General features: G+C 57.7%; 129 protein-coding genes, 5 tRNA genes and 1 riboswitch (1 of these 135 running past the window's edge). Of the genes, 55 read left to right on the forward strand and 79 right to left on the reverse strand.

The features are described from left to right. Positions 1-198: 198 nt before the first annotated feature. The 3 genes from SYN9616_RS0100025 to SYN9616_RS16900 all read left to right on the forward strand — a co-directional run bounded on the left by SYN9616_RS0100025 (position 199) and on the right by SYN9616_RS16900 (position 2747). Positions 199-852, forward strand: coding sequence for a hypothetical protein (locus tag SYN9616_RS0100025; RefSeq protein ID WP_028951298.1), 654 nt, complete (start codon positions 199-201; stop codon positions 850-852). A 1078-nt stretch (positions 853-1930) separates the two neighbouring features. Continuing rightward, positions 1931-2167 (forward strand): DUF2973 domain-containing protein, encoded by a 237-nt coding sequence (locus tag SYN9616_RS0100035; protein ID WP_369791908.1) that lies wholly within the window; start codon positions 1931-1933, stop codon positions 2165-2167. Between the two features lie 433 nt (positions 2168-2600). Next, the gene (locus SYN9616_RS16900; RefSeq protein ID WP_156918600.1) at positions 2601-2747 is read left to right on the forward strand and encodes a hypothetical protein; all 147 of its coding nucleotides are present in this window, start codon (positions 2601-2603) and stop codon (positions 2745-2747) included. A gap of 85 nt (positions 2748-2832) precedes the next feature. Here the strand turns inward: SYN9616_RS16900 and SYN9616_RS0100045 are convergent, their stop codons facing one another. The 6 genes from SYN9616_RS0100045 to SYN9616_RS0100080 all read right to left on the reverse strand — a co-directional run bounded on the left by SYN9616_RS0100045 (position 2833) and on the right by SYN9616_RS0100080 (position 8071). Beyond that, a complete protein-coding gene (locus SYN9616_RS0100045; RefSeq protein WP_037990510.1) occupies positions 2833-3933 on the reverse strand; it encodes a M57 family metalloprotease in 1101 nt (366 codons plus the stop codon). A gap of 618 nt (positions 3934-4551) precedes the next feature. Beyond that, positions 4552-4776 (reverse strand): hypothetical protein, encoded by a 225-nt coding sequence (locus tag SYN9616_RS17755; protein ID WP_028951301.1) that lies wholly within the window; start codon positions 4774-4776, stop codon positions 4552-4554. Between the two features lie 178 nt (positions 4777-4954). Continuing rightward, positions 4955-5146: a hypothetical protein gene (locus SYN9616_RS17760; protein ID WP_232199798.1), complete on the reverse strand. Its 192-nt coding sequence runs from the start codon at positions 5144-5146 to the stop codon at positions 4955-4957. 634 nt (positions 5147-5780) lie between these two features. After that, positions 5781-6626 carry an MOSC domain-containing protein gene (locus tag SYN9616_RS0100070; RefSeq protein ID WP_028951303.1) on the reverse strand — a complete coding sequence of 282 codons (846 nt, stop codon included), beginning with the start codon at positions 6624-6626 and terminating at the stop codon, positions 5781-5783. A 371-nt stretch (positions 6627-6997) separates the two neighbouring features. Then, positions 6998-7711: a reprolysin-like metallopeptidase gene (locus SYN9616_RS0100075; protein ID WP_028951304.1), complete on the reverse strand. Its 714-nt coding sequence runs from the start codon at positions 7709-7711 to the stop codon at positions 6998-7000. 69 nt (positions 7712-7780) lie between these two features. Continuing rightward, positions 7781-8071 carry a DUF1651 domain-containing protein gene (locus tag SYN9616_RS0100080; RefSeq protein WP_232199805.1) on the reverse strand — a complete coding sequence of 97 codons (291 nt, stop codon included), beginning with the start codon at positions 8069-8071 and terminating at the stop codon, positions 7781-7783. A 431-nt stretch (positions 8072-8502) separates the two neighbouring features. Between SYN9616_RS0100080 and SYN9616_RS0100085 the strand changes: the two genes are divergently transcribed. After that, positions 8503-10083: a M43 family zinc metalloprotease gene (locus tag SYN9616_RS0100085; protein ID WP_232199811.1), complete on the forward strand. Its 1581-nt coding sequence runs from the start codon at positions 8503-8505 to the stop codon at positions 10081-10083. A 365-nt stretch (positions 10084-10448) separates the two neighbouring features. On the opposite strand, the gene SYN9616_RS16910 is transcribed toward SYN9616_RS0100085, so the two are convergent. The 5 genes from SYN9616_RS16910 to SYN9616_RS16920 all read right to left on the reverse strand — a co-directional run bounded on the left by SYN9616_RS16910 (position 10449) and on the right by SYN9616_RS16920 (position 12880). Further along, positions 10449-10580, reverse strand: a tRNA-OTHER gene (locus tag SYN9616_RS16910). Positions 10581-10595: 15 nt separating this feature from the next. After that, on the reverse strand, positions 10596-10856 hold the full coding sequence (locus SYN9616_RS0100090) for a hypothetical protein (RefSeq protein ID WP_037990512.1): 261 nt from the start codon (positions 10854-10856) through the stop codon (positions 10596-10598). Positions 10857-11099: 243 nt separating this feature from the next. Then, on the reverse strand, positions 11100-11543 hold the full coding sequence (locus SYN9616_RS0100095) for a cupin domain-containing protein (protein ID WP_037990514.1): 444 nt from the start codon (positions 11541-11543) through the stop codon (positions 11100-11102). Between the two features lie 118 nt (positions 11544-11661). Continuing rightward, on the reverse strand, positions 11662-12156 hold the full coding sequence (locus SYN9616_RS0100100) for a hypothetical protein (RefSeq protein WP_028951309.1): 495 nt from the start codon (positions 12154-12156) through the stop codon (positions 11662-11664). A 241-nt stretch (positions 12157-12397) separates the two neighbouring features. Beyond that, positions 12398-12880: a hypothetical protein gene (locus SYN9616_RS16920; RefSeq protein ID WP_156918602.1), complete on the reverse strand. Its 483-nt coding sequence runs from the start codon at positions 12878-12880 to the stop codon at positions 12398-12400. A 721-nt stretch (positions 12881-13601) separates the two neighbouring features. Between SYN9616_RS16920 and SYN9616_RS0100115 the strand changes: the two genes are divergently transcribed. Continuing rightward, positions 13602-14009: a hypothetical protein gene (locus tag SYN9616_RS0100115; RefSeq protein ID WP_028951312.1), complete on the forward strand. Its 408-nt coding sequence runs from the start codon at positions 13602-13604 to the stop codon at positions 14007-14009. Positions 14010-14048: 39 nt separating this feature from the next. Here SYN9616_RS0100115 and SYN9616_RS0100120 read toward each other — a convergent pair whose 3' ends face one another. The 5 genes from SYN9616_RS0100120 to SYN9616_RS0100155 all read right to left on the reverse strand — a co-directional run bounded on the left by SYN9616_RS0100120 (position 14049) and on the right by SYN9616_RS0100155 (position 17010). Beyond that, positions 14049-14330, reverse strand: coding sequence for a DUF1311 domain-containing protein (locus tag SYN9616_RS0100120; RefSeq protein ID WP_369791909.1), 282 nt, complete (start codon positions 14328-14330; stop codon positions 14049-14051). An 811-nt stretch (positions 14331-15141) separates the two neighbouring features. Beyond that, positions 15142-15360: a hypothetical protein gene (locus tag SYN9616_RS0100135; protein WP_028951315.1), complete on the reverse strand. Its 219-nt coding sequence runs from the start codon at positions 15358-15360 to the stop codon at positions 15142-15144. A gap of 101 nt (positions 15361-15461) precedes the next feature. Next, entirely contained in the window at positions 15462-15752 is a 291-nt protein-coding gene (locus tag SYN9616_RS0100140) for a hypothetical protein (RefSeq protein WP_156918603.1), read from the reverse strand. Positions 15753-15894: 142 nt separating this feature from the next. Next, positions 15895-16341, reverse strand: coding sequence for an OsmC family protein (locus SYN9616_RS0100150; protein ID WP_051410885.1), 447 nt, complete (start codon positions 16339-16341; stop codon positions 15895-15897). 369 nt (positions 16342-16710) lie between these two features. Further along, complete coding sequence (locus tag SYN9616_RS0100155; protein WP_028951318.1) at positions 16711-17010, reverse strand: DUF3303 domain-containing protein; 300 nt, start codon at positions 17008-17010, stop codon at positions 16711-16713. A 182-nt stretch (positions 17011-17192) separates the two neighbouring features. Here SYN9616_RS0100155 and SYN9616_RS17525 point away from each other — a divergent pair, with 182 nt between their 5' ends. Continuing rightward, positions 17193-17369 (forward strand): hypothetical protein, encoded by a 177-nt coding sequence (locus SYN9616_RS17525; RefSeq protein WP_198015108.1) that lies wholly within the window; start codon positions 17193-17195, stop codon positions 17367-17369. 149 nt (positions 17370-17518) lie between these two features. Here the strand turns inward: SYN9616_RS17525 and SYN9616_RS16225 are convergent, their stop codons facing one another. Further along, positions 17519-17965 carry a DUF3750 domain-containing protein gene (locus SYN9616_RS16225; RefSeq protein ID WP_071991396.1) on the reverse strand — a complete coding sequence of 149 codons (447 nt, stop codon included), beginning with the start codon at positions 17963-17965 and terminating at the stop codon, positions 17519-17521. Positions 17966-18395: 430 nt separating this feature from the next. Here SYN9616_RS16225 and SYN9616_RS0100170 point away from each other — a divergent pair, with 430 nt between their 5' ends. Continuing rightward, the gene (locus SYN9616_RS0100170) at positions 18396-19100 is read left to right on the forward strand and encodes a hypothetical protein (protein ID WP_028951319.1); all 705 of its coding nucleotides are present in this window, start codon (positions 18396-18398) and stop codon (positions 19098-19100) included. A 39-nt stretch (positions 19101-19139) separates the two neighbouring features. Here SYN9616_RS0100170 and SYN9616_RS0100175 read toward each other — a convergent pair whose 3' ends face one another. The 3 genes from SYN9616_RS0100175 to SYN9616_RS16925 form a co-directional block, all read right to left on the reverse strand. After that, entirely contained in the window at positions 19140-19907 is a 768-nt protein-coding gene (locus SYN9616_RS0100175; protein WP_156918604.1) for a hypothetical protein, read from the reverse strand. A gap of 206 nt (positions 19908-20113) precedes the next feature. Further along, positions 20114-20299 carry a hypothetical protein gene (locus tag SYN9616_RS0100180; RefSeq protein ID WP_232199816.1) on the reverse strand — a complete coding sequence of 62 codons (186 nt, stop codon included), beginning with the start codon at positions 20297-20299 and terminating at the stop codon, positions 20114-20116. A gap of 25 nt (positions 20300-20324) precedes the next feature. After that, positions 20325-20379, reverse strand: a riboswitch (Glutamine riboswitch). A 79-nt stretch (positions 20380-20458) separates the two neighbouring features. Further along, positions 20459-20653, reverse strand: a complete 195-nt coding sequence (locus SYN9616_RS16925) for a hypothetical protein (protein WP_156918605.1) — start codon at positions 20651-20653, stop codon at positions 20459-20461. A 17-nt stretch (positions 20654-20670) separates the two neighbouring features. Between SYN9616_RS16925 and SYN9616_RS0100185 the strand changes: the two genes are divergently transcribed. Further along, on the forward strand, positions 20671-20859 hold the full coding sequence (locus SYN9616_RS0100185) for a hypothetical protein (protein WP_028951322.1): 189 nt from the start codon (positions 20671-20673) through the stop codon (positions 20857-20859). 465 nt (positions 20860-21324) lie between these two features. On the opposite strand, the gene SYN9616_RS0100190 is transcribed toward SYN9616_RS0100185, so the two are convergent. Both SYN9616_RS0100190 and SYN9616_RS0100195 read right to left on the reverse strand, forming a co-directional pair. Continuing rightward, positions 21325-22380: a hypothetical protein gene (locus SYN9616_RS0100190; protein ID WP_156918606.1), complete on the reverse strand. Its 1056-nt coding sequence runs from the start codon at positions 22378-22380 to the stop codon at positions 21325-21327. 196 nt (positions 22381-22576) lie between these two features. Further along, positions 22577-22650: transfer RNA gene (locus SYN9616_RS0100195), tRNA-Arg, on the reverse strand. Positions 22651-22738: 88 nt separating this feature from the next. On the opposite strand from SYN9616_RS0100195, the gene SYN9616_RS0100200 reads away from it, so the two are divergent. After that, positions 22739-23506, forward strand: a complete 768-nt coding sequence (locus SYN9616_RS0100200; protein WP_028951324.1) for a DNA-binding protein — start codon at positions 22739-22741, stop codon at positions 23504-23506. 6 nt (positions 23507-23512) lie between these two features. Here SYN9616_RS0100200 and SYN9616_RS0100205 read toward each other — a convergent pair whose 3' ends face one another. Both SYN9616_RS0100205 and rsmI read right to left on the reverse strand, forming a co-directional pair. Further along, complete coding sequence (locus SYN9616_RS0100205) at positions 23513-23740, reverse strand: hypothetical protein (protein WP_028951325.1); 228 nt, start codon at positions 23738-23740, stop codon at positions 23513-23515. Positions 23741-23747: 7 nt separating this feature from the next. Continuing rightward, complete coding sequence (gene rsmI / locus SYN9616_RS0100210; protein ID WP_028951326.1) at positions 23748-24617, reverse strand: 16S rRNA (cytidine(1402)-2'-O)-methyltransferase; 870 nt, start codon at positions 24615-24617, stop codon at positions 23748-23750. Positions 24618-24745: 128 nt separating this feature from the next. Between rsmI and SYN9616_RS17530 the strand changes: the two genes are divergently transcribed. The 3 genes from SYN9616_RS17530 (at position 24746) to SYN9616_RS0100225 (ending at position 26279) form a co-directional block, all read left to right on the forward strand. Then, positions 24746-24910 (forward strand): hypothetical protein, encoded by a 165-nt coding sequence (locus SYN9616_RS17530; protein ID WP_198015109.1) that lies wholly within the window; start codon positions 24746-24748, stop codon positions 24908-24910. Positions 24911-24993: 83 nt separating this feature from the next. After that, positions 24994-25305, forward strand: coding sequence for a hypothetical protein (locus SYN9616_RS0100220; protein WP_369791910.1), 312 nt, complete (start codon positions 24994-24996; stop codon positions 25303-25305). Between the two features lie 59 nt (positions 25306-25364). Next, positions 25365-26279 (forward strand): 3'(2'),5'-bisphosphate nucleotidase CysQ, encoded by a 915-nt coding sequence (locus SYN9616_RS0100225; protein WP_369791911.1) that lies wholly within the window; start codon positions 25365-25367, stop codon positions 26277-26279. Here the strand turns inward: SYN9616_RS0100225 and SYN9616_RS0100230 are convergent, their stop codons facing one another. From SYN9616_RS0100230 to sppA, 14 genes are all read right to left on the reverse strand, one after another. Further along, positions 26280-28445 carry a polyribonucleotide nucleotidyltransferase gene (locus SYN9616_RS0100230; RefSeq protein WP_028951329.1) on the reverse strand — a complete coding sequence of 722 codons (2166 nt, stop codon included), beginning with the start codon at positions 28443-28445 and terminating at the stop codon, positions 26280-26282. It lies immediately after the preceding gene. A gap of 115 nt (positions 28446-28560) precedes the next feature. Continuing rightward, the gene (gene rpsN, locus SYN9616_RS0100235) at positions 28561-28863 is read right to left on the reverse strand and encodes a 30S ribosomal protein S14 (RefSeq protein ID WP_028951330.1); all 303 of its coding nucleotides are present in this window, start codon (positions 28861-28863) and stop codon (positions 28561-28563) included. A 55-nt stretch (positions 28864-28918) separates the two neighbouring features. Next, positions 28919-30001: an RIP metalloprotease RseP gene (rseP, locus tag SYN9616_RS0100240; RefSeq protein WP_028951331.1), complete on the reverse strand. Its 1083-nt coding sequence runs from the start codon at positions 29999-30001 to the stop codon at positions 28919-28921. Between the two features lie 24 nt (positions 30002-30025). Beyond that, the gene (gene serS / locus SYN9616_RS0100245; RefSeq protein ID WP_028951332.1) at positions 30026-31303 is read right to left on the reverse strand and encodes a serine--tRNA ligase; all 1278 of its coding nucleotides are present in this window, start codon (positions 31301-31303) and stop codon (positions 30026-30028) included. A 41-nt stretch (positions 31304-31344) separates the two neighbouring features. After that, positions 31345-31506, reverse strand: coding sequence for a hypothetical protein (locus SYN9616_RS17535; RefSeq protein WP_198015110.1), 162 nt, complete (start codon positions 31504-31506; stop codon positions 31345-31347). Positions 31507-31584: 78 nt separating this feature from the next. Further along, on the reverse strand, positions 31585-33075 hold the full coding sequence (locus SYN9616_RS0100255) for an AAA family ATPase (protein WP_028951333.1): 1491 nt from the start codon (positions 33073-33075) through the stop codon (positions 31585-31587). Beyond that, positions 33072-33593 (reverse strand): DUF177 domain-containing protein, encoded by a 522-nt coding sequence (locus SYN9616_RS0100260; RefSeq protein WP_028951334.1) that lies wholly within the window; start codon positions 33591-33593, stop codon positions 33072-33074. Before SYN9616_RS0100260 ends, SYN9616_RS0100255 begins: the two co-directional genes overlap by 4 nt. After that, complete coding sequence (gene yidC, locus SYN9616_RS0100265) at positions 33590-34735, reverse strand: membrane protein insertase YidC (RefSeq protein WP_028951335.1); 1146 nt, start codon at positions 34733-34735, stop codon at positions 33590-33592. The genes SYN9616_RS0100260 and yidC overlap by 4 nt, the downstream gene beginning before the upstream one ends. A 58-nt stretch (positions 34736-34793) precedes the next feature. Next, complete coding sequence (locus tag SYN9616_RS0100270) at positions 34794-35204, reverse strand: PH domain-containing protein (protein WP_028951336.1); 411 nt, start codon at positions 35202-35204, stop codon at positions 34794-34796. After that, the gene (locus tag SYN9616_RS0100275; protein ID WP_028951337.1) at positions 35204-35587 is read right to left on the reverse strand and encodes a ribonuclease P protein component; all 384 of its coding nucleotides are present in this window, start codon (positions 35585-35587) and stop codon (positions 35204-35206) included. Before SYN9616_RS0100275 ends, SYN9616_RS0100270 begins: the two co-directional genes overlap by 1 nt. Positions 35588-35618: 31 nt before the next feature. Then, the gene (rpmH, locus tag SYN9616_RS16230; protein WP_011128745.1) at positions 35619-35756 is read right to left on the reverse strand and encodes a 50S ribosomal protein L34; all 138 of its coding nucleotides are present in this window, start codon (positions 35754-35756) and stop codon (positions 35619-35621) included. A gap of 46 nt (positions 35757-35802) precedes the next feature. Further along, complete coding sequence (locus tag SYN9616_RS0100280; RefSeq protein WP_028951338.1) at positions 35803-36372, reverse strand: DUF2808 domain-containing protein; 570 nt, start codon at positions 36370-36372, stop codon at positions 35803-35805. A gap of 75 nt (positions 36373-36447) precedes the next feature. Continuing rightward, positions 36448-36831, reverse strand: a complete 384-nt coding sequence (gene aroH / locus SYN9616_RS0100285) for a chorismate mutase (RefSeq protein WP_028951339.1) — start codon at positions 36829-36831, stop codon at positions 36448-36450. Further along, positions 36828-37640: a signal peptide peptidase SppA gene (gene sppA, locus SYN9616_RS0100290; protein ID WP_028951340.1), complete on the reverse strand. Its 813-nt coding sequence runs from the start codon at positions 37638-37640 to the stop codon at positions 36828-36830. The genes aroH and sppA overlap by 4 nt, the downstream gene beginning before the upstream one ends. Positions 37641-37693: 53 nt before the next feature. Between sppA and SYN9616_RS0100295 the strand changes: the two genes are divergently transcribed. Genes SYN9616_RS0100295 through SYN9616_RS0100305 form a run of 3 tightly spaced genes read left to right on the forward strand, consistent with a single transcriptional unit; the run spans position 37694 to position 41530 of the window. Continuing rightward, positions 37694-38629, forward strand: coding sequence for a DMT family transporter (locus tag SYN9616_RS0100295; protein WP_028951341.1), 936 nt, complete (start codon positions 37694-37696; stop codon positions 38627-38629). Next, entirely contained in the window at positions 38626-39735 is a 1110-nt protein-coding gene (locus SYN9616_RS0100300) for a glycosyltransferase family 4 protein (RefSeq protein WP_028951342.1), read from the forward strand. Before SYN9616_RS0100295 ends, SYN9616_RS0100300 begins: the two co-directional genes overlap by 4 nt. A 10-nt stretch (positions 39736-39745) precedes the next feature. After that, entirely contained in the window at positions 39746-41530 is a 1785-nt protein-coding gene (locus SYN9616_RS0100305) for a glycosyltransferase family 39 protein (RefSeq protein WP_028951343.1), read from the forward strand. A gap of 1 nt (position 41531) precedes the next feature. Here SYN9616_RS0100305 and SYN9616_RS0100310 read toward each other — a convergent pair whose 3' ends face one another. Both SYN9616_RS0100310 and SYN9616_RS0100315 read right to left on the reverse strand, forming a co-directional pair. Continuing rightward, entirely contained in the window at positions 41532-42161 is a 630-nt protein-coding gene (locus tag SYN9616_RS0100310) for a sulfotransferase family 2 domain-containing protein (RefSeq protein WP_028951344.1), read from the reverse strand. Next, positions 42158-42676 (reverse strand): DUF721 domain-containing protein, encoded by a 519-nt coding sequence (locus SYN9616_RS0100315; protein WP_028951345.1) that lies wholly within the window; start codon positions 42674-42676, stop codon positions 42158-42160. The genes SYN9616_RS0100310 and SYN9616_RS0100315 overlap by 4 nt, the downstream gene beginning before the upstream one ends. A 65-nt stretch (positions 42677-42741) precedes the next feature. On the opposite strand from SYN9616_RS0100315, the gene SYN9616_RS0100320 reads away from it, so the two are divergent. Genes SYN9616_RS0100320 through SYN9616_RS0100340 form a run of 5 tightly spaced genes read left to right on the forward strand, consistent with a single transcriptional unit; the run spans position 42742 to position 46929 of the window. Then, positions 42742-43515 carry a PspA/IM30 family protein gene (locus SYN9616_RS0100320; RefSeq protein WP_028951346.1) on the forward strand — a complete coding sequence of 258 codons (774 nt, stop codon included), beginning with the start codon at positions 42742-42744 and terminating at the stop codon, positions 43513-43515. Between the two features lie 58 nt (positions 43516-43573). Beyond that, the gene (trxA, locus tag SYN9616_RS0100325) at positions 43574-43900 is read left to right on the forward strand and encodes a thioredoxin (RefSeq protein WP_028951347.1); all 327 of its coding nucleotides are present in this window, start codon (positions 43574-43576) and stop codon (positions 43898-43900) included. Continuing rightward, entirely contained in the window at positions 43887-45083 is a 1197-nt protein-coding gene (locus SYN9616_RS0100330; protein WP_028951348.1) for an aminotransferase class I/II-fold pyridoxal phosphate-dependent enzyme, read from the forward strand. Before trxA ends, SYN9616_RS0100330 begins: the two co-directional genes overlap by 14 nt. Next, positions 45070-45834 carry a biotin--[acetyl-CoA-carboxylase] ligase gene (locus SYN9616_RS0100335; protein WP_037991124.1) on the forward strand — a complete coding sequence of 255 codons (765 nt, stop codon included), beginning with the start codon at positions 45070-45072 and terminating at the stop codon, positions 45832-45834. The genes SYN9616_RS0100330 and SYN9616_RS0100335 overlap by 14 nt, the downstream gene beginning before the upstream one ends. Before the next feature lie 45 nt (positions 45835-45879). Continuing rightward, positions 45880-46929, forward strand: a complete 1050-nt coding sequence (locus tag SYN9616_RS0100340) for a M23 family metallopeptidase (protein ID WP_037990524.1) — start codon at positions 45880-45882, stop codon at positions 46927-46929. On the opposite strand, the gene SYN9616_RS0100345 is transcribed toward SYN9616_RS0100340, so the two are convergent. Next, positions 46904-47632 (reverse strand): response regulator transcription factor, encoded by a 729-nt coding sequence (locus tag SYN9616_RS0100345; RefSeq protein ID WP_028951351.1) that lies wholly within the window; start codon positions 47630-47632, stop codon positions 46904-46906. The two genes, SYN9616_RS0100340 and SYN9616_RS0100345, sit on opposite strands and share 26 nt — an antisense overlap. A gap of 81 nt (positions 47633-47713) precedes the next feature. On the opposite strand from SYN9616_RS0100345, the gene SYN9616_RS0100350 reads away from it, so the two are divergent. Together SYN9616_RS0100350 and SYN9616_RS0100355 are read left to right on the forward strand one after the other, a co-directional pair. After that, on the forward strand, positions 47714-48085 hold the full coding sequence (locus tag SYN9616_RS0100350; RefSeq protein WP_028951352.1) for a PAS domain S-box protein: 372 nt from the start codon (positions 47714-47716) through the stop codon (positions 48083-48085). Continuing rightward, entirely contained in the window at positions 48082-49293 is a 1212-nt protein-coding gene (locus SYN9616_RS0100355; protein WP_156918608.1) for a cell wall metabolism sensor histidine kinase WalK, read from the forward strand. Before SYN9616_RS0100350 ends, SYN9616_RS0100355 begins: the two co-directional genes overlap by 4 nt. On the opposite strand, the gene SYN9616_RS0100360 is transcribed toward SYN9616_RS0100355, so the two are convergent. From SYN9616_RS0100360 to SYN9616_RS0100370, 3 genes are read right to left on the reverse strand one after another with little or no spacing between them, the layout of a single operon-like run. Then, the gene (locus SYN9616_RS0100360; protein WP_028951354.1) at positions 49235-49636 is read right to left on the reverse strand and encodes a response regulator transcription factor; all 402 of its coding nucleotides are present in this window, start codon (positions 49634-49636) and stop codon (positions 49235-49237) included. The genes SYN9616_RS0100355 and SYN9616_RS0100360 overlap by 59 nt on opposite strands. Positions 49637-49647: 11 nt before the next feature. After that, positions 49648-50385, reverse strand: coding sequence for an ABC transporter ATP-binding protein (locus tag SYN9616_RS0100365; protein ID WP_051410886.1), 738 nt, complete (start codon positions 50383-50385; stop codon positions 49648-49650). Then, the gene (locus SYN9616_RS0100370; RefSeq protein WP_028951356.1) at positions 50372-51913 is read right to left on the reverse strand and encodes an NAD(P)H-quinone oxidoreductase subunit N; all 1542 of its coding nucleotides are present in this window, start codon (positions 51911-51913) and stop codon (positions 50372-50374) included. The genes SYN9616_RS0100365 and SYN9616_RS0100370 overlap by 14 nt, the downstream gene beginning before the upstream one ends. Positions 51914-52033: 120 nt before the next feature. Between SYN9616_RS0100370 and topA the strand changes: the two genes are divergently transcribed. From topA to SYN9616_RS0100395, 5 genes are read left to right on the forward strand one after another with little or no spacing between them, the layout of a single operon-like run. Beyond that, a complete protein-coding gene (gene topA, locus SYN9616_RS0100375) occupies positions 52034-54757 on the forward strand; it encodes a type I DNA topoisomerase (RefSeq protein WP_028951357.1) in 2724 nt (907 codons plus the stop codon). After that, entirely contained in the window at positions 54757-55329 is a 573-nt protein-coding gene (locus tag SYN9616_RS0100380; protein ID WP_028951358.1) for a hypothetical protein, read from the forward strand. The genes topA and SYN9616_RS0100380 overlap by 1 nt, the downstream gene beginning before the upstream one ends. Then, a complete protein-coding gene (locus SYN9616_RS0100385; protein WP_028951359.1) occupies positions 55326-55979 on the forward strand; it encodes a DUF2232 domain-containing protein in 654 nt (217 codons plus the stop codon). The genes SYN9616_RS0100380 and SYN9616_RS0100385 overlap by 4 nt, the downstream gene beginning before the upstream one ends. After that, positions 55957-57150 carry a nicotinate-nucleotide--dimethylbenzimidazole phosphoribosyltransferase gene (locus tag SYN9616_RS0100390; RefSeq protein WP_028951360.1) on the forward strand — a complete coding sequence of 398 codons (1194 nt, stop codon included), beginning with the start codon at positions 55957-55959 and terminating at the stop codon, positions 57148-57150. Before SYN9616_RS0100385 ends, SYN9616_RS0100390 begins: the two co-directional genes overlap by 23 nt. Next, positions 57147-58157: an ABC transporter substrate-binding protein gene (locus tag SYN9616_RS0100395; protein WP_028951361.1), complete on the forward strand. Its 1011-nt coding sequence runs from the start codon at positions 57147-57149 to the stop codon at positions 58155-58157. Before SYN9616_RS0100390 ends, SYN9616_RS0100395 begins: the two co-directional genes overlap by 4 nt. On the opposite strand, the gene SYN9616_RS0100400 is transcribed toward SYN9616_RS0100395, so the two are convergent. Beyond that, the gene (locus SYN9616_RS0100400) at positions 58146-59219 is read right to left on the reverse strand and encodes an aldo/keto reductase (RefSeq protein WP_051411062.1); all 1074 of its coding nucleotides are present in this window, start codon (positions 59217-59219) and stop codon (positions 58146-58148) included. The two genes, SYN9616_RS0100395 and SYN9616_RS0100400, sit on opposite strands and share 12 nt — an antisense overlap. 50 nt (positions 59220-59269) lie before the next feature. After that, entirely contained in the window at positions 59270-59869 is a 600-nt protein-coding gene (locus SYN9616_RS0100405; RefSeq protein WP_028951363.1) for a bifunctional nuclease family protein, read from the reverse strand. 58 nt (positions 59870-59927) lie between these two features. Here SYN9616_RS0100405 and SYN9616_RS0100410 point away from each other — a divergent pair, with 58 nt between their 5' ends. After that, on the forward strand, positions 59928-60596 hold the full coding sequence (locus tag SYN9616_RS0100410; protein ID WP_028951364.1) for a riboflavin synthase: 669 nt from the start codon (positions 59928-59930) through the stop codon (positions 60594-60596). Positions 60597-60603: 7 nt separating this feature from the next. On the opposite strand, the gene SYN9616_RS0100415 is transcribed toward SYN9616_RS0100410, so the two are convergent. The 4 genes from SYN9616_RS0100415 to SYN9616_RS0100430 are packed head-to-tail and all read right to left on the reverse strand — an operon-like array spanning position 60604 to position 64182. Continuing rightward, positions 60604-61005, reverse strand: a complete 402-nt coding sequence (locus SYN9616_RS0100415; protein WP_028951365.1) for an AbrB family transcriptional regulator — start codon at positions 61003-61005, stop codon at positions 60604-60606. 54 nt (positions 61006-61059) lie between these two features. Next, a complete protein-coding gene (locus SYN9616_RS0100420) occupies positions 61060-61686 on the reverse strand; it encodes a cytochrome c oxidase subunit 3 (RefSeq protein WP_028951366.1) in 627 nt (208 codons plus the stop codon). After that, positions 61683-63356, reverse strand: coding sequence for a cytochrome c oxidase subunit I (gene ctaD / locus SYN9616_RS0100425; protein ID WP_028951367.1), 1674 nt, complete (start codon positions 63354-63356; stop codon positions 61683-61685). Before ctaD ends, SYN9616_RS0100420 begins: the two co-directional genes overlap by 4 nt. A 1-nt stretch (position 63357) precedes the next feature. After that, a complete protein-coding gene (locus SYN9616_RS0100430; protein ID WP_028951368.1) occupies positions 63358-64182 on the reverse strand; it encodes a cytochrome c oxidase subunit II in 825 nt (274 codons plus the stop codon). Between the two features lie 246 nt (positions 64183-64428). On the opposite strand from SYN9616_RS0100430, the gene SYN9616_RS0100435 reads away from it, so the two are divergent. The 6 genes from SYN9616_RS0100435 to SYN9616_RS0100460 are packed head-to-tail and all read left to right on the forward strand — an operon-like array spanning position 64429 to position 69610. Continuing rightward, entirely contained in the window at positions 64429-65355 is a 927-nt protein-coding gene (locus SYN9616_RS0100435; RefSeq protein ID WP_028951369.1) for a heme A synthase, read from the forward strand. Further along, complete coding sequence (locus SYN9616_RS0100440) at positions 65348-66331, forward strand: heme o synthase (RefSeq protein ID WP_028951370.1); 984 nt, start codon at positions 65348-65350, stop codon at positions 66329-66331. Before SYN9616_RS0100435 ends, SYN9616_RS0100440 begins: the two co-directional genes overlap by 8 nt. A gap of 51 nt (positions 66332-66382) precedes the next feature. After that, complete coding sequence (locus SYN9616_RS0100445) at positions 66383-67396, forward strand: ATP-binding cassette domain-containing protein (RefSeq protein ID WP_028951371.1); 1014 nt, start codon at positions 66383-66385, stop codon at positions 67394-67396. A gap of 41 nt (positions 67397-67437) precedes the next feature. After that, positions 67438-68292, forward strand: coding sequence for an ABC transporter permease (locus SYN9616_RS0100450; RefSeq protein WP_028951372.1), 855 nt, complete (start codon positions 67438-67440; stop codon positions 68290-68292). 4 nt (positions 68293-68296) lie between these two features. Continuing rightward, complete coding sequence (locus SYN9616_RS0100455) at positions 68297-68914, forward strand: hypothetical protein (RefSeq protein WP_028951373.1); 618 nt, start codon at positions 68297-68299, stop codon at positions 68912-68914. Between the two features lie 6 nt (positions 68915-68920). Then, a complete protein-coding gene (locus SYN9616_RS0100460) occupies positions 68921-69610 on the forward strand; it encodes an N-acetylmannosamine-6-phosphate 2-epimerase (RefSeq protein WP_028951374.1) in 690 nt (229 codons plus the stop codon). Here SYN9616_RS0100460 and groL read toward each other — a convergent pair whose 3' ends face one another. Next, positions 69611-71326, reverse strand: a complete 1716-nt coding sequence (groL, locus tag SYN9616_RS0100465) for a chaperonin GroEL (protein WP_028951375.1) — start codon at positions 71324-71326, stop codon at positions 69611-69613. A 130-nt stretch (positions 71327-71456) separates the two neighbouring features. Between groL and SYN9616_RS16930 the strand changes: the two genes are divergently transcribed. Continuing rightward, positions 71457-71633 (forward strand): hypothetical protein, encoded by a 177-nt coding sequence (locus SYN9616_RS16930; protein ID WP_156097907.1) that lies wholly within the window; start codon positions 71457-71459, stop codon positions 71631-71633. Positions 71634-71636: 3 nt separating this feature from the next. Here the strand turns inward: SYN9616_RS16930 and fabG are convergent, their stop codons facing one another. The 3 genes from fabG to SYN9616_RS0100485 are packed head-to-tail and all read right to left on the reverse strand — an operon-like array spanning position 71637 to position 74356. Beyond that, positions 71637-72389: a 3-oxoacyl-[acyl-carrier-protein] reductase gene (gene fabG / locus SYN9616_RS0100475; RefSeq protein ID WP_028951376.1), complete on the reverse strand. Its 753-nt coding sequence runs from the start codon at positions 72387-72389 to the stop codon at positions 71637-71639. A gap of 57 nt (positions 72390-72446) precedes the next feature. Continuing rightward, positions 72447-73514, reverse strand: coding sequence for a TrkA family potassium uptake protein (locus SYN9616_RS0100480; RefSeq protein WP_028951377.1), 1068 nt, complete (start codon positions 73512-73514; stop codon positions 72447-72449). Positions 73515-73522: 8 nt separating this feature from the next. Then, positions 73523-74356, reverse strand: a complete 834-nt coding sequence (locus SYN9616_RS0100485) for a glycosyltransferase family 9 protein (protein ID WP_028951378.1) — start codon at positions 74354-74356, stop codon at positions 73523-73525. A 72-nt stretch (positions 74357-74428) separates the two neighbouring features. Here SYN9616_RS0100485 and ispD point away from each other — a divergent pair, with 72 nt between their 5' ends. Beyond that, entirely contained in the window at positions 74429-75109 is a 681-nt protein-coding gene (ispD, locus tag SYN9616_RS0100490) for a 2-C-methyl-D-erythritol 4-phosphate cytidylyltransferase (protein WP_028951379.1), read from the forward strand. Here ispD and SYN9616_RS0100495 read toward each other — a convergent pair. Together SYN9616_RS0100495 and SYN9616_RS0100500 are read right to left on the reverse strand one after the other, a co-directional pair. Beyond that, complete coding sequence (locus tag SYN9616_RS0100495) at positions 75093-75980, reverse strand: LD-carboxypeptidase (RefSeq protein ID WP_028951380.1); 888 nt, start codon at positions 75978-75980, stop codon at positions 75093-75095. The two genes, ispD and SYN9616_RS0100495, sit on opposite strands and share 17 nt — an antisense overlap. After that, positions 75980-76846, reverse strand: coding sequence for a 4-hydroxybenzoate polyprenyltransferase (locus SYN9616_RS0100500; RefSeq protein WP_037990530.1), 867 nt, complete (start codon positions 76844-76846; stop codon positions 75980-75982). Before SYN9616_RS0100500 ends, SYN9616_RS0100495 begins: the two co-directional genes overlap by 1 nt. A 115-nt stretch (positions 76847-76961) precedes the next feature. Between SYN9616_RS0100500 and SYN9616_RS0100505 the strand changes: the two genes are divergently transcribed. Beyond that, the gene (locus SYN9616_RS0100505; RefSeq protein WP_028951382.1) at positions 76962-78623 is read left to right on the forward strand and encodes a Ppx/GppA phosphatase family protein; all 1662 of its coding nucleotides are present in this window, start codon (positions 76962-76964) and stop codon (positions 78621-78623) included. Here the strand turns inward: SYN9616_RS0100505 and SYN9616_RS14875 are convergent. From SYN9616_RS14875 to petC, 6 genes are all read right to left on the reverse strand, one after another. After that, complete coding sequence (locus SYN9616_RS14875; RefSeq protein WP_051410887.1) at positions 78607-79392, reverse strand: RodZ family helix-turn-helix domain-containing protein; 786 nt, start codon at positions 79390-79392, stop codon at positions 78607-78609. The two genes, SYN9616_RS0100505 and SYN9616_RS14875, sit on opposite strands and share 17 nt — an antisense overlap. A 118-nt stretch (positions 79393-79510) precedes the next feature. Then, positions 79511-79582: transfer RNA gene (locus SYN9616_RS0100515), tRNA-Val, on the reverse strand. 28 nt (positions 79583-79610) lie between these two features. Next, positions 79611-80369, reverse strand: a complete 759-nt coding sequence (cobM, locus tag SYN9616_RS0100520) for a precorrin-4 C(11)-methyltransferase (protein ID WP_028951383.1) — start codon at positions 80367-80369, stop codon at positions 79611-79613. Continuing rightward, entirely contained in the window at positions 80366-81205 is an 840-nt protein-coding gene (gene lgt / locus SYN9616_RS0100525) for a prolipoprotein diacylglyceryl transferase (protein ID WP_028951384.1), read from the reverse strand. The genes cobM and lgt overlap by 4 nt, the downstream gene beginning before the upstream one ends. Before the next feature lie 4 nt (positions 81206-81209). Next, positions 81210-82142, reverse strand: a complete 933-nt coding sequence (gene petA / locus SYN9616_RS0100530; protein ID WP_028951385.1) for a cytochrome f — start codon at positions 82140-82142, stop codon at positions 81210-81212. A 37-nt stretch (positions 82143-82179) separates the two neighbouring features. Continuing rightward, a complete protein-coding gene (gene petC / locus SYN9616_RS0100535; RefSeq protein WP_028951386.1) occupies positions 82180-82716 on the reverse strand; it encodes a cytochrome b6-f complex iron-sulfur subunit in 537 nt (178 codons plus the stop codon). 154 nt (positions 82717-82870) lie between these two features. Between petC and SYN9616_RS0100540 the strand changes: the two genes are divergently transcribed. Then, the gene (locus tag SYN9616_RS0100540) at positions 82871-83179 is read left to right on the forward strand and encodes a DUF3067 family protein (protein WP_232199821.1); all 309 of its coding nucleotides are present in this window, start codon (positions 82871-82873) and stop codon (positions 83177-83179) included. On the opposite strand, the gene tatC is transcribed toward SYN9616_RS0100540, so the two are convergent. Both tatC and SYN9616_RS0100550 read right to left on the reverse strand, forming a co-directional pair. Beyond that, positions 83160-83870, reverse strand: a complete 711-nt coding sequence (gene tatC / locus SYN9616_RS0100545) for a twin-arginine translocase subunit TatC (protein ID WP_028951388.1) — start codon at positions 83868-83870, stop codon at positions 83160-83162. The two genes, SYN9616_RS0100540 and tatC, sit on opposite strands and share 20 nt — an antisense overlap. A 127-nt stretch (positions 83871-83997) precedes the next feature. Then, positions 83998-85722, reverse strand: a complete 1725-nt coding sequence (locus tag SYN9616_RS0100550; protein ID WP_028951389.1) for an NFACT family protein — start codon at positions 85720-85722, stop codon at positions 83998-84000. A 64-nt stretch (positions 85723-85786) separates the two neighbouring features. Between SYN9616_RS0100550 and gmk the strand changes: the two genes are divergently transcribed. Then, entirely contained in the window at positions 85787-86347 is a 561-nt protein-coding gene (gene gmk, locus SYN9616_RS0100555) for a guanylate kinase (protein WP_028951390.1), read from the forward strand. A gap of 63 nt (positions 86348-86410) precedes the next feature. On the opposite strand, the gene psaJ is transcribed toward gmk, so the two are convergent. Together psaJ and SYN9616_RS0100565 are read right to left on the reverse strand one after the other, a co-directional pair. Then, the gene (gene psaJ, locus SYN9616_RS0100560; protein ID WP_028951391.1) at positions 86411-86530 is read right to left on the reverse strand and encodes a photosystem I reaction center subunit IX; all 120 of its coding nucleotides are present in this window, start codon (positions 86528-86530) and stop codon (positions 86411-86413) included. Positions 86531-86567: 37 nt separating this feature from the next. Beyond that, on the reverse strand, positions 86568-87044 hold the full coding sequence (locus tag SYN9616_RS0100565) for a photosystem I reaction center subunit III (protein ID WP_028951392.1): 477 nt from the start codon (positions 87042-87044) through the stop codon (positions 86568-86570). A 78-nt stretch (positions 87045-87122) separates the two neighbouring features. Between SYN9616_RS0100565 and tsaD the strand changes: the two genes are divergently transcribed. Together tsaD and SYN9616_RS0100575 are read left to right on the forward strand one after the other, a co-directional pair. Continuing rightward, the gene (tsaD, locus tag SYN9616_RS0100570; RefSeq protein WP_028951393.1) at positions 87123-88193 is read left to right on the forward strand and encodes a tRNA (adenosine(37)-N6)-threonylcarbamoyltransferase complex transferase subunit TsaD; all 1071 of its coding nucleotides are present in this window, start codon (positions 87123-87125) and stop codon (positions 88191-88193) included. 45 nt (positions 88194-88238) lie between these two features. Continuing rightward, on the forward strand, positions 88239-88421 hold the full coding sequence (locus SYN9616_RS0100575) for a chlorophyll a/b-binding protein (protein WP_028951394.1): 183 nt from the start codon (positions 88239-88241) through the stop codon (positions 88419-88421). 4 nt (positions 88422-88425) lie between these two features. On the opposite strand, the gene SYN9616_RS0100580 is transcribed toward SYN9616_RS0100575, so the two are convergent. Continuing rightward, entirely contained in the window at positions 88426-89640 is a 1215-nt protein-coding gene (locus tag SYN9616_RS0100580) for a type IV pilus twitching motility protein PilT (RefSeq protein ID WP_028951395.1), read from the reverse strand. Between the two features lie 70 nt (positions 89641-89710). Between SYN9616_RS0100580 and wecB the strand changes: the two genes are divergently transcribed. Genes wecB through SYN9616_RS0100600 form a run of 4 tightly spaced genes read left to right on the forward strand, consistent with a single transcriptional unit; the run spans position 89711 to position 92909 of the window. Further along, positions 89711-90823: a non-hydrolyzing UDP-N-acetylglucosamine 2-epimerase gene (gene wecB / locus SYN9616_RS0100585; protein ID WP_028951396.1), complete on the forward strand. Its 1113-nt coding sequence runs from the start codon at positions 89711-89713 to the stop codon at positions 90821-90823. Next, positions 90816-91406 carry a DUF1643 domain-containing protein gene (locus SYN9616_RS14880; protein ID WP_232199827.1) on the forward strand — a complete coding sequence of 197 codons (591 nt, stop codon included), beginning with the start codon at positions 90816-90818 and terminating at the stop codon, positions 91404-91406. The genes wecB and SYN9616_RS14880 overlap by 8 nt, the downstream gene beginning before the upstream one ends. Next, positions 91406-91651, forward strand: coding sequence for a hypothetical protein (locus SYN9616_RS16935; RefSeq protein WP_028951397.1), 246 nt, complete (start codon positions 91406-91408; stop codon positions 91649-91651). Before SYN9616_RS14880 ends, SYN9616_RS16935 begins: the two co-directional genes overlap by 1 nt. Further along, positions 91641-92909 (forward strand): sodium:proton antiporter, encoded by a 1269-nt coding sequence (locus tag SYN9616_RS0100600; protein ID WP_028951398.1) that lies wholly within the window; start codon positions 91641-91643, stop codon positions 92907-92909. Before SYN9616_RS16935 ends, SYN9616_RS0100600 begins: the two co-directional genes overlap by 11 nt. Here SYN9616_RS0100600 and gltX read toward each other — a convergent pair. From gltX to SYN9616_RS0100630, 6 genes are all read right to left on the reverse strand, one after another. Continuing rightward, positions 92856-94289 carry a glutamate--tRNA ligase gene (gene gltX / locus SYN9616_RS0100605; RefSeq protein ID WP_028951399.1) on the reverse strand — a complete coding sequence of 478 codons (1434 nt, stop codon included), beginning with the start codon at positions 94287-94289 and terminating at the stop codon, positions 92856-92858. The two genes, SYN9616_RS0100600 and gltX, sit on opposite strands and share 54 nt — an antisense overlap. Before the next feature lie 22 nt (positions 94290-94311). Continuing rightward, positions 94312-94385, reverse strand: a tRNA-Asp gene (locus SYN9616_RS0100610). Between the two features lie 203 nt (positions 94386-94588). Further along, a complete protein-coding gene (locus SYN9616_RS0100615) occupies positions 94589-94777 on the reverse strand; it encodes a hyperconserved protein Hcp (RefSeq protein WP_006043540.1) in 189 nt (62 codons plus the stop codon). Between the two features lie 36 nt (positions 94778-94813). After that, positions 94814-94886: transfer RNA gene (locus SYN9616_RS0100620), tRNA-Trp, on the reverse strand. Between the two features lie 61 nt (positions 94887-94947). Beyond that, positions 94948-95403: a 50S ribosomal protein L19 gene (rplS, locus tag SYN9616_RS0100625; protein ID WP_028951400.1), complete on the reverse strand. Its 456-nt coding sequence runs from the start codon at positions 95401-95403 to the stop codon at positions 94948-94950. Positions 95404-95431: 28 nt separating this feature from the next. Continuing rightward, positions 95432-95716, reverse strand: a complete 285-nt coding sequence (locus SYN9616_RS0100630) for a hypothetical protein (protein ID WP_028951401.1) — start codon at positions 95714-95716, stop codon at positions 95432-95434. A gap of 54 nt (positions 95717-95770) precedes the next feature. Here SYN9616_RS0100630 and map point away from each other — a divergent pair, with 54 nt between their 5' ends. After that, a complete protein-coding gene (map, locus tag SYN9616_RS0100635; protein ID WP_028951402.1) occupies positions 95771-96610 on the forward strand; it encodes a type I methionyl aminopeptidase in 840 nt (279 codons plus the stop codon). Here map and SYN9616_RS0100640 read toward each other — a convergent pair. Next, positions 96591-97346, reverse strand: a complete 756-nt coding sequence (locus SYN9616_RS0100640) for an SDR family oxidoreductase (protein ID WP_028951403.1) — start codon at positions 97344-97346, stop codon at positions 96591-96593. The two genes, map and SYN9616_RS0100640, sit on opposite strands and share 20 nt — an antisense overlap. A 25-nt stretch (positions 97347-97371) precedes the next feature. On the opposite strand from SYN9616_RS0100640, the gene ebsA reads away from it, so the two are divergent. From ebsA to SYN9616_RS0100655, 3 genes are read left to right on the forward strand one after another with little or no spacing between them, the layout of a single operon-like run. After that, the gene (gene ebsA / locus SYN9616_RS0100645; RefSeq protein ID WP_028951404.1) at positions 97372-97746 is read left to right on the forward strand and encodes a type IV pilus biogenesis protein EbsA; all 375 of its coding nucleotides are present in this window, start codon (positions 97372-97374) and stop codon (positions 97744-97746) included. 57 nt (positions 97747-97803) lie between these two features. Next, positions 97804-98901 (forward strand): phosphotransacetylase family protein, encoded by a 1098-nt coding sequence (locus SYN9616_RS0100650; RefSeq protein WP_028951405.1) that lies wholly within the window; start codon positions 97804-97806, stop codon positions 98899-98901. A gap of 37 nt (positions 98902-98938) precedes the next feature. After that, on the forward strand, positions 98939-99451 hold the full coding sequence (locus SYN9616_RS0100655; protein WP_028951406.1) for a DNA-processing protein DprA: 513 nt from the start codon (positions 98939-98941) through the stop codon (positions 99449-99451). A 229-nt stretch (positions 99452-99680) separates the two neighbouring features. On the opposite strand, the gene SYN9616_RS0100660 is transcribed toward SYN9616_RS0100655, so the two are convergent. Together SYN9616_RS0100660 and SYN9616_RS0100665 are read right to left on the reverse strand one after the other, a co-directional pair. Then, the gene (locus SYN9616_RS0100660) at positions 99681-100859 is read right to left on the reverse strand and encodes a serine hydrolase (RefSeq protein ID WP_051410889.1); all 1179 of its coding nucleotides are present in this window, start codon (positions 100857-100859) and stop codon (positions 99681-99683) included. Between the two features lie 46 nt (positions 100860-100905). Then, on the reverse strand, positions 100906-101358 hold the full coding sequence (locus SYN9616_RS0100665; protein ID WP_028951408.1) for an MAPEG family protein: 453 nt from the start codon (positions 101356-101358) through the stop codon (positions 100906-100908). Positions 101359-101841: 483 nt separating this feature from the next. On the opposite strand from SYN9616_RS0100665, the gene SYN9616_RS0100675 reads away from it, so the two are divergent. From SYN9616_RS0100675 to SYN9616_RS0100680, 3 genes are all read left to right on the forward strand, one after another. After that, positions 101842-102057 (forward strand): Nif11-like leader peptide family natural product precursor, encoded by a 216-nt coding sequence (locus tag SYN9616_RS0100675; protein WP_028951410.1) that lies wholly within the window; start codon positions 101842-101844, stop codon positions 102055-102057. Between the two features lie 241 nt (positions 102058-102298). Further along, positions 102299-102664 carry a hypothetical protein gene (locus tag SYN9616_RS16940; RefSeq protein WP_232199835.1) on the forward strand — a complete coding sequence of 122 codons (366 nt, stop codon included), beginning with the start codon at positions 102299-102301 and terminating at the stop codon, positions 102662-102664. Positions 102665-102745: 81 nt separating this feature from the next. Continuing rightward, positions 102746-103246 carry a YajQ family cyclic di-GMP-binding protein gene (locus SYN9616_RS0100680; RefSeq protein WP_028951411.1) on the forward strand — a complete coding sequence of 167 codons (501 nt, stop codon included), beginning with the start codon at positions 102746-102748 and terminating at the stop codon, positions 103244-103246. Positions 103247-103341: 95 nt separating this feature from the next. On the opposite strand, the gene SYN9616_RS0100685 is transcribed toward SYN9616_RS0100680, so the two are convergent. Beyond that, positions 103342-103572 carry a hypothetical protein gene (locus tag SYN9616_RS0100685; RefSeq protein ID WP_037990537.1) on the reverse strand — a complete coding sequence of 77 codons (231 nt, stop codon included), beginning with the start codon at positions 103570-103572 and terminating at the stop codon, positions 103342-103344. Positions 103573-103952: 380 nt separating this feature from the next. Between SYN9616_RS0100685 and SYN9616_RS0100690 the strand changes: the two genes are divergently transcribed. After that, the gene (locus tag SYN9616_RS0100690) at positions 103953-104225 is read left to right on the forward strand and encodes a hypothetical protein (RefSeq protein ID WP_232199841.1); all 273 of its coding nucleotides are present in this window, start codon (positions 103953-103955) and stop codon (positions 104223-104225) included. Positions 104226-104283: 58 nt separating this feature from the next. On the opposite strand, the gene SYN9616_RS0100695 is transcribed toward SYN9616_RS0100690, so the two are convergent. Next, positions 104284-104532 (reverse strand): hypothetical protein, encoded by a 249-nt coding sequence (locus SYN9616_RS0100695; protein WP_028951414.1) that lies wholly within the window; start codon positions 104530-104532, stop codon positions 104284-104286. 36 nt (positions 104533-104568) lie between these two features. Here SYN9616_RS0100695 and SYN9616_RS0100700 point away from each other — a divergent pair, with 36 nt between their 5' ends. Both SYN9616_RS0100700 and SYN9616_RS0100705 read left to right on the forward strand, forming a co-directional pair. Beyond that, on the forward strand, positions 104569-104964 hold the full coding sequence (locus tag SYN9616_RS0100700) for a phosphoribosyltransferase (RefSeq protein WP_028951415.1): 396 nt from the start codon (positions 104569-104571) through the stop codon (positions 104962-104964). Then, positions 104964-105428, forward strand: a complete 465-nt coding sequence (locus SYN9616_RS0100705; RefSeq protein ID WP_028951416.1) for a nucleoside 2-deoxyribosyltransferase — start codon at positions 104964-104966, stop codon at positions 105426-105428. Before SYN9616_RS0100700 ends, SYN9616_RS0100705 begins: the two co-directional genes overlap by 1 nt. A 31-nt stretch (positions 105429-105459) precedes the next feature. On the opposite strand, the gene SYN9616_RS0100710 is transcribed toward SYN9616_RS0100705, so the two are convergent. After that, positions 105460-105536, reverse strand: the 3' portion of a protein-coding gene (locus SYN9616_RS0100710) for a hypothetical protein (protein WP_156918611.1). 523 nt of this gene lie beyond the right edge of the window; the window shows 77 of its 600 coding nt (coding positions 524-600); its start codon lies off the right edge, out of view; its stop codon occupies positions 105460-105462.

Genomic DNA, 105536 nt, shown 5'->3' on the forward strand with positions numbered 1-105536 from the left:
GATCTCGATGAACCTACTTTCGTCAAAGGTGAAGCTCCCGGCAATCAGCTGTCGTGCTCATTGCCATGGGGAGCGAATTCAACGATTGTGAGAATGGCGTGCCCGCTCCTGTAAGAACGTTCAGACCAAGAAGTTCTTGCTCAAATTGCTTTGTACGCCCGCCCTTGCTAAGAATGGTTCTCATCCTTGGCATTTGCGATGTCTGGCGGGCACGACCACGACCACGACCACGACCATGGTCATGATCATCACGGGCATGAGCACGGCGAAGAGCTTCTGGAGTTATCTCCAAAAAAACCCGTCAAGAAGAAAGCCCTGGATGCCGATGCCCTACTAATTCATGTAGATGGTCTTGAAGAGGGTACCTTCGCGATTGCCTCCAGTAAGAAGGAACTCAAGAAGCTGATGAAGTCCGACGCGGATGTTGTGTACGACGAGAAGAAAGGGAAGCTTTATCTGAATGACAATGGTGATTTGAAAGGCTGGGGTGGGAAGAAGGTTGGTGGTTTGCTAGCCACGTTCAAGAGCAAACCTGAGTTAGGTGCGGACCAATTCGAGGGATTGGAATCCTTCTCAGCCGATTCGCTGACTGGCGACCACGACCACGACCATGACGGTGGTGATAAGACATCGATGCAAACGATGTTTTCAAGTAAGTCGGCGGCGAAGGCGGCAGCAAAGGATTTTGGTTGCAAGGGTGCCCATAAACATGGAGACTCCTGGATGGTTTGTAATGACATGGCGGACATGACGATTCCAGCGGGAAATGACACTGAAGATGATCACTCTGGCCATGATCATTCCGGTCATGATCACTCTGGCCATGACCACGCCTCACATCGCATTGTTTAGGTTCGTTAATAGTAACGAGTTACTCCATTGTGTTGGATATTTCTATAGACAGTGTCTATAGAAATATCCCTTCAGTGATGGCAGGTTTTTTATGTTCCGTGCTCAATAGGGCATTGGATGGGAATGTTTAAGCTCATCACGTTCATCCCTGCTAGGTGGATGTCGGTCATGAACTATGACGATCTCCATGCTCGTGTTTCTAAGCGGCGCTTCAGTTGGGAGAACCTAAAGCCGCAAAGTCAGCTCCTCAAATTCCAGAAAACGCACAATAAAACTCTTGCCTACTGAGTAATGTTGCAGGATGTGGTTGATTCGACATGCTGAAGGCCTTGCATGCGTCAGATGGCTTCCTCTAAGGGATGGACTGAATTCTTCTTGCAGGGATCATCCTGGTTCCACGGCAAGACTCCCTTTAGAAGTTTTTTAGGGCCTTATCCAGGAGCGCTGATTTCTTTAAAATTGTTAGTTTGGCTTGCTCTCTACCCATCCGTGATGTCGCTCAGCTTGATCAGCGTTGACACACTTGGTTAATTGCTATTGGTCCTTAATATGTTAATTAGTACTGCAATCACTGTGGCTCTCGCCGGATGTCTACTTGTTCCGCTGTTGGCGAAGGCTTGCAAGAAATGGCTTCAAACACAATCGTACCGCTTCAATATGGCAGTGGGAGGCTCTATATTGGGCATACTTAAGGTTTCTGTGCCGTATTCAGTTCACCCAATCTCGTGAATTAATTGTCTCATTCCGCACTATAAATGCCAATGCTCAGAGCGCTTAACTGGCGATATATTTTCAATAAGGCTTGCATTTGTGATCAATAGTCTCCAGCAAGGTCGCTTGTAAGCTTGTTGCTCTTAACTCCCGATCAATAGCAATACAGGTTCACTCGGAACCGGCTATGGAGGAATGGAGCTTCATTAACGGTCGCGAGCTGGAGTGCGTTCACTTCTCAGGGCTTGAAGGCTTTAGTCTCCTGCCCGGTTGAAGGCGAGGGGTTGGACTCCTGAGGCTGATTCATCACAGCCACGCAAAGGCAGCCGAGCGGTTAACGTTCTGTAACATTATTGAATGGCTGGTGATGTCCACCTTTTTTCCCATTGCTTATGCCTTTGTCTTTGCCTGTCTTCTTGTTCAGATTTTTCAGTCAATGCGAAATTCTGCTAATCCAGGCCTGGCAGCCAGGAAGGACAGAACTGGCTTGAGAACTATTCATCCGGAATTATTGGACGAGAACGGCAACGTCACTGACGAAGAGCTTTGGTCAGTTAGGTTCGCTGATCCTAAAGAAGGCAAGTGGGCGCCAGAAGCTGGTTAGAAAGCTGGCTCTCGTTGAAAGTCCAGGGCGCTTAACCACTTAGAGAACTAGGTGTTTCAGTCAGGGATGGGTCAAGTCAGTTCAATAGCAGCTCTTCGACTGCTCGTTTACCAAAGTTCTGCTCGCCTCCAGAGAGCAAACACTTGAAGTTTCCAGGGTTTTGGCTCTCAGTGGCATAGCGATTTCATTCAAAAGGGATAGGGCAATGTACGTTTCGAAGATCATGGTCCAGACGCGAATGTCTGAAATGCTTGCTGCAATTTTGGGGTTTACGGAATCCTGGTTGTCACATGAGTTTGATGCTTGATCACGTTTGCCTCATTGATCCGTGACCAGATCTGTGGATTCATGGAACGCAGTGTTGTGGGCACTCTGGTTCGGATCATTGTTCAGGCCAAGGGTCATTGAATCGCTCCATTCCAGACAAACCACGGTGGCTGAAAAGATCATCAAGCTTATTACAGCGGTTGATATTGACCAACGCCTCTTTGGCTTCCTGAAAATTGTGCGCATAACCAATGTGAGCAACTATTTTAATGTTGCGTTGATAAAACCTTCAGAACCTCAACGCAGCAGGTGAAACGGCTGAGAATTGTCTTCGGGAGATCAATTTTGAGCCCACCTTCCAACAGGAACAGGGAGATATGGCTGCCTTTAGGCATGGGTCAGCCATCTCCTCGGACGATGCGACTCAGGTCCTGTTCTGCAAGTCTCAAATCGAGGTCGCTGATCACCAGTTCCGGTTTCTCGTCGACGGAGACGATCCAGCCCTTGATGAAATCCCCGTCGATAAAGCTGTGCCCACCCCATTGAAACGAGATCTCTGAGCTTGATGCCCCCTCAAGAATGATCCGGTCGATCGGATCGATCCCCATCACCCGATCCAGACCACGATCGTGGAAATGGCCTTCTCGTTGAATGCGGATCAGGTCCCTTGAGCCGTCCCTACAGCCCAGAAAGCTGTTGTTACCCAGTCCGCCGACCAGCGTGTCTTTCCCTGGGCCGCCGTCCAGGATATCGATGCCGTCGCCCCCGTTGAGAACATCATCTCCTGGTCCTCCGCGCAGCACGTCGTCACCGCCGAATGCGGCCAGGTGGTCGTCACCCGCGCCGCCGTGGACGAATTCGTGGACAGCTCGCTTGCGCTGTCGGCCTTTTGCGGTCTTGATCACATCAGAGCCATCGCTTCCTTGGAGTTGTCGCTGGGCACGCGCATGTTGGCGATTCCCCCCTTCTGAAACGCTGATGTTCTCAGCAAGGTTTTTGTAGCGGGGCTCCCACGTTTTCGGTTTGAACTTGCCTCCCCAAAGCCTGACGAGTGCATGCTGGTCCAGGTCGGTGTACCAGCTTGTGTATGTCCATGTGTTGTACGAGTCGCCGTAAGCCATTTTCGTCTCGTCGATCGATGTTTCAAATTCTTTGGCGTAGACATCGTCGTCATCCGCGTCGAAGGGGTGTTCAAGACCAAGAGCATGGCCGATTTCATGAAGCACCACATGCTCCCACCTGCCTTGAAAGATTTCCGGGCTGTTCTGATCCCTCAGCTGTGATTTCACACGCAGGAATGCTGTCGGCAGAAGATTGCTTTTCTCGGGATCACCGCCTGAATTCACGGTGGCCGAGCCTGCATCACTTAGATACCGGTCGAATTGGCCGATAGTGATATTGGCGTTCTCCGACCCCTTGACGAAACGGAAGCCGACTGAAAGCAGACGATCCAGACGCTGGAAGGTTTGAACGATGAACGATGAGCGATAGGACGTCATGGACACGGGACGCCCAAAAGGAGTCTCCTCCGTTCCATCTGAGTCGATAAAGACGTTTAATTTCGCGCGTTTGTTCAGGTGGCCATTGTCCCGATCGAAACCTAGGGAGCGTTCGTAATCGGCATCAATAATGGCTGCTAGTGGTAACCCGGATGCCATGTCCAACCAGTTCGAAGCTACTTAATAATATTCATGTTGCTGATATTATTACACTTCCCCCGGTTCGCTCCATCAAGGGCTTTCACCTGGCTCTAACGAGGTTTTAGTGCCAGACACCTGAGATTTATCGTTAGAAAATTTTATATTATTTAGCAAGTTTCCGGCAGTTGATCTTGATCGATATCCCTGTTTTTGGTGGGTTGGCGATGACATCAAGCGTCTGAACTTCGGTTTCATTCGTGAAGTGAACGCGGGCACGTGTGCTGGAAGGTTGTCGTGGATAGATTCCAGGGGTCTATTCGAAAGGTGGGATAAGGCCGTCGATGCGGTGATGAAGACCAGTGCAATGTGGATGTCGAAGTTCATTGATCAGGCGTGAAGGCCTGAGGCGTTCCCCGTTCTTCTTAGGCAATGAAACTCTCCTCCATTGCTGAGAGGGGAGTTATGGAAATGAATGATCTAGACAATGCTTGCGTCATCAAGATTTTTATATCCTGAGAATCTAGCAACTTCATGCCCGTCATTACCCCAAATATATGTTTTGCCTCCGTCATAATCCCAGTTAAGACCATTAGTGAGGCCCTTAAAATTAAGAGTGTCCTCTGTGATATTAAAGTCTTTGATGCTTGTCCAATAACCCTCTTTAATCACAAAGGTGTCTGAGCCAGATCCGTCCTTAACCAAGTCGACTTGCCTCCGTGAAGTCCAGCATCAATGATGTCGTCTCCCTTTTTACCAGTAATTTTATCTGAACCGCCATATCCTATCCATGTGTCAGGTTGTCATTATCAGCAAGTATCAAGATCAAGGCTGATTAATTTAGAGAGAAAAAATCCCCCAACCGTTAGGTGAGGGGAGAGGATTAAGCAGGTGTCGCTATATCAGAAGACTTACGGCGCTTGCGTTTGGGTGCCTTGATCTCGTCCAAGAGCTTGTTGAGTTCTTCATTCGGAACCTCGAAGGGTTCTTCATCGACTTGAACCTGCGCTTCAACAACAGGTGAGTCAGCGAACACGTAGGCGATGACTGTTATCAGCTCAGTGGGTCTTCCCAAGGGAGCGTCAAGTCAAACTCCTGAAGTAAAGCGTCGGCTTCTTCCTCTTTGTCTTCCATCAGAAGCCAAGCCACCCGCTGCCAAATGAACTGGTCAAGTCGTTGGTCTTTTAGAAGCTTGAAAGCCAGGTCTGGTACCTGCTCAGCATCACTAGAAAATTGAGCAGGCAAGACAGCAACAGCGTCTACTCATTAGTCTTAGCCGTCTCAGTATGAGAGTGGCTGTATCAACGGATAGCGTTGGCAGTTGATAGGTGCTTCTACTGGCGATTGCAGCAGGGTGGTGACGGATGGGTATTAATGACCTAGTAGTGCCACCATTCAGCTTGGCTTTGATCCCTTGTAAGTCAGTCCTGCAGTGGTCTGCAAACTGATTCATAGCCTTCATGAAGGCCTCCTGCTTCTCCCGGTCCTCCTTCTTATCCATCTCCCGTCAAAACCTCACACACTCCCCCGTCCGCAACGACAGGGTTTCTGTATTTGTAGATCAGAGAGGGGAATACTTCAGGCAGTCATGTCTGAACTGTGTCCGCGCGCCCCGCGTTGTCCTGCGCCTTTTGTTTGATGTTTGGAATTGATGGAATGGTCAGATGTTATTTAGACACTTAGTTGCTTTCGGGTGGTTAGATTTTGCATCACTGATTAATAGTTAAGCGCACCGGATCATCAATCGCCATGGCTCCAGAGGTCATGACACTGAGCCGAATCCCTGCGGTGACCTTGTTGTGGCGGGCCGTGGCTTGGAGGATTCCCATGTCATCCGGAAGATTGCCCTGAGCAAGGGTTGTGACAACACAGCGAGGACAGCCCCCGTCAACGTTTAGCTGCAGCCGCTCACCAATTGTGAGTATCCCTCCCACCCATTTTTCCTCGACAAATCCCTGCATGCCTGGAGTCGGTTCAATCAACAGGTTGGGACGGAAGCGCTCTACAGCAAAATCAAGATCCGGTTCTCGCTGCTTCAGGGCTTCAAGGGTTGCCGTGCTGATCGCATGGATCGAGCAGGCATCGAAGAAAGTGCCCTCCGGCATCTCCAGCTCAGTGATCACGTTCTGAAAATCCCGCTCCGGCACATCCGGCCAGTACTGGTCCAAGCTGGCTCCTGGGGGAGCGAAATTCAGAAGACTGATGTCCCGGCCGAATTCCTTCGACAGCAGAGCTATTAATGATGGATCATCACTGCATCGTGTCTGTGGTGGCTCATCCACACCCACAAACGGTCCCGTGACGGCAACCGTGGGCAATGGTTTTCCGGCGACAGGTTCGCAGGTGTATTCAGCGGTGAAATCCAGAAGGTGTTTCCAGAGCTTGGGGTTCTTGGCACTTGCGACGCGCGCTGTCGATCGATCCCAGAGTGCGTATCCGCGGTCTCCCACGACGCCGCTCGGCCCAATGTTCAATCGGCTTGGACTCTCTCCAAGCATCGACTTGATCGGGTAACGCCAGAGACGTTTGACATGTCCAACCAGCTCGCCGTGCATCCGAGCCGATCAGCAACCCTTTTAACTATCAGGTTTATCTCTGCATCCGATGGTCATAGGCGCTACTGACTCGGCGATTTAGTACAGGCGACCTTGGCTAGGTAAATTTGTGGCTGATTAGAGTTCATAGGATGAATTCAAGGATTGTCAGGGAGAAATTGCCGAATACAAAAAACTAACGTAAAATCTAATTATTGTTGTCTGCAAAAATCGCGGTATTTCCAATGAAAACTTAGACGATCTTTAAGTACCTGCGCCGATTGGAGAAAATTGTCAGGGCGACGTCTCATGCCCAGAGATGTTATGTCGACATTGAAGATCAGGCACTATCTGAGAAGTTTTTTGCCATATTGAACGCGCTAACAGCTCGGTCATTCAGGGCCCCAGATTCTCCGAAGTACGGCAATATCGTAAGCAGTGAAAAAACGAGGCGGTCTACCTGGCCGAGGTTTATAAGCCATCACCGTCATCCCTGCGTGTGCAGAAGCATTTGAAAAGGGCTGATTGTCATAAAGACAATCCCCATCTACATCTGAAAAGGGATGTTCAAGGCCAAGGGCATGGCCAAACTCATGCAGAAATAACCATACGGGATCTTCTTGCCCTGTAGCTATTCCTCGACACCCATTCAAGATCATGAAGTATTTGGTCCCTTGAGCGTTCTGAGCAACAGCTCCCTCTTTTTGGTCGTTCTTATCGCAGTATCCAACAATGACTAAGTCAGCATCTTGGGCACGACGAACTTCCCTGAAGTCAAGACTGATCAACCGATCAGTGGCTCTGATCAGCTTTTTGCCTAATTTTTTTTCTTTTTTATAGAAGGGATCCGACTTGATAATTTGCCATTGGGAGCCGGGGATGATTTCTCCCTTTGCATTTCCGAACACCACTTGATAGGAACGTCGTCCCATTTCAAAGTAGTAGCGAATCGTTGTGCGTCCTCCAAGAAACTCCTGGTCAGCAGCATTCCATGGGGCAATAAGAGCCCGAGCTGTGGGTTGGTTGTCGCAGTATTTAGCGCGAGCTGGCAATAGGGCGAGGGCAACCGCAGAGCCCAACAGTCCGACGAAGAGGCGGCGGAACATGGATAAATCGTCACCCACACATGATGCCGAGCTTTGCCTGGATGCGCTTGCTGGCGCTGCTGACCGCCTCTATTTGGGTTGGCCACGCTTCCACGCGCCTGATTTGAGCATCATCTCCCATTCCTCGACGGCGTTGTGGCGAAGCATCCTTCGCCGGGTCTGCGGGATTGGGTAGTCGGGTGGTCGCCAGTTAAACGTCCTCAGGATCACCCACTGGGCATCAGCCGTTGGCGTATCGGGTTTGAACTGAACAACTTTGTGTTGATCGGCGTTCACAAGCCAACCCTCACCCCCCGGACTCACAGGGTGATCGTTTCGATCGGGGCGGAACTGGGGCATCGGTGAAGTCTGGCCAGCCATCTCAGGTCGTGACGTTTGCCCCGAAGACGCTCAGCTCATTTCGATAAACTCAACCAAATTGATCGATGAGATGAGCAATGACGAGAATTTTTATCAATGGCATTGCTCAAAATGCAAAGGAGTTCGAACTCGGCCGTCCCAGGTCATTCAAGAAAAAATATGCGCAACATCTAAAAAAGTTTTCGGCTTCTGCTGACACGTTGGTCATCGATCGATCCGCTTTTGGTCTGGAAGAGGCGGCAACAATCAGCACTGCTCGCAATAAAAAAGCCTATAAAATAGCGCTGAGATCAGATCATTCTTTTGTTTTCTATCGAAAGAAGGGCTGGATTGTTTTTAACGAAAATGGTGATGGTCCTGGTAACGGACAGGGAGGTTTGATTGCGCGACTGCCTCGCAAAACCAATCTGAAAGCGTCTCAGGTGCGGTTCGTGGATGGCCAGTCTGAGGGGGATCCCAGCACCACGACCGATCCTGGGACAAGCACTGATCCATCCGATGCATCGGGTCCAGGCATCGATCTCACCTCCACATTCATATCTGGAGCGGGATCGACGTGGTTTGATCCAGCCAATCAGACCTTGTTTCGCGGTGGGCCTCAGCGACCTCAGCGTTTGGAGAAGTTGGTGTCCGGCTCAATCGACACCGCTCGTGAGGTGGATCGATTTGCGATCTCTGCAGCCGCTGGAAGTGTTGTCTCTCTCTCCGTGGCCGCCGATCCAGGCACCTGGCCGAAACTCAGGCTTGTGGATGCTGACGGGCGGGAACTCGCCAAATCATCCGCTTACAACAAATCGACAGCATCGACATCGGGTTGGCTGAGTGATGGTCGCGATCTGTTCGCTGAGGTTCATGCGCAACAGTCATTCACTGGGTCCTACGACCTCACAGCCATGGTCTGGGAAACGCAGCAGCCGCTGCTGGAGATCCCGGATGCGTTGAACATCCTGCTTGATAACACGAGCCTTAGCTCGGGTGATCGGTACTCATCTCATTATCTGTATGCCGATGATGGCCTGATTTATGTGTCGTTCGGTGATGGAATCACGGCCGAATTGCAGCGTTGGTGGGAAGACGTTCTCGCGTCCACCGATGCAATTATCGAGCCTGAATTTGTTGTGGTTCCACTGCCGCATCCCAAATCGCAGCTGACGCTGAATCAGATCTCGGCGTCGTCTGTGTCTGATGGTGCTGGTCATTATCAATCACCCCCGTACACACACTCCAAGCTGGAGGATGGCAGCTCGTACGACTATCGACGTACAGAGCCCACCGGGGAAATCGTCCTGTCCGAGGGTGTGTACAGCCATGCTTATCGGTTTGCTGATTCGCTGGAAGCGGGATGGAAAAGCACGGCCTTCCATGAACTGGGCCATGCCTTGGGCCTGGAACATCCCCATGAGTTTTCTGATGGTGATGGTGACGATGTGATTGATACCAACGGCACGGTGATGTCATATGTCGATAAGCAAGATGCGGATGGTGACCCAGGCTTCACGACCCTGGATATTCAGGCCCTGCAATTTATCTATGGCCGCGAATCCGGACGGACGACACCGTCGCCGATCACGGGATCACCGTTGGTGATACAAAGCCGGACCTTTGACCTGGATCGCCGCTGGAAGGCGCCCGCACTGTCGGCTGAGTGGGTGGGAGGTTCGCAGGTGATGGAACCCAGTGCAGGCACCACGGTGAAGACGTTGCAGCTGACACGATCAGAAGGGGATATCAGTTCCGAAACGCGTGTCTTGCTTGAATTTGATCTGGATCCGAATGTGATGCTATGGGACTCCTACGCTGATTATTCCGAAGGATTTCATGATATTTTGATTCTCAGCTATTCCGTCACCTTTGCGCCAGGTGAGGCCACGGCGACCTTTGATCTGCCCGTAGTGGCTGGCAGCCATGCCGAAGCCGATGAATGGGTTGATGTCACACTCGTTCCGGAATATTCCAATTTTTTCAGTGCTGTTCCGGGCGCACCGCTGCGGCTCACCATTCTTGATTCGTGATTCCTGCTCCGATCACTTGCTTGGTGCCAGTGTCCTCTGTTTGACGGCAATCACCAGGCAACCTCAATCGTAAATTACGCCTGTACGAAGTACAGCTTCTAATTGTTCTATCGGGAAGCCTGATGCCGTATGAGTAGGCGGCTGAAAGTTATACAAAACCCGCAAGGGAAAGACAAGGCGGTTTGATTGTGGCCGATCGATCTCCCGATAAAACCTCACACTTACACACACCACCCCGTCAGCAATGGTGGGGTTTTATTGCCTTGAATCAGCCGTTTGCAAAATGCAAACAGAATGCTGTTTCAAGTGAAATCAAGCGTCACGGAGTGAATCCCCGGTGCACTGTGCCTGGCTGGTTTTGTAAACGCCCCCTGATGGATTCGAACCATCGACCGACTGCTTAGAGGCAGAAAAACTTACAGTCATGGCAAGGCTTTTTAAAGCTATGACTTGGTTCTTGGATGACGAGGGTGCCCTTGGGTTCCCCTCAAAAGGGCAAAAGTGGACCCGTTTTAGAGGGTGGGACCACTTTGAAGTCGATCAACTGCCTTGGAGGCAGTTGCTCTTTCTGAATCCATCCGATCCAGCACCATCGCGCTCATCAGCCGATGGCTTGTCGTGGTCATGTGAGCCAGAAGCAAGCGCAATGTGATGGCAGAAACCTCAGGTTCACCGTCCGCGATTGATTCCAACCAAGGCCCTTCCATTCGTTCCAGATCAGCCATTCCCTGCAAACACGTCATTTCGACAGCGGAGGTGGTGGCCTCTGGCATGGGCCCTTGGTCGCAAAGGTTCAGTTTGACCAAGATCACAGTATCCAGATAGGTCTGAGTTCCAGGTCATTGTTGAGCTGAGATCGATAATCCGGAGTGAATCGCTAAGCCCACAGTTGTGCGGGTCTTTTGTCACCTCACAGGCGGTGAACAGCGTTCCCAAACTGTTTTCAGCATCGTCTCCCATGCCTCGATGGCGTTTGCCGCACTGGTAGGCGCGGCGGAGCGCTCAAAGCATGAATGTCATTTGGACAAAACGGTTGTCGGTTGCCCTTGGCTACCTGCATAAAACACAATGAGCTCAACATCTTCAGATCCCACAGCCTTACCTGCGTGGACTGTATTAACAACTTCGATCAGAGCTTCACCTTGCCCAAAAGCCTTCGTCATCCCATCCTTGGAATAAAGCTCTAAACGGCCTTTGAGAATGACTGCCGCATTTATAACGGGGTGAAAGTGCCATGGCAGTGTCACACCTGCAGGGATCTTGATGCGCAATACTTTGATTTCCGGTAGGCCAGCTGGGTAAGCAGGAAGAGATTGTCCGTCCCATTCTTTCGTTGAATTCACTAACTCTTTAATCGTGACACCAAGTTTCTCAGCCCCATGACCGTCATCAGCACGGACTTCTAGCGGACTTAAAGGCAATGCCAGGAGCATAAGAAAAGTCAATGCGACTTGCTTCATAGGGCTCCAGAAAGATGATTTACACCCTCAAAATAAGGAGAAGCATTTCAACGTCAACTCACCCACAACGTCACACGCAAAGCCTCAACAGGCGAGAGATGCCTCGTGACCATCAGGATTACCGGCCGATAGGCATGAGCTCGGACCCACCAAGGGCTCTTCCTTTGGTCGCTAAATCGTACATTTCCTGGTGAATATTCTCCGATTCCTTACTAAACCAGTTGGCTAACTCTGGCTGCATAATTATTTTGGGGCCAAGGTCAACGAATGAATACTCAAGCGTAATAAAGTCACCTCCAACAGTTCGATAACCAAGCTCAAGAAGAACCTGGCCGCTTGTAAATGGTATATCAATCTGTGCTTTTGTTGCGTTGGGGCCGAGTTCCACCACCTTTGTAGCAACAGTGCCATCACCGGATGCATCTCTGATTCTGATCATCAACGCTGCTTCTTTACTTTGGCTCAGCAAGACCTGAGTTTGCTGTCTTAGGCCCCATTGGCACGCGATGGCATTGGAGCAAACCGATGTCTTAAAAAACGAGAGATCTTGCTTCAGGACCTGGGTCTTCTTGACCTGTCTGAGCAAACCAAGTTTCGAGAGCAGCCATTTCATCGCATTGATTTCAAACGTGATCTTTGATAATCCATTTTTGGGCTGGCATGAAAGATTCTTCTTAACGCTTAATCCGAGTATCTGTTGTTACCACGGAGCTTGAGCGATTCTTCCTGCTCAACCATTCGGCTGGGCTAATGAGCGAGAGACATATTTGGCAATACAACCTGTCGCCCAACCCCTTGGGGAATAAATTGCGCAAGTCCTTTCGCAAAAGCGGTTGCCCAACGTTTTGGATGAATCAGAAGCCAAGGAGACTGGGAACATCGATGATTGTTTCGGAAATGTATTTGCATTCATTGGCAGCATACGCAAGGCCGTGAATAAAAGCTTCGTCGTATCTTGCGCTCGAATTCTTGAAGTCATTAATATATTCAATCAGCCACGCTTCGAAAATAGCTTTAGGCACAGTCTCGTTTTTGACCGCAAAGCACATTGTAATTATCGGATCTGATGCCATCCTCCAAGAGCAGGTATCTTGATCAGATGCACACCATTCGCTGAATTTATATTGTAAGTCTGTGCATCTTTTGGATTCACACCTGCTACTGGCCGCTCTTTCTAAATCATTGGTTGTTGTTTGCGCATTTGCTGCCATGGGTGCAGCAATCAAAAGACCAGTAAGAACAGCAGCAATCTTTCTCATTAGTTGGAATCCTCTTTTAGGAACTTGATCACCTGCCCATTGAACGTGTTCTCGCCTGGGATGCCATGGACCTCCCATAGGTGCTGCTTTAAGCCGACGAACTGCCAGGCACGCCCAAACTGATCACCATCAAGATGGGCAACGCTTCCACCCGCTGGCTGGCTGCTGTGATGCCTTGTGATTCCAAGGTCAGAAAGCGTCCTCCACATCTGCACGACCAACTGGGAAGCAACAGCGGGGAACGCTTCTGATAGTCACGTCTGAAGCATGACCCTCGAATTGCGAATCACACTGTTCCTGAGGAAATATTCAGACAGTTTCTCAAGCGGCAAGAGTCTCGGTCGTCATTTGGATCCTGTTGACAGCTAGAGAGTTGGTATTTGTTTGGTGTTGAGTGACCGATTGGTATTTGCGAGTATCGGTGTTGGATGGATTGGATCGGGTCAATATTGCCGCTTGATGCGGAGTGTCAACCCAACCAGCGTCAGAAGTCACTCGCGGAATAGAGCCTGAATGTTGGGTCATTATTGTTTGAAAGCTTATAAAGTGTTTATAACGAAACTGGATGGCTTCAGCAAGGCTTCACAGCAAATCACAGAAATATTGATGATATAAACACTACACAAACCGGACCCTTCTGCAAAGGCGTACCCCTTCATGCAATTTTTTATTTTCTATGGGATGCGGGAGCTTCTAGCCCTCGGTATTCGACTAAATAACAAACATGTACAAAGCACATTGAAAGTTCCTCTAGGGTCTAAAAATAGTTAAAGATCAATTTCAAAAGACTTGGTCTCCTATGAAACTCCCTTTCGCACTCGGTGCACTAATCCTTTCAGCAGCTCATGTCATGGTTTCAGCAGAACCTGTAGAAGTACTGGTGAATGAGGAGAACCATCATGAATATTGTTGGTCGAACAGAAAACTGTGCTATGCGAATTATCGGTATGAATTCATTAAATTGGGGATTCGGTTCGAATTTGAGCAATACTGCAAAGCAAAATCTCAAGGCTGGTTGACGACAGAAGGAATATTTGAAGGAGCTGAAGATCTGTATAGGCACAATGAACCGAGAGATGACTGGGAAGCACCAAAGCTCACCAAAGAATACGAAAGGAAAATTGTTCATTATGCGCTGCGCGATGCAAAACGAGACTACCCAGATTGTTTGGATTGGGATAGGTTTACCAATTTCGATCTAGTGTGAAACGTCCATATTTCAATTAGCTTGCTTTCACTCCGCCTCTCAAGAGCCCAACCCTCTTAGTTCCTCCAGCAGCACTCGATTGAGTCGGTCATCACACCCAACGACCAGTTGGGGATAGATGGTTCCTTGTTGATAAGGGGCATAGGCCGCAGCACAGACCTCTTTCGTTGCTGCTTCCCACCTCTCAAGCATCTCTGGTGAGAGTTTCTTCTCAAGCGCTGCCTTGGACTCTTGCAAGCTCTCCGAGGCGCACCATCGCATCTCTACGGTGTTGGTTCCCGGGCACTTGATCTCTGGTTCCTCTGCATTCGCAGGCGTCAAGGGTGAAAGGAGTAGTGAAAGGAGGAATGCTCTCATTGCTCATTCAATACAACGAACAGAGCATTATTTGGACAGAAGGAAAATTACGTCAACCACAAGAACGGGGAACACTTCAGATAGTCACGTCTGAAGCATGACCCTCGAAACCCGTATTGCGCTATTCCTACTGGGGGAACTGGTGGCAGCACTACGCGCCAATGACCCTGACACCTTCAAGCGGTGGCTATGTGGCGAGGTGCAACACCTTGGTAAGTCTGAAATTTAAGAGTTGCTGCTGGATTGGCTTGTGCCGTTTCTGACAGAAGAAGAGAAGGACAGGCTGATTGCTTGGCACTTGGGGGTGAGGCTCTAGTTCCTTTGGGGGCTTATCAGCCCACACTCAGTGGCTTGGCTTCAACATCAGATGGAGTTAACTCATTGCACATCTGTCCCCGAGCTATGAGGTCCATTGCTGTTCTCACAGCTGCTGTGCTTGCAACTGTTGTTAGTCCTGCCAACGCCGTGACGTTGAAGCTCCGCTGCGAAAACCCTCAAGTCGAGTACGCCAATTCGACTTTGTATATCGACGAAGAGAATGGTCGAATCACCCAAATTTGGGATGCCGATGGTTACAGGGACACCAGCCCGGCCACATTTAAAGACGGGGTCTGGAGGTGGGTGGGCACTATCCCTGTAGGAGCTGGAGAGCCCGATATTCCTATCGACAGGAGCCTTGATCGTCGAACGGGAGAAGTTTTCGCTGCAATCCAAGTGGGATCGGAAACACTTTTTCCACCCGGGGCGTTTTGTCGTTGACATAACAAGGCTTCCTTCAACGACGACGCGACATCAACTGTCGCGCCAGCAGCACCACGTCCTGAGCATTAGGTATCACGGGATCGGTTAGCACGCTGTTTTCAGGAAGATGCTCCAATTCAGTGCGAATTCGCGAAAGCGACCGCAACGTCGCAGCAGCTCGTAGATCAGAGTTTTGATCCAGTTCTTTCAGAAATTCCCGCAGGTCCGTGAGGCATCCGGGCTGACCTGCCATCAAACCCAGACCGTCGCAGTCTGTGGATTAAAGAAGCCGCTGCCCCCAGCAGCATCACAGCCACATGTCCGATCGCCAAAGCGGAAGGGCCGACGGGTTGATCAGGGACCGCCAGCGTCATTGTCATCGCTCTTTCTGTCTTCCAGGACGTCCATCACCAACGTGTGCAGCTGTACGCAGGACTTGTCCTCCTCAGCATCTGATGGCAGCTCGCCTGACTGACGCGACCTGCATCTATCCACCAGGATTTTCAGGCCAGTGGCTTTGATGGTGCCGCCAGGTTCAATGCCAAATATCTCTTGATCAGATGGCCAGACAAGATCTTTCGCGTCTGGCTGCTGTGAGCAGGCAGCCAGCATTGCAAGGGCAACGACGGTTATAAGTGCTTTCATTTGATTTCCTCCAAGCGGGCAACGTCGACGGCACACTCGCGAATGGGACCGAAGCTCTGCACGATTGTCTCGGCGACATCACCGACCAGATTGCCGAGGGCTAGCAGTATTCAGACGAGCAACTGTTCCATGCAGCCTCGTCTCAACTCCAGTGGAAACTCATCGGTACCGCCCCATCAAGACTCAATTTGACCGGGCAGTTTTCAGCAGCTTTCTTCAGGATTTTTCGTTCCTTGGAATCGATGTGAGGAGGCAGCTCAATCCAAACATCGAGCAGGGCGATTTTGCGCGGGGCCTCTGAGGTCATGACCTTCTCCACCCGAGCTGCGCAGCCCTTGAGATCCCAGTTATGGCGTTCGGCAACGATCCCCATGATCGTCAGGACGCAGGTGTTTAGTGCTGTCGCAATTAGGTCGGTGGGTGAGAAGCGCTCACCCTTTCCTTGGTTATCGGTTGGGGCATCTGTTTCCAGGGCTGAACCTGACGGGGAGTGAACCGAGCTACAGCGCAGTTGCCCGCTGTAGCTGCTGCTGATTGATGTCACGTCGCTGAGGGAATTCACCAACAGGTTGGCAACAGCCGAGCCCATGGCCCAGATCAGTGCGTAGGCGACAGTGCACAGAGCTTGTCGGGTTGAGCCACTTCTCCAACAACCGCACCGAGATTGTTCTGCGCCAAGTCCATACGTACGCTCTCCATCAGTCAATGAATAGCCTGGGCCACAAGGTCAGTGCGTTGGACGTTCGCCTTGTCAATTTCCTCCGTAATAAGGGTGTAAGCCTGTTGGGTAGTTCGTTGCGCTGTTCAGCGACTGACCCGCTTACTGGCTTGTTCCGCCTTGCGAGCTTCGAGCTGTCTTGGCCTGCAGTCGTGGCAAAGCCCGTTGCTCTTAGCGGATGGTTGACCAATTCCAACTGACTGCATTCACGGCATTGGATGACATGGCTGCAGTCGCTATTCAGCTGGCCATGCTTTCTTCCAGATCGACATACTCCTCATCGCTGAGACCAGGGGTGATTGTCGCCGTGACACCGAGTCCTTTGGTCCAGGGATAGGTGTGTTTCTGTACTGCGGCCAGATTGTCGGCTTCTACAAGCAGCACGCCTCCACCTAGGTGAGGGTGGATCTGACGCGCGAGCATTTTGAAGCCCACGAACTCATCCATGGGCTTACCGCCCTTGATGTAATCCACGATCGCCTGGGTGTATTTCTCGTTGGTGGGATCGGGAGCGCACCAATGGATCATGAAGCGAGCCATCTAAAAACTGTTCAACACCACTCGATCTTTGCCTTAACAGCTGGGATCACTAGTAACTAAAAGAACATCAGGCTTGTCCTATGGGACGCGATACTTGAGTTTCCACTGGGAGATCCCAGTCAGAAAGGGGGTGGCACGCAATATCTGCACTGAAAACAATCCATTCGAATAAAACGTGCCACATGTCTAAAGCCAGAGACCTGATCAACGCCTACTTCTACCCAGTGCTGGCGACCTTCGCGGTGATCTATGGAGCCATTCAGATTGCTCCCATTGCACAGCAGGCGCGTTCCAACAATGCATGTGTTCAGCAGGAACCAAACTTACGGGACTCAACAGACGCACAGAAACAATACTGAGCGAGAGTCTGCAGCCCGAGGCATCCTTAGCAGTGCATGGCTACTCCATCTCTAGCCTTCGCCAATGAGCCCTGTCTGTGCCTGGTCTGCAAATAGAGAAACCTCGCCATTGCTGATGAGGTTTAGTACACAAAAGTAGTGTGCCGAAATTAAGGGGTTGCGCTTGATTTGTCATATACATCAGGAACTGGAAAGTTTTTGCCTATTGCTCTGATCCCAAGTTTAATCTTGTCTTTTACTATCCACTGTGCAAAGGTATTGCTGTTCGGACCAGGCCAGTATCTGTATTTATTAATGAATGGATAGGCTTGTGGAGATGATTCGACTTTTTCAATGATCGGGAAAGCCTCTTCATCTATCCATTGTTGAACTAATCGAGAAGGCCCATTGCCAACACCTTGATAGGGAGTCAGAAGGTTCTTGTGCAGATGTCCCCAAGACGATTCATTCTGGTGAGGGTGTTGCCACACTTCCCATCGATTACATCCTTGATGCTGACTGCCTTCGCCTGCATGAAAGATCAACAGCCAGTAATGATCAGCAACGACTCCGACCAGGCTTGGAATCTTTGCTGCACGAAGCTCGACTCTGATCACTGCTTCCTGTACAAACCCATAAGCATCTCTCGCTGCTTTTATTGAAACACCTCCTTAGGATCCAATATAGGGCAACGCTGCAGCTTCAACGCTTGATTGTAGATCTCTAGAAAATCTAGAACAGTCATAGAAATCTCCAGAAATTGGGATGCGCCGAAGCTGTAGGCTCGTTGATGGTGGTTTAAGATTCTAATTGCCAAAAGCTCGGCTGCTCCTCCTCTTCTGGGTCAGGGATTGGAGGCAAGTAGGTTCCGACTGAGTATGCCAAACGTCGAATCTCCTTAAACTTATCTCCATGAGGATGATTCTTCAGCATATTGTTCACATAGAGTCGAAGGTAAGCCATTTCTTGCCTGGTACATAAATCATAACCCAAGGTAGCGCAGTTCCCTAGAATTATCTAAATCCAGAAGTAACACCGTAGAAACAAATGACTGAGCACGAAGGAGTATCTATTGAGTTTCCGAAGGAGACCAACCAGCAGCAGTTTGAAGCAGCGGTTGCCCAGCTAGCTCGGGCGCTGACTATCGACCTGTATTGCTGGTGGTCTAGGTCGATTGATATGCCTGAAAAGAACGAAGAAGAAGTCCTTGGTCAGGCAAGGGTGATGGCCACCAAAGCCGTTGAGCACCTCAAGCTCTACGAAAACTCAGGTACGAACTCCGTTTTCGTTGCGCGTATGTGCGTCATCTACCTGTACACCGCAATTGATCGCATCAACCGAGGCGAGAGCACTGAGCATTACAACGAAATTGAAGAGCATCTTGAGAAGACTGACTTACAGAGATATGTGGTCAAGATGTGCGATGTTGAGATGACCGCTGGTCACGCCAAATTTGAGGAAGGCATGAAGCCAGAACTGAGAAAGCTGGCGGTTTGTATTGCTCTCAGGTCGTGGATTGATAGTGGAACTGAAAACGCAGAGACCTTGTATCAGCCGCTTATGGCTGACTTGCGGGTCTTTGGAAAGGCGCTCGATCAACGTGGAATGGTCTATTTGCTGGTTGCCGGACGGCTAGCAACTGCTGCTTCAATGTGTCACGAAGACCTGTATCCAAACCACCCCACCCACTATCCAGATAAAGCTTTGGCTTACGCGGAAAAAGTCATGATGGATATTTGCGCTCCTGTCTAAGAAGGCATTGCAACAGAAGAATAAAATCATATCCCGTTATTATTTTTCAATCAAGCTGTAAGTCTTGCCGTCAATGCAGCAGCTTCCAGTCTTCGAAATCTTCAGGCGAAGGGTTTTATAATTTCCGTGCCCCTCAATATCATTAGCCCAACTGGAGATGGAGCGGAATACCTGACCAGTTTTCTCACGGCGAACTTGAATGTTGCCCCCTAAATTACCTTTGCTACAGGAACAGCAACGTGCAGTAGCAACTTGTACCAAATTAACCAATTGGACTTTATAGATTTCACCGCAGCATTGGCACATTGCATCCAGCTTGTAATCTGACTTCTGGTATTTCTCTGCGTGCCCAGGTAAAGTAAGCCAGTCGCCGTATCTTCGATGAGCAAGGATATAAATCGATAAATCAACATTGTGCTCTTTGCAGTATCGATAAACCTTGCCTCGATCAATCTTTAATCCAAGCTTTCTTATAGCAGACTTCACATTAGCACTATTATTTTGAATATAATCTATAACCCGTTCAATCTCTTGCCGAGTCTTCTCTTTGCAACGTTCGTGGTAGTTTGATTTAATTCCTAACTGTTTTAGCGCTGTGTTGACATAAGGTTGAGAACAGTCCATCATCTTTGCAATATCGTATTTAGACAATGCCTTTAGCTGTTCAGTTGTGAACTTCTCTTGAAGCCGCACATGCAATGGATCTTTATTTCGCCGTCGTGGCTTTCGTATTCCTAACTCAAGACAACGCGAACGTATCGTTTCGGCTGAAACTCCAAACACTGCTGCTACATCAGTTAAGGTCATTTAATTTGTATCGACCTTTTGAATAAGCGATTTAAGTTGTTCAGGGTCGATGATTATTTTTCTAGTTCTAGGTACTGGTTTTGTTACTATTGTCTTCCTTATTGTATCTATTTACGATTAGAAATATGGCCAGTTAATAACTAAAAGACAATAAAAAGCATAAAAAAGACCCGCATTAAGCGGGCTTTTTAGTATTCAATTGCTTATCACTTGGCGTATTCAACACCACGATAGGTGAAGATACCGTGCTTGTCTTCGGAGAGCCAGCTCATGTTGTTGATGGGTACTCCACGGTATGCACGCTCGTTAAGGAGGGCTAGATCCCGCTCTGTAGCGGAGCGACGGATGCGTGTAAACGCATCGACGATTGATTTTGCTTCGATGTTTGTCATTGGAAACTCCATGATGAGGTGAAATTTCCCGTTCCTTCAGCCTCTGGCTTACTTGCGTCCCCTCTTCAGGGATGAACGTATTAACAATGTAGCATCAGCTACTTTCCATAGGGGTAGTCAAGCCACTTTTATTGTTAGGCTTGCCGTAATTCTTTACGTTTACTCGTTCAAATCCTTGAGTCCGCCAAGAGTTTTACCTTTTGATTTCGGCTTGGCTCGTTCTGCTTGTGATTGAGCAAGCATGCGGCTGCGGTCTAACTCTTGTTGGGTCTTTTTGTTCCGTTCAAACCGACCAGCCGGTGAGTCTTGCCTTACCATCGGTGTAAACCCGCCAGCCAAGCCCTTCAGCAGCAAGGGCGTTCCATATAGAGATGATTGATTCCATCTCCCAGGGCATGACGTCGATCATTCCCACCGCCCGTGATGTGGACTCGGCATTGCGCTTGTTTCTGCCGGAGCCTATCCGCCTGATGAATCAGCTTGATCGCTTCGCTGTGGCTTGTGCAGGCTTCAGCTGCTTCAATGACAATGGTGTGAAGCCCTTGGATGTTGTTCATTAGGCCAGCTTCTTAGCCACAAGCTCTCGCTCGGTGAAGCTCTTTCTGGGATTCACGGCTGGCAATCCTTTAAGTAGTTTTCACCATCCCGGAATGTTCGGACCACGCCCCGTCTTCCATTTCGATCGCCACCACTGGACTCCATATCTCACAGCATCCAGGCTGTGATTGGCGCAACCATCTGCAATCCTCTCAACATCTCGTTGATGCCTCGGTAATGTCGGCCAGGTCGCCATCAACCCTTCACATGCCTTAGTCCATAACAACCATGGTGTTTCAGGTGTGCGGCCCGCTGCTTGAAGCATCGCCCTCACCAAGGCAAGCCCATTTTCTTCCCGTTGTTGCATCTTCCCTGCCCTGATTAATGGGCACCCTGCAGCTCTAAAGTCACCCGCAGTGGACCCTCGATAACTACCAGTTGCAAGAATTTGCCTGACATTGCAGGCACTAGATCTGGTGGATTTGGGGTTAAACGTTCTCCAGCACTGATTCACTACGAGCCCATTCGTAGTTGCTCTCATGGGTGCTCAGGCTGCGGCCCATGGCCATGCAGATCACGTCCTTGCGATGACCTAAACGGTGTGCCCGCAGTGAATACGCATTGCGGAACGAATAGGGCCGCAACCATTCCCCCGTCTTGTCGTACTTATCCTTCAGTTCTTGCCAATACGGCTGACGCTCAAGGAACGTCCGCACCGCGTATTTGTCGCTGAGTGGTGGGAGCTCAAGCTGACCAATCGCCATGGCACCCGCCAAGTTCCAATCCACCAGTTCGCCAACGTGATCTTTCAACGGCAGCGGCATCAACCAGCGAGGATCGGTCTTGGTTGAACCGCAGACCTTTTCATAAGTGCAATAAACAGTCGGCTCCGCGGTGCTGGGATGCTCGCGTGAAACCAAGTGGCTGAGCTCTTCAGGCCTCAGCCCGTAGAGAGCCATCAACCGGAAAGAGTTTTTCCAAAGGCTGCAGCGAACATCATCCGGAAGGCTGTCGATCAGACGCAGGATTTCCTGGTCGGTGATCGTCGCCACGGTGCGGCGCTTCGCTTTCTTGCCCTTCATCTCTTTGGCTACCCGTGCCGTCACGGTCCAGCTCTCAGCTGGCAGGCCATGCACTTCGACGCGGTAATCAAGGAATTTTCGGACGGTCGTCACCGCAATTTCACGACGACGCGGCTTGTCCTCCCACTGGCTGACAACTTGGCTCAGCAGCTCACGGGCGTTCAATGGGGCTGCGGAGCCACCTAACAAATAGATGGCTTGCTCAAGGAACGGCGCGTAATTGTCCTTCCAGGTGGAGGGCTGCAGGCCGCTGGTCAGTTTCAAATCAGCCTGGAATTTCTCCAACAGAACTGGCCATCGGCTATGCGATGTCGGCCTTGCCGTGGTGGCCGCGGCGGGTTGACTGATGCGGCTCAAGGCATCGCGAAGGTCGTAACCGTCGCCCACCAGTTGGTGAAGCTCAGTGATCAACACCACCGCTTCAGAAACGGTGTCAGCGGCCCATGCGATGGGGAGCGTCATGGTCGAGGCGTTTGCCCCTCCTGCACCGGAGCGGACTGACAAAAAAACCTTCCCGCGCATGTTTTTCACAGACCAGCCCTTGGGGCAGGCGCCACGGAGACGTTGAACCCACTTCGGCTGCGCTGTACGAACCGCTGCTTTCTGCTCTCACCAAAAAAGGGCTCCTGGTTTCCCCGAGAGCCCTTAGTGTGACTGACGCCCCCTGATGGATTCGAACCATCGACCGACTGCTTAGAAGGCAGTTGCTCTATCCAGCTGAGCTAAGGGAGCAGGCGTCCAGTTTCGCAGCCGCCAGGTGCGTTGGCTGGCTTGTGAGCAGGAGCTGCTTTTAATGGAAGGAGCTGTGCGGCACCTGACGATGGCTCCAAGGCGTCTCACGGATCGCGAGAAGCAGGAGCTGGTTGGCCGTTACAAGGCTGGAGAATCCACTGCGGCACTGGCTGAGGCCTACTCCTGCAGCCCCAACACGGTGAGTCGCACCGTCAAGGCGCTACTCCCCGCAGAGGCCTATCAAGCCCTCAAGTCCAGTCGGCAGAAATCAAAGCCTTCCGCAGTTGAGCCTGAGCCATCGCAAGAGGTCAACGTCTCCTCTGACTCGCCACCAGCTCCCATCCCTTCGCCCGATCTTGATGCCGGAGGCGCGGACGAAAGCGACGATCCAGGCACCCTCGCTCTTGATGACGCTGAAGACTTCGGTGATGAACCGGACGAGGATTCCGACGAGGACGACAGTTCCAGCTCCGATTTCGAGACGTTCCAAGAACTTGTTCCCCTGGCCGATGTTGGCAACCTCAATGACAACCGGCGTCTTGAGCCTCTCCCGTTAACGGCGGGCCTGCTCCCCACCAGCGTTTACATTCTGGTGGACAAGGTGGTGGAACTGGATGCCAAGCCATTGAGCGATTTCCCTGAATTGGGGCCGCTTGATGAAACCGAGCAACAGCGCCAAGGTCTTTGCCTCTACAGCAGTCCTCGCACTGCCAAGCGCCAGTGCGGCCGCAGTCAGCGGGTGATCAAGGTTCCGGATACCAGTGTGTTTGAACGCACCAGTTCGTACCTGCTGGCGCGCGGAATCACCCGTCTGGTGATGGAAGGAACCCTGATCGCGATTGATGCGGACGAATAAGGCCGATCAGTTGCGTTGATCCGGAAGGAGAACCGCTGCCGTTGTTCCGCCGCTGATCACGCCAAGAACAAACGACACTCCCACCAGAAAACCGCTTGGGAGCGGAACGGATCGCGATGTTCCGAGCTGAATGCTGTGGCGCTCGCTGAGATTCTGCGCTCCCAGGCAGAGCAACAGCAGGAACAGCATTCCTCCTCCGAAACTCAGCAGCAGCAGGCGCAGGCGAAGAAGCATGCAGGACTCAATGTTGAGGTAAGTTTGTCGTGCGCCGATGCAGAAGGGCGTACAGCTCCCGGCGGGAGGTGCCGGTCTGGTCTGCCAATTCTCGGGCAGCATCGCTGGCACTGGCTCCAGCCTCCATGTGTTGCTCGAGTCGCCGCAGAAGCTCCGCTTCGGAGTGCTGTGTGGTGGGTTGCAATGGCGCTCCTCCGAGAACCAGTGTGCATTCCCCCTGAGGGGGATGCTGACGAAAGTGCTCCCTTGCAGCACCCACTGTTGGGCCGATCTGTTGCTCGTATCGCTTGGTGAGTTCTCGGGCGACCTGCACTGGCCGATCTTCGCCGCAGTGTGTAACTAGCTCATCGAGCAGGGCAAGCAGGCGGTGCGGCGCTTCGTAGAGCACGGTTGTGCGGCTTTCCCTGGCGATGTTCGCCAGTCTTTGCTGGCGATCCCGTCCTTTTGTGGGCAGAAATCCTTCAAAGCAGAACCGTCCACTGGGTAGACCGCTGCTGACCAGGGCTGTTGTGGCTGCACAAGGGCCCGGGATGCAGATCACCTCATGACCATCAGCGCGTGCAGCTGCCGCCAGTGCTTCGCCAGGGTCACTGATCCCGGGCAATCCGGCATCACTGATCAGCGCAAGGCTGAGCGGCTGTTTCAGAAGTTCCAGCAACTGCGGCAGTCGGCTTCGGGTGTTGTGCTGGTGGAAGCTCAGCCTGCGCCCTTGGGCGCCAAGGCTTGCCAGCAGCTGACCGCTGTGGCGCGTGTCTTCACAGGCGATCACGTCCACCTGGCGAAGCAATTCTCTGGCTCTTGGAGAGAGGTCGCCGAGATGGCCAATCGGAGTCCCGACCAGGTACAACGTTCCAGGGGCTGGCTCCTGCCGCTGCATTGGCCATTCCCTAACCGCTGAACTCTAGGTTCTGCAATGGATCTCGCCAGTCGTTTGCGAACCGGCATCAATCGCCACCAAAGGCCTTGCAAAGATTCGTTACGATTTGTGCAACCGACGGATTTTCCGTGGAAATCGCTCTCCATCAGCAGTTCGAGAAGCAGCGTCTTCAAGGCGTCATCGATCAGGCAGGCGATCTTCAAGAGCTCAAAGATCTGGCCAAGCAACTTGTCGAGCTGTATTTCAAGCAGAAGGCAGCAACGGCATGGGCGGTGGATCAGGCCACGTCCTGAATCTCCTCAGTGCCTGCCTCCTGACAGGCGAATTCAAACTGTGTGATTGATGACATCGAGGTGGTTTGTCCTCTCTATGACTGATGAAAATCAGCGTCCTCATGCTCACCACAGCAACACGCCTCAGGATTCAGGACATCCTTCGACGTGTGGCTCAAGGTCAATCCGTGAGTCTTCAGGACCGGATTTACGTCAATAAATTCGCTGAGCACGACCGCACGGTGAATGGCTGGGCCAGTCGCGCCAGGCGGATGCAGCTTCAACAGGCACCTTCCAAAGGGCTGGATGGCTTCCTTGCCGATCTTGATCTTGGCTCGGAAGAGGAAGGTGATCGCTATCGCGGCGACCTCGGCGATTGGTTCGGCAACGCATCGCCCTGGCTGCGGCGGGATTGACCAGCGCAAGGTCTTTGGTGCTGCCTTGCAGCACAATGTCAGCGCCATAGATCTCCATCATGCCCAGCTCTGCCCTTCTGCCTGTTGGCGTTTCCATGGATGGGCTTCTTGCTGAATTGAGACGGCTGAGCTGGGGTGCTGCCGACATCCTGCGTGCCTACGCCAGAGGCGAACAACCTCCCCATGGCTTCCCAAGGGCCCTTCGCGTTGAGGATGGAGGCGAAGGGCCCGTGTCGGCGGCTGATCTGGCCGTCAACAGCTGGTTGCTTGATGGCCTCAGCAGCGCATTTCCTGAGGCTGGCTGGACCCTTCTCAGCGAGGAAACGGCGAAAGAGCAGCTCACCGAGGGGGTGCCTCTGGCGGCTGAGTGGTTATGGATCCTTGATCCTCTGGATGGCACCAAGGATTTTCTACAAGGCACCGGTGAGTACGCCGTCCATCTCGCCCTCGTGAAAGAGCAACGGCCTGTGTTGGGTGTGGTGCTCTTGCCTGAAGCGGATGAACTGTGGATCGGTGTGGTTGGCGATGAGGCTTGGTGTGAGGACCGACAGGGGCAGCGCTCTCCCGTGCGCTTTAGCCAGCGCTCTGAGCTGTCGGATCTGATTCTTGTGGCCAGTCGCAGCCATCGGGATGAGCGCCTGGAGCAATTGATCTCGGCGCTACAGCTTGGCGGCTCGCTTGCGGTTGGAAGCGTTGGTTGCAAGGTGGCCACGATTCTTCGAGGTGAAACAGACCTCTACATCTCTCTCTCCGGTCGTAGTGCTCCCAAGGACTGGGATATGGCAGCCCCTGAAGCGGTTTTGCTGGCGGCCGGAGGACGATTCACCCACGCTGACCTGAAGGATCTCAGCTACAACACCGGCGATGTTCGGCAGGCAGGCTGCCTGATTGCCAGCCATGGAAAAGCCCACACCGCACTCGGTGAGAGTGCGACGCGGGCGATGTCCACCATTGATCCTGGCTTCCCCGTCTGATCAGTTCAGGGGCGCGACCGGCGTGGGTACCGGCTCAAGCTCACCACCTTCGCCGTTCTGAGGGACGCCGCGAAGAGTGAGGTTGATGCGTCCGCGGTTGTCGATCTCGCGGACGCGCACGGTGACCTCATCACCGACCTTCACCACATCGTCGACCTTCTCCACGCGAGCTTCCGAGAGCTGCGAGATGTGGATCATGCCCTCTTTGCCGGGAAGGATTTCCACAAAGGCGCCGATCGGAATGATGCGAGTGATCGATCCGGTGAACAGTTCGCCTTCATTCACCTTGCGGGTCAGTCCCTCGATGATCCGTTGCGCTTCCTCCGCTGCCGCTCCGTCATGGGAGGCGATGGTGACGATGCCGCTGTCCTCGATGTCGATCTTGGTGTTGGTGCGCTCTGTGATGCCCTTGATCGTGCGGCCTCCAGGGCCGATCACGGTGCCAATCAGCTCAGGATCGATTCGGAAACTCAGCAGACGCGGCGCATGGGGAGAGAGCACATCCCTTGGAGCCGCAATGGCTTCCAGCATCTTCTCGAGGATGTGGAGGCGAGCAGGACGGGCCTGATTCACCGCTTCCGCGACTGTGCTCACCGACAGACCTGTGATCTTCATGTCCATCTGCAGGGCGGTGATTCCCTTCTCGGTTCCAGCCACCTTGAAATCCATGTCGCCGAGGAAATCCTCAATGCCCTGGATGTCCGTGAGGATGCGAACTTCCTTGCCTTCCTTGATGAGTCCCATCGCTGCTCCGCTCACAGGGGCCTTGAGGGGTACACCGGCATCCATCAGCGAGAGGGTGCTGCCGCAGACCGACCCCATGGAGGTCGAGCCATTGGAACTGAGCACTTCGCTCACCACACGCACCACATAAGGGAAGGTGTCTTTCTCGGGCAGCACCGGAAGAATCGCGCGTTCGGCCAGAGCTCCATGCCCAATCTCTCGGCGTCCGGGTGAACGCATCGGGCGTGTCTCGCCGACGGAGTAGGGGGGGAAGTTGTAGTGGTGCAGATAAATCTTTTCGGTGTTGGGATGGAGGTCATCCATCTCCTGGGCATCACTCGGTGTTCCCAGCGTGGCGGTGGAGAGCACCTGGGTCAGCCCCCGCTGGAACAGGCCGGATCCATGCACCCGCCTTGGCAGAACTCCAGCCATGGCACTGATCTGGCGCACTTCGTCCAGTCCACGGCCGTCCACGCGCTTGCCGTCCTTGAGGATCTGCTGGCGCATCAGGCTCTTGGTGAGGGCCTTGAAGCTGTTGCCCATCAACTTGGAATTGGAGGCGACGGCCTTGCGGACGGCATCGTCCTCCTTCAGCGCTGAAATGGCTTCTGCCGCAGCACTCTTCACTTCATCAAGAGCCTTGTCGCGTTGCTCCTTGCTCTGATCGAATTTCTTGAGCACCTCGCTGATGCCCTTGGTGCACTGCTTGCTCAGGAAGGTCGGCAGGGTCTTGTCTTCATCAGGCGCCTCGACTTTCACCTGATCGATGCCCAGGTCTTTCAGCAGGTTCTGTTGTGCCTTGATCAGTTCGCAAATCGCCTCATAGCCGAAGTCGATGGCTTCAATGACATCGCCTTCCGGTAATTGGTTGGCTCCCGCTTCCACCATCACCACGCCATCCGGTGTCCCGGCGACGACAAGATCCAGATCGCCTCGCTCGATTTCCCTGTAGCTGGGATTCAGAACGAAGTCGTCCCCGAGCAGACCCACACGCACTGCAGCCATCGGGCCGTTGAACGGAATCTTCGCGAGCAGGGTTGCGATCGAGGCTCCCGTCACGGCGAGCACATCGGCAGGAACCCGCTCATCAAGAGACAGGCAAGTGGCGACGACCTGCAGGTCGTCTCGCAACCAGGCCGGGAAGAGAGGCCGCATCGGCCTGTCAATCAGGCGCGCGGTCAGGGTGGCGCGCTCCGGAGGGCGACTTTCCCGCCGCATATAGCTCCCCGGAATGCGTCCTGCTGCGTAAAGACGCTCCTCGTAATCGCAAATGAGGGGTAGAAAGTCGATGCCTTCCCGTCCGCCTGAACGGGTGGAGGTCACGAGAACGGAGGTGTCTCCGCATTCAACCAAGACGGAACCTCCCGCTTGGGGGGCAAATCGCCCGGTGGTCAGTCGAATCTCACGTCCGTCAAACGAGATCGACTGGGTTTGTCCTTGCACGACGGCTTATGTCCTTTTGTCAATTGTTAGTTTGCCATTTCGTGGGTTTCAGCACTGGTGAGTGCAGGGATCGCGCTCACCAGACCTGTTCAACCAATGGCCTGATTTCAGCTGATCACCAGCTGGACTTCACCACGCCGGGAAGCTCACCTTTGTGAGCCCGCTCCCTCAACTGATTGCGGCAAAGGCCGAAATCTCTGTAAACACCCCGAGGCTTGCCGGTAGCCCAGCAACGGTTGCGAACACGGTTGGGTGCACTGTTGCGAGGTAATGCCTGAATCTTGCGGTGAATCTCAAGACGTTCCATGGGATCCCCAGCGGCATTGAGGGCCTTCATCAGTGCCGCACGCTTGGCCGCGTAACGCTCCACGAGCTTCTTGCGCTTCACATCGCGGGCGATCATCGACTTCTTGGCCATGCAGCTGAATCGCTGAAGAATCAATCTCCAACTATACAGTTTGAAGACGTTCAGCTCAGCGGGTGATCAGCTGTTGTACCAGCGGAAGTTGACTGGTGTCCCGCACGATCAGAACGACGGTGAGACCAACGATCAGCAGAAAACCTGATTGCAGGTAAGCCAGCTGCCAACGTTCCGGGACCGGACGACCTCGCAGTCCCTCAAGCAAGAGCAGGAACATCTGTCCGCCATCCAGCAGGGGAACAGGAAAGGCATTGAGCACGGCCAGATTGATGGAAATCAGGGCCATGAAAAACACCAAACCTGAGCCCCCCTGCTCGCTCAGCTGCGCACCGATCTCAACAATTTTCACCGGGCCGCTCAACTGACTTGCGTGGCCTCGGAAATCACGGATCAGCCCGCCATAACCCATCAGGGTCTGCTGCAGGAGCTGACGAAACTCCGAGACGGTATGGGTGATCACCTCAACAGGACCGTTGGCAGGGCGGCTTCGCCCGTTCACATTGGCCTGCAGTTGCGCTCCGATCCGGCCTGATCCTCCCTCGTCGAGGGGTTGAAGGTTGATGCTCTGCTCGCTTTGGTTGCGCTGCCTGTTGATGGTGAGGACTTCTCCGGGAGCGGCTTTGATCTCCTCGACCATGGCCTGTACGCCGGCCTGGCCTGTGCCGAGCTGTTCGCCATCGATCGCCAGGATTTTGTCCCCGGGTCTGAGGCCAGCAAGGTCAGCTGCTCCTCCTTTCTGGACATCGATGATCAGAACACCAGGATCCGGATCCGCCGGCAAACCGACCAATGCGGTCTGGCCGAACAACACCACAAGCGCCAGCAGCAGATTGGCCAGCACACCTGCTGAGATCACCAGCGCCCGCTGAGGAATCGGCCGATTGCGCATCAGATCGGGATCATCGGCAGGAATGGAACTGTCGTCGTCGTCATCAGGGAAGGAGACGAACCCACCCAGGGGCAGCAGCCGGATCGCGTAGGTCACGCCCTGTCGTTGACGTTTGATCAGTGCCGGGCCGAATCCGATTGAGAAGCCGTTGACACGGATCCCCTGGAGCGTGGCAGCGAAGAAGTGACCGGCTTCATGAACCACGATCAGGAAGGCCAGCACCGCAATAGCCGCGAACACGTTCATGCCGGCGTCATCTGTTGAATCGAGTCATTGTGGCTGCAATAGCTCGCTACCGACGTACGGGACGAGAGCGGGGGGCAGGCGCACGGTCCCATCCGGTTGCTGACCTGTTTCCAGCAGGGCTGCCATCGTGCGCCCGACCGCCAGCCCACTGCCGTTCAAGGTGTGCACCAAACGGGTGTTTTTCCCTTCCTTCGTGCGGATCGATGAGCGTCGTGCCTGGAAGTCTCCGCAAACGCTGCAGCTTGAAATCTCCCGATAGGCACCGGCACCTGGCAGCCAGACTTCCAGGTCGTAGGTGCGTTGAGCCGAGAAGCCCAGATCGCCGGTGCAGAGGTCCAGCACCCGGTAAGGCAGCTCGAGAGCCTGAAGAACCGCTTCGGCATCGGCAGTGATCTGAGCGTGTGCATCAGCCGACTGGTCGGGATGAACAAACCAGTAGAGCTCCACCTTGTTGAACTGATGCAGCCGGATCAATCCTCGAGTGTCCCTGCCATAACTGCCAGCTTCCCGACGGAAACAGGGGCTGTAGGCCGCGTAGCGCAATGGCAGCTGATCGACCGGGATGATTTCATCGCGATGGAGCGACGTCACAGGGACTTCAGCTGTCGGCGTCAGCCAGAGATCGTCTTCGGCACACCGGAAGCTTTCCTCTGCAAATTTGGGGAGCTGGCCTGAACCGGTGAGGCTGGCTGAATTGACCAGGACCGGTGGCAACACCTCGCGATAGCCCTTGCTGGTGTGCAGATCCAGCATGAAGTTGATCAGGGCGCGCTCCAGGCGCGCTCCCTGGCCCATCAGGGTGACGAAGCGGCTCTGGGCAATCCGGACGGACCGTTCCGTTTCGAACAGTCCAAGCCGTTCTGCGATCTGCCAGTGCTCTTCGAGCCCCTTCTGTTCACGGGGTGTCCCCCAGCGCCGGAGCTCAACATTGTTGGTTTCGTCCTGTCCATCAGGACAGTCCTCAGCGGGAAGATTCGGGTATGTGAGCAGCTGGTCGCGAAGCTGATTCGACAGCTGCTTTTCCTCCTCCTCCAGAACGGCAACCCGCTGTTTGATGGTGTTGCCCTCCCGGCGTAAGGCGGCAACGTCATCACCTTTTGGATTGGCACCGCTCTGGATGCGCTTACCGACTTCTTTGCCAATGCGGTTTCCATCCGCTTGTAAAGAGCTTCTCGTCTCTTCGAGGTCGCGTTGCTGCTGAGCGATCAGCTGAAGTCGTGTGAGATCGACGGCCTTGCCGCGACGCCCCAGTGCACTGGTGATCGTTTCGGGGTTGTCACGCACAAGGCGCTGGTCGAGCACGGGTCCGGCGGTATCGGCGCCGGCAGCCTATGGCAGCCCGATCAGAGCACCTGGCCGACCATGACAGCCGCCACGGCGGAGAACACGGTGATTCCGAGAGCGGTGATGGGGTTCTGTCCCTGGGCCACGGCCACGGTGGTGATCACGCCGGCTCCCAGGCAGGCCACGCACAGCTGGGTGGTGAGATCGTTGCGGCGGTCCAAGGGCTTTTATCCACTGGTCGGACCGTAGAGAGCGGCTTTGGCTGGGGCTTCAGGAAGGGGCGGCTTCGTTACGCCGCGTCAGGCTTCGTTACGTGTCGCAATGGAAGCGGGTCGTGCGCGGCCTTCTGCGGCCCACTGCTTGAGGGTCTCCAGCTGTTCGCTTGCCGTGCGTGACAGGGGAATGAGCTGTGATGCGGCTCGGATGAGATCGGCTTCCATCAGTTCCCGTCGCTCGGCGAAGGCCAGATGCATCGCTTCGATCACCGTCTGCTCCAGTTCCGCACCAGAGAAACCCTCGCTGCGGCTCACTACGGTGTCCAACGGCAGCGACAGACCGGGCCGGCGTCGTCCCAGATGCAGATTGAGGATGCTTCGGCGCTCCTCGCTGCTGGGAAGATTCAGGAGAAAGATTTCGTCGAAACGCCCCTTGCGCAGCAGTTCGGGTGGCAAGCGGTCAATTCCATTGGCCGTCGCCACCACGAACACCGGCGATGATTTTTCAGCCATCCAGGTGAGCACGCTGGCGAGGACGCGTTGGCTGGTGCCGCCGTCGCTGCGACCATCCCCTCCGAATCCCTTGTCGATCTCATCGATCCAGAGCACGCAGGGTGCCATCGCTTCCGCGCGTTGGATTGTCTCGCGCGTTCTTGCTTCGCTGGCACCGACCAGTCCAGCGAAAAGCCGACCGACGTCCAGTCGCAGCAGAGGCATGGACCAGCTCCCGGCGATTGCTTTAGCTGTCAACGACTTGCCGGTCCCCTGAGGCCCCACAAGAAGCACCCCGCGAGGCAGGGGCAGTCCGAAACGACGCGCATCCTCTGAGAAGGCCTGATGCCGCTGTTCCAGCCAGGCTTTCAGCGCATCGAGGCCTCCGATCGCTTCCGTGCCGTTTTCTGAGTTGCAGAACTCCAGCACTTCGCTGCGAGCGATGGTCTGACGTTTCTCGTCCAGCACCTCCATCAGATCATCCGCTCCCAGGCGACCTCGGCGTGCCAGCGCCCGTGCCGCAACCTGGCGGACGCGCAGTTCACTGAGGCCGCTGCAGGCTTGCGTGAGCTCCTCCAGAACGGAGGGGTCCAGGGGTGCACCGCTTCCTGAGGCGATGCTGGTGAGGAGTTGCCGCAGGTCCTCCGCTTCAGGCAACGGCAGGTCGAGCAATGTGATGGCTTCCTCAAGGTCTGCCGGTGGATTCCAGCCGCCAGTGCAGAGCACAAGGGTGTGGGGCGTGCTGCGGAGATGGGTGCTGAGATTGCGCAGCATCCTGGCGATGCCGGGGTCATCGCAGAACCGGTGAAAGTCTTTGACCAGCAGCACGGTGGGGCTGCCGTCCTCCAGCTGCTGCAGCCATTGCAGCACTGCCATCGGCTGGCGTGCCCCCAGGCCATCAGTGTTGAGGACGCCGTTGAGGCCTTCGATGAAATCCCAGTGGGCCAGACGTCTCTGCAGGCGTTGAGTGGCTTGCAGCATCAGGGCTTCGACGCGACTTTCCTCGCTGCTGCGGATCCAGATCAGTGGGGTGCGGGAACGGATCAGCAAATCGAGCTGAGCGGTCCAGGTGACGCTGCTCATTCCCGTTGAAACTGCTGCAGTGCCTGCCAGCGGGGATCGATTGGATCGCTGTTGGTGGAGGCTTCGCCGGCTTCCTTTGGCAGCGGTGGTCCAGGGCAGTGACCGCCGCAGTGGTTCACCACGGGCAATTGAAGATTCAGTTGTTCGAACACCCATTGCTCCGGATCGAAGCGTCCCCGCGGATCAAGACATTCAACGAGCCCTTCCATCTCTGCAATCTCCTCGGATTCCTGCAATTGCTCGTCGGAGGGAGGCGTGTCTCCGAGCCAGATCAATTCTGATGGTTGGCAGTTGAGTTGTTGATTGAACTGGCCGAGACATCGATCACACGTCAGCGTGACGATTGTGGACAGCTCTCCTTCCACTGAGAGGACGTTGCCGCGATGTTCGGCTGTGAGCTCTCCTCTCACCGGGGTAAGGGATTTCAAGGCATTGAGCTGGCCATCGACAGACCAGGTACGGGGAGCGGCGAGGGCTCTCAGTTCCTGAAGGGCGACCGGCTCCAGGCCTTCGATCATTTCCCGCCTTTTGGTTCGAAGGGGAGGCGGGAGTCACTCACCGTGCCAGCGGATGTGGCGGTGGCTGTCACGGTCTGCTGAGCCTTTTGCTGGTCGAGAATGGTTTGAAGATTCTCTGGCAGAGCTTCTTTGGTGAGGATGAAGGTTTGCAGTCCCTGGAAGATATTGGCAATCACCATGTAGAGCAGGACCCCTGCCGGCAGGGGGAAAAACAGGAACATCCCGGTGATCATGAATGGGGTGATCTTGTTGGCCGTGGCCTGCTGAGGGTTGGCCGGCATCCCCATCCCGGAGAGCAGTTGGGAGAGGAACAAGGTCACTCCGAAGGATCCCACCAGGATGGCGATGTCCCAGTTGATTGCTCCATCTGCATAGAAACCGACCTGTCCAAGGGCCTTGATGAACAGGAATCCGCTCCTGGCTGCCAGGCCGGGAATCTTGGCTTCAACCGTGGCATCTCCCTCGGCCAAAGCTGTGATGGTTCCATCCGCGCTGACGCTGAGAACGTCGTCTCCCTTGCTCAGGCTCCAGCTGGGGGCAAATCGTGATGGGTCCTCGGCGCCTTGAAGGACGTCCGCGAAGGAACGGCCGTCCTTGGTGTGCAGATTGATGCTGGCGCTGTCGCCGACACCGATTTTGTTGCCGCGAGGCAGGCTGGCGATCACGGGCACGTGATCGGTTTCGCCGATAAAGATGGAGTGACTGGCACTGTTGAAGGGTTTCGGCTCAACCGCCGCAATCTGTTCCGCGGGAAGCACCTTGACGTTGATCGTGTAGGGCACATCTGCGAATGGTGAGCCCCGCAATGTGGCGAACAGTGCAAACAGAATGGGCATCTGCACAAGGAGTGGCAGGCAGCCCGCCAGGGGGCTTCCGAACTCCTTCATCACCTTGCCCAGCTCTTGCTGCTGTTTCTGGATGTCGTCGGCATAACGACTTTTGATCTCCGCCTGGCGTTTCTGGATCACGGGTTGCGCGATCCTCATCCTCCGAGCACTACGAATCGAGCCAGCGCTGAGCGGATACAGAGCGACTCGGATCACGAGCGTGAGAGCCACAATCGCCAGGCCATAACTCGGAACTAATCCGTAGAAAAAATCCAGGATCGGGATGAGCAGGTTGTCGGAGATGTACCCGATCACGTGGAAGCTCCCGTGGGTTTTGGAGGCGGTCTACCGCCAGTGTGCAACAAAAGCGGACTCAGGCTGCGAAGCCTTCGACCGACTTCTGATCAGAGATGGATTGGCGTTCTGCAATGCGTTCCAGGATGTAGGTCTCCACATCACGGAACCTGGGAACGGAACGCAATTCCAGCCGTGCACCATCATTGAGAACCAGGACCATGTCTCCCCAGGCGCCAAATCCGCGGGGCACGCTGCGCACCTCTTTGATCTGGCTGTAAACGACCTGGGTCTTGTCCCGGCCAAGCCAGCCACCGGTCACCGAGACCCTGCGACTGGTGATGCGGAAACGCAGCCAGATCGCGCGCACGATCGCTCCAATGGTGAAAGGCAGGGCAATCAAGGTGAAGCCCAGCAGCAGGTTGAAGATCAGATCGCCACGAGCGGGACCTCCCTCGTAGTGAACCTGTTCAGCGGAGGTGGTTGTCATCACTCCAGACCGGCGGACTTCAGCAGACTGTCGCATTCTTCCAGTAACTGTGATTCTTCGACGTCGGATGCACCCGGCCGAAGGCTGATCAGAAGCCAGCGACCTGCCAGCTCAACACGTTGCTCCAGGCGTGTTCTCAGGTGGGCATGGAAGAGGCGCCGCAGTCGGTTGCGGCGGACGGCACGCTTGTGCACCTTGCTGCTGATCACCACTGCACAACGGCAGCATTTGGCAGGGCGGTGACGCAGCTCAGGCCTCAGCAGGGATAAATCACCGTTCAGAGTGCGCAGCACCATCCACTGACCGTGGTGACGACGGGCGTTGCGGTGAAGGCGGTGAAAGCAACGCTGCCCCCTCAGTCGCATCGAAGTGGGCAGCGCCATTGGTTGTGCTGTCGAGACGAGGAAGCTGGCGTCAGACAGCGAGCCTGGACCGACCCCGCTTGCGGCGGGTGCGGATCACACGGCGGCCGGTATGCGAGCGCATGCGGACCCGAAATCCGGAAACCCGTTTGCGCTTCCTGCTTGTTCCCCCCAGGGTTCGTTTGGTCATTGCTGCGTCGTGGCGTCCGGCCGATCAGAACTAATGAACCTACCAGTCAGTCCATGTCGACCAGCCAGCTGCCCCGGTAACCGGACATCGGGACGTCCCCAGGTGCCTGGACAAGAGCGTTGAACTGATACATGCGCTGACCCTGAGGATTGAACATCTTGATCAGCAGGGCGTAATCGCCATCAATGGGCACGGGTTGATCCGGAAAAACCTCAATGGCGGTTTGGTTGTCGTTCACTTCGATGGTCGCTGGAACCTTTTCGAGGCACTTGGTGCGTCTGAGCATGCTCCCTTTGGTGACCTTGCAAAGAGCCATGCGATGCGGCTTCAACTTGGCATCGAAGTAGTCCGGCACAGTCACCGTCAGCTTCAGGATGGCGGTCTTGCGGTCCTTTTCACGAAGGGTCAGGTACCACTCAGAGCGATCGTTCTCAATGTTTGAGGTCTGGTAGTAGTACAGCCGGCGGTAGTCCTTGCTGCTGTCCCAGCGGAATTCCAGCAGGCCGGAGGTGCCCTGCGACATGGCCGGTCTGGAGTTGAGGCCAGCCATGCCTCCCAGCAGTGCAAGACCACCGGCAACGGCGACAGAGCTTTTGAACAGAAGGGACCGGATCATCGCCATCAATCAGCTGCAAGGATTCTCCTGAGTCCAATGCCTGGAAGGGATGGGATTGGGCCGGCCAGCCAGCTGTCAGTTGTGACTGAGTCTGTCTGGACGCAGCAGGCGAGCCTCCTCGAGATAGGGGTGCGCCGGCTCCCGAGCGGCAGGCATCCACACGTGCGCCAGCAGTCGGATGCAGCGCGGCAGATCTCCACTCACGGCCATCTGCTGACAGTCGAGCAGGGCAACCGCATCCCAGCCCTGCCGACGACGAGCGACCGCGGCAGGGAAGCAGGCATCGAGATCGGCCGTGACCGAAAACGTCAGCGACACGATCTGGTCGGGATTCAGCCCGTTGTGTTCCATCAGGGCATCGATGAGACTTGCCACAGCGTTCTCGATCGCTGCCACCGAATTGGCTGGGCAGGTGGTTGCCCCCCGCAGACCGATCAGTTTCCGATCTGAGCCAGTCATGGCCGGTACAGCCAGAGAACCTGACCGCTGCCCATGAGCTCGAGGTTGAGCCGCTCCAGGAGTGGATTCAGAAGATGGGATCCCGGAAGCAGATTGCCGAGTTTGCGTTTGCTTTTCCCAAGGGTCACGAGCTTGGCGTTGTCCTCATCGAGGTCGGCCAGTCGCGCAGCCAGGCGTCGGGCGTCCTCTTCATCCCCGAGCTCATCGACGAGCCCGAGATCCAGGGCTTGCTCGCCGCTGAAGACCCGTCCGTCAGCAAACGTCTTCACGACGTCGGCGCTCAGGCCGCGACCTTCCGCCACGACGCCGACGAACTGGCTGTAACTGCTGTCGATCAGCTGCTGCAGAAGTTCGCGTTCGGCTTCGCTGAGGGGCCGGTCAGGCGAAAGGATGTCTTTGAACATTCCGCTTTTCACCGTGTCGAAGCGGATTCCGATGCGCTCGAACAGGCGTGAGAGGTCGTTGCCCCGAAGAATCACACCGATCGATCCGGTGATCGTGCCTGGATTTGAGACGATCTTCTCGGCTGCCACACCGATGTAGACGCCGCCGGAGGCAGAAATATTGCCGAAGCTGGCCACCACCCGGCATCCCTTTTCGCGCAGGCGCATCAAGGCGGCATGGATCTCCTGGCTGTCTCCGACGGTTCCACCGGGGGAATCGATCCGGAGCAACAGGGCAGGGAATTCCCTCTCTTCAACTTCCTTGAGTGCTTTCAGCACCCGTTTGCGGGTGCTGCCACTAATGGGTCCCTCCAGAACGACTCGCGCCATTCGACGGCGAGATTTACGGCGCCAGGGCCAGATCATGTCTTACATCAGTTGTACTCCGGATCTTAAAAAAGGCCCTGAATCTCCCCGCCATGGCCTCCATCCGCCTCTGGCTGCTGATGTTGCTTCCCTTCGCTCTGTGGGGGACCGCCATGACGGCGATGGCTCCGCTGCTCGAATCCGGTGGCAGCTGGCTTGTTGCAGGTCTTCGGCTGCTCCCTGCCGGCATCGCCCTGATCCTCTGGGTGGCCTTCAGTGGTCGGGGCTTGTTCATCGACAGCCGGGATCTCGGCTGGTTCGCCCTGTTCACCCTGGTTGACGCCTGTCTGTTCCAGGGATTACTCGCGCATGGCCTTTCAGGGACGGGCGCCGGGCTCGGCTCGGTGTTGATCGACTGCCAGCCCCTGATCGTGGCCCTGCTGGCTCGTGCCTTATTCGCCGAGTCGATCAATCCCGTGGGTTGGATCGGCCTTGGCCTTGGTTTTGCAGGGATTCTCTGCCTGGGTGTTCCGGCTGAGCTGCTGGGGCACTGGTGGCTGCTGCGGGATCTGCCAGCTGTCATTGAACTGTTCCAGCCAGGGGAGGTCACGATGCTTCTGGCCGCCCTCGCCATGGCCTTCGGCACCGTGCTGATCCGTTTTGCCTGTCGGTACAGCGATCCGATTGCGACCACGGGCTGGCACATGATCCTGGGGGGACTTCCGCTGCTTCTCATCGCAGCGGTCGATCGCCAGTTCAGCCTACCTGCCTGGGATGCGCTGGATTGGCTTCGCATGGCCTTTGCGAGCCTTCTGGGCAGCGCCCTCGCCTACGGACTGTTCTTCTGGTTCGCGAATCGCCGTGATCTGACGAGTTTCAGCAGCCTTGGTTTTCTGACTCCGGTGTTCGCGCTGGCCACCGGCGGTTGGCTACTCGGTGAACGACTCACGTCCGTGCAGTGGGTCGGGGCGCTGATGGTGCTGATGTCGGTGATCTGCGTCAGTCAGCGGCGGCGGCTGTGGGAGCCGGACGTCAGGGTGGAGGGATGAAGGACCCTTCTCTGAGGCTGGTGTTGATCAGCACCCCCATCGGTGCTCTTGGAAGTGGTCGAGGCGGAGGGGTTGAACTCACCCTGCGCTCGTTGGCTCAGGGTCTGGTGATGCGGCAGCACCAGCTGACGCTGATTGCCCCACGGGGGTCACAACGGCCTGTGGGTTGCGACGCAGTGGAACTGGTGGAGGTTGACGGGGTTGATCAACCGAGTTGGCAACATGCTTCTGAGGCTGCATCGGTGGAGATTCCCCGCAACGCGGTGCTGCCCCGCCTGCTGGATGCCGCACTGCAGCGGGCTGACAACGCCGATGCACTGCTGAATTTCGGATACGACTGGTTGCCGCTTTGGGTCACCCCCCATCTCCAACAGCCGTTGTTCCATCTGATCAGCATGGGAGCTGTCACGACGGTGATGGGGGAGGCGATTGAGGCGCTCGGCCGCTGGGACCAGAGACGTCTGGCGTTTCATACCGCTCGTCAGGCGGCTGATTTTGAGCTTCCCAATCCCCCCTGTGTGGTGGGCAATGGCTTCAACCTGGAGGCATATCGCTTTCAAGCTGCGACGGGCGGACCCCTGGGATGGGCGGGCCGCATCGCACCGGAAAAGGGCCTGGAGGATGCTGCATTGGTTGCTGTGGCTTTGGGCGAACGTCTTCTGGTCTGGGGTCTGCTTGAAGATGAGACCTATGCGGCCGCCGTTGAAGCGGCGGTTCCACCTGGAACCATTGAATGGCGAGGGTTTCTGCCCACAGAGCATCTGCAGCGGGATTTAGGCGCCTGCCGGGCTCTGATCAACACGCCGAAATGGAATGAGGCCTACGGGAATGTGGTGGTGGAGGCGATGGCCTGTGGTGTTCCGGTGATTGCTTACGACCGAGGCGGGCCAGGTGAATTGATCGTTCCTGGAGAGAACGGTCTTTTGGTCCCTCCCGATGACGTTTCAGCGTTGGCTGACGCCGTTCGCCGCTGTGGGGACATCGACCGTTCCGACTGCCGTCGGTGGGCCGAACGCAATGCCTCGCAGCAGGTTTTCAGCCGTCGGGTGGAAGCTTGGATCAGCGCTGGTCTGGCAGCGGATGGCAACATCACCGCGTTGAAGTGAGGACGCAGCGGTGGAGGTGAGGGGCCGTCAGCGGCAATGGGTGCTGGCCCTGGTTCTATTTCTTGGCGTGCTGGTTTGTCTGTGGAGGCTCGGTGCCACCGGGGTGACCGATGAGACCCCGCCGCTGTTCGCTGCGGCGGGCCGCGGCATGGTCGACAGCGGTGACTGGCTAACGCCGAGGGTGAATGGCCTGCCTCGTTACGACAAGCCACCTTTGATCTACTGGCTGATGGCGCTGGGTTATGCCTTGCCAGGCTCCTCGCTATGGGATCCGCTGGGCAGCTGGGCAGCTCGGTCGCCTTCGGCGTTGTCCAGCATCGTGATGATGTTGGCGCTGGCCGACACCCTGCTGCGCTGGCCCCGACGCGATGACCAGAGGCCCGCCTGGACTGCGGTGGCTGGAGCACTCAGTTTTGCGTTGTCCCCTCTGGTGCTCGTCTGGAGCCGAACAGCAGTGAGCGACGCCTTGCTCTGTGCCCTGCTCGGACTCAGTCTTCTGTTTCAGTGGCGGCGTTTTGCCGATCCTCAGCAGAGCCGCTGGTGGACGGCATGGGTTCTTCTAGGCCTGGCTGTTCTGGCCAAGGGTCCGGTCGCGATTGTTCTGTCCGGTCTCACGCTGATTCTGTTTTGCGGCCTGCGCCGGGATTTTCAGACTCCCTGGCGGCGCCTTCGGCCACTCCCAGGACTCTTGATCACCGCTCTGATCAGCCTGCCCTGGTACGTCGCCGAACTGTTGGTCGAGGGTCAGCCCTTCTGGGACAGTTTTTTTGGTTATCACAACCTCCAGCGCTTCACCTCAGTGGTCAACGACCACCTACAGCCGTGGTGGTTTTTTGGGCCGGTGATGTTGATCGCGGCCCTGCCGTTCACCCCTCTTCTTCTGGTCTCCATCGCTGAGCAGCCGCGTCTGCGGCCGGAGCCTGATCAGTCCTTGCAGCAGTTCGCATGGTGCTGGCTCATGGCTGTGCTGTTGCTGTTCACCTCGGCTGCCACGAAGCTTCCTAGCTACTGGCTTCCAGCCACCCCGGCTGCTGCTTTGCTGATCACCGCTGCGATCCATGGGCGCCAAGGAGGCCGGACCATCGCCTGGGCCGCAACAGCACTGCTGACGCTGGTTCTGGCGGCGGGATTCTGGGGTTCTTCTCTTTGGATCCCCCTGATCAACGACCCTGAAATGCCGACACTTTCGGCAGATCTTCTCGCCAGTGGCTTCGTGCTCCGCGCCGGAGCCTGGTTCAGCCTGGCTGGCCTGCTCTGTTGTCTTCTCTGGCGTCGCGGCGCACTCATTCGCCTGCTGACCATGCAGGCATCCCTCCTGCTGTTTCATCTCAACGCTCTCGTTCCTATCGCTGAACTTGGCGATCAGTTGCGGCAGATGCCCGTCCGTGATGCAGCAGTTCAGATGGGGCTCCAGCGTCAGTCAGGGGAACCGCTGGCCATGGTGGGAGCGATGAAACCATCCCTGCACTTCCACACCAGAGAAGTGGTGGTTTATGAAGGTCGTTCTGAAGGTGCCCTGGTCAATCTTTCCGACCGTCTGGCCCACGAACGTCGGCGTGGCTGGCAGGGCAGGCCGCTTTCCGATGATGGGGCCTCTGAAACCGTGTTGGTTCTGATCGATGGCGGCACGGCCCTCCAGGATCATTGGAGCCGCCTGGAGCCGCAGATCCTCGGAGAGTTTGGGATTTACCAATTGTGGCGGCTCGATCGTCGCCGCCTTGAGGCACGCGCTGGAGATCTTCGCAGTGAAGGCGTCGATCCCGACTGGCGTGATCCACGGCCGGAGCGCTTCTGATTCAGCCCTGTGGTGGCTTCTTCCCATAGCCGGTCATGCGGAAGTCGTGGCGGTAGTACGACCTGATCCGTCGGAGTTCACGCTTGGACAGCTCGCTGGCGCTGAGGCGTGATGGCGATTGATTGGTATGCGGCATTGGTGCAGCCTTCCGTCCCTGCGTTTGAGGATCGATCAGTTGGAAAAGGTGACGCAAATCCTGCTCAAATCGCTCCACCCTGCCAATGAACTGGGGTTGGCCTGCTCGCAGCCAGAGGGCCTGCGGTTGGAAGGTGGTCAGCCGGCGCAATCGACCCTGATGCAGATCGTTCACCATGTCGCTGAGTGATGGCCGCTCATCCAGCAGGTGCAAGCGATAGCGCTTGGTTCGACTGAGGTCTGCTTCTGATGTTCGACGCAGCTGTTTCTCGGTTCTCAGAGCAACCCGGAGGTTGTAATTGCAAGCGGACAGGAACCGGCTGATCGGATGGCGCACGAAGGTGAAGCGCAGATAGTCCCGCCAGTCCTCCGGCAGGTCATTGCGTTTGTGGTGGCTGTGGTCGTGGCGGAATCCGAAGGCTGACTCAACTGACTGACCGGCGCACTTGGGGATATGGAGAAAGATCAGTTTCTGCTTCGGCAGAATCAGACTCATGGAGTGAACCTCTGGCGGTGGCAGAAGCCACAGACCTCCCAGAGACTGATCTCACCGTTCGGAGCGGGGCGTCCGCAACGGGGGCACTGCCCCATGCCATGAACATCGCAGCGGCTGGGGTGCCTTGCCCAGATCGAGGCTTCGCTTTCAAGCGGCTCTCTCACGCGGCTGTGATGCTGTTGAACGCGCAGATCGCGTACGGCGTGGCCGGCAGCCCTCATGGCTGCCAGCAATTGCATGCGGTTGTACTGAAGGGCTTGCCGCCACTGGGGATGACTCGCTCCCACCGTGAGCACGCCCCGTTGGAGGCTCAATGGCCTGCAGTGAGGTGCTAACTGATCTCCGGCGATGTTCGGCCAGTCCTGCCAAAGCCCTGCCAAGCCTCCATCGCGACGCCACTGTCGACTGAGTCCGTCAAGGCAATCTCTCAGGGGAGCCGCGGGAGCCGGTGGTGCCGGCTGGAGGATTTCAAGCCCCTTCAGACGTCGACGTTGGGGATCTGGAGCCACTGCCATGGCCAGAGCGTAGGGGTGAATGGCCAGGATCTCGCTACCCTCGGCCTGGATCCGCAGTTCCGTTCATGGGCTTCTTCGACCGGCTTAGCCGACTGGTTCGAGCCAACGCCAATGCTGCTGTCAGCAGCATGGAGGATCCGGCCAAGATTCTTGATCAGTCCGTTGCGGACATGCAGTCCGATCTGGTCAAGCTGAGACAGGCGGTGGCTTTGGCGATTGCCAGCCAAAAGCGCTTGCGAAATCAGGCTGAACAGGCCGAAAGTCAGTCCAAAACCTGGTACGAACGCGCTGAGCTGGCCCTCAAAAAAGGGGAGGAGGATCTGGCCAGAGAGGCTCTGACCCGTCGCAAGACATTTCAGGAGACGGCCACCTCGCTGACGGCGCAGGTCCAGGCTCAGGACGGTCAGGTGGAAACCCTGAAGAAGAGCCTGGTTTCCCTTGAGGGCAAAATCGCCCAGGCCAAGACCAAGAAGGACATGCTCAAGGCCCGCGCCGAGGCGGCGAAGGCCCAGCAGCAGCTGCAGAGCGCCGTTGGCAACATCGGAACCGACTCCGCCATGGCCGCGTTTGAGCGGATGGAGGACAAGGTTGAGCAGATGGAGGCCACTGGACAGGCCGCCGCCGAATTGGCGGGAGCCGATCTCGAGAGTCAGTTCGCGGCCTTGGAAGGCGGAAGCGATGTCGACAACGAACTCGATGCCTTGCGTCAACAGCTCAAAGGGGGGCCAGAAGCAGTCGCCCTGCCAGCAGCCGAGAGCAGTGAAGAGGTCAAGGCCGTCAAGGTGGAGGAGGTCGACGCCGATCTTGAGGATCTCAAGAGATCCATCGACAAGCTTTGAATCGGGTCTTCAGAGCTCTCAGCACTCCATAGGATCAAGGGGTCTGACTGAAAGACCCTTGGCTGGAGCCGTCTCCGATTTCACTGATTCAGGATTCGATCAGGAGGTGCTCAAGGCCTCCGGCACCGTTCTTGTTGATTTCTGGGCGTCCTGGTGCGGACCCTGCAGATTGATGGCACCCCTGATGGACTGGGCTGCTGAGACCTACGGCGATCGTCTCTCCGTGGGCAAGCTCGAAGTGGACGGCAATCCCACAACCCGTGATCAATATCAGGTGCAAGGGATCCCCACATTGATGCTGTTCCGTGATGGTGAGGAGCTTGCCCGCCATGAGGGAGCCATTGCGAAGCCTCAGCTTCAGGCCTTCCTGGATGCGCATCTCTAATCGTCTTGAGGCTCTTGGCAACGGTGTGTTCGCCCGAACAGACGAGCACAAACGTCTGTATCGACGCAGCGCACAGCACGGCATCGTTCCAGAGCTGATTGATCTTTCGCTCGGATCCTCCGATCTGCCCCCGCCAGCTCAGGTTCTGCAAGCGATGGCCGAGTCGATCCATCGGCCTGACACATCCTCGTATTGCCTCCACGCCGGTACGGCACCGTTTCGTCAGGCCGTTGCGGCCTGGTGTCAGCGCCGATTTGACGTCGCGGTCGATCCAGAACGGCAAGTGCAGCTGTTGATCGGCTCTCAGGAAGGGACGGCTCATCTGCCCCTCGCGATCCTCAATCCAGGCGATCAAGCGTTGATGCTTGATCCCAGCTATCCATCTCACCGCGGCGGTCTTGTCCTCGCAGGTGCTGAGGTCAACAGCCTTCGCCTTGATCACGACACGTCATGGCTGCCACAGCTTGATCGACTCCCTCTCAGTACCTGGGAGCGCATCAAGTTGTTCGTTCTCGGCTACCCCCATAACCCCACGGCCCGGGTCGGAAACCAGGCTTTACTGGATCAGATCATGGCGCTGGGTTGTCGTCATGACGTGGTGATTGCCAACGACAATCCCTATGTGGATCTGGCACTCGAGGGACAGGCTCCAACCCTGTTGCACAGTCCAGGCTGGCGTGAGCGAGGAATCGAATTCTTTTCCCTGTCGAAGGGTTGGTGCCTGGGAGGATTCAGGCTTGCCTTCGCGGTTGGAGCCGAACCTTTGATCTCTGCGCTGCGGCAACTGAAAGGCGTTGTTGATTTCAACCAATCCCTCGCCCTTCAGGAGGGCGCCATCTGCGCGCTTGAGGCGTGTCCGCAATGGCCGGAGCAGCTCCGGGACACCTATCGCGAGCGGCGTGACGGGGTCATCTCCTCTTTCCTGGCCCAAGGCTGGCGCGCGCCGATGCCGGAGGTTGGGATGTACGTCTGGATGCCGTTGCCAGCGCGGGCCGTTGAGCTTGGCTGGAGTGATGAGCGATGCGCGTCGGAACTCCTTGAGCGCAGTGGTGTTGCGTTGACTCCTGGCTCCGGTTTCGGGGCCGGTGGCAGCGGCTGGTTGCGAATGGCGCTGGTTCGTCCTCTGACGGAGCTTCGCCAGGCCGTGACACGTCTTGTTGATGCGCATGATGCACTGGCCTGAGCCTGGCTCTGGCGGCGGCAGGTTGATGGCGGCCTACCGACAATTGGCCGGGCCAGAGGCTGAACCATGGCTCGTTCGCCGGGTTCCCGTCTGTGCCAGCACGGAACCCCTTCTCGCTAGATGGTTGCAGCGTTCCGCCGGGCTGGACCGCCCCTTTGCCATCGTGGCCCGGCATCAGAGAAAGGCCACCGGGCAGCGAGGACGGGTGTGGCTGGCCCCGCCGGGGGGGCTGTGGGTCAGTGCCGCACTGCCCTGGGAAGGGAGACCCGCCGCCAGTGCAGGGCTGCTGGGTCTTTCTGTCGTGGCGGCCATGGCGGAATGCCTGGAGCAGCGTGGTTTGCCCGTCCGCATCAAATGGCCGAACGACCTGCTGGTTGAGGGGCGCAAGTTGGCCGGAGTGCTGCCGCGTCTGGTTCATCGCGGCTCGCGCTTGCGTCAGGTTCGCATCGGCTTCGGGATGAATGTGGCCAACCCTGTGCCGCCGGAGGGCATCGCTCTGAAGAGATTGCTCGGGCCAGCGCACCATGGGGTTGAGCGCTGGGGCGCCGAATTGCTGCTGGCCTTCGACCGCTGCATGCGCCGAGCTAGCGACGGCAGTTGGTGTCTTGCCGAGATTGAACAACGGCTTTGGAGTGATCGGATTTCTGATCCGAAGGACAACAGGATCTGGATGATTGAGGGTCTGGCTCCGGATGGCGCTCTGCGCTTGCGTCATGGCACCAAAACGTGCAGCTGGCGCCGATGGCCCTGAACAGGTCGATTTGTGCTTTAGTCCATCTGGATTTCGTTTTGCAACGTGCTGCGCTGGTTGTCCCTTACCTGGTTGCTGGCTGTTCCCCTCGCTCCGATTGAGCCCGGTCACAGTCAGCTGCAGCCAGCACAACCTCCAGAGCGCTTCGATGACAGGCTCAAGGATCTTGAGGTGCAACAGCCGAAATCACTGGGTCTGACGCCCCAGGATCTCGACAAGCTTGAGGATGAGCGTGTCATCACGCCTCAGGAACGGGACTTGAACGGCCGCGATGCCCTGGTCCGCCCGGTTGATGTTCCAGCTGTGCAACGGGCCTGCCAGGAAGGTGCACTGTCCCAGAAGGAGTGTTCCTCCGGCGTCGTGCGGCAGGTCAGACCAGGGCGCAGAAACCCCAGGGTTGAGGTTGAGGGGATGGCAGGAACCCAGCCGAGCCCGGGCGATGGCCCATCTACTCCAACAACATCACCGTTGACCGTCCCGGTGTCAGCGCTGATCGGGGCTGACAACAGATTCCGTTTGCAGTCGGTCTTCTCGGTCACGCCGAGGCCACTACCGAAGCTGGGCAACGGTGATCGCAAGCTGTTGTTTCCAGTCGTGGGCGAAGCGTTCACCAGCAGTGGATTTGGCTGGCGTCTTCACCCTGTGGTCGGCACCTGGTTGATGCATGCAGGCCGTGATTTCGCAGCACCTGAGGGTGCTCCAGTTGTGGCATCTCTCTCCGGAAAGGTTGTGAGCAGTGGATTGGCAGGGGGCTATGGGATCACGGTGGTTCTGGAGCACAACAATCCGAAGCGGCGAACCTTGTATGGCCATCTTTCAGAGATCTATGTGAAAGCCGGGCAGACCGTTCAGCAGGGCGAAGTGATCGGCCGCGTCGGCAGCACCGGCCTGAGCACCGGCCCCCATCTCCATTTCGAGTTGCGTCGTCCTCAGGGAGATGGTTGGGTTGCCATCGATCCCCAGGATCTGGACATGAGTCCCCTGATCGACACCATGACGGCACAGGGGGATGATCCCGTCTCAATCCTGATGGCCCAATTGCTTCGATCCTTGGAACGTCCTGGCGATGTCAGGACGACTCCTCCCGCAGGATGAATCCCACACCGCGAATGGTGTGAATCAAGGGCGTTGTGGTTTTGTTCTCGATCTTCTGCCTTAGATATCGGATGTAAACGTCGAGCAGGTTGTCGTCTCCGTAAAAGTTTTCTCCCCAGACTCCCGACATGATTTCTGAGCGCTCCAGAACCCGGCCGGCGCCTCGCATCAAAAAGTTCAACAGCTCATATTCCTTGACGGATAGGTGAATCGTTCGGCCATCACGGGAGACATCTCTCGTGCGGGTATCCATGACCAGGTCAGCGACCTGCAGCCGCTCTGGCTGACCATCCGGCCCCGAGGCTGCAGAAAAGGATTCGGCTCGACGGCGCATGGCTCTGAGTCGTGCCATCAGCTCGTCGATTGAAAATGGCTTGATCAGATAGTCATCCACCCCGGCATCCAGGGCCTTGACCCGATCGGTGATTTCGTCATGGCCCGTGAGCATCAGGATCGGCGTTGTCACGCCTCCTGCCCGGATGCGCTGGCAGATGTCGATTCCACTGAAGTCCGGCAGATTCCAGTCGAGGATGATGAGATCCGGCACGGGCTCCGTTCGGGAACGGATCAGTCCGCCAGCTCCATCGCTGGCGATGTCAACGTCATAGCCCTCAACGTCAAGCTCAAGCCTGAGCAGTTCGGTCAGTTTCGCTTCGTCGTCCACCACGAGAACGCGGAGGCGTGGCTGCAACTCAGAAGCCATCAAGACGTCGAACCTTTCTGCAGCTTAGGCAGCAGCCTCAACCGTTTCTAGTCTCAGGTGAGCGAAGCGTAGACAACATCGATGTCCCAATCCTGGTCGGTTGAAGCGATCGGTCGACTGCGTGAACAGCAGGATCTTCCCTTCGTGCGTGCCGATTCGAATGGATTGGTGATGGAGGTCAATCAGCGTTTCCGCGACATCTATGGATGGTCGGATGCCGATCTTCTTGGTCAATCGCTCGGCTTGATACTGCCTCCGTCCTTCCGCGATTCCCACCATGCAGGTTTCGCCCGCTTCAAGCTCACAGAGGTGTCAAGGGTGCTGAACCATCCCCTGAAGCTGGCGACCTATTGCGCCGATGGTCGGGCGATTGAAAGTGAGCATTTCATCGTTGCCGAAAAGCATGGTGACGGCAGCTGGTCCTTCGCGGCGACCTTGCGACCGCTGTCGTGAACTCCCCGTCTCCTGCCCCTGAATCCGTCTCCGAACCAGCTCTGGTTCAACAGCTGAGACAGTCCCTCGGGATGTTGCAGGTTGCCTTTGATGCCGCTGTCGAATCGATGTTGATCATCGATGGCGATCGACGGGTTCACTGGGCAAATCAGTCTTCAGCGACCTTGCTGGTGGATGGTGTGCCCATTCAGGTGATGAATCGTTGCCTGGATGCCCTGATGACGCTTCATCTGCCGGGGGGAACATCGATTCAGCAGGATCACCCTCTGCATCCCTCCCAGCCCTTGCCGCTCAAGGAAGGCGAGGAATGCCTTGAACTGACTCTCAGCTCTGGGGTCCGCACCACAGCCCGACAGTTGCGTTGGCAACCGGTTGCCATTCTGCAGGCCAAGGATCATCTGTTGATCACCATCCGTGATCTCAGCCCTGAGCAGAAGGCCTTGCTGCAGCAACAGCGCTTCATGACGGATCTCACCCACGAGCTGAGAACGCCGCTCACGATCATTTCGGGGAGTCTCAAGCGCCTCAGGCGTGACAGCGATCCGCATCAGCGAGCTCATAGACATCTGATCCGCGCCGAGGAAGAAACCCTTCGGATTCACCGTCTTCTCGAGAACCTGTCACTGATGACCCAGCTGGAGGTTGACCCCGCCTGGCTTGGAGCCCGGGTACAGCCTCTCCTGCCCGTGCTTCGCCAATGGTTTGAGGGCAATTCCGACAACCGCCAACAACGATTGTCGATTGAGTGGGGCGGCCTCTCTTCGACAGATCTTGTGCGGATTGATGCCAATGCCCTGGCGGTTGTTCTTGATCAACTCGTCGAGAATGCGATTCAGCACGGCGCAGATGCTGACAAGATCCGCATGACGATTCGCTGCCCCGGCCCTGAAGACGGCGACAGCTACGCGCTTCAAATTTCCAGTACCGGGTCGGGGGAAGCGGTGGGTCGCGACACTCTCGACGACTGGCTGCTGCCGTTCGTGCGATCGGCTGGCCGGCGCCATGAAACCAATGCTGAAGGGGCGGGGCTTGGCCTTGCGATCGTGAACAAGCTGGTTCAGGCCTGGGGAGGCTCGCTGCAGCTCGATCAGCGCAATGTCACGGCCGAACCTTCCATCACCGTCACATCCGTGACGTTCACCATGCCGTTCACCGCGATGCCGTTGCCTCCAGCAGCTCAGGAAGCCGGAGAAAGAGATCCGGTTTAAGGACATAGTCCTCTGCCCCGTCCGCGAAGGCCTGCCGACGTTTGTCCTCGTCGTTGAGGGCGGTCACGATCACGATCTTTGGAGCCTGGCCTTCCTGCTGGGGCGTGCGGCTCTGCCTCAGATGGCGAAGACAGGTGAGCCCGTCCATGCCAGGCAGCATCACATCGAGAAGGACGAGATCCACCGTCACGTCGGAGTCCGCCATGGCGCTGAGAAAATCTTCCGCTGTCCCGAACGACAGGAAACGGTGCCCCTCATCGCTGATTTCCTCCTGCAACAGTTCACGGATGCGTGGGTTGTCCTCCACCACTGCAACCGTGATCTGCCGTCCCGCTTCTTGCATCAAACCTCCCTTCAGGACAGTTTCAGGGGTTGTCTGGTGGTCAGCATCTCGACGATGCGTCCATCCTGGAAGCGAGCCAGCTGGCGGGCGCGGGCGGCGACCTCATCCTCGTGGGTGACCATCACCAGCGTGATGCCCTGGCGATGCAGGTCGTCGAACAGATCCAGAACCTCAGCGGTGGTGTTGGAGTCGAGAGCGCCGGTGGGTTCGTCCGCCAGAAGCAGGGAAGGACGGTTGATGATTGCGCGAGCGATGGCCACCCGTTGCTGTTGTCCTCCGGAGAGCTGGTTGGGCCGGTTTTCAAGCCGTTGGCCAAGACCGACCCGAATCAGGGCTTCACGGGCTCGATGACGCCGTTCTTCAAGGGGCACTCCGGCATAGATCATCGGCAGCATCACGTTCTCCAGGGCTGACGCCTGGGGAAGCAGATGAAACTGCTGAAATACGAATCCCAGAGAACGGTTGCGCAGATCTGCGAGAGCGTCATCGTCGAGCTGTTCGACAGACACCCCGTTCAGGCGATAGCAACCACTGCTGGGGCGGTCCAGGCAGCCAAGAATGTTCATGGCTGTGCTCTTTCCGGATCCAGAGGCACCCATCACGGCCATGTAGTCCCCCTCTCGAACGATCAGATCCAGCTGATCGAGAGCATTCACGGTGAGATCTCCCTGGCCATAAACCTTGCTGATGCCGCTCAGTTCGGCGACAGCTCGGTTGGCATGGGGCGGCAGGGGATCAGCCAAGACCACTCGAACCACTTGAGGCGATGGCTTGCTGCAGTAGAGGCGTTCCGCTGACTGCAGCATTTGCCCATTGGAACAGCGGGTTGGAGAGGATGCCACCAACCGCCGTCACCACAACGCATCCGATCAGAGCGGTTCGGAGCGGCTGCATGCCCATCAAGGACCAGCGCACTTCGGGGTAGTTCTTGACGACGTCGGACGCCTCCTGAGGCTCCTTTACCACCATCATCTTGATCACAGAGATGTAGTAGTAGATCGAGACCACCGACGTGATCAGACCGACCACAACCAACAGGTACTGGTGATCGGCCCAACCTGCGAAAAAAAGATAGATCTTGCCGAAGAACCCCAACATCGGGGGGATTCCACCGAGGGAGAGCAGGCACAGGCTCAAGCCAAGGGTGATCAATGGATCCTTCTGGTACAGACCTGCATAGTCCGAAATGCGATCACTCCCTGTACGGATCGAGAACAGGATGATGCAGGCGAAGGCTCCCAGATTCATGAACAGGTAGGCGGCCATGTACAGCACCATTGCTGCAAAACCGTCCTCGGTGCCGCAGACCATGCCGATCATCACGAAGCCGGCCTGACCGATGGAGCTGTAAGCCAGCATCCTTTTCATCGAGGTCTGAGCCAGGGCAACAACGTTGCCAAGCGTCATGCTCAGCACTGCAAGAACGGTGAACAACAGCTTCCACTGGCCATCAAACGCACCGAAACAGCCCACCAGAATTCTCAGAGCCAGGGCGAAGCCTGCGGCCTTTGACCCCACGGACAGGAAGGCAACCACCGGCGTCGGTGATCCCTCGTAGACGTCAGGAGTCCACTGGTGGAACGGGACCGCAGCGATCTTGAAAGCGACGGTTGCCAGGACAAACACCAGGGCCAGGGCCGCCAGTGGGGTGGTGCTGGTCTGAAGAGCAACGCCAATGGTTTCCAGGCTGGTGCTGCCGCTGAGGCCATAGAGCAGGGACGAGCCGTAGAGGAAGACCGCTGCTGCAGCTGAGCCCACAAGCAGGTATTTGAGGGCCGCTTCCGAGCTTCTGGCATCCCGTTTCATGTACCCAGAAAGCAGGTAGCTCGCGACCGAAAGGGTCTCCAGTGAGATGAACACACTCACCAGATCGGTGGCGCCACAGAGCAGCATCGCCCCGAGCGTGGCAGCCAGAAGGATGGCGGCATATTCCCCGACGGGCGTACCGCTCTGCTCGGCGTATCGCCAGCTGATCAGCAGTGAAAGAAGAGTGGACAGGGCAATGACGGCCCTGAACGCGACCGCAAGGTTGTCGGCCAGAAAGGCACCCAGAAAGGCGGGCTCCAGTGGCCCATTCCATTGGAGAGCCAGTAGGAGCAACGAGCCACCAAGGCCCAGATAGCAGATCGGGGGAACCCAGCGGGCGGCGACCTGTTCGCCGGCAAGGTCCACCAGCAAGGTGGCGATCATGGCGAACAACACGGCCGCTTCCGGTAGGACCGCCGTGGCATTCAGGGAAAGATTGAGGAGTTCACCTGGGGCACCCATCTCGGGCATGGCAGGCTTCGGATCCAACGTCCTGGTTCATGACTTTAGCCGCGCCGTTCCATTGCGATGGTGATGCAGGGTGCGCTGGTCGATGCGATAAAGAAGGAACAAGGAAGAAGGCCGGCACCTTTGGCGCACACCCTCGTCATCGTTGAAAGCCCCACAAAGGCCCGAACCATCCGCGGCTTTCTGCCAAAGGGGTTCCGGGTTGAGGCGTCGATGGGTCATGTTCGTGATCTGCCCAACAACGCCAGCGAAATCCCAGCGTCTGCCAAGGGACAGAAGTGGGCCAATCTCGGCGTGAACACCGAGGCCGACTTCGAGCCCCTTTACGTGGTGCCGAAGGACAAGAAGAAGATTGTCCGTGAATTGAAGGACGCCCTCAAGGGAGCTGAGCAGCTGCTGCTCGCAACGGACGAGGACCGTGAAGGGGAAAGCATCAGCTGGCACCTGCTGCAGTTGCTGTCTCCCAAGGTTCCGGTGAAGCGGATGGTGTTTCACGAGATCACCAAGGAGGCGATCGGCAAGGCCCTGGATCAGACCCGAGAACTCGACATGGAGCTGGTGCACGCCCAGGAGACCCGACGGATTCTCGATCGTCTGGTGGGTTACACCCTCTCGCCGCTGCTCTGGAAAAAGGTGGCCTGGGGGCTGTCGGCCGGTCGGGTGCAATCGGTTGCCGTCCGCCTTCTGGTTCAGAGGGAGCGGGCCAGACGAGCGTTTCGCAGCGGCAGCTACTGGGATCTCAAGGCGCAGCTTGAGCTGAATGGGAGCGGCTTCGAAGCCAAGCTCACCCATGTGGACGGCCGTCGAATCGCCAATGGCAGCGATTTCGACGAAAGCACCGGCGGCCTCAAGGCCGGGAGTGATGTGCGGCTGCTGAGTGAGCAGGAGGCCCGTGCCCTGGCCGCAACGGTCAGCACCAGTGGCTGGTCGGTGGATGCCGTGGAAGAAAAGCCCACGGTGCGCAAGCCGGTTCCCCCCTTCACCACCAGCACCCTGCAGCAGGAGGCCAATCGCAAGCTCCGGCTTTCAGCGCGCGAAACGATGCGCTGTGCTCAGGGGCTTTATGAGCGTGGCTTCATCACCTACATGCGCACCGATTCGGTGCATCTCTCAGACCAGGCGATCAGTGCTTCCCGCAGTTGCGTTGAAGCTCTCTACGGCAAGGACTATCTGAGCAAGGGGCCACGGCAGTACAGCACCAAAGCGCGCAACGCTCAGGAGGCCCACGAAGCCATTCGTCCGGCAGGGGAGAGCTTTCGCACGCCGGGGGATACCGGTCTTGATGGCCGCGATCTCGCGGTTTACGAGTTGATCTGGAAACGCACGGTGGCCAGCCAGATGGCTGAAGCCCGTCTGACGATGCTCTCCGTCGATTTGAGTGCGTCTGAGGCGGCATTCCGCGCCAGCGGCAAGCGCATTGACTTTCCAGGATTCTTTCGTGCCTACGTCGAGGGCAGCGACGATCCAGATGCGGCCCTTGAAGGGCAGGAAGTGCTGCTGCCAACCCTGGCAGTCGGCGATGCACCGACGCCGAAACAGGTGGAGCCGCTTGGACACCAAACGCAGCCGCCGGCCCGCTTCAGCGAGGCCTCGCTGGTGAAAATGCTCGAGAAGGAAGGAATCGGGCGTCCTTCCACGTATGCCTCCATCATCGGCACGATTGTCGATCGCGGTTATTCCACCCTGCAGGGCAATGCGCTGACCCCGAGTTTCACCGCCTTTGCCGTCACCGCCCTGCTCGAGGAACACTTCCCCGATCTTGTCGACACCAGCTTCACCGCCCGGATGGAGACCACCCTCGATGAGATCTCTCACGGCAAGGTGCAGTGGCTTCCCTATCTGGAGGGCTTCTTCAAGGGCAATGAAGGCCTCGAGAATCAAGTGCAGCTCAAGGAAGGCGACATTGACCCCGGCGCGTCACGCACCATCGATCTCGAAGGTTTAACGAGCGTTGTCCGCATCGGTCGTTTCGGTGCCTACCTGGAAGCGAAGCGGGTCAGTGATGACGGAGAGGAGGAACTGATCAAGGCCACGCTTCCCCGCGAGATCACTCCAGCAGAGCTGGATGAAGAGCAGGCGGAGTTGATCCTGAAACACAAGGCGGATGGGCCTGAAGCCCTTGGTGAGGACCCAGAAACCGGAGATCTGATTTATCTGCTGTTCGGCCAGTACGGCCCCTATGTCCAGCGTGGTCAGGTCAGTGATGAGAATCCAAAGCCGAAGCGGGCGTCCCTGCCCAAGGGTGTGAAGCCGGAGGACCTGACCCTTGAGGATTCACTTGGACTGCTGAGGCTCCCCCGCCTTCTCGGTGAACATCCCGATGGTGGCCGTGTGCAGGCGGGCCTCGGACGTTTCGGCCCCTACGTGGTTTGGGACAAGGGCAAGGGCGACAAGGACTATCGCTCCCTCAAAGGTGAGGATGATGTGCTCGCCATCGGTCTCAGTCGTTCCCTCGAGCTGCTGGCCATGCCGAAGCGAGGCCGGGGCGGCAGAACGGCCCTCAAGGATCTCGGCAAACCAGAGGGCAGCGAGGAGACCATTCAGGTGTATGACGGCCCTTACGGGATGTATGTGAAGCAGGGCAAGGTCAATGCCTCTCTCCCGGAAGGGAAGACGGCGGATGACATCAGCCTTGAAGAGGCCGTTGAGTTGCTCAGTGCCAAGGCGGCCTCGAAAAAAGGCAGTTCTCGGAAGGCGTCCTCGGCAACGAAGAAGCCAGCTGGACGCAAGCCTGCGGCGAAAAAGGAGGCTGAAGCGCAGCCCAAGACCCGCAAGCTCCCTGGGACCACGAAATCGGGTAAACCCAGAGCTGGGGCGGTGAGGGTGATCAGGCCTGCGGACAGCTGATGCGGAACTTGCTGCGGCTGATCCTGCCGCTGCTGATGCTGCAGGGTTGTGCCGGCAATCCGGTGGCTCAGCAGTTGCAGCGCAGTTTCGATCAGCCTGCGCTGAAGGCCCCAGGTCAAGATCAGCAAAAGACACGGGAATCGAAACCGACGTCGGAGACCAAGCCTTCCGCTTCTGCTGATGCTCAACCAGTGGACGCCACAACTCAGAAGGATCGTTCAGACGGCCCCAAGCCCAAGGCTGATCAGGCCAGGAACGACAAGGCGAAGGGCAACGGTGTGAAGGGCAACGGTGCGAAGGGCAGCGATGAGACGGAGAACGTTGGGATGGAAAACGATGGGGTTGGGAACGATGGTGAGGACAAGGATGAGGAGGGCAAAAGTGAGGAGGGCAAGAGTGAGGAGCTGAAAGCTGGGGAGCTGCCACCCTCGGATCTGCCTCAGGAGCCTTACCGGATCACCATTCGCTTGTCAGCAGCTGATCCGGCCTCGCCGGCTGAGGCTGTCACCCGAGTCCTTCGACAGGCAGGTGTTCCCTTCGCCGTCGAGCGGATCGAGCGGGTTGAGCCATGAGTCATGAGCCTGCACCCCTCAGTCGCCAGCAAGCTCTGCGGCTTGTTGAAGGGGCTTACCTCGCCGCCACCACTGGTTTGATCTGGCTGGCGCTTTATTACCTGCCGGTTGGCGGAGCCCTTTTCCGCCTGTCTCTGCCATTGCCGCTGGCTTTGCTTCAGCTCCGCCGAGGCGGCCGGGCAGGTGTGGAAGCTCTGCTGCTCGCTGTGCTGCTGCTGACGGCACTGATGGGTCCGGTTCGAGGCCCACTTCTGCTGTTCCCCTATGGATTGCTGTCGTTGTGGTTGGGTTGGAGCTGGATCAAGAAGCTCAGCTGGTGGATCAGTTGGGGTGTCGGGATTGTTCTGGGCACGTTCGGTTTTCTGGTGCGACTCGTTGTGCTCTCGTTGCTGGTGGGTGAGAACCTCTGGGTGTTGATCACCCGTGCCGGTGCCGGACTCCTGGACCGCTTCGTCTCCCTGCTCAATCTCCCCGTCTCGCCGGATCTCTTCGAAGTTCAGCTGATGGCTCTGGCTCTTGTGGTTGTGCAGGAGGTTGTCTACGTGCTGTCACTCCACGCTCTGGCGTACTGGATCTTTCCCCGTCTGGGTTCCTCTCTGCCGAGACCGCCAAAGTTGCTGCAGGGCCTTGTTGCGCTTGATCCACTCTGATTTCATCGATCTCCCCAAGGGATGTCATTGGGTTGGAAGCATGCCCGCAACAGCCGGACTCGCCGCCTGCCTGGAGCGCTGGCAACAGCCTGGGTTGAATGTTGATCTGCTGCTGCTTCTGGCGGCTACGCAGACGGCGGAACAAGATGGAATTTCAGCCGCCGGGGCGACGGCAGCATCCCGGCGCCTGACGGCACTGGCGGATGCGGAACTCCTGCTTCGGGGGACAGAGGCCAGTCGTCGCTGGGCGTTGCCGCCTCTTCCGGCTGGGGTGTCCCCCGCACTTCTCAGTCGTGTGGCCGTCGAGAGCCTTCATCTCAAGCCCCAGGTGGTTGCCCTTGGCCTTCACCATTCACCGGACTTCCCGCACCTCCGGCTGGAATCCGTCAGCCAGGGACCATCTGCCTGCCTGTCAGGAGGTCAGGCGATGTCGCCGGATCGTGTGGAGACGCTCTGGAACCAGGGGGAACGGCTTGGACGACGACTGCGTCGTCCGCTAGTGCTGGCCGAGTGCGTTCCAGGGGGCACCACAACGGCGTTGGCAGTTCTCACCGCTCTTGGACTGCAGGCTGGAGATCTGGTCAGCGGCAGTGCCAGACAACCGCCACAGGCTCTCAAGCAGCAGCTGGTGGCGACCGGACTGCAACGGGCCCAGCTGCCGCACGATCCTTCAGCCCGCGCTGTGCTGGCTGCCGTCGGTGATCCTTTTCAGGCGGTGGCGGCAGGTCTGCTGTGCGGTGCTGCCGAGGCGGATCAGCCCGTTCTTCTCGGCGGCGGAAGCCAGATGGTTGCTGTGCTGACACTGGCGCTCAGTTCACTGCCGGTTCTGCTTCGCCAGCGCCTGTCGCAGAGGGTTCTGATTGGAACCACCGCCTGGCTTGCTCAGGAGTCGGTTGTGCCGCCCGCCGGCTCCATGCTCAGCAGGCTTGTTGCGCTTGCCAGCGATCGTTGTGCCGTGCCTTTGGCGGCCATGGCCTGTGGTGTTCGCTTCAGTCGCAGTCGACATCAGCAGCTGCAGGACTTTGAGCGGGGCTATGTGAAGGAGGGGGTGGGTGCCGGGGCCTTGCTGCTGCTGGCCCAGTTGCAGGGCATCCCTGCGGACCAGCTTGAGCAGCGCTGTGATCAGGCGATGGATCGCTTGCTGAACGCACCCGTAGGGTCAGGGGCATGAGCGGAGTCACGCCACTCAGCCGCCGTCGCCTGTTGCTGCAGTTCGGAGGAGCGGCAGGTCTGGCTTTGCTGGCTGGCTGCCGCCAGGGAGCAAAGCCTCCGAAGCTGCTGGCCGCGGCGGAAACACTGCCTAGCCGCTGGCGCAAAGCACTGCCGTCACCCTGGCAGTTCCTGCCGCTGAAACCGGAGGACTCGCTCACGCTTGAGGGCAAGGCTGAGCGGGAGTCCGTGGATCTGATCGCTCTGACTGATGGATGGCTGACCAGCTTTCCGCAAGATCTGTTGCAGCCGGTTCAGACGGCACCTCTGCACTCGCAGCTGGATCAGACCGCCGCTCAGTTCCTGCAGCTGCAGGGCGCCACCAGGGCAGCGCAACTGCTGCCCGTTGCCGTCAGTCCATGGGTGATGGTGTTCCGAGGAGGTGATCGCTGGAGATCCACCTCTGTCGATGGCTGGGAGGTGTTGCTCGACTCCGCTCTGACTGGCCAGGTGGTGTTGCCGCAGAGTCCGCGACTGGTGATCGAGCTTGCTGATCGCATGACTGCAACGGATGCGTTGGAGCGGTTGCGGCGGCAAGTTCTCACCTATGACGATCGTCAAGGCATCAACTGGCTGCTTAAAGACAAGGCCCGCGTGCTGGTGACCCCGCTCCAGCGCTGCATGACATTGCTGCGTCGAGATCCGCGTTTAAGCGCCATTCTTCCCAACAGTGGTGCTCCTCTGCACTGGACGCTGCTGGTTCGTCCCGCCGACACACGTGAGCCGCTGCCCCAGGCCTGGGTGGAGACAGCCTGGAGCCTCCCGATGCTGAGTCGGCTTGTGGCCTCCGGATGGCGTCCGCCACTGAGGTCATTGGATCTTCCTCAGCTGCGCGCAGGGCTGCCGTCCCGCTGGCGGGACCTGCTGCTCCCGCCGTTGGATGTCTGGTCTAGCTGCTGGTCTCTGTCTCCGTTGACCCAGCAGCAGCGCGACTCTCTCAGCCAGCGTTGGCGCGCTTCAGCCCCATAAACGGCGGCGAGGCGTTGCTTTCAAGCGCCGGTGGGTGTCGCGCAGGAGCTCCGGAATGGCCAGTTGATGGGGGCACCGCGGCAGGCAGTCGCCGCAATGGCGACAGGCGTCGGCGTCGATCTCCTCCCACCAGTGCCCCGCCCGTCCAATCAGGTTGTATCTCTCCTGGCAAAAGCCAATCAGGTCGTGGCCAACGGCAAGATTGCGGAGGCGCAGGAGATCTGGGATGGGCACCTGCTGCGGACATGGAAGGCACTCCCGGCACTGGTGACACTGGTCCTCCCCCAGCCGCGCAGAACGCTGCTCCATCAGTTGGTTGAGCGTGTTCTCCTCCGCGGGCCCGAGCGGTCCACCGGCGTCTCTGAGCTGACTGGCCAGGGCGAGATCAGCGGGATCGCTTGCGCCGACGGACAGGGTGCTGATGCCTTCGGCCAACAGATAGCGATAGGCGAGCTGCAGGGGTTGGATGGGTGTGCAGTCCTCCACAAGAGTCGGGCTTGGGGCCTGTAGCCGTCCTCCTTTGTCGGCCGGTGATATCGCCAGAACCCCCATTCCCCGCTCAAGGGCTTCATGGGCCAGAGGCAGGCGCTGGGGGTCAAGAAGATGCAGATGCAGGCAGCAGAAACTGAAGCGTTCTGAGGCGATGGCGTCGCCAATCAGCTCCTCGCTGCCGTGACTGCTGAAGCCAATCTGCTCCACGAGCCCGCACTGCATGGACCACTCCAGAAGTGCCGCACCCTCTCCATGCAGTGCCCATTTGAGGTGCGCGGGCCGGTTGAGACCGTGCACGGCCAGGTTGTCGAGCTTGCTGCGCCCCAGCCGCTGAAGGATCGCCTTCAGTTGACGTTTCCCCTCGTCCAGAGAGATTCCAGGCAGCAGTTTGCTGGTGATGACCCAGCCTTCTGCGGATTGCTTGCCCTCGTTTTCAAGCCGCTGCAGTGCTTGCCCCAAAAAATGTTCCGCCGGGCCGTAGGCCGGCGCAGTTTCAAGGTGGTTGATGCCGGCATCAAGAGCAGCTCTGAGGACCGAGATCATCTGGTCCGGCGAGGCGAGGGCGCGCATCGTGCCCAGGCTGAACAGGCTGACCGAGCGTCCTCCGCCGAACGGCCGTCTCACGGGTCGTCCGTAGAGGGCTCATCGTCGTTGGCTTCTTTTGCACCGGGTTCGTGGGTTCCTTGGTGACGGAGGTGGCGAACCAGCGCTGCAGGACTGAGGTCGTCGACGAACCGGCTGAAGGCGCTTTGGTCTTCCGCATCCGCCTCGGCGTCAACGGGAATCGAGGCCTCTGCCACCACCTCCTCCAGCATCCAGATACTGCTGCCGGTGCGAACGGCAAGGGCGATGGCATCACTCGGCCGGGCATCGACTTCGATCAGCTCCTGGTCTGCCTCTGAGCCCGGCTCATCTCCGTCCGTCTCCCTTTCCTCTGTGATCTCCTGAAGCTTCAACAAGGCATGAAAAGTGCTGTCCTCGATGGCATGGACGATCACGCGTCGCAGTTCCAGTCCTCCGGCTTCCAACAGCGCGGCCATCAAGTCATGGCTGAGCGGTCTGGGGGATTCCGTGCCCTGCAGCCCAGCCATGATGTTGTGTGCTTGGGCCTGATCGATCCAGATCGGCACTTGGCGCCGCCCTGAGGGATCGCGCAGCAGCACGATCGGTGTGCGACTTGCGGCATCAAGGGCAATTCCAGCCACGCTCATTTCAACCATGGCGATGCTTCGGCCTTATCCGATTATGGCCAGAGGCCACAGCGCAGGCGAGGCTGACATGTTCACGGGATTGGTTCAGGCCATCGGTCGACTGCAGCGGCGGTCTGGTGGCCTGGTGATCGAGGGATGCGCACCCTTTGCTCCGCTGGCACTCGGCGACAGCGTTGCCGTCGATGGGGTCTGCCTCACCGTGGCGGAACTCTGCGGAGACGGATTTCGCGCCGATGTCAGCGAGGAAACCCTTCAACGAACCACCCTGGGAGCCAAGGCAGAGCGAGGTGGGGCCGTCAACCTCGAGCCCGCTCTGCGCCTCAGCGATCGCCTTGGTGGCCATCTCGTCAGCGGTCATGTTGATGCCTGCGCCAAGGTGATGGCGATCGACTCCCTGCCCCAGTCATGGGAGCTGGAACTGCGCTGGGACGACCCCGGTTTCGGTCGCTACATCTGCGACAAGGCCAGCATCGCCGTTGATGGGATCAGTCTCACGGTGGCCCGCTGCACCGCCGATGGCGCTCGTTTCACCTTGGCGGTCATTCCTCACACCTGGAGCATCACCACGCTCAGCCATCGCGTTGTTGGAGATCGCGTCAACCTTGAGGCCGATCAGTTGGCCCGCTATGCCGAACGCTTGATCCAAACCGGCGCAGAGCATCAGCCCGCAAGTGAATCAACATCGATGGATACACCGATGTCAACAGATTGGTTGAGTTCACACGGTTGGCAGTGAATTCGCCTTATCCGTCTGCTTCCACGAGTGAATCATCCTTCTGGCTGCTGGGCTCGGCTGCGTCCTGCTCCATGGGGAGCAACCAGATCGAGCCGGAATCCCGATGCAGTTCGATCTTGAATTCCTGCCCCGGTTCCAGCCCGAGACGACGGGTGTAGGCGTGTCCGATGAGCAGGTTGCCGTTCCCATGCACACGGGTGCGGAACTCGGCCTGACGCCCTCTCGTTCCGTTGCTGCCGCCATTGCTGGAGGGAACTTTGTACCCCTTCGCTTCAACAAGGGCTCGATAGAAACTTTTACGCAGCACCCGTCCACTGGGGCCGACGTAGCCACATCCACGGGCAATTTCATCCTCTGGCCTGTTGCTCAGAGATCTGGCTTTGTCGAGTAAATCCTTGCCGATCAGCATTTTGACAACTGATTCACTTGAATTGTGGCGTCGCTTTTCAATGCTGGCAAGGGATCAGAGCAGATAAAGGATCACAAACAGGATCACCCAGATGCCATCGACGAAGTGCCAGTAAAGCTCTGCTGCTTCAAGGGGGAATGCATTGTTCTGATTAACGCGTCCTCCATCTGATCTGGCTTGCCACCAGACGATCAGGATCATCAGTGCTCCGAGGGTGACATGAAGACCGTGAAACCCTGTGGCTGCAAAGAAGGTGCTTGCGTACAGATTGTCGGTGAGACCGAAAGGAAGGGTGAAGTACTCGACCATCTGGCTCACCAGAAAGGCAATGCCAAGGCCTGCTGAGATCAGCAGCCATCTGCGGCAAAGCGGGTGGTTGCCGAGATGCAGGGCTTTGCCGGCCCGATGGAAGGTGGCGCTGCTGACCAGCAGCAGAATGGTGTTAAGGATGGGCAGCGGCAGTTCCAGCTCGTAGATGGCTCCGGCAGGCAGGGGATTGACCGCTTTGAAGGTGAGGTAGGCAGCGAAGAACCCGGCAAAGGTCATGCCGTCGGCGATCAGAAAGGTTGCCAACCCGAACATGCGGTGGTCGGCGTGCTCCTCATGGCCGTGCTGGTCATGGTCGATCTGGCCATCCCCTTGGGATTCGCCTTCGTGGTTGACGGAAAGGGTGCTGGTCATTTGCCACTGCTCCAAAGGTCACTGCCGCTGGTGGATGCGAGGTCGAACTGATCAGGGGAGACGCCATAGCCATAGGGCTCCTCAACCAACGGTGCTTCGCCGATCCAGTTCTCCACCGGGGGTGGGGAGCTGGTCAGCCACTCAGGAGTCAGGGCATTCCATGGGTTGTCTCCGGCTGGCTGACCCTTGAAAGCACTGTGCACCACGTTCCAGAGAAAGGGGAGAGTGCTGATGGCCATCAGCAGGGCACCCACGGAACTGATCTGGTTGATCAAGGTGAACTGGGGGTCGTATTCCGCAACCCGCCTCGGCATTCCGTTCAGGCCCAGCCAGTGCTGGGGGCCGAAGCAGAGGTTGAAGCCAATGAATGTGAGTGCGAAATGAAGACGTCCAAGATCCTCATTGAGCATCCGCCCTGTGAACTTCGGATACCAGTGGTAGATCGAGGCGAAGATCACGAACACCGAACCGCCGAAGACGATGTAGTGAAAGTGGGCAACCACGAAGTAGGTGTCGTGAACATGAATGTCGAATGGCACCTGAGCAAGAGCAACTCCGGTGATCCCGCCGAGGACGAAGTTCACGATGAATCCGCATGAGAACAGCACGGCACTGTTGAGGCTGATTCGACCTCCCCAGAGTGTTGCCAGCCAGTTGAAGAATTTGATGCCGGTTGGAACGGCGATAAATGCTGTGGCAATCGTGAAGAACAGGCGCATCCAGGGAGGCGTACCACTGGTGAACATGTGGTGTGCCCAGACGATCAGGCCCAGAACAACAATCGCCATGATCGAATAAACCATGGTGGTGTAACCGAACAAAGGCTTCCTGGCGTGAATGGGCAGGATTTCACTGACCAGCCCGAAAGCCGGCAGAACCATGATGTAAACGGCTGGGTGCGAATAGAACCAGAACAGATGCTGATAAACAACGACATTGCCGCCGAGAGTGGGATTGAAAAAGCCTGTGTGCGCAACGATGTCGAAGCTGAGCAGAACGAGTGTGCCAGCCAGAACCGGCGTCGACAGCACCACCAAAATGCTGGTGCCAAGCATGGCCCAGCAATACATCGGCAGTTGCATCAGCTTTAAACCTGGACGTCGCAGTTTCAGGATCGTTGCGATGAAATTGATGCCGCCGAAGATGGAACTTCCACCCAGAAGCAAAACACTCAGAATCCAGAGAACCTGCCCTGTCGCTGGCGTTGTGATGCTCAATGGGGGATAGGCCGTCCAGCCTGATTGAGCAGCTCCAGTAATGAAATAACTGCTGATCAACAACAGTCCTGCCGGAGGAATCAACCAAAATGCAACCGCGTTCAACCGAGGGAATGCCATGTCCCTGGCTCCCACATAGAAGGGAATCAGGTAATTCCCGAAAGCGCCGTTCACAACAGGAACGATCCAGAGAAAAATCATCACCGTGCCATGCAGGGTGAGCACCTGGTTGTAAACATCACGCGCCATGAAGTCCGCGACAGGGCTGGCTAGCTCCGTTCGGATTGCACCTGCCAAGGCTCCGCCGATCAAATAAAAGAGAAAGCCACAGACCAGATACTGCAGGCCAATCACTTTGTGATCGACGCTGAAGCTGAAATACCTCAGCCAACCCGTTGGCTGAAGTCTCCGAGGACGTTCGGTTCCTGTGTCTGGAAGGAGAGTGACAGTCATCTCAGGTGTTGGTTGAAGCTGTTTCGCTGGTCGGATCTGGTTTGGCGTTACCGCTGAACCAGGTGTCCCAGGCTTCTGGTTCATCGACAACCACGGTGGATCTCATGCCGCCGTGATAAGGACCGCAGAGCTCAGCGCAGACGATCGGGTAACGACCTGGTCGGGTTGGCGTGAAACTCAGTTGCGTTGGCTGACCGGGAATGACGTCCTGCTTCAGACGAAATTCCGGAACCCAGAATGCATGGATCACATCCTTGGCTTCCAGTCGCAGCGTGACCGGGCGACCAGCAGGCACGTGCAGCTCTCCGGCTGTGATGTCACCGTCGGGGTAGTGGAACAGGAATGCGAACTGCATCGCCGTGACGTCGATGGGCAGGGCATCAACAATTCCGGATTCGACCGTCCCGGAACTGATTCCTCCCCAAATCCTCTGCTCGGCCATCCCCGCGGAATGGTCATGGGCGAGGGGAACCATGCCGCCCATTCGGTCGTAGATGTCGTAGCTGTAGAGGCCCACAAAGAGCACAACAACAGCTGGAACCGCTGTCCAAAAAATCTCCAGGGGGAGATTGCCTTCTATGGCGATGCCATCACCGAGCTGGCCTGGTCGCCGTCTGAAGCGCACCAGGCTGAAAACCAGCAATCCGATGATGCCGATAAAAAGAATGGTTCCAATCGTGAACAAAACCTGAAAAAGTTCGTCGTAGATCGGCGCATTCACGCTGGCATCAATCGGCAAAAGATTGATGTTCTGGCCAATCCACATCCCTCCCAGGACAAGGACCATCCCAATCACAAGAGTGATGATTGCTGAAGGGATCTGCATTCCATGAATCCCTGAGTACGTTCAGCCTATGGAGCCTGCTTGTGAACTCCATGCTGTGATTGTTAAGGCCGCCTAAAAATCGTTTGATTTGCTCCATTTTCGCTTGATTTGGCTGAACACATGTCAGCAAAAGTGGATTAATTCTCTTTTCAGGATGTTGCAGTCGTCCATACAACGTGCCGCTTAGGAGGCGATCGCTACGGTCCTAATAACGCTCCGGGAATCACCCCGGGCGGAGATGCCTCGATGACTGTTTCATCCACGTCTCCTCTTCGGCGGCGTCTTGCTCTTCTTGCCGCTCATCTCGTCGTTGCCCTGATTGCCCTTGTGGTGATTGGGGGTGCCACCCGCGTCATGGAAGCAGGTCTGGCTTGTCCGGACTGGCCACTTTGTTACGGCACCCTGTTGCCGGGACGGCAGATGAACATCCAGGTGTTTCTGGAGTGGTTCCATCGGCTGGATGCCTTCGTGGTCGGTGTCGCCTTGCTCGTCATGGCTGTTGCATCGTTTGTCTGGAGGCGTCTTCTGCCTGGATGGCTCCCATGGCTCTGCACCGTTCTGGTGTTTCTCGTGGCATTGCAGGGAGGTCTTGGGGCCCTCACCGTCCTGCAGTTGTTGCCATCCGGCATCGTGACGGCTCATCTGGCCTTGGCTCTCACCCTTGTGGTGCTGATGAGCGGATTGACTCAGCGTTTGCTTCAACCTTCCGCTGATGCATCTCCTCTCTGGTGGCGACTGTTGTCCGGCTTTGCCCTGCTTGGTGTCGTCAGTCAGAGCCTGCTGGGTGCGCGGATGGCGACCTCCTGGGCGGCTCAGAGTTGTCTTCTCGGCGGTGAAAACTGTCGCTGGTTGCTCTTGCATCGCTCGATGGCGACTCCTGTCGCTTCAGTGGTGCTGTTGTTCGTTGTTACGGCACTGATCGCTGGGGGCTGGAGTCGCCGTCAGTGGCCATTTCTGCTGGGCCTCTGCGTCCTTGTCGGTGCCCAGGTGGCGTTGGGTGTGTTGACCCTGCGCCTGGGTCTGTCTCAACCCGGCGTCACCGTCGCCCATCAGCTGGTTGCCGCTCTTCTGGTGGCCCTGCTCGCTGCCCTTGTGGCCAGGCGTCCAGAGACGTCTCCTACCCCTCTCCCCGTCGTCCTCGACGACACCTCCATGGAGCCTTGTCATGGCTAGTTCGGTCTCTGCTTCTGTCGCGCCCACCCGTGAAGAGGTCGTCCCATCACGCAAAAGGGTCAAGCTGCCCCCCTGGCTTGAGGTCGCCAAACCCCGCCTGATTCCCCTGTTGCTTGCTACAACACTCGGAGGAATGGCGCTGACTGAGGGATGGCCCCTGTCCTCACCTCGACTCGTCTGCACTCTCGGCGGTGGTGCGCTGGCTTCGGCTGCTGCCGGTGTTCTCAATTGCTTGTGGGAGCAGGATCTTGATGCCCGCATGGCGAGGACAAGCGGTCGGGCTCTGCCCTCGGGTCGGCTCTCTCCGACCAGTGCCTTTATCGGTGCGATCGCCTGCACCCTGACGGCGGCAATGCTGCTGGTGAGTGGGGTGAACTGCCTTGCGGCCGGACTCTCCCTGCTTGGACTCTGCAGCTACGTCCTTCTCTACACAGCACTGCTCAAGCCCCGCACACCCCAGAACATTGTGATTGGCGGTGTGGCAGGAGCCATTCCCCCCCTGGTCGGTGCTGCTGCTGCCACGGGGCATATCGGCCTTGGCGGCTGGTGGCTCTTCGCTCTTGTGATGGTCTGGACCCCCGCCCATTTCTGGGCTCTGGCCCTGCTGCTCAGGGAGGACTATCGATCCGTCGGAATCCCGATGCTTCCCGTTGTCAAAGGACCGGTTGTCACGGCACGGGCTATCCATCGCTATGGATGGGCCACGGTCTGTCTCAGCACCTTCGGGATCTGGGCTTTACCCACGGGAGGCATTTTCTACGGCTTGATGCTGCTTCCGTTCAACGGTCGCCTTCTGCAGATGGTGAATCGACTGGGATCAGATCCAGACAGCCTGCCAGGGGCCAAGGGCCTGTTTCGCTGGTCGATTCTCTATTTGTTCGGGATCTGTCTGTTGCTGGTGCTCAGTCGCACCTCCCAGGCCAGCCTCTTCGACGAACAGGTCTGGTCGCTTTTGACTCAGCTGCAGACAAGCTGAGTCTTCTTAAAGTCGGGTACCCAGCCAGAATCACCAGACGGCGACATCGCAATGGCGTTGATTGAACTGCGTCAGATCCACAAGTCCTATGGCGCTGTCATTGCTCTTCGGGATCTGTCTTTAAACGTTCCCGAAGGTTGCCTGTTTGGTCTGCTCGGTCCCAATGGGGCTGGCAAGACCACAATGCTCAGAATTCTGGCCACCCTGCTTGCTCCCGACAGCGGAGAGGTTCTGGTTGCTGGGCTCGATGCTCTTGATCAACCTCGAGCCGTCAGGCAGTTGCTTGGCTATGTGGCGCAGGAAGTGGCGATTGACAAAATCCTTACGGGCCGGGAGCTGCTTCAGCTGCAGGGCGACCTCTACCACCTGAGGGCCGTTGTCCGGGATGCCCGCATTGCGGATCTCGTTGATCGTCTTGATATGGGTGACTGGATCGATCGACGGTGCGGTACGTATTCAGGAGGGATGCGCAGGCGCCTGGATCTGGCAGCCGGACTACTTCATCGGCCCAAACTCCTGATTCTTGACGAGCCCACCGTCGGTCTTGATATCGAAAGCCGGGCTGCCATCTGGGAGCTGCTGCAACGTCTTGTCTCCGAGGGCACCAGTGTGCTTTTGAGCAGTCATTACCTCGAGGAGGTTGAGGCCCTGGCCGATCGCATGGCCATCATCGATAACGGCTCCGTGATTGCCGAAGGTGCGCCCGATGAGCTCAAACAGCAGCTGGGCGGTGACCGTGTCACCTTGCGCGTCAGGGAGTTCAGCGACTTACAAGAGGCTTCTCTGGTACGGGGATTGCTTGAGCAGGTTGAGGGCGTCCGCCAGGTTGTGATCAACCGCGCCCAGGGATACTCCCTCAACCTGGTGATCGAGGACGACCCGGTGATTGCGCGCTTGCGTGATCGTCTGGCCCATGAAGGGCTTCCGGTGTTTGCTCTCGCCCAGAGCCGCCCCAGCCTTGACGATGTTTACCTGCAGGCCACAGGCCGCACCCTGATGGATGCGGAACTTGCGACAGCAGGACAGCGCGACGTCAAGCAGGAACGGCGCCAGTCGATGCGCTGATGACGTTGTTTGCTCACCTTTTGTTTCAGGATTCCTGATCGATGAACACTCCGAGCCTCCAAGCCCCTTTCGTTCCCGAGTCACCCAGTGCCTTCGAGGAACTCAGTCAGGAAACCCTGGCCCTCACCCGCCGTCTGTTCCTGCAGCTTGCCCGTCGCCCGTCCTCATTGGTGGCTGGAATCCTGCAGCCATTGATCTGGCTGATTCTGTTCGGAGCTCTGTTCGCCAAGGCGCCGGAGGGTTTGTTGCCAGGCGGAATGAGTTACGGCCGTTTTCTGGGAGCTGGAGTGATTGTCTTCACGGCATTCAGCGGAGCTCTCAATGCTGGGCTGCCGGTGATGTTCGACCGTGAGTTTGGTTTTCTCAACCGATTGCTTGTGGCACCTCTTCGGAGCCGCAGCTCGATTGTGCTCGCCTCGGTGATCTACATCACGGTGATCAGCCTGCTGCAAAGTCTGGCGATCATGGGCACAGCGGCGATCCTCGGTTACGGCTGGCCAGGGTTCGGTGGCCTCGTCCTGGTGGTCTTCAGCCTGTTGCTTTTGGTGTTCGCAGTCACCGCACTCAGCCTTGGCCTGGCCTTTGCCTTGCCGGGTCATATCGAGCTCATCGCGGTCATCTTTGTGGCCAACCTGCCGTTGTTATTCGCCAGCACGGCATTGGCACCTCTGTCCTTCATGCCGTCCTGGCTGGGCTGGCTTGCATCACTGAATCCACTTACCTTCGCGATAGAACCCATTCGGGCTGCCTACAGCGGTCCAGTCGATCTTTCCTCAGTACTGCTGGATGCTCCTTACGGACAGCTCACCGGCTTTCACTGTTTGACGATCTTGATGGTGCTCACGGTCGGACTGTTTTTACTGATCCGTCCTCTGCTCAACCGAAAGCTCTCCTGAATCCGTGCCGACCTCCCCTTTTCAGCAACCATCGTTTCGACGGAATGCTTTGGCCAGCCTGATTGAAGAGGCTGATCAACGTGGCGACACTCGGGAGTTGCTCCTTCTGAAAAGTCAGTGGGTTCATCGCTACGGCGTTGATTCGATGCCCACGTCATCGATGGTGTCGGAACCGATCGCTGATTGGCTGGGCAAAGAGCCTCTGACCACTGATGTGCCTGAGTCTGATCAGGTCGAAATCGATTCATCCGCCATCGAAGCAGCCGAGATCGAAGCAGCCGAGATCGATGCAGCCGAGATCGATGAGCCGATGCCAGATGAGCTCACAATCGATAATCTCAACTCCGACAATCTCAAACAGGACGAGCCAGAGCCCGAGGACTTCGTCGCTGCGACCCAAGACCCTGTTTCAGATCAGCCCCCTGTTTCAGAACACTCCCCCCTTTCAGAACAGCCTTCTTCAGGCGATCCGTCTGCAGTTGATTCCGCGCCGTCGCGTCCCCTGACTGCGGTTCGCTCGATTCCTGCAGTGGCTTCCATCCCTGCCCCACCGATCAGCACACCCCGGTCGCTTCGTCGCTGGCTGCCAGGAGCTGATGATCAGCTCCCCAAGGCGTCCTGAACAACGATGCTGATGAAAGCTGAAGCCTTGGATGGAGGTCTGATCGTCTCCGTGCAAGCTCCTCCCGGTTCACCCATGCGTGATCCTGAGGTCATCGCAGCGATGGCGGAGGCGTCGCTGCGCAATGGTGCAGTGGGTGTTCGTCTTGAGAGTCCGGAGCACATCGGAGCTGTACGCCGCCGCTGCCCCGAGGCTTTGATCATCGGGCTGTGGAAGCGCACCTTTCCCGACAGCTCCGTGTACATCACCCCAGGTTGGCGAGAGATTCAAGCCGTCTGGTCTGCTGGTGCCGATGTTGTGGCCATTGACGCGACGTCCCGTTTTCGGCCGGATGGTCAGCGTCTCGATGATCTGATCGAGCGAAGCCGCGATGAACTGCGAGCTCCATTAATGGCTGATGTCGACAGCGTCGAGAATGGTTTGCAGGCAGCAGAACTGGGCTGTGAGTGGGTTGGCACCACTCTGTTCGGCTACACAGATGAAACGTCAGGATCCAGGCCGCCGGCGCTCTCGTTGCTGCCGGCTCTTCGGCATGAGCTCAAGACATCCGTCCGTCTGATCTGTGAAGGCGGCATTGCATCCCCGGAGGAAGCCCGCTCAGCCCTTGAGGCTGGAGCGGACAACGTTGTTGTGGGCACTGCAATCACCGGAGTGGATCTGCAGGTGGCTGCCTACTGCCGGGGCATGGCTGGCTGATCACATCATTCCTGGCATTCCCATACCGCCCATGCCGGGCATTCCCATACCACCCATTCCGCCCATACCAGGCATTCCCATACCGCCCATTCCTCCCATCCCACCCATGGGATCACCGCCCCCATCGGGTGCTGCGGCTGCCGGCGGTTCAGGTTTGTCAGCGATCACCACTTCTGTGGTGATCAGCAGGCCAGCAATGGAAACGGCATCCTGAACTGCGAGACGAACCACCTTGGCGGCGTCCACGATCCCGGAGGCCAGCAGGTCTTCAAAGGTGCCGGTCATGGCATTGAAACCCTTGCCGCTGGATCGCATCTCAGCAATCACAACATCGCCGTTGCGACCGGCATTGGCGGCAATTTGATGAACGGGAGCTGTCAGAGCTCTCTGGACAATTTCAACGCCAGTACGTAATTCGCCACTGAGGCTTGCCGCCAGTGAATCGAGGTTGTCGGACAGCTGCAGAAGCGTGCTTCCACCTCCGGCCACGATGCCTTCCTCAACGGCGGCGCGGGTGGCGTTCAGGGCATCTTCGATCCGTAATTTCCGGTTTTTGAGTTCGGTCTCCGTCGGAGCCCCAACTTTGATCACTGCCACTCCACCTGCCAGCTTGGCAATCCGCTCGTTCAGTTTTTCCTTGTCGTAGTCGGAATCGGTTGCATCCAGCTCCCGCTTGATGGAGGCAACGCGATCGGCAACGGCACTCTGGTGGTCTTCATTGGCGACGATCGTGGTGTTCTCCTTGCTGATCGTGATGCGCCGAGCCTTACCAAGATCCGAGAGGCTCACCTTGTCGAGGGTCATCGCCCTGTCTTCGCTGATGACCGTGCCTCCCGTCAGGATGGCGATGTCCTCGAGGGCAGCCTTGCGGCGCTCCCCGAACGAAGGAGCTCTCACAGCAGCGACCTGAAGCACGCCCCTGTTCTTGTTCACGACGAGGGTGGCAAGGGCTTCACCCTCGACCTCTTCGGCCAGGATCAGCAGGGGTGATCCACCTTTTTGAACCTCTTCCAGGACGGGGACAAGATCGGCAATGGAACTGATCTTGCGATCCGTGAGCAGGATCAGAGGATTATCGAATTCGCAGATCTGACGGTCCCCGTCTGTGACGAAGTACGGGGAGCTGTATCCGCGATCAAAGGCCATCCCTTCGGTGATTTCCAGCTCGGTCGCCAGCGACTTGGATTCCTCCACCGTGATGACGCCATCGACGCTGACGCGATCCATGGCTTCCGCCACCATTTGCCCGACCTCGTCATCTCCTCCTGAGCTAACGGTGGCGACCTGTCGGATCGCTTCGCCGGCGACGCTCTGACTGCGTTCCGTAAGGCTGGTGATCACCTGTGCCACAGCTTTTTCCATGCCGCGGCGCAGTTCCACAGGGCTGGCGCCGGCAGCTGTGTTGCGCAGACCTTCCCTGACCATTGCCTGGGCCAGAACTGTTGCGGTGGTGGTTCCGTCTCCGGCTTTGTCCTTGGTTTTGGAAGCCACCTGCTGAATCAGCTTGGCGCCGAGGTTCTCGAACGGATCCTTGAGTTCGATTTCTCGGGCGATCGTGTCGCCGTCATTGACGATGTCAGGAGCGCCGAATTTCTTTTCGAGAACCACATTGCGGCCGCGGGGGCCGATGGTGACGCGAACGGCGTCAGCGAGGGCGTCGACACCACGCTCAAGGGAGCTGCGGGAGTCGTCGGAAAAGGAAAGAAGTTTGGCCATGGTCGCGGATCCGCCATTAATCAATGTCCCACAGCGGACAGGCCAAAGAGGAGGGCCTCAATGGTGGGGAAAGCCGAATGGTCCTGGTCTTGGTGATGCCGGGCCAGCACTGGCTGATTAACGTCCGGGCATGGCCGACTCCGGTGCGCTGTTCTTTGTCTTGATGGCAGGCCTGGCGGCATCGATGGCGCTCGTCTACGTCCCTCTCCGGATTTTTCTGACGGCTACGGCGAGAAGCCGCAGGTTGAGGTTGCTGCAGCGCATCCGCCGTCTTCGCGATGAGTTGGCTCAGCCGCTTGAGTTGTAGAGCTCAGGCCATCACCATTCCGCCATCCACCTGCAACACCTGGCCAGTGATGTAACCCGCGGCTGGATCAGCGGCCAGAAAACGCACTGCTCCAGCAACCTGTTCCTGCGTTCCGAAGGTTCCCAGGGGAATGTCGCGAAGAATGGCATCGGCATCCAGACCCTTGGTCATGTCGGTCGCGATGAAACCAGGGGCCACCGCATTCACCGTGATGCCACGGCTGGCCAGCTCCTTCGCCGTGCTTCGGGTTAGTCCAACAACCCCCGCCTTGGCTGCTGCGTAGTTCGCCTGGCCGGCATTCCCCATCAGGCCCACCACCGAGGTGATGTTGATGATCCGACCACTTTTCTGTTTCAGCATCGGACGTGCAACGGCACGACTGCACAGGAACACGCCGGTGAGATTGAGATCAATCACCGCTTGCCAGTCGCTGGTCTTCATGCGCATCAGCAGGCCATCGCGCGTGATGCCGGCGTTGTTCACCAGCACGTCCAGTCGGCCGCTGCGCTCCAGCACCGTTTTGAACAGGGTCTCCACGTCGTCTTCGATCGACACATTCGCCTGAAGCGCGTAAGCCTTGCCACCGCCATCCTTGATCGCGCTCACGACCTCCTCAGCGGCTTGCGCGGAACTTGAGTAGTTCACCACCACTTCTGCACCTGCTTCCGCCAAAGAAAGCGCGACGGCGCGGCCGATGCCCCGTCCGCCTCCCGTCACCAGCGCGGTCTGACCGGCGATCGAAGCAGGGGTGGTCATGAAGAGCTCGGAGCTCGCAGGATCGTAGAGATCCGCAGTTCCATCCTCAAAGATCGCTCAGGCAGGCATGTTGTCGACGGTGATCACCGCTTCGCCCAGCAATCCCTGGAACACGGCGAGTTGCTCTTTGCTTCCCAGAACAATCAGGAGTTGTCCTGGACCGAGCTGAACATCACTGCTGGGATTGGCGATCAAGCGTTCACCATCCCTGATGGCCAGCACCATGGCGCCACTGCGACGCCCCAATTCCAGTTCCTGAAGCGATCGGCGATGAACAGTCGCCAACTGGCGTGGATCGCTGCTGAGCTGGAATTCCTCGATTTCATAGTCGGAGCCCGCCAGGAGTTCCATGAAATTCACGGCCAGCGGACGCAGCGCAGACGCGGCCATCACCCGTCCTCCGGCCACATAGGGGCTGACCACAACGCTGGCACCGGCCAACCGCAGTTTTGAAGACGCCTCGACGGTGTTGGCTCTGGCGATTAGCCGACAGTCCGGACGCAGATCTCTGGCACTGAGAATCACATAAAGGTTGGAGGCATCACCTGGCAGTGCCACCACGAGGCTGCGGCAATGCTCCAGACCAGCATCCAGCAAGGTGTCATCCATGGTGGCGTCGGCATGCACCACGTTCAAACCCCTGGCCTCAGCGACATCTCTTCGGTCGGGATCGGTTTCGATCACGACCAGTGGAATCGACTCCTTCTGGAGCTGAGCGGAGATCTCCTGGCCCATGCGGCCATACCCGCAGAGGATGACGTGATCACGCATACGCATCAGCGTTCGCTGGAAACGAAGTTCCCTCAGCCGACGGAAGTACCCCGATTCTGTCAGCCCCAGAACGCGCTGGATCGATAGCTGCACCACCAGCAGTCCTCCGATCACGATCAGCACCGTGACCAGCCGTCCTTGCGGAGAGAGCGGTTCGATCTCGCCGTAACCGATGGTGCTGATCGTGATCAGCACCATCCAGAGGCAGTCCCCCCAGTCCCATCCTTCCGTGATCCGGTATCCCGCTGCGCCAGCCAGAATCACGGTTGACAAGGCGGCAATGGGTCCACGCCATGGCGCCGTCAGGGTCTGGAACTGTCGCCGGGTCTGATTTCTCCGCCATGACCGCGACATCGGCGGACTCAAAAACCGAGGGCTTTGAGCACCTCATCCTCTTGAAGTGACCTCAGCTCAGACACAGTGCCGAGACAGCGAAGATCGCTTCTCTCAGGCAGAAGTCCTGGCTCTGCACCGAGGGCGACAAGCGGTGTCCCGCTGAACACCGCTAGCAGCTGGGTGATTGGACAACTGGTCAGCACGACATCTGCACACGCCACGGCTGCGGCTTTGCGGTTCAGGGACACATCCGCCGAGAGGCTGTCACAGCGCAGGTTGGCGAGGCGCGTTTGGATTACGGCGGGCAGAGCGTTCCAATGCGCTTCTGGCCAGTCGGTGTTATCGCCTTTTGGAGCCATGAGCAGCAGGGGACCGTCTCCTTCGGGATGGTCCGAACGGATCTGATCCAGTGTTGCCTGGGGAATTGTGAGTCTGAACGCATCGGCATCCAGGGATACCCCAAGCGGTTTCAGCCAAGGGGCTAAGCGTTGGGCCGACCAGCCAGGACCATCGTCCACAAGCTCGGTACAGGAAAAGCCCGTGCGGCCGATCCTGGTCATGATGCGGCTCATCGAGAGCATCAGGTTTACCTGGCGTCCTTCGACGAAATTCAGGCAGATCTGGAAATCGGGTTCTCGGATCGATCCCAGCAGGTTGGCCCAGTCGGAGAGGGCTGGATCGTTTTCGAAGTCGATCGGAATCAGCTTGTCCAGGGCCGGAACCAGCATCCAGGCTGCACGGCTGGTTGGGTCGCAGGCCACCTGGAGGCTGGCGCCCAGCGTGCGGCAGAGGCTTGCCAGGGCTGGCATCCGAACCAGTTGATCCTTCAGCGGCCCCGGGCTGAGGGCAAGAACTCGCATCAGACCGCCCCCAGAAGCGTTTGAACTGATTTTATGGAGGTCCTATCCGCCTGCTTGCGGCAGGAGTCGCTTGTGCATCTGTTGATCGCCGCCGCCGGCAGCGGTCGGCGTATGGGGGCGGATCGCAACAAACTGCTGCTCCCGCTTGCTGGTCGTCCGCTGATCGCCTGGACGCTTGACGCGGCAATGGAGGCGGAACAGATCTCTTGGATCGGCCTGGTCGGCCAGGAGGTGGACCGGGACGAGATTGTCTCGCTGCTCGACAACGTCCAGAAACCCGTTGTGTGGATTCAGGGGGGAAGCACCCGCCAGGAATCTGTGCTGCGTGGTCTTGATGCTCTGCCTGCGCAGGCCAACCATGTTCTGATCCATGACGGAGCCCGTTGCCTGGCAGAGCCCGACCTGTTTGATCGCTGTGCTGTGGCTCTTGAACAGGGTGGAGCCCTCATCGCGGCTACGCCTGTCACCGACACGATTAAAAAGGTGAATGGTGACGGCCAGATTCTGGAGACGCCTCTGCGTGCCGAGCTGTGGGCCGCTCAGACCCCGCAGGGTTTCGCGGTGGATCAACTGCGACAGGGACATGCCGAGGCGCTGAAAAAGGGCTGGACTGTCACCGACGACGCCTCGCTCTACGAACGACTCGGATGGCCGGTTCGCGTGCTCGATGCGGGACCGTCCAACATCAAAGTGACAACACCGTTCGATCTGACGGTTGCGAAAGCGGTGCTGGCCCTCAGGCGATTAGGCTGAGAAGCCCCTTGTCGCCGTCGAGCCGGGCAAGCCGGCCCATCGGCAGGGCCGCATTGCCAGGACGGTGGCCAATGGGGAGATTCAAAACCCTGGGAATGCCAAGGTCCCCTGTGCGTTCCTTCAGCACGTCGTCGAGGCTGAAGCACCAGTCCCGCGGACGGTCGTCGTCAAAGCAGTCCTGGAAATGTCCAAACCCGATTCCGGCCAGACCGTTCAGTGCTCCACAGAGGCGCCACTGCGTGAGCATGCGATCAATGCGATAAGGCGCCTCGCCAACATCTTCAAAGATGAGGAGAGCTCCCCTGAGATCGGGCATGTGATCCGATCCCAAAAGATGGGTGGCCACCGTGAGATTGGCGACCACGAGAGGACCGGTTGCCTGCCCACCGCCGAGCCCAACCCCGTTGAGATCACTGGCGGGTTCGCCGAACAACAATTGACGCAGACGTTCCTGGCTCCAGCCTGGCTCCTCCGCCAGGGTCGTGAGCAGAGGTCCATGAATGCCACCGTCGTAGCCAGCGGCCAGGCGGCTCCAAAGCAGGGCCGTGACATCGGAGAAACCCAGTAACCAGCCTGGGCGCCAGGGAAGTTCCGATTCCAGAAGACGAGCTGCTCCCCAGCCCCCCCTGGCACAGGCCAGAAGCGAGACGGACTCTGGTGTCAGAAAGTCGCCACGCCGCTCCTGATCGGTGCCTGCGAGATAGCCCCAGTGACGCCCGACGATCTCAGGACGCAGGCAGTTCAAGCCCCAGCTCTCCAGCACAGCCACTCCCTGAAGGAGTCGTTCCTCATCGGGAATGGCTGAACTGGCTGCCACGGTGGCCACGATGGCGCCGGCAGTCAGCGGTGCAGCTGGGACAAGGGGCTTCATCAGGCGAGGCGACCCAAGACAAAGCCGAGAAGAAGCAGGCTGCCGAGCTGCACCTGTCGCATGAAATGTCGCCCAAAGGTGGCCATCGAGGCTTCCTCTCGTTCCAAGGGTGTGCAGCTGAGCTGCATCAGCACGCTGGCCGCCAGCCAGAACGGCCAGACACTCCAGTGCATGCCGGCGTCGAGGGCTGCGATGCCGAGCAGCACACTCACGGCTCCATAACAAAGCCTCACCGTTGCCACAGCGGCACGTCCCAGGGTGAGGGCACTGCTTCTGAGACCCAGAGCGGCGTCATCGCGCCGATCCGCCATCGCGTAGACGGTGTCGAAGCCAAAGGTCCACAGCAACGTGGCGAGCCAGGTGCTGAACAGACTCCAACTGAAGCTGATCTGTGTTTCCGCAGCTGCCCAGGGGATCAGGACGGCGAAACCCCAGCAGAGGGCAAGCACGGCCTGTGGGAATGGGAACCAGCGTTTTGCTGATGGGTAAAGCAGGACCGGTGGCAGTGCCATGACCGCCAGAACAAGACACAGCTTCAGGCTTTCTGTGGGAAGACTCAGCACCACCAGCAGGCTGATCACCAGCAAGGCGACAAGCATTTTGAGGGCTGTGCGGATCTGGATGGCGCCCCTGGCCAAGGGACGCATCTTGGTGCGTTCAACGCGGCCATCGATGCGTCGATCCCAGAGGTCGTTGGCGATGCAGCCGGCGCCACTGACCGCCAGACCACCCACCATGATCTGCAGCAGCAGAAGCAGTGCGGGAGGTGCCGAAGGGCTCAGCCACAAGGCCCAGCCCGCCGGAATCAGCAGAATCAGCCGACCTGTGGGCTTATTCCAGCGCAGCAGCTCAACCCATGGCCCCATGGCCTGCCGGCGAATAGGACGGGTCACATCGACAAAGGTTTGAAGAACCCTAGTCCTGGCCGCCCAGCTCCGGATGCGGGTGTCAGAGTGGCTCGACCATGGCCCGGGGCTGTCCATGCTGGATGCGGAGACCACAGCGCAGGCCCCTGACCCTGCCCGTTCAGCTCGGCCATCTGCGGACTTGAGCGCAGAGGAGGTGAAAGGCGATCAGCTGCGTCGGATCGCTGCCATCGACATCGGCACAAATTCAACCCATCTGCTGGTGGCATCGGTCGACACGACCCTGAGGACGTTTCGGATCATTCAGGCAGAAAAGTCCACCACGCGCCTCGGGGAACGAGACCCCGAAACGGGAGAACTCACGGAGGCTGCGATGCAGCGCGGCTATGACACGCTCCGGCGGTTCAGGGATCTGGCGACCAGTCATCAGGTTGAGCAACTCGTTACAGCCGCCACCAGTGCTGTTCGTGAAGCGTCCAACGGACGCGACTATCTGCAGCGGATCAAGGATGGCCTTGGAATCGAGGTCGATCTTGTCAGCGGTCCCGAGGAAGCACGTCTGATCTATCTGGGTGTGCTCTCGGGTATGCCCTTCGGCAATCGTCCCCACCTTCTGCTGGACATCGGTGGCGGCTCCACCGAACTGATCCTGGCGGACGGCCGCGATGCAAGAGCGCTGACGAGTACACGGGTTGGCGCTGTGCGCTTGCAGCGCGACTTCGTTACGGATGACCCGATTCCACTCCAGGGACGGGCCTTCCTGAAGGCCTTCATCCAGGGATCCCTGGAACCTGCTGTCGACAAGGTGAATCGTCGGATCCAGCCGGGAGAAGTTCCGGTGCTGGTTGCAACCAGTGGAACGGCCATGGCGATCGGCGCATTGGCAGCCAGTGAGGACGATCGCCCTCCCCTCAAGTTGCACGGCTACCGCATGACCCGTCAGCGGCTTGATCGCGTGGTTGAGAGGTTGGTGTCGATGTCACCGGAGCAGCGCCGACAACTCGCTCCGATCAACGATCGCCGGGCTGAGATCATCGTGCCCGGGGCATTGATTCTGCAGACCACGATGCAGATGCTGGGTGTCGACGAGCTGGTTCTCAGCGAACGGGCACTCCGGGAGGGGTTGATTGTCGACTGGATGTTGCGCCATGGCTTTCTGGAGGACCGCTTCAGCTTCCAGAGCAGCATTCGTCAACGCACCGTGATTCATCAGGTTCAGCGCTTCGCGGTTAACCAGAACCGTGCTGAGCGTGTGGCAACCCATGCCCTGAGCCTGTACGACCAAACTAGTGGGGTGCTGCATCAGGACGCAGGTCAGGGGCGTGAGCTGCTCTGGGCCGCGGCGATGCTGCATGCCTGCGGTCAGCACATCAACCTCAGCGCTTACCACAAGCATTCCTGGTATCTGATCCGCCATGGGGAGTTGCTGGGTTATTCAGAAGCTGAGCACCTGATGGTTGCGGCCATTGCCCGATACCACCGCCGGAGCCTTCCCAAGAAACGTCATGACTCCTGGCAGGCACTGGACACCCGCGAACACCGGCGCATCGTCAACGAGATGGCGCTTCTGCTGAGACTGGCCGCAGCGATGGATCGTCGCCCCGAACCCGTCGTTGCGTCGATACGCGTCGCGACCTCATCGACGGAGCTACGCCTCGAGCTTGTACCTGAGCGACTGAATCAGAACCTCAGCCTTGAGCAGTGGAGTCTCGAAAACTGCTCTGAAGTCATCCGGGAAGCGTTAGGGGTGAAGTTGGTTGTCAGCGTTCAGGGATGAGTTCTTGCCAGCGCACATCGTTGATGGTGCTAAGGCGTCTTGGTTCCTGGTCAGAAACGTTAATGATGACCAAATCCGGCCGACCTGCGTAGATCTCAACGTTCTCGGGGTCTTCGATCTTGATTGGTTCGTCGAGGGTTCCCTGAAATTCCAGATTTCCGCCGCGACGAAGTGCAATCCAGCTGGGTTCTGCGCTGCTGATCTCAAGGATGATTGCCTCATTTGAGGCTGAGGGCTGTTGATCAGCCGGCTGCGAGGCTGCTGTGTCTTGGACAACAGCTTTGCTGTTTGGGGCCTCTGTTGGAGGTGATGGTTGATCGCTGTCGCTGAGTTTGACCTGCCAGAGGGTGTACCCAGCTCCACCGCCGAGAAGCAGCAGAACGGGGACCAACAACAGCACTGTGCGTCGCGGTTGCGGGGGATTCGCCGCTGGTTTTGGCCAAGGCGCTGCCGTTGTCAGGGCTTTGATTGGGCGAGGGTTCGAGACTGTTGGCCCAAGCATCTCGACGAGTTCGTCGGCATTCATCCGCAGATGGCTTGCCAGTCTGCGCACCATCGCCTTGATGAATACTGGCTCAGGCAGGCGATCCTCATCCCCGAGCTCCAACGCCGTCAGCTGCTCGACCCCCATGTGCATGGTGGCCGCGAGTTGATCTGCGGATAGACCTCGTGCTTGACGCTGAGTGCGAATACGTTGTCCAACCTGGACAAGGCCGCCGTCAGCGGGAAGCGTCGTTCCAGGATCCTCTGAATCGTTCTGGGGGGCCATGAACGCCTTTGGTTCGCAGGAGCGTGATTGCGCTGAAAATAACGGTTTTTCTGGCTATTGACAGAAAATAAATCCAGCCAAGTGGCTCGGACGATCTCCCTCAGGGAGAACCTCTAGATGGGCGATACTGGATTCGAACCAGTGACCCCTTCCGTGTGAAGGAAGTGCGCTACCACTGTGCTAATCGCCCGCACAGCCGGACTTTAAACCACGCCATCTCAGCGGCCTGGTCGAAACAGATGATCGTGATCCGGTGAATACAGGCGAGACCGCTGGGGACCATGTTCCAGCGCAGGACTGATGATGTAGAGGGTCGTGCGGATGAGGTCACGGTCACGGCTTGTCTGAGCCATCTCCTTCAGCGGCACGATCGCCAGCCATTCGTTCGGCCAGCTCACACGATGCCCAATTGCAACTGGAGTGTCCTCGGGATAGTGCTGCAGAAGGGTCTGCTGGACCTCTTCAACATGTCGTGCGCTGAGATATAGGCAGAGGCTGGCTCCGAGGGATGCCAACCGCTCCAGTTGCTCTCGCTCCGGCACACCGGTGCGACCACCAGCTCGACTCAGCACGATGGTCTGAACCACGCCTGGAACAGTGAGCTCCCGCTCAAGGGATGCAGCAGCTGCTTGATAAGCGCTGACTCCTGGCACCACCTCCACCGGGATGCCTGCGTCATTGAGAGTGCAGATCTGCTCGTTGATGGCGCTGTAGAGGGCTGTGTCGCCATCGTGCAGCCGCACGACACGAAGGCCGGCTCTGTGCCCCTCGATAAGCAGTGGGAGCACGTCTTCCAGAGTGAGGTGACTGGTCTTGATCCGTTCACAAGTGGCTGGAACGAGTTCAGCGATGGCTGGGCAGACGAGTGAATCGGTCCAGATCAGCCGATCAGCATGTCGGAGTCGATCAGCTGCGCGCAGGGTCAGCAGATCAGGTGCTCCTGGGCCTGCTCCAACGAAAGCAACAGGTCTGTTCAACGGACCTCAGCTGGATCAGGTAGTGCCTGGTGGCGTGCATAAAGCCAGAACAGACCTGCTGCTCCTGCAAGCATCAGCAGCCCGCTCACAAGCTGGGCAATGCGAAGGCCCCCCTCACAGGCTGGGGGTAGTGCTCCAAGACAGAGCGGATCAATCCGCAACCCCTCGATCCAAATTCGCCCAAGGCTGTATCCCAGCAGGTAGGTGCAGGCGAGTGCTCCGGACGGGAGCGTCATTTTTCCCTGCTCTCCCCTGCGGAACAACACAATCAACAGCAAAAACAGAACCAGGTTCCAGATGGATTCGTAGAGAAAGGTCGGGTGGAAAAACTGTGCATCTGCATAGACCACAGGCCTGTTCTGATATGGAATGAACAACTTCCAGGGGAGATCCGTTGGAACACCGAAGGCTTCCGAGTTGAAGAAATTTCCCCAGCGACCAATCGCCTGCCCCAGGGCCAGAGAGGGCACCAGAACATCGAGAAGATCCCAGAAGGACTGACGACGCCAGCGACAGAACAGGATCAGGGTGAGTGTGCCTGCAATCAGAGCGCCGTGAATGGCGATGCCTCCCTCCCAAATGGCCAGGGCCTTAATCCAGTTGTCGGAATAGTTTCGCCATTCAAAGGCGACGTAATAGGCCCGTGCACCAAGGACTGATGCGAGCACCAGAAGGGGGAGCAGGTCGCTGATCAGGCCGTTGTCAAGGTCCCGGCTGCGCGCGAGGCGACTTGAGAGGTTGAGTCCAATCAGCACTGCTGCTGCAATAAGCAGTCCATACCAGCGCAACGTGAAGGGCCCGAGCTGAATCAGCTCCGGGCCCGGGGAGGTGAACATTGCCTCAGAAACCCTCGGCTGCCTGAACTTTTTCGATCTGTCTCTTCTTCAGAACCAACATGATCTGAGCCAGTGCCACAGCGGCAAAGAAGGCCAACAAACCGTAAATCCTCACGGGATTCTGAAGAACCACTTCGGCATCAACCTGGCCGAAACCACCAACATTTGGATCGTCGGTGATTGGTGAGCCAGCTTCGATGCTGTCGCCAATGTTGACGAGCAGAGCAGGGCCGATGGGAATGGTTTCTGTTGTGCTGTCGCCCTCAGTGGTGTTGATGGTGACCAGCTTGGCGCCGTTCTCGCCGTCCTCAATCGAGGCAATGGTGCCGCTGGCAGGTGCTGTGAAGATGGTGTTGTTGCTTTTTTCACCCGTTGGGTACACCTGGCCGCGGCCGCGGTTGCCGCCGACGTGAATCTGATATTTGCCGAAGTGAATACTGCTATCGGTGGCGGGATCAGGCGAGAGGACAGGAAACACGATCTCCTGGTGCTGATCTCCAGGGATCGGACCCACCAGAAGGATGTTCGGTTGGTCGTCGCTGTACTGGCTGAAGTAGACACCTTCTGTCTCTTCGCGGATCTCGTCAGTCCAGCGGTCCTGTGGGGCAAGGGTGAACCCATCCGGAAGCATCACCACAGCACCAACCTGAAGAGGAACGTCACTGCCATCAGCTCCGATCTCTTGGAGACCGTCTTCATAGGGGATCTTGACGCTTGCTTTGAAGACACTGTCTGGAAGCACCGCTTGCGGGACTTCTGCCTGGGTGAGCTTCTGAGCCAGATGGCAGTTCGCACAGACGATCTTGCCTGTGGCCTCGCGGGGACTCTCATAGTTCTGCTGAGCCCAGAAGGGATAAGCCCAGCTGGCTGAAGGGGCAATCAGAACAGCTAGGCCGAGAACCAGAGATCCGAGCAGGAGGGAAAGTTGACGACGCATGGAATGGGGGATGAGGGAATCAGACGTGGAAAAAAGATCAGACCCACCAGGGTTTGTCGCCGGTGCGGAAGTCGGTTTCCGACCACTGGCTGACGAAGACGTTGTCGTTTTCGACGCTCACATTGGCCAGAGCCAGGGACAGAGGTGCTGGTCCGCGGACCACCTTTCCGGTGGCGTCGTACTGACTGCCGTGACAGGGGCACATGAATTTGTTGGCTCCGCTGTTCCAGGGAACGACACAGCCAAGGTGCGTGCAGATGGCGTTGATCCCGTAACTGCCGATGGCGTCATCACCTTCGACGATCAGATAGGTGGGATCACCTTTGAGGCCCTGAACCAAGCTGCGGTCGCCGTCGGCATGATTGGAGAGCCACCCGCTTGCCGTGACGGGGTTGCCGAGCTCGTCTTTTGCACTGGTACCGCCACCCGATCCAGCTGCCTTAGGAGGGATGAAGTAATTCACAACTGGATAAAGAGCCCCCAGGGCGACTCCAGTCACCGATCCGAAGGTCAGCAGGTTCATGAACTGCCGACGACCCATTCCGGGCACATCGCTCGAGGAAAGTTGGGTCATTGCGGACGGTCATCCAGCACGTTTCGGCGACCATTATGGACGCTTAAGTGCCTGTCACGCTTTGCAACGACTGGCGTTTTGCTGGTCCTGCTCCTTCAAATCTGTGCTTGTAAATTCAACTGACCAGGCAGACCAACCCCTCTCCGTTGAGGAGGTGATCAATTGTCTAAGACAGCGCTGGAAGGCGACTTACGACCTCCAGCTGGTGGTTCGACGCCAGCGCGTTTACCTGCAGGTGATGTGGGCTTATTTGGAGCAACAGTCGTTCCCGATGGACGAAAACGCTTATCGGGAACATTTGGCCGAAGTGCTGGATGTTGTGAATCGTCTTGGTTTGGCGACGGATGTGCGTCATTGGCTCGTCTCAACAAGGGACAAGCCACGGCTTGGGAAAGCTTTGAGTCTGCATTTGCAGGCCCAGGGCCCAGAAGCGCAAGCGCTTCTCAAGGAGTTTCTGGTCTGACGCTTTCAGCCAGCGCCACGAGTCCGACACCAATCAGAAAAAGGGCGGTGATGGCGCCAGCCAGCAGGAGCATGGTGATTGGGTCGGTGGAGGGTGTCAGCACGGCCCCGGCCAGGGCTGAGCTGAGGATTACCCAGCGCCAGGCGCCCAGCATGGTGCGCCAGCGCACCAGACCCAGAACCCCCAACAGCAATTGCAGAACAGGCAGCTGAAAAGCCAGGCCGGTGGCCAGCATCAACAGCAGCACGAAATCCAGATAGCGCTCTATCGACCACAACGGTTCCACAACATCGGCGCCGTAACTGACCAGAAATCCCAGCGCTGCTGGCACGAGAGCCCACCAGGCAAAGGCAAGGCCAACGAAAAAAAGAATCGCTGATCCTGCGACAGCAGGCGCAATCAGCCGCCCCTCCCGTCGGGTCAGGCCCGGCAGCACGAAGGCGAGGGCCTGAAACAGCACGTATGGCAGAGCAAGGGTGAGTCCGGCGTAACCGGCCACTTTCAGAGAAACAAAAAGGAATTCGCCTGGTGCCAGCTGCAGAAAATGGATGCCGCTGGCTGGAGCTTCCAGCAGCCGAACCAGGGGCTTCACCGCCAGAAGGCACAGCAGGGCGCTGACCACAACCGCCAGCAGGCTGCTGAGAACGCGCTGACGCAGTTCTTCCAGATGATCCACCAGAGGCATTTCCACCTCGTTGGGCAGATCTCTGCCCCCGTCCACTCCGATACGGATCGGAGCAGGAGGTTTCAGGACAGGGCCGTCGGGCTGGTCGGACACGGACGAGAAAGCCGGGCTGGTGTGAGATCCATCCCAACCTTCAGGCTAGGAGTTTCCTGGCAGATAAACGCTCTTCGGCTCTGCCGGGCTCACCCCAGCGGATCGTGCCACCACGGTGTCGAACCGTCCCTGGAGCAGCACCGGGAATTCTCTGAAGCCGGTCGGTGGGCACCATCACCACAGGGACACGGCGATTGCCGCGAGCGCGGCTGAAGTGGGCTGCAAGATCGCTTGCCAACTGCAGATCGGCCTCCTCCGGCAGTCCGCTGGAGGCCTTCAGCACCACGTGGCTCCCAGGGCATTCCTGCGCATGGAACCAGAGGTCGCCGCTCCGAGCCTGGCGCAGGCTGATCCAGTCGTTCTGGCGGTGGTTGCGTCCAACCTGAAGCAGCAACCCACCTGGACCGGTGAGTTCCAGGGGCTGTGGGACAGCGGATTGTTTTTTTCGCGCATCCTGCCGTCTTGACCGGGGATTGAGCAGGTCGTCCAATTCGTTGCAGAGATCCTCCAACGCAAGCAGCCGGGGGGGCAGATCTTCCCAGTGCGATGTGGCCAGATCGTCGATGAAGACCTCGCTGGCTTCGATGAGCTGGAGTCGTTGTTCGTGGTGCTGGATCCGTTCATTCAGAACGGCGACGGATCGCCGCAGCTTGCGGGCCCGTTGGTACAGCTTCTGAGCCTCCTGCACCTGATCTCGGCTGGGAGCCTGAAGGCAGAGCAGCGCATCTGCTTTTTCTTGAAGAGCGGCGCTGTCGGCGGTCCCGGCCAAGCGCGATTGCTGCTCTTCAAGGGCAGTCCGCTCTTTGCGGCTCCAACGCGTCAGCCGCTGCTCCACATCCTTGCGGCGTTGAATCAGGGACTTCTGCTCAAGCCGTTCTCGATACCAGGCACCCAGTGCGAGCGCCAGATTCGGGTGATCGACAGGCTGTTGATTGAGGGGCTGTTGATTGAGGGGCTGTTGATCGTCTGGTTGTCCCCAGACCCTGTAGCGGTTGTTCGGTTCGATCTGCAGCGCAAAGGCGTTGTCTCTTAGGCACCGCAGCCAACTCGTCCAGCGCTGATGCAGCTGCTGCCACTGGTCCGTGGAGATCTCCTGCACCGGTTCCCGGCCAAGCGGTCCGGCCAGCTGCTCCACCAGCGGGGGGCTGATTCCCTGATAACACTGCTGCAAAGCGGTCTTGAGAGAGACCGGCACAAGGGTGAGCCGGCGACGCCAACCATCCAGGGATTCCTCGTTGTGAGGTGGAAGGCCCTGCAACGGCGGAGGCGGAACGTAGGCATCACCGGTGCCGATGGGTCGGATGCGTGACTGGTGATCACGCACCTGTCGTCCGATCGTGACCACTCGCCGTTGGTCATCGAGAAGCATCACGTTGCTATGGCGTCCCATCAGCTCAAGAACGAGGGACCGCTGAATGGACTCTCCCGGTCGCGCGCTGAACTGAAAGTCCACCACCCGTTCGAACCCGCCCTGCTCGATCCCCACCAGAGCCATTTGGCGCAGGCTGTGCTGCAGCTGCTGCGCCAGGGTGCTGCCGGAACCCAGACGAGCCGGTGGCCGGATCTGAACCAGTCGTGGTGCATCGGCCTGCCAACTCAGCTCCAGCCAGACCATCCCCTGCAGGGTTCGGAACCCGAGTTGAAGTGTCAGTGGGTCAGGCTGCTGGGCTTTTTCAAAGCGACCCGGCAGCAGGGAAGGCCTCAGGTCACTCAGCACAGCCCTGAGTGTGGTGAGATCCATCATCTGAAGCGTTGCTGAGGTCATCTCTGCGTCGCTCAGACCCCAAGGCAGTCACCTTCCTACTCTGCGGTCCCCAACTCAAGCCTCGATGGCTGCCAACAGCGGACGCCTCACCGTGATCACCGGTCCCAGCGGCGTCGGCAAGGGAACCCTTGTGAAGCAGCTTCTAGAGCGGCATCCAAACATCTGGCTTTCGGTGTCAGCAACCACCCGTGCCCCCCGCGAGGGGGAGATGGAGGGGCAAAGTTATTTCTTCCACAGCCGGGAGCAGTTCGATCAGCTGGTGAAGTCGGGGGGACTTCTTGAATGGGCTGAATTCGCCGGAAACAGCTACGGCACTCCCCGCCAGCCCGTTGAGGAGCATCTCCGCTATGGCAGCCCGGTGCTGCTGGAAATTGAGCTGGAGGGCGCCCGGCAGGTGCGCCGCAGTTTTGCAAATGGCTTCCAGATCTTTCTGGCCCCGCCAAGTTTCGAGGAACTGGAGCGTCGAATTCGTGGACGCGGCACCGATGCGGAGGAGGCCATTCAGCGGAGGCTTCAGCGGGCTGAGCTGGAACTTCAGGCCAAGGAAGAATTCGATGCTGTCGTGATGAATGACAGTCTCGAGCGAGCGCTTGCTGAACTCGAAGAGCTCATGGGTCTGGCCTGAATCGGAACAGGTTCGGCGCAATAAAAAAGCCCCTCTCGGGGCCAGGAAGTCTTTGAGGTTTGTTCAGCCCAGCGGGTGAAACAGCAGATCGGGGAAGAAACGATTCCACTCGATCATGATTCCAGCGGTAACGGTGAACCAGATTGCGGCAACGACGGGTGCCGTGGTGAGAAATTTCTTCATGATTAAAGGGAATTAGGGAAGAAGCAGAACTGACTGTTCAGCGGGGAGAAACCGTCACTTTGTCGTCGCTTTCCACAAGCTTGCCGCTGGTGAATTCTCCGAATGCTGCCAGGGGCCATGTGGCGGAGGCGAGGACGCTTTTCAGGGCGATCGATGTATCGATCTGGATCTCATTCATTGCGGCGTTCTTGCCACGGGTTGCCTTCAGGTATTCCCTGCCGGCCCAGCCGATGCAACCTGCCACGTACAGGAACATGATGCCTGGCAAAACGAAGTCGCCGGCATGGCTCCAGCGGCCGTCAACGATCAGATGGGGCAGGCCATCATCACCACAGGATGCCTGGCTGTACATCTCGAAACGGGCTTTGGCCTGAGGCGTGTTGGCTGCAGCGGCTCGCTGTTGGAAGCGGGCGCTTTCAGAGCAGGGCGTCAGACCAGCCACATCCGCCTTGGCGATGGGGGCAAAGCCGAACACCAGCAGGGCCGAAAGCGCAATGGCGAAAAGACGACGCATCGGATCAATTCCTGTTGAAAAGTGCCCTGGGAGGGCAGGATGTCCACTGTCGGACAGTAGGGGAGGGTCCTGACCACGATGGCGTTGGTGCTGGCCCTCGAAACAAGTTGTGACGAGTCCGCCGCTGCCGTTGTGACGTCTCGGGCCGGTCGGTGGCAGGTTCTCTCCTCACGGATTGCCTCTCAAGTTGAGGAGCACGCCCGCTGGGGAGGTGTGGTGCCGGAGATCGCGTCCCGTCGCCATGTGGAGGCCTTGCCAGCGTTGGTGGAAACGGTGCTGGATGAGAGCGGAGTCTCCGTTGGTGAACTTGATGCCGTGGCTGCCACGGTGGCCCCTGGTTTGGCGGGGGCACTCATGGTGGCTTCCGTGACCGGACGCAGTCTTGCGGCTTTGCATGGACGACCGTTCATCGGCGTCCATCACCTCGAGGGTCATCTGGCCTCAGTCCAGCTGGCAGATCGATCTCCAGAGCCTCCTTATCTCGTCCTTCTCGTCAGCGGTGGACATACGGAACTCATCCGGGTGGATCGTTCCGGGGACATGCTGAGGCTCGGGCGCAGCCACGACGATGCTGCCGGAGAAGCCTTTGACAAGGTTGCACGCTTGTTGGGACTGGGTTATCCCGGCGGTCCAGCGATTCAGCAGGTGGCTGAATCAGGGGATCCGCAACGCTTTTCATTGCCCAAAGGGAGAGTGTCCCGGCCAGGGGGTGGCTTCCATCCCTACGACTTCTCCTTCAGCGGACTCAAGACCGCCATGCTGAGAACGGTTGAGAAGCTCCGTGCTGAACAATCCGAGCTGCCATTAGCTGATTTGGCAGCCAGTTTTGAGCAGGTGGTCGCTGATGTGCTGGTCCAGCGCGCCCTTCGTTGCGCGCTCGACCATGGCCTTGATCAGCTCGTGATGGTGGGCGGTGTTGCGGCGAACAGACGCCTGCGCTCTCAGATGACGGCCCAGGCTGAGGCGCGCAAGGTGGGCGTCACGATTGCTCCTTTGGCGTTCTGCACCGACAACGCGGCCATGATCGGGGCTGCGGCGCTCGCACGATTGGCCAGAACGGTCACCGATAGCTCACTGGAGATCGGGGTGGCACCACGTTGGCCACTCGATCGGGCCAGTGAGTTGTACAAAACGCCACCTCCGTTCTGAAGTTTGCTGCGTAAGGTGACGCGCATTCACGGCATGTCCACCGCAATGGCTGAGCCTTCCGGACACTCAGAAACCAATCTCGTCGAGCCCGTCGGTTCAGAGGAACTCAATTCCTGGAAACGGGGCTTCACCCCTCAGGCGGAGATCTGGAATGGACGTCTCGCCATGATCGGCTTGTCGGTCGGTCTGGCTGTTGTGCTCCTGGTGAGAGTGTTCAGCGGCAGCTGATCACTCAGCTACGACCACGTAAGGCCTGCGCCAGCTCGTTTGGCTTGAGGCTTGCGGCGACAGCTTTTTCCGCATCCACGCGACCAGCTTCAACAAGCGTTTGCAGTGACTGGTTGCTGGTGACCATGCCATCGAAACTGCTCCGCTCCATGATTTCCTCAACCTCATCAAGGGCTCCACGCTGGATGTAGTCCTTGCAGGCGTCGGTGTTGATCAAGATGTCGTGGAAGGCAGCACGCTTGCCATCTGTGGTGCGGATCAGCCCCTGCGCGATCACGCCCAGCAGAGATTCGGACAACGAGCGCCGCACACTGTCCTGCTCTTCGGGAGGGAACATGCCAAGCACCCTTTCAACGGTTTTCACAGCGGAATTGGTGTGCAGGGTGCCGAAGACGAGGTGACCCGTCTGGGCGGCTTCAAGAGCAGTTGACAGGGTTTCCTGATCACGGATTTCTCCGACCAGAATCACGTCCGGGTCCTCGCGCAGAGCAGCGCGGAGGGCGTTGTGAAATTTCAGGGTGTGCATCCCCACCTCCCGATGTCTGATCAGGGAGTTCTTGCTCTCGTGAACGAACTCAACAGGGTCCTCAATCGTGAGGATGTGGCGGGTTTCATTGCGGTTGATCCAATCGATCATGGCCGCCAAGGTGGTGCTCTTGCCGGATCCGGTGGGGCCGGTGACCAGAATCAACCCCTTGGGGCGTGCCGCCAGCTCCCTGAGCACCTCAGGAAGCTTCAGCTGTTCCATCGTCAGGATCGTCTGGGGGATGAGCCGCAGCACCATCGCCGGCCCCCGCAGTGAATCCAGCAGATTGATTCGGATGCGTACAAACGGGAAGGCATGGGAGCCATCGAACTCCTTCTCCCGAAAAAACTCATCAATCTGCTGTGGAGAAAGAATTTCCCCGAGCCAGCCCTGGAAGGTGGTCTGATCGGTGATGGGCCATTCGGTTCTCAGCATCTCCCCTCTGGCCCGATAACGAGGGATTTCGCCAACTCCCAGATGCACATCGGAATGGCCCTCGTCATGGGCGAGGCGCACGATCTGTTCAAGGCTTGGGGACGACGCATCGCTCGGCGCCGCCGCTGATCCTGCAGCTGATCCCGCAGGTGGTGTCTGCCGGGCTGTCTGAGGCTGTGATGGGGCAGACGTTTTTGCAGGACCGGAGGGAGCCGCCGGTCGAGGCGGGAAGCTTGGTGGGAAGACCGGTTGGGCCAAGGCGAGACAGAGTCCGATGTCTTCAGGATGCCTGAAAACGCCCGTAAGATCCGGTTATTCCAGCTTCGTCATGGCCGATCAGCCGCGCGTCACGATCGTTCTAGGAACACGACCTGAGGCGATCAAGCTGGCCCCCGTGATCCGCACCTTTCAGGCCTGCCAAGCGTTGCGGACACGTGTTGTGCTGACAGGGCAACACCAGGAAATGGTGGCTCAGGTGATGGACCTGTTCCAACTCAAGGCCGATCGCGATCTCGGTCTCATGGCGCCGCGTCAGACCCTCACCCATGTGACCTGTGCCGCATTGAACGGTTTACGGGAAGACTTCCAGGCCTACCCGCCGCAACTGGTTCTGGTGCAAGGCGACACCACAACGGCTTTTGCAGCGGGGTTAGCGGCTTTTTACGAGCAGATTCCCGTCGGTCATGTGGAGGCTGGCCTGCGCACCGACAACCTGCTCGACCCATTCCCTGAGGAAGCCAATCGACGACTGATCTCTCAGATCGCAACCCTTCATTTCGCTCCCACAACCAAGGCTGAGACCAACCTCCATTCCTCCGGTGTGGTGGGGCAGGTGTCAGTCACGGGCAACACGGTGATCGATGCCCTGCTGTTGATGGCGGAAAGCGCTCCGGAGATCCACTTTGAAGGTCTCGACTGGCAGACGCAGCGGGTGATTCTGGCCACAGTGCATCGTCGTGAGAACTGGGGGGATCGCCTCAAGGACATCGCCGACGGCATCTTGCGGGTGCTTGATCGTTTCCCCGACACCGCTTTGTTGCTACCGCTGCATCGGAATCCGACGGTGCGCGAACCGCTGCAGGCCCTCCTTGGCGACCATCCACGTGTGGTGCTCACCGAACCCCTGGATTACGACCGTCTTGTGGCGGCGATGAAGGGTTGCTCACTGCTGCTCACCGATTCCGGCGGTTTGCAAGAGGAGGCCCCTGCTCTCGGCAAACCGGTTCTTGTGCTCCGACGCACCACAGAACGCCCTGAAGCCGTGGAGGCTGGGACAGCACGTCTGGTGGGGACCGATCCCGCCGAGATCTTTTCCGAGGCCTCGCGATTACTCGATGATGCTGAGGCCTATTCGGCAATGTCCCGTGCCATCAATCCGTTCGGAGATGGGCAGGCCAGCAGCAGAATCCTCGACCTCTCCCGCCGGCATCTCGGTGTCTGATCCGCCGTCTGATGCTGGATTCAGCTCAGATGGCCATTACCGCTGGTGGCTCCGTCGACATTGGTCGGGAGGCACAGGCACGTTGGTTTTTATCGGTCTCAATCCCTCCGCAGCCGATGGTCGACGTGACGACCCGACCCTGCGCCGGCTGATCGGATTTAGCCGCCGCTGGGGATACAACGAGTTGCTGGTGCTGAACCTGTTCGCCCGTATTTCTGCCTCTCCAGCTCTTCTTCGACGTGTTCAGGACCCGATCGGAGCGTCCAATGATCGCGAGCTGAAAAGCTGGTGCGGCCGCTGGGCGAGTCAGTCCTCGATCGATCTTTGGTGCGGCTGGGGTGGATCAGGTGCCTGCCGGGACCGCGATCAACAGATCCTGGCTTGGTTGGATTGTTTTTGGGAACAGCGTCAGCGCCGCCATCCCAGTGCTTCACCACCGTTCTGCATCGGTCTCACCAGGACCGGTCAGCCGCGGCACCCCCTTTATGCATCAGCTGACCTCACGCTTCGCCCCTTCATTTGGGCAGGAGCTGAATCCATCGGTCATCCTGAGGGGACGCCAAAGGCTCTCCTGCAACGCTGATGCCACGCACACCACGCCGCTACGCGGTGCATCTTCACCTTGTCGGGGGGCAGACCGAGCAGGTTCACTTCCCGAAACTGGAGATGTTTCAGGAGTGGTACCAGGGGATCGTCAACGCTGAGGGACAAGGCGGCTTTGTGAATGTGCCGATCAGCGATCTCGAGGGTGAGTACCTGGTTGTCCGTCCCGAGGCGGTGATCGGCGTGCGTGTGGAACCTCAGTTTTCATCCGTCGATGACGCCTGAGCGGCTGGGTCTGCTCTGGGGTGTGACCGTTTTTGCCGGAGCGTCCGCTCGGCTGTTGGCGGCCGTCTCAAGTCTGCCGGGGGTCGTGCTGCTGCTGCTTTCCGGGCTTCTGATCGGCCGCTCAGGGCTTGGGCTGGTCGAGCCCCTGGATCTTGGTTCCGGCCTCGGGACGGTGGTGGGTCTGCTGGTCAGTCTGGTTCTGTTTGACGGCGGGCTGAACCTTCGCCTGCCCGGAGACACGATCAAAACCACGGTCCAGCGGATTGCCATCCTGCGACTGTTGCTGTCGCTCGGGGCAGGATTGCTGGCTGCGCACTGGTTGGCCGGCCTGAACTGGTCGGTCGCAGCGGTTTACAGCGCCATCGTGCTGGCCACTGGCCCAACGGTGGTGACACCTCTGGTGCGACAGATCCGGCTCGCTCCCCCTTTGGGTGATGTGCTCGAGGCCGAAGGCTTGGTGCTGGAGCCGGTGGGAGCTGTGCTGGCCCTGCTCCTGTTGGAGCTGGTGCTGGGCGATCTGCATGGTTGGAGAGAGCTCGCCTTTGGACTGTTGTCGCGTCTGGGGGGCGGCACCCTGATCGGCGCAAGCGTCGGCTGGTTGTTGTCGGAGCTTTTGCGGCGATTGGAGTCCGATCAGGCCGCCAGCGGCTTACCGCTGCAGCTCAGCCTCGGCATGTTGTTTCTGATGTATGGAATCAGTGAATGGCTTCTGCCGGAATCAGCGCTTCCAGCATCCGTGGCAGCAGGTCTTGTGGTGGGACGTCGACGCAATCAGCACACGGCTGATCTCGATGGCCTGATTCAGGAGTTGGCCCAGTTGGCAATCACGATGCTGTTTCCGCTCCTTGCGGCGGATGTGTCCTGGGCTGAACTCAGCCCCCTGGGTTGGGGGGGGATCAGTTGCGTCCTCGCTCTGATGTTGCTGGTGCGACCGATTGCCGTCGGCCTCGCCACAACGGGACTTCCGCTTGATCTGCGCCAGCGTGTGTTCATGGGATGGCTCGCCCCACGCGGAATTGTCACCGCCTCGGTGGCATCGCTCTTTTCGATCCGTTTGGAGCAAGCCGGAATCCTCGGTGCCGGCCGGCTTCAGGGTCTCGTGTTTCTGACGATTTTGATGACGGTCGGGTTGCAAGGGCTGACGGCCCAACCGCTTGCAAAAGCTCTGGGTTTGATCGAGTCGCCGGAAGAACCCGGTCCATCCTCAGATGAGGCAGCGGCGCAGCCTGGGCAGGTCCTCCCCGATCCGAGCCAGTAACCCCCAGGTGGTGAGCAGATCGGGGCCCTGCATCCGACCCAGCAGAGCAGCTCGCAGGGATTTCATGATCATCCCTTTCTTCACCCGAGCTGTCTTTGCCGCATCGCTGAGAAGCTGCTGGGCCCGCTCCTTGTCCTGTCCGTCCCATGGCTCTGGTTCAAGCGCTTTTGCCAGGGCTTGGATGGCTGGTTTGGCTCCCTCGAGGTTCAGTTGCTTGATGCCGTCCTCCTCAAGCGGCGGCAGCTCGAAAAAGGGACTCGCCTGCTCGACACCGTCCTTCAGGAGCGTGAGCGATGGTCCCAGTAAGGCGCAGACCTCAAGACTCCAGCCGTCCAGATCCGGCGGGATCCAGTCGTTGGCCCGCCAGAGCGGCAGAAGTCGATCCAGCAGTTGCTCCGGTGTCAGGTCATGGAGCACCTGACTATTGAGCCAGTTGAGCTTGTCCCAGTCGAAGCGGGCACCGGCTTTGTTGACGCGATCAAAGCTGAAGACCTCGGCGGCTTCCCCCAGGCTGAAGCGTTCGTTCATGCCCTCAGGCACAGACCAGCCCAGCAGCGTCATGTAGTTGGCGATGGCTGCTGCCGTGTATCCCATTTCACGGAAGTCGTTGATGGAGGTCACTCCATCACGCTTCGACAGCTTGCGGCCCTCGCCATTGAGGATCAACGGTGCATGGGCGAATTCCGGTTTCGGCAGGCCAAGCGCGTCGTACAGCAGCAGTTGCTTTGCCGTGTTGGCGATGTGGTCCTCGCCCCGGATCACATGGCTGATCGCCATGGCGGCATCGTCCACGACGACAACAAGGTTGTAGAGCGGGTCTCCGATCTGATCAGCCGGAGCCCGTCGTGCGATCACCATGTCGCCACCGAGGTCGGCCCCCCGCCACGACATCGGTCCACGGACCAGGTCGTTCCAGCGGATATCGGCATCGTCAGCGATCCGAAAGCGGACGACTGCCTGGCGACCCTCCGCCTGAAAAGCAGCTTCCTGCTCTGAGCTGAGCTGCCGGTGACGATTGTCGTATCGAGGAGCTTGGTTGGCAGCCTTCTGGCTGTTCCGCATCGCTTCGAGCTCCTCTTCGCTGGCATAACAGCGATAGGCCAGGCCGCTTTCAAGAAGACCCTGAATGGCAGCCTGATGCTGCTTCAGGCGTTCGCTCTGAATGACGGGATCTTCATCCCAGTCGATGCCTAACCATTGAAGACCTTCGAGGATGTTTTGGGTGTATTCCGGTTTGGAGCGCTCTTTGTCTGTGTCCTCGATGCGCAGCAGGAACGAGCCCTTTTGATGGCGGGCGAACAGCCAATTGAAGACGGCCGTTCGAGCTGTGCCGATATGCAACGTGCCCGTTGGGCTGGGGGCCAGACGAACACGCACCATGGCGGTGATTGAAGGGTGAGAACGGGACCGACGGGGTTCGAACCCGCAACTTCCGCCGTGACAGGGCGGTGCTCTAACCAATTGAACTACGGTCCCAGACTGACTTCGTTAACGGGACTCGCCCGGTGAAGTCGTTCTGTGTCGCGGGTGCGACAGAGGCAGTATCGACTCTCGCCGGGCCCCCCGTCAACCAATCAATCGGACTGGCCAGTTATGCCAATCCTGCTTTCAGCAAGGCGGAAAATCCCGCCGACAGTGTCGACGGGACGAAGACTGAAATGGTGTTAATTACTGCTTTGTCAGGGACGGAACCCGGCGGGTTCAATCAGGCGCACCTGATTGCCGCGGGCGGTGAATTCCCGACCTTGATCGCTTTGGACGACCACACGACCTCCTGATTTGACGCGGATGACGCGGGCACGGACCCAGCCGAGGGCGGCTGACTCCAGCACCTTCACGACATCACCAGGTTGAAGATCCAACTCCATGCTGAGAACCGGGAAACTGCACAAGGGTTCATCGGACGCGCCGTGGAGGACTTGAACCCCCGACATCAGGTTTTGGAGACCTGCGTTCTACCAACTGAACTAACGGCGCAAGGCGATGAACCCAACCATCACAAATCGTGATGGCAACTGGATTGAACGAGGTCGAAACCTCAGCGATCGAAGCGCTGCTTCACGCGGGTGGCCTTGCCCACCCGTTCCCGCAGATAAAAAAGCTTCGCCCTTCGCACTTTACCTCGCCGCTCAACTTTGATCGATGCCACCTGAGGGCTGTGGAGCATGAACACACGCTCCACGCCGATGCCCTGGAAAATCCGGCGCACGGTGATGGTTTCGTTCAGGCCTCCGTGGCGCTTTGAAATCACCACGCCTTCGTAGGGCTGAACCCGCTCCTTGTTGCCTTCACTAATCCGGACACCCACCCGAACGGTGTCTCCCACGTAAATCTCCGGCAACTCGCTCTTGAGCTGCTCCGCTTCGAATCCCTTGATCAGCTCCTCTGCTGAGAGCTTTTTCACCGAGACCGTTGCCGTTGCAGCCGCCGAGGTTTCAGGTTGTTGCTCCGCGGTGTCTGTCGTCACCGTCGTGTCCGTGGGGTCGGCCGCCATCCCAGCTCCGCGTTGTATCGCCAAACAATCATTGTACCCGCCGACGCCAACGCTGGATCAGCAGTGTTGCTCCAGTGAACAGCATCCAGAGCAATCCGATCGCATTGAGCAAAACAACGGTTGGCTCCAGCGTTCTTCCGAGCCACTCTCCCTCGTGAACCACCATGAGCCAGTGGACCTGATCTTTGCTGAAGCCGAACCAGTCCCTGGCGAGCCGATAGCTCACTCCGGTGCACACGGTCACCAGCAGGGGCAGCACAACAAGTGGGGCGATGCGCCAGTGCAGCTCGCGTGCCTTCGCAAACAAAGACATTGGGCGACATCGTTATTAGTGAACTTGATAGCTTGAGCACATAAGGAGTGGCGAATGAATCTGTTCTCTGATCTGCTGGCCACAACAAAAGCGTCCCAGGCCACGGCCACAGGCCCAAGGATTCAGAAACGCCGCGGCGTCGAGATCAAGTCGGCTCGTGAAATCAAGATCATGCGGCAGGCCAGCGCGATTGTCGCCACCGTGCTGCGCGAGGTCATCTCCATGGTCGAGCCGGGCCACACCACGGGTGAGCTTGATGCCTTCGCTGAACGCCGCATCCGCGAAATGGGTGCCACACCAAGCTTCAAGGGTTATCACGGCTTCCCCGCCAGCATCTGCGCCAGCATCAACCACGAAGTTGTTCATGGAATCCCCAGCAAAAAGCGGGTGATTCATAAGGGAGACCTTTTGAAGGTCGATACCGGCGCCTATTTCGAGGGTTATCACGGCGACAGCTGCGTCACCATCTGCGTCGGAGAGACGAGTGACGTGGCACAAACGCTCAGTCGTGTGGCCCGCGAATCACTGATGGCTGGCCTGGCTCAGGTGAAAGCCGGCAACACCTTGCTCGATATCGCTGGTGCTGTTGAAGATCACGTCAAAGCCAACGGTTTCAGTGTGGTTGAGGACTACACCGGTCATGGCGTCGGTCGAAATCTCCATGAGGAGCCTTCGGTCTTCAACTTCCGCACCGATGACCTTCCGAACATCACGCTGCGCCCGGGGATGACCCTGGCCATCGAGCCAATTCTCAATGCCGGCAGCAAGGCATGTCGAACCCTGAATGACCGCTGGACTGTGGTGACCCGCGATGGTGCTCTTTCTGCTCAGTGGGAACACACGGTGCTGGTGACAAGCGACGGATGCGAAATCCTCACGGATCGCGGCGATTGAGTGCCTTGTTGTAGGTCCAGCGGCCGAGTTCATTGAGAGGCATCAGGAGATAAGTCAGCGGGTTCGGCGTGACGATGATCAATGAGAGGTTCAGCTGGGCTTGAACCAAAATTTGCTTGGCGACGAACCCTGCAGTCATCACTCCGATCGGATTGAGTTCGGATCGAAACGGTCCGAGCACCAGCTTGCGAAGTCGCAGCCTGCGTCGCTGCTCCGTCGACAGATTGGCGCCGCGCAAACTCACGAGTTGACCGATCAGTCGTTTGCTGAGCTCGTAAACCGGGCTGATCGCCGGTTGGATCTCAGCCTCTGAGGTATTGACCCAGAGCTCTCGGGGTCTGTCACCGGATGCTTGGCAGGCGAGGCGTTCAAAACGCTGCATGAGCCGCCAACTGCTTAAGGCATTGATCTCCAGAGCCCGATCAACATCCTCTGGTTTCTGCGCACCTTGCGGATTAATGCCGTGATTGATCACCAGGATGTCCAGCTCTGCCAGACAGGCATCCAGTCGCGCTTCTTCACCGCAGGACCAGAGCACCCAGCGATCAGGACCATCAAGACCACTGTTTGCCGGGGGTGCGCTGTGGGTTAGGCCGGTTACATCGGCCCCTTGCTGACGCAATGCCTGGCTCAGTGCTCGACCGAGGCTGCCGCGAGCGCCCGTGATGCCGATGCGTCTGCCGCTCCAGGGGCCAGGGGAGAAAGGGGTCTGGGCCATGGCTTCAGCTTGGGGCATCCTTGGGGCCCAACGCTCTTAGGCGGTGCCACCTCTCTCAGAAGCAGCACTTCGGGCACTGTTCGCGCCCTATTGCGGGGGCGTTGCCCGCGAGGCTGAGCTTCTGGCTGCATTGCAGCTGCTGAATCAGCAAGAGATTCAGGGGTTTCGTTCGGTGGAGGGAGGGCTTGGCCACCCCTACATCCTGAGCTGGGTCGCCGTGCGCTCTCCACTGGAGGCCACTACTTGCCGTCTGCGCTTCCCCGAGCGTTCAGACCTGCTCTACGACTTTGAGCTGGTGACCTATCAGCTTGTGAGTTGGCTGATGGACTGCCGAGAAGAGGAGCACGGCAGCGTTGATCTCCCGGATGCGTTCTGGCAATGGCTGCTTCTTGGTGCGGATCCGGCCGTTGAGGGATGAACGAAGTGACTTCCGACCACTAGATTCCCCCACTAAGGACCAACCCACTGGCTGTTCATGGGAACGACCCTGCTGATCGGATCCTGCGAGCCCTTCAGTGGCAAATCCGCACTGGTTCTTGGCATCGCACAGCAACTGATCCAATCAGGTTTGCCGTTTCGTTTCGGAAAGCCTCTGGCAACCAGCCTGGAGTGGGATCCCAACAAGGGACCTTTGCCTCAGCCCCTCATCGATGACGACGTTCGGTTTGTGGGCGAGACCCTTGGGTTGGCTGCAGATCATCTGATCCCATCCCTGCACTTGCTCTCGCCCACAACGGCGACACAGCGTCTGGGGCATGGCCAACTGGACGCCGGAGAGGGTTTTGATCGGCTCAGTGCTGAGGTTTCCGGGTCTGATGGCCTAACCCTGCTGGAGTGCGCGGGCAGCCTTCAGGAAGGTCTGCTGTTTGGTCTCAGCCTGCCGCAACTGGCGGACGGACTTGATGCCAAGGTCGTGCTGGTGCATTTGTGGCAGGACAGCTGCAGTGTCGATGCCTTGCTCTCCGCCAAGCAGATTCTGGGCGAACGTCTGGTGGGGGTGGTGCTGAATGCGGTGACCCCTGATGAGGTGGAAAGCCTCGAACGTCAGGTGGTTCCTGCTCTTGAGAATCTCGGACTCAAGGTGTTCGGTGTGATGCCGCGATCACCTCTTCTGCGCAGCGTCACCGTTGGGGAGTTGGTGAGGCGTCTGGATGCGCGGGTGATCTGCTGCGCGGATCGGGAGGAGTTGCTGGTGGAGACGTTGAGCATCGGAGCGATGAATGTGAATTCCGCCATGGAGTTTTTCCGGCGTCGCCGCAACATGGCTGTGGTGACTGGAGCCGATCGCACCGATATCCAACTGGCCGCTCTCGAGGCCTCCACCCAGTGCCTGATCCTGACGGGAGCCGGTGAGCCGTTGCCTCAGCTGATCAGTCGTGCCGAAGAGCTTGATGTCCCTTTGCTGAAGGTGGAACACGACACGCTGGCCACCGTTGAGGTGATCGAGCAGGCCTTCGGTCACGTTCGCCTGCATGAAGCGGTGAAGGCCACCTATGCCTTCCGGCTTGTGGAAGAGCACTGCCACTTGGACCGCTTGTTTGAAGCCCTCAACCTCACGGTTCATTCCGGTTAAGCGCTGCTAGCTTCCTGTCAAGGCAGATGGGTAGTGCTTGGGTCAGTCACTGGATCTCCCAGCCCTTGATCGGGTCGATACGCTCGCGCAAGAGCTGGCCTTGCTGCAGGACAAGGGACAGCGACGGATCGCGATTCTTGGTAGCCGTCACGTACCCGTCGTCGCGATTCATCTGATCGAGCTGGTGGCTCGTTCCCTGGTGCAGGAAGGCCATTCCATCGTTACCTCGGGCTCGCAGGGCGTGAATGCCGCGGTGATCCGCGGCGTGCTTGAGGTGGACCCCTCCAAGCTCACGGTGTTGCTTCCTCAGAGCCTTGATCGTCAACCGAGTGAGATCAGAGACCTGCTTGAGAGGGTGCTTCACCTGATCGATAAACCTGAACAGGATGATCTGCCATTGCCGATGGCGAGCAGCCTCTGCAATCAGGAGATCATCAACCGCTGCGATCAACTGATTTGCCTGGTGTTTCACGACAGTGAAACGTTGTTGGCCAGCGCGCGAACAGCCGAAGACATGGGCAAAGTTGTGAGTTTGCTGTATTTCGACTGAGCAGCCTGCATCGCGGCTTGGATTACGAATGCAGTGTTGGCTTGATGGCGATCATGTTGGTCATCCACCGCTAGTCAACAAAGTGGAAGCACTGAGATGATCGGGTTATGTGTTGGGTATTTAGATCAAATAATTTGTGATGCGCTCAGGGGCGGCGAGCGATTAAATCGCCTAATCAGTGGATGTTATTCGGCGAACAACTCTATCGGCCCCTCGAATTTGGATTGCCTTAATAAGGCCAATTGTCTTCTGTATTGATTAATTTAAGGCTGTCCTTGATGAAAGCGTACTGCGGAATGTTTGTCGTCAGCCAGGGGTTCGGCCCTTTGTTGATTAAGAACACAGCCCCGTGATTTCCATCAAGGCTGATGATGGAAAGGCTGACGGCGCCGTTGCCCGTTCCTGAGTGGAACAGGTACCCGCCCCTTGCTTTGGCGTCTGCGTCGCGGTTGCCGAGTTCAAATCCCAGGCTGCGGTTCGCTGTGGAACTGGGGATGCTGAGCTGAACGGCTAAAGGTTGATCGATCAACGGGTGGCCGGAGTTCAGCGCTTTCGTGAAGGCGAGCTTGAAGCGGGCCAGATCGCTTGCTGTGCTCCACATCAAACCGGTGGAGAGGATGGGATGCCGCATCGGTGCTCGCCCGTGGGGCTTCCCATCAACGTCGTAGGGGATGGCGATCGTGCTGGTGTCGTTGAGAAAAAAGCTGTTGTCAAAGCTGGTGTTATCCATGCCGGCCGGTGTGAACACCAACTCCTGCATCAAGCTGGGGAAGGTTTGTTGGCTGATGTATTCCAAGGCGGGCTGCAGCACCGTGTAGCAGCCGTTGCAGTAGTTGAAGCGTGTCCCAGGGACTCGCTCAACGGTGAGCGGTTGGTTGTTGGCAGGTGGCATTCCGCGCAACACCTGCTGCAGGGTCGGCAGTGGTTCCCCAGGCCCGCAGCAGCCGTCGGGGTAGGGATTGCTCAAACCGCCGGTGTGGTTCAGCAGCATGCGGAAACTCACCGGCACCTTTTTGGTGTAGTTGTTCTCGGGAATGGTCCAACCCGTCAGATAACGGTTGACGGGTTCATCCAGAGCAATCTCCTCGGCGGCAAGTAGCTTCACCGTGGCAAGTGATGTGAGGGTTTTGGTGATCGACTGGGCTTGAAACAGGGTGTCGGCTGTGACCAGTCGACCACTGGCCAGGTCCGCCAGGCCAAAGCCCCGCGCCCAGGCAATCCGGCCGTTTTCGATCACGGCGATGGACGCACCGGGAATGTCGTGCTCCTTGCGCAGCGTTTCGATCTGCTGTTGAAGCGGAGTGAAAGGTGCGACCGATGCCTGCGACGCCCCTGCCAGCACCATCGAGACGTTGAACGCTGTAAAGGCGATGAGCCACCGCAGCCTGCCTCGATGCTTGCGAGTCATCCCGTTGCGAAAGCGCTGATTTCAAACCTAGTGATGGGTTGCTGGTTCAGCTGCCAAGCAGCGCTTTCAGGCCTTCTGAATACAGAATGCCGCTGCAAAGGAGCCCTGTGGCCCAACACAGCCCCCGGGCTGGAGGCACATTGCCGACGTAGGCGGCGATATAGGCAAGCCGCAGCACGGGATGGGCAAAAGCTGCGACAACGGCCGTGGCGGGCAACGGACCGGTTTGCAGCGCAGCGATCAGAGCCAGTAATGCCGCTGGAGCCTGCAGAGTGAAGGCCTCGAAGCTGTTCTGATGGGCCCAGCTGGCCCGTTTCCCCCAGGCCGGAAAGCGTTCGAACATCGCGCGGGGTGCCGCCATGTCCTTCATTTCAAAGTTGGCAGCCGAGCGTGCGGCGCCGAGGGGAATGATGCTGGCGATCACTGTTCCGCCAGACAACACCAGTGACCAGGCGAAAGGAGCGGCATCCGTGGCTGTGAACAGCTGCAACAGCGACATGGCGAGGGCTTGAAGCGGCGTCTTTCTAAGCCGAACCAGCGCACAACGCGAGCGATGGCAAGCACCTCAATCTTGGTTGGCCCTTGATGGGTCCGGAACATTCCGATCAACGCTTGAGGCAGCCCTGGGAATCTGTGGCTCGCAATGTTGTTAACGGTGACGCCATGCACGGATCTTGTCTTTTAACGCAATCCACTGATCTGATACGACAAACCAAACGACAAATCCTCAGAGACCAACGAACGCAACAATCGCCAACACCACTCCCCCTGTGCCAATGAGTTGATCTCGAGTGCATGAATCGAAACCTGTTCCCGGGTTGCAAACGGGCTCGCTGTCTCGAAATCCACGATTGCCTGCACTTTGGCCCAAGCCACCAACAAGACCTGTTGGAACGTTCATCAGCAGAGCTTCATCAAGGATTCGTCAACTGTGACAAAACTGTCCGAAGGCGCCAAAGTGGCAACCTTGTAAGGCATTGCGATGGCTCTCGATCAACTCAAGGCGTTCATCCTCAAAATGCAACAGGACGACGAACTCAAGCAAGCCGTATTGGCAGCATCGACTGCTGATGACGTTGCCAAGATTGCTGCCAGACAAGGATTCGAGTTCAGTGGAGACGAGCTTTTGAGATTTAATGGTAAGAAAGTGGGACAAGTCACGGTGGTGAAGCCGGATCATCCAGGTGAATATCACTGATACCCAAAATACGTTTGCTGACCAATGATTAAGTGGTACGTACAAGTTGTATGGACTTGGGATAGTCGCTACAATTTCGATACTGATGTGATTCTCAGGCTGTAGATATAGAGTCGATGCAATGAGGAAGTCATGATATTGAAGGGAATGGCTATTCGTATTCGGGTGTCGTTTTTATGGATGTTTCAATTCTTATACACAAGAGCTGAGGTTGGTAAATGGAAAGAATCTATTGGAGGCAGTGGTTGTCTCGGTAGGGCTGGGTTGGCCACAGGATTTAGAACATGAATCTTTGAACGTTGTTTCCATTCGGCTCGTCGTTGCTATCAATTGGGTGGTGAATAATGCGTTGTTGTTATTCTCTGTTGTTGTTCTATTCGTTGTGTGGATCTGCTGTGAAGCGCCTGGTTTGATTGGGTTTGTTGGTGATTGTCTCTTTGATCTCAACATTGCTTCAATGGATCGGCGCATAGACATCACAGCCGCTTGCGCGAGATGTGATGTCTATGCGCATCTTTGTTTTGGGCTGTCTTCTGTTTTTGTCCTGATCAAACAATCTCAGCCGTCTTGGGGATGGTTTGTCTGGCTGGCCTGCAAAGTCGGTTGATGGCTGTGGCCTGCTGCAAGTTCTGGCATCCCAGGGCTGCCTGGGTAGGTTGGATGCAGGAAACCCTGAGAGGAGCAAGGCTTGGCTTCAAATACGTCCTCATTCGATGTTGTCTCCGATTTCGATCGACAGGAGCTGGTCAATACCCTTGATCAGGTGCGTCGAGACGTTGGCAACCGATATGACCTCAAGGACTCCAACACACAGTTGGATCTTGAGGAAACCGAACTTGTGATCACCACCGCCAGCGATATGACTCTTCAGGCTGTGGTGGATGTGTTGAGAACCAAAGCGACCAAGCGCAATCTTTCACTGAAGATTTTTGATTTTCAGGATCCTGAGAGTGTTGGTGGTAACCGTGTAAAGCAGGTTGTGAAGTTGCGCAAGGGGCTCAGTCAGGAGATTGCCAAGAAGCTCAGCAAACTCGTTCGTGATGAGCTGAAGAAAGTGACCGTGGCGATTCAGGGTGAAAGTGTACGGATCACAGGCAAGAGCAAGGATGATCTGCAGGCTGCTATTCAGTTGGTGAAAAGTAAGGAAGATGAATTGGATGTGCCGTTGCAGTTTGAAAATTATCGCTAATCAAGAGGGTCACTTGTTGCTATTTGATTCAGTGATTGGTGCCTGCTCATAGTAGTCTATAAGTTCGGATTTGCTATTTAGTCGATCTGAAAGGTCTAGTCTTTATTTGTATCATCGTAAGTTAATGTGCATTTGTAGCGGCTTTCAAATCCCACATCAATGCTGGTGCAGCTCGTGTCGGTGATCGTTGCGCCCTTGGGGACAAGACGCATCGCCTGGGCAGTGGCAAACTCCTCGGTTGGCCCCTGTGCGCTTACTTTGCCTTGATGAGCGAAGGCACTGGGTGCGAAGAGAGCAAGTGCTGCCAGAAATGCTGTTAAGCGCATGTGATAGTCATGGTCTTTGTTCAGTTCTAGTCATCCCTGTTGCCTGGGGCCGCTGAAAAAGGATGCGTTCCGCCGATGGATGGCCCGAAAAGAGCGCACAAAACTAGATGAAGTTAGGTGTTGGAGTGGCAAGATTTATGTTTTCTCGAAGGAAAAAACTTTTTTGCCCGTAAGTTTTCGTACCTCTTCAAGATGCTATGCGATCTTATTCAGAACGGAAAAGGCACAACGATGTAGCGATCGGGCTCTCTTTTGTTGCGGTTGCCCTGCTTGTGTTGGGTTTCATGGGTATGGCACAACATCTTGAAATTATGCCCCTTTGAGTGTGCTGAATTGACAGTTGTCAACTTGACACCACCCCATAATAGATCAATAGATATTTGTTTTCGATGCGTACGGCAACTTTTTTATTTCTGAAAACCGGGCTCAATCTCTTCAAGCCAGGGGTCGATTTCGGTGATGCCCTGGCAGAGGCTCCATCAACCGACGCCAGCGTCATCCAGTTGTCAGAACGTTCGCGTTCCGAGAAAGATGAGGCGGCTGGTCGAGGGTTGTTAAAGGTTGTTGATTTTGAAGCGATCCATATAGGGCCGCGTGGAGGGCGCTATCGATTGGATGAAGCCGGCCGAAAAATCTATCTCAAGGCGGCTTGATTTAAGAGCGCTTGTGGTTAGTTAAGACTGCGTGATTGTCTGCTCCCGCGTTGGTCGACTAGGACCCAGCGCTGCGGCGACGATCGATGATCCTGGCCAGCTCCAGGACGTAGCCAGCTGTGCACCAGCGACCGTGACTGCGGGATCGGTTCTCCGGGTCGGAGCGAATTTCAGCTGTTTCGGCCATCAGAAGATCGAGATCACCCTGGGGGAGCTCGTAGAGATCCTGCAGCTCCAGTTCGCGTCCGAGCAGATGGCTGCGGAACCACTTGCGCAGCTGTTCCTGAGGGGGAATGTCTGCAGGCATCCGATAACTTCCGGGTGGATCTGCCATTCTCCGGCCATGAGGGAGCTCACCTGGCAGCAGTTTGATCTGGCCGTCTCCGCGTTGGCGGAACGCTTTCAAGATCGCTCAATTCCTGGCATCTATGGCGTGCCTCGCGGTGGTTTGTGCCTCGCTGTGGCTCTGAGTCATGTCCTGGAGTTGCCCCTGCTGATGGCTCCAGAATCCAGGTGTCTGATCGTTGATGAGGTGTTCGAAACGGGGCAGACCCTCGCGGCCCTGCGTCAGCAGTGGCCCGATGCAGCCTTTGCGGTTTGGGTCAGCAAGATCTCCCCAGCCTGGTGGGAGGCTGTTGACGTCACCAACAGTCAGGAGTGGCTGGTGTTCCCCTGGGAAAACCTTCAGAGAGCCCGTGCCGATGAACGGCTGTTTCGTGCCTCTCGCGGGCTGGACTGATGGCGCGTTCAACGATCTATCTCGCATCGCCTTACGGTTTCTCCGAGCAGTGGAAACGCTTGCTGCTGCCCGAGTTCATCGCTGCACTTGAGGGCCTAGGGCTTGAGGTGTGGGAACCATTCGCTCGCAACGGCCAGGTGGATCTGGCCCAGCCCGGTTGGGCCTACGCGGTGGCACAGCGCGACATGCAGGACGTTCGCGACGCCGATGCTCTTCTCGCCATCGTGAACGGGACGCCGCCGGATGAGGGGGTGATGGTGGAACTGGGGGCGGCGATCGCCCTGGGTAAACCCACCTTTCTGTTTCGCGACGACTTCCGCCGCTGCACCGATTCCGAGCAGTACCCGCTGAACCTGATGCTGTTTGCCGGTCTGCCGGCTGAGGGCTGGCAGGACTTCTTCTACGACAGCATCAAAGCCCTATCAGATCCTGGAAAAGCCCTGGCCCTCTGGGCAAAGGGCTAGATCCGCCAAACCCTGTTCAGGTGCTGAGCACTCAGGTGTCCTCATCCATGTCGAATGGCTTGGGCACGCTGTCGATGATTGGGCAGTAGCGATCGGCCACGGCCTGGG

This window comes from Synechococcus sp. CC9616 (genome assembly GCF_000515235.1).
Lineage (GTDB): Bacteria > Cyanobacteriota > Cyanobacteriia > PCC-6307 > Cyanobiaceae > Parasynechococcus.

Bases quoted from the DNA above. Each gene is read 5' to 3' on its own strand.
- SYN9616_RS0100025 (WP_028951298.1), top strand. From the start codon at position 199: ATGTCTGGCGGGCACGACCACGACCACGACCACGACCATGGTCATGAT.
- SYN9616_RS0100035 (WP_369791908.1), top strand. From the start codon at position 1,931: ATGTCCACCTTTTTTCCCATTGCTTATGCCTTTGTCTTTGCCTGTCTT.
- SYN9616_RS0100045 (WP_037990510.1), bottom strand. From the start codon at position 3,933: ATGACGTCCTATCGCTCATCGTTCATCGTTCAAACCTTCCAGCGTCTG.
- SYN9616_RS0100070 (WP_028951303.1), bottom strand. From the start codon at position 6,626: ATGCACGGCGAGCTGGTTGGACATGTCAAACGTCTCTGGCGTTACCCG.
- SYN9616_RS0100075 (WP_028951304.1), bottom strand. From the start codon at position 7,711: ATGTTCCGCCGCCTCTTCGTCGGACTGTTGGGCTCTGCGGTTGCCCTC.
- SYN9616_RS0100080 (WP_232199805.1), bottom strand. From the start codon at position 8,071: ATGGCTGGCCAGACTTCACCGATGCCCCAGTTCCGCCCCGATCGAAAC.
- SYN9616_RS0100090 (WP_037990512.1), bottom strand. From the start codon at position 10,856: ATGCCAGAGGCCACCACCTCCGCTGTCGAAATGACGTGTTTGCAGGGA.
- SYN9616_RS0100095 (WP_037990514.1), bottom strand. From the start codon at position 11,543: ATGAAGCAAGTCGCATTGACTTTTCTTATGCTCCTGGCATTGCCTTTA.
- SYN9616_RS0100100 (WP_028951309.1), bottom strand. From the start codon at position 12,156: ATGAAATGGCTGCTCTCGAAACTTGGTTTGCTCAGACAGGTCAAGAAG.
- SYN9616_RS16920 (WP_156918602.1), bottom strand. From the start codon at position 12,880: ATGGGAGGTCCATGGCATCCCAGGCGAGAACACGTTCAATGGGCAGGT.
- SYN9616_RS0100115 (WP_028951312.1), top strand. From the start codon at position 13,602: ATGAAACTCCCTTTCGCACTCGGTGCACTAATCCTTTCAGCAGCTCAT.
- SYN9616_RS0100135 (WP_028951315.1), bottom strand. From the start codon at position 15,360: ATGGCAGGTCAGCCCGGATGCCTCACGGACCTGCGGGAATTTCTGAAA.
- SYN9616_RS0100140 (WP_156918603.1), bottom strand. From the start codon at position 15,752: ATGAAAGCACTTATAACCGTCGTTGCCCTTGCAATGCTGGCTGCCTGC.
- SYN9616_RS0100150 (WP_051410885.1), bottom strand. From the start codon at position 16,341: ATGGGCTCGGCTGTTGCCAACCTGTTGGTGAATTCCCTCAGCGACGTG.
- SYN9616_RS0100155 (WP_028951318.1), bottom strand. From the start codon at position 17,010: ATGGCTCGCTTCATGATCCATTGGTGCGCTCCCGATCCCACCAACGAG.
- SYN9616_RS17525 (WP_198015108.1), top strand. From the start codon at position 17,193: ATGTCTAAAGCCAGAGACCTGATCAACGCCTACTTCTACCCAGTGCTG.
- SYN9616_RS0100170 (WP_028951319.1), top strand. From the start codon at position 18,396: ATGACTGAGCACGAAGGAGTATCTATTGAGTTTCCGAAGGAGACCAAC.
- SYN9616_RS0100175 (WP_156918604.1), bottom strand. From the start codon at position 19,907: ATGACCTTAACTGATGTAGCAGCAGTGTTTGGAGTTTCAGCCGAAACG.
- SYN9616_RS0100180 (WP_232199816.1), bottom strand. From the start codon at position 20,299: ATGACAAACATCGAAGCAAAATCAATCGTCGATGCGTTTACACGCATC.
- SYN9616_RS0100185 (WP_028951322.1), top strand. From the start codon at position 20,671: ATGATTGATTCCATCTCCCAGGGCATGACGTCGATCATTCCCACCGCC.
- SYN9616_RS0100190 (WP_156918606.1), bottom strand. From the start codon at position 22,380: ATGACGCTCCCCATCGCATGGGCCGCTGACACCGTTTCTGAAGCGGTG.
- SYN9616_RS0100200 (WP_028951324.1), top strand. From the start codon at position 22,739: ATGGCTCCAAGGCGTCTCACGGATCGCGAGAAGCAGGAGCTGGTTGGC.
- SYN9616_RS0100205 (WP_028951325.1), bottom strand. From the start codon at position 23,740: ATGCTTCTTCGCCTGCGCCTGCTGCTGCTGAGTTTCGGAGGAGGAATG.
- rsmI (WP_028951326.1), bottom strand. From the start codon at position 24,617: ATGCAGCGGCAGGAGCCAGCCCCTGGAACGTTGTACCTGGTCGGGACT.
- SYN9616_RS0100220 (WP_369791910.1), top strand. From the start codon at position 24,994: ATGAAAATCAGCGTCCTCATGCTCACCACAGCAACACGCCTCAGGATT.
- SYN9616_RS0100225 (WP_369791911.1), top strand. From the start codon at position 25,365: ATGCCCAGCTCTGCCCTTCTGCCTGTTGGCGTTTCCATGGATGGGCTT.
- rpsN (WP_028951330.1), bottom strand. From the start codon at position 28,863: ATGGCCAAGAAGTCGATGATCGCCCGCGATGTGAAGCGCAAGAAGCTC.
- rseP (WP_028951331.1), bottom strand. From the start codon at position 30,001: ATGAACGTGTTCGCGGCTATTGCGGTGCTGGCCTTCCTGATCGTGGTT.
- SYN9616_RS0100255 (WP_028951333.1), bottom strand. From the start codon at position 33,075: ATGAGCAGCGTCACCTGGACCGCTCAGCTCGATTTGCTGATCCGTTCC.
- SYN9616_RS0100260 (WP_028951334.1), bottom strand. From the start codon at position 33,593: ATGATCGAAGGCCTGGAGCCGGTCGCCCTTCAGGAACTGAGAGCCCTC.
- SYN9616_RS0100270 (WP_028951336.1), bottom strand. From the start codon at position 35,204: ATGACAACCACCTCCGCTGAACAGGTTCACTACGAGGGAGGTCCCGCT.
- SYN9616_RS0100275 (WP_028951337.1), bottom strand. From the start codon at position 35,587: ATGGCGCTGCCCACTTCGATGCGACTGAGGGGGCAGCGTTGCTTTCAC.
- rpmH (WP_011128745.1), bottom strand. From the start codon at position 35,756: ATGACCAAACGAACCCTGGGGGGAACAAGCAGGAAGCGCAAACGGGTT.
- SYN9616_RS0100280 (WP_028951338.1), bottom strand. From the start codon at position 36,372: ATGATCCGGTCCCTTCTGTTCAAAAGCTCTGTCGCCGTTGCCGGTGGT.
- aroH (WP_028951339.1), bottom strand. From the start codon at position 36,831: ATGACTGGCTCAGATCGGAAACTGATCGGTCTGCGGGGGGCAACCACC.
- sppA (WP_028951340.1), bottom strand. From the start codon at position 37,640: ATGATCTGGCCCTGGCGCCGTAAATCTCGCCGTCGAATGGCGCGAGTC.
- SYN9616_RS0100295 (WP_028951341.1), top strand. From the start codon at position 37,694: ATGGCCTCCATCCGCCTCTGGCTGCTGATGTTGCTTCCCTTCGCTCTG.
- SYN9616_RS0100300 (WP_028951342.1), top strand. From the start codon at position 38,626: ATGAAGGACCCTTCTCTGAGGCTGGTGTTGATCAGCACCCCCATCGGT.
- SYN9616_RS0100310 (WP_028951344.1), bottom strand. From the start codon at position 42,161: ATGAGTCTGATTCTGCCGAAGCAGAAACTGATCTTTCTCCATATCCCC.
- SYN9616_RS0100315 (WP_028951345.1), bottom strand. From the start codon at position 42,676: ATGGCAGTGGCTCCAGATCCCCAACGTCGACGTCTGAAGGGGCTTGAA.
- SYN9616_RS0100320 (WP_028951346.1), top strand. From the start codon at position 42,742: ATGGGCTTCTTCGACCGGCTTAGCCGACTGGTTCGAGCCAACGCCAAT.
- SYN9616_RS0100330 (WP_028951348.1), top strand. From the start codon at position 43,887: ATGCGCATCTCTAATCGTCTTGAGGCTCTTGGCAACGGTGTGTTCGCC.
- SYN9616_RS0100335 (WP_037991124.1), top strand. From the start codon at position 45,070: ATGCACTGGCCTGAGCCTGGCTCTGGCGGCGGCAGGTTGATGGCGGCC.
- SYN9616_RS0100345 (WP_028951351.1), bottom strand. From the start codon at position 47,632: ATGGCTTCTGAGTTGCAGCCACGCCTCCGCGTTCTCGTGGTGGACGAC.
- SYN9616_RS0100350 (WP_028951352.1), top strand. From the start codon at position 47,714: ATGTCCCAATCCTGGTCGGTTGAAGCGATCGGTCGACTGCGTGAACAG.
- SYN9616_RS0100360 (WP_028951354.1), bottom strand. From the start codon at position 49,636: ATGCAAGAAGCGGGACGGCAGATCACGGTTGCAGTGGTGGAGGACAAC.
- SYN9616_RS0100370 (WP_028951356.1), bottom strand. From the start codon at position 51,913: ATGCCCGAGATGGGTGCCCCAGGTGAACTCCTCAATCTTTCCCTGAAT.
- SYN9616_RS0100380 (WP_028951358.1), top strand. From the start codon at position 54,757: ATGCGGAACTTGCTGCGGCTGATCCTGCCGCTGCTGATGCTGCAGGGT.
- SYN9616_RS0100385 (WP_028951359.1), top strand. From the start codon at position 55,326: ATGAGTCATGAGCCTGCACCCCTCAGTCGCCAGCAAGCTCTGCGGCTT.
- SYN9616_RS0100395 (WP_028951361.1), top strand. From the start codon at position 57,147: ATGAGCGGAGTCACGCCACTCAGCCGCCGTCGCCTGTTGCTGCAGTTC.
- SYN9616_RS0100400 (WP_051411062.1), bottom strand. From the start codon at position 59,219: ATGCGCGCCCTCGCCTCGCCGGACCAGATGATCTCGGTCCTCAGAGCT.
- SYN9616_RS0100405 (WP_028951363.1), bottom strand. From the start codon at position 59,869: ATGGTTGAAATGAGCGTGGCTGGAATTGCCCTTGATGCCGCAAGTCGC.
- SYN9616_RS0100410 (WP_028951364.1), top strand. From the start codon at position 59,928: ATGTTCACGGGATTGGTTCAGGCCATCGGTCGACTGCAGCGGCGGTCT.
- SYN9616_RS0100415 (WP_028951365.1), bottom strand. From the start codon at position 61,005: ATGCTGATCGGCAAGGATTTACTCGACAAAGCCAGATCTCTGAGCAAC.
- SYN9616_RS0100420 (WP_028951366.1), bottom strand. From the start codon at position 61,686: ATGACCAGCACCCTTTCCGTCAACCACGAAGGCGAATCCCAAGGGGAT.
- ctaD (WP_028951367.1), bottom strand. From the start codon at position 63,356: ATGACTGTCACTCTCCTTCCAGACACAGGAACCGAACGTCCTCGGAGA.
- SYN9616_RS0100430 (WP_028951368.1), bottom strand. From the start codon at position 64,182: ATGCAGATCCCTTCAGCAATCATCACTCTTGTGATTGGGATGGTCCTT.
- SYN9616_RS0100435 (WP_028951369.1), top strand. From the start codon at position 64,429: ATGACTGTTTCATCCACGTCTCCTCTTCGGCGGCGTCTTGCTCTTCTT.
- SYN9616_RS0100440 (WP_028951370.1), top strand. From the start codon at position 65,348: ATGGCTAGTTCGGTCTCTGCTTCTGTCGCGCCCACCCGTGAAGAGGTC.
- SYN9616_RS0100445 (WP_028951371.1), top strand. From the start codon at position 66,383: ATGGCGTTGATTGAACTGCGTCAGATCCACAAGTCCTATGGCGCTGTC.
- SYN9616_RS0100450 (WP_028951372.1), top strand. From the start codon at position 67,438: ATGAACACTCCGAGCCTCCAAGCCCCTTTCGTTCCCGAGTCACCCAGT.
- SYN9616_RS0100460 (WP_028951374.1), top strand. From the start codon at position 68,921: ATGCTGATGAAAGCTGAAGCCTTGGATGGAGGTCTGATCGTCTCCGTG.
- groL (WP_028951375.1), bottom strand. From the start codon at position 71,326: ATGGCCAAACTTCTTTCCTTTTCCGACGACTCCCGCAGCTCCCTTGAG.
- SYN9616_RS16930 (WP_156097907.1), top strand. From the start codon at position 71,457: ATGGCCGACTCCGGTGCGCTGTTCTTTGTCTTGATGGCAGGCCTGGCG.
- fabG (WP_028951376.1), bottom strand. From the start codon at position 72,389: ATGACCACCCCTGCTTCGATCGCCGGTCAGACCGCGCTGGTGACGGGA.
- SYN9616_RS0100480 (WP_028951377.1), bottom strand. From the start codon at position 73,514: ATGTCGCGGTCATGGCGGAGAAATCAGACCCGGCGACAGTTCCAGACC.
- SYN9616_RS0100485 (WP_028951378.1), bottom strand. From the start codon at position 74,356: ATGCGAGTTCTTGCCCTCAGCCCGGGGCCGCTGAAGGATCAACTGGTT.
- SYN9616_RS0100495 (WP_028951380.1), bottom strand. From the start codon at position 75,980: ATGAAGCCCCTTGTCCCAGCTGCACCGCTGACTGCCGGCGCCATCGTG.
- SYN9616_RS0100500 (WP_037990530.1), bottom strand. From the start codon at position 76,846: ATGGGGCCATGGGTTGAGCTGCTGCGCTGGAATAAGCCCACAGGTCGG.
- SYN9616_RS0100505 (WP_028951382.1), top strand. From the start codon at position 76,962: ATGCTGGATGCGGAGACCACAGCGCAGGCCCCTGACCCTGCCCGTTCA.
- SYN9616_RS14875 (WP_051410887.1), bottom strand. From the start codon at position 79,392: ATGGCCCCCCAGAACGATTCAGAGGATCCTGGAACGACGCTTCCCGCT.
- lgt (WP_028951384.1), bottom strand. From the start codon at position 81,205: ATGTTCACCTCCCCGGGCCCGGAGCTGATTCAGCTCGGGCCCTTCACG.
- petA (WP_028951385.1), bottom strand. From the start codon at position 82,142: ATGCGTCGTCAACTTTCCCTCCTGCTCGGATCTCTGGTTCTCGGCCTA.
- petC (WP_028951386.1), bottom strand. From the start codon at position 82,716: ATGACCCAACTTTCCTCGAGCGATGTGCCCGGAATGGGTCGTCGGCAG.
- SYN9616_RS0100550 (WP_028951389.1), bottom strand. From the start codon at position 85,722: ATGACCTCAGCAACGCTTCAGATGATGGATCTCACCACACTCAGGGCT.
- gmk (WP_028951390.1), top strand. From the start codon at position 85,787: ATGGCTGCCAACAGCGGACGCCTCACCGTGATCACCGGTCCCAGCGGC.
- psaJ (WP_028951391.1), bottom strand. From the start codon at position 86,530: ATGAAGAAATTTCTCACCACGGCACCCGTCGTTGCCGCAATCTGGTTC.
- SYN9616_RS0100565 (WP_028951392.1), bottom strand. From the start codon at position 87,044: ATGCGTCGTCTTTTCGCCATTGCGCTTTCGGCCCTGCTGGTGTTCGGC.
- tsaD (WP_028951393.1), top strand. From the start codon at position 87,123: ATGGCGTTGGTGCTGGCCCTCGAAACAAGTTGTGACGAGTCCGCCGCT.
- SYN9616_RS0100575 (WP_028951394.1), top strand. From the start codon at position 88,239: ATGGCTGAGCCTTCCGGACACTCAGAAACCAATCTCGTCGAGCCCGTC.
- wecB (WP_028951396.1), top strand. From the start codon at position 89,711: ATGGCCGATCAGCCGCGCGTCACGATCGTTCTAGGAACACGACCTGAG.
- SYN9616_RS16935 (WP_028951397.1), top strand. From the start codon at position 91,406: ATGCCACGCACACCACGCCGCTACGCGGTGCATCTTCACCTTGTCGGG.
- SYN9616_RS0100600 (WP_028951398.1), top strand. From the start codon at position 91,641: ATGACGCCTGAGCGGCTGGGTCTGCTCTGGGGTGTGACCGTTTTTGCC.
- gltX (WP_028951399.1), bottom strand. From the start codon at position 94,289: ATGGTGCGTGTTCGTCTGGCCCCCAGCCCAACGGGCACGTTGCATATC.
- SYN9616_RS0100615 (WP_006043540.1), bottom strand. From the start codon at position 94,777: ATGGAGTTGGATCTTCAACCTGGTGATGTCGTGAAGGTGCTGGAGTCA.
- rplS (WP_028951400.1), bottom strand. From the start codon at position 95,403: ATGGCGGCCGACCCCACGGACACGACGGTGACGACAGACACCGCGGAG.
- SYN9616_RS0100630 (WP_028951401.1), bottom strand. From the start codon at position 95,716: ATGTCTTTGTTTGCGAAGGCACGCGAGCTGCACTGGCGCATCGCCCCA.
- map (WP_028951402.1), top strand. From the start codon at position 95,771: ATGAATCTGTTCTCTGATCTGCTGGCCACAACAAAAGCGTCCCAGGCC.
- SYN9616_RS0100640 (WP_028951403.1), bottom strand. From the start codon at position 97,346: ATGCCCCAAGCTGAAGCCATGGCCCAGACCCCTTTCTCCCCTGGCCCC.
- SYN9616_RS0100650 (WP_028951405.1), top strand. From the start codon at position 97,804: ATGGGAACGACCCTGCTGATCGGATCCTGCGAGCCCTTCAGTGGCAAA.
- SYN9616_RS0100660 (WP_051410889.1), bottom strand. From the start codon at position 100,859: ATGACTCGCAAGCATCGAGGCAGGCTGCGGTGGCTCATCGCCTTTACA.
- SYN9616_RS0100665 (WP_028951408.1), bottom strand. From the start codon at position 101,358: ATGTCGCTGTTGCAGCTGTTCACAGCCACGGATGCCGCTCCTTTCGCC.
- SYN9616_RS0100675 (WP_028951410.1), top strand. From the start codon at position 101,842: ATGGCTCTCGATCAACTCAAGGCGTTCATCCTCAAAATGCAACAGGAC.
- SYN9616_RS0100685 (WP_037990537.1), bottom strand. From the start codon at position 103,572: ATGCGCTTAACAGCATTTCTGGCAGCACTTGCTCTCTTCGCACCCAGT.
- SYN9616_RS0100695 (WP_028951414.1), bottom strand. From the start codon at position 104,532: ATGCCTGCAGACATTCCCCCTCAGGAACAGCTGCGCAAGTGGTTCCGC.
- SYN9616_RS0100700 (WP_028951415.1), top strand. From the start codon at position 104,569: ATGAGGGAGCTCACCTGGCAGCAGTTTGATCTGGCCGTCTCCGCGTTG.
- SYN9616_RS0100705 (WP_028951416.1), top strand. From the start codon at position 104,964: ATGGCGCGTTCAACGATCTATCTCGCATCGCCTTACGGTTTCTCCGAG.